Origin of the sequence: Bradyrhizobium sp. HKCCYLRH3073, from assembly GCF_051167995.1 — a bacterium.
Taxonomy (GTDB): domain Bacteria; phylum Pseudomonadota; class Alphaproteobacteria; order Rhizobiales; family Xanthobacteraceae; genus Bradyrhizobium.
In genome coordinates this window covers 1-114,077 of the sequence record NZ_JBNPUD010000001.1, presented here as the reverse complement: position 1 = coordinate 114,077, position 114,077 = coordinate 1, and the positions used below count along the sequence as shown (strand labels likewise).

At 65.9% G+C, this 114,077-nt stretch carries 100 protein-coding genes and 1 riboswitch (1 of these 101 running past the window's edge); of the genes, 52 read left to right on the top strand and 48 right to left on the bottom strand.

All coding sequences use genetic code 11. The features are described 5' to 3' along the window. From ACQR1X_RS00500 to ACQR1X_RS00490, 3 genes are all read left to right on the top strand, one after another. A protein-coding gene (locus ACQR1X_RS00500) for an ABC transporter permease (RefSeq protein ID WP_316177891.1) crosses the window boundary here: on the top strand, positions 1–375 show its final stretch. The gene continues 717 nt to the left of window position 1, outside the view; only the last 375 of its 1,092 coding nucleotides appear in the window; the start codon falls outside the window, past its left edge; the stop codon is at positions 373–375. Next, on the top strand, positions 362–1,279 hold the full coding sequence (locus tag ACQR1X_RS00495; RefSeq protein WP_316177890.1) for an ABC transporter permease: 918 nt from the start codon (positions 362–364) through the stop codon (positions 1,277–1,279). Before ACQR1X_RS00500 ends, ACQR1X_RS00495 begins: the two co-directional genes overlap by 14 nt. Before the next feature lie 80 nt (positions 1,280–1,359). Further along, positions 1,360–2,439, top strand: coding sequence for a BMP family ABC transporter substrate-binding protein (locus ACQR1X_RS00490; RefSeq protein WP_434898129.1), 1,080 nt, complete (start codon positions 1,360–1,362; stop codon positions 2,437–2,439). Between the two features lie 76 nt (positions 2,440–2,515). Here the strand turns inward: ACQR1X_RS00490 and ACQR1X_RS00485 are convergent, their stop codons facing one another. Next, complete coding sequence (locus ACQR1X_RS00485) at positions 2,516–3,862, bottom strand: 8-oxoguanine deaminase (RefSeq protein ID WP_434898128.1); 1,347 nt, start codon at positions 3,860–3,862, stop codon at positions 2,516–2,518. Between the two features lie 140 nt (positions 3,863–4,002). Between ACQR1X_RS00485 and ACQR1X_RS00480 the strand changes: the two genes are divergently transcribed. Next, entirely contained in the window at positions 4,003–4,827 is an 825-nt protein-coding gene (locus ACQR1X_RS00480) for an FAD binding domain-containing protein (protein WP_434898127.1), read from the top strand. Beyond that, positions 4,824–7,538 (top strand): molybdopterin-dependent oxidoreductase, encoded by a 2,715-nt coding sequence (locus ACQR1X_RS00475; protein WP_434898126.1) that lies wholly within the window; start codon positions 4,824–4,826, stop codon positions 7,536–7,538. Before ACQR1X_RS00480 ends, ACQR1X_RS00475 begins: the two co-directional genes overlap by 4 nt. Before the next feature lie 23 nt (positions 7,539–7,561). Here the strand turns inward: ACQR1X_RS00475 and ACQR1X_RS00470 are convergent, their stop codons facing one another. Beyond that, on the bottom strand, positions 7,562–7,864 hold the full coding sequence (locus ACQR1X_RS00470) for a hypothetical protein (protein ID WP_315804399.1): 303 nt from the start codon (positions 7,862–7,864) through the stop codon (positions 7,562–7,564). A 200-nt stretch (positions 7,865–8,064) separates the two neighbouring features. Between ACQR1X_RS00470 and ACQR1X_RS00465 the strand changes: the two genes are divergently transcribed. Together ACQR1X_RS00465 and ACQR1X_RS00460 are read left to right on the top strand one after the other, a co-directional pair. Next, the gene (locus ACQR1X_RS00465) at positions 8,065–9,249 is read left to right on the top strand and encodes a urate hydroxylase PuuD (RefSeq protein ID WP_434898125.1); all 1,185 of its coding nucleotides are present in this window, start codon (positions 8,065–8,067) and stop codon (positions 9,247–9,249) included. Between the two features lie 423 nt (positions 9,250–9,672). After that, complete coding sequence (locus ACQR1X_RS00460) at positions 9,673–9,972, top strand: hypothetical protein (RefSeq protein ID WP_315804397.1); 300 nt, start codon at positions 9,673–9,675, stop codon at positions 9,970–9,972. A gap of 232 nt (positions 9,973–10,204) precedes the next feature. On the opposite strand, the gene ACQR1X_RS00455 is transcribed toward ACQR1X_RS00460, so the two are convergent. After that, positions 10,205–10,837, bottom strand: a complete 633-nt coding sequence (locus tag ACQR1X_RS00455; protein WP_434863843.1) for a TetR/AcrR family transcriptional regulator — start codon at positions 10,835–10,837, stop codon at positions 10,205–10,207. Positions 10,838–11,148: 311 nt separating this feature from the next. Between ACQR1X_RS00455 and ACQR1X_RS00450 the strand changes: the two genes are divergently transcribed. The 4 genes from ACQR1X_RS00450 to ACQR1X_RS00435 all read left to right on the top strand — a co-directional run bounded on the left by ACQR1X_RS00450 (position 11,149) and on the right by ACQR1X_RS00435 (position 17,800). Then, positions 11,149–12,270, top strand: coding sequence for an efflux RND transporter periplasmic adaptor subunit (locus ACQR1X_RS00450; RefSeq protein WP_316217588.1), 1,122 nt, complete (start codon positions 11,149–11,151; stop codon positions 12,268–12,270). Beyond that, a complete protein-coding gene (locus ACQR1X_RS00445) occupies positions 12,267–13,343 on the top strand; it encodes an efflux RND transporter periplasmic adaptor subunit (protein WP_434863842.1) in 1,077 nt (358 codons plus the stop codon). Before ACQR1X_RS00450 ends, ACQR1X_RS00445 begins: the two co-directional genes overlap by 4 nt. Beyond that, positions 13,340–16,417 carry an efflux RND transporter permease subunit gene (locus tag ACQR1X_RS00440; RefSeq protein WP_316238388.1) on the top strand — a complete coding sequence of 1,026 codons (3,078 nt, stop codon included), beginning with the start codon at positions 13,340–13,342 and terminating at the stop codon, positions 16,415–16,417. Before ACQR1X_RS00445 ends, ACQR1X_RS00440 begins: the two co-directional genes overlap by 4 nt. Before the next feature lie 108 nt (positions 16,418–16,525). Next, positions 16,526–17,800, top strand: a complete 1,275-nt coding sequence (locus tag ACQR1X_RS00435; RefSeq protein WP_434863841.1) for a DUF2130 domain-containing protein — start codon at positions 16,526–16,528, stop codon at positions 17,798–17,800. A gap of 115 nt (positions 17,801–17,915) precedes the next feature. Here ACQR1X_RS00435 and ACQR1X_RS00430 read toward each other — a convergent pair whose 3' ends face one another. The 7 genes from ACQR1X_RS00430 to asd form a co-directional block, all read right to left on the bottom strand. After that, positions 17,916–18,809, bottom strand: coding sequence for a DUF3313 domain-containing protein (locus tag ACQR1X_RS00430; protein WP_434845464.1), 894 nt, complete (start codon positions 18,807–18,809; stop codon positions 17,916–17,918). Between the two features lie 166 nt (positions 18,810–18,975). Next, entirely contained in the window at positions 18,976–19,932 is a 957-nt protein-coding gene (locus ACQR1X_RS00425; protein ID WP_434863840.1) for an EamA family transporter, read from the bottom strand. 212 nt (positions 19,933–20,144) lie between these two features. Further along, positions 20,145–22,349 (bottom strand): xanthine dehydrogenase family protein molybdopterin-binding subunit, encoded by a 2,205-nt coding sequence (locus ACQR1X_RS00420; protein WP_434863839.1) that lies wholly within the window; start codon positions 22,347–22,349, stop codon positions 20,145–20,147. A gap of 4 nt (positions 22,350–22,353) precedes the next feature. After that, positions 22,354–23,370, bottom strand: coding sequence for an FAD binding domain-containing protein (locus ACQR1X_RS00415; RefSeq protein WP_434863838.1), 1,017 nt, complete (start codon positions 23,368–23,370; stop codon positions 22,354–22,356). Then, positions 23,367–23,876 (bottom strand): (2Fe-2S)-binding protein, encoded by a 510-nt coding sequence (locus ACQR1X_RS00410; protein ID WP_316177874.1) that lies wholly within the window; start codon positions 23,874–23,876, stop codon positions 23,367–23,369. Before ACQR1X_RS00410 ends, ACQR1X_RS00415 begins: the two co-directional genes overlap by 4 nt. 150 nt (positions 23,877–24,026) lie before the next feature. After that, positions 24,027–25,004 carry an NUDIX hydrolase gene (locus ACQR1X_RS00405; RefSeq protein ID WP_315804386.1) on the bottom strand — a complete coding sequence of 326 codons (978 nt, stop codon included), beginning with the start codon at positions 25,002–25,004 and terminating at the stop codon, positions 24,027–24,029. Between the two features lie 115 nt (positions 25,005–25,119). Next, on the bottom strand, positions 25,120–25,995 hold the full coding sequence (gene asd / locus ACQR1X_RS00400) for an archaetidylserine decarboxylase (RefSeq protein WP_315804385.1): 876 nt from the start codon (positions 25,993–25,995) through the stop codon (positions 25,120–25,122). 35 nt (positions 25,996–26,030) lie between these two features. Between asd and ACQR1X_RS00395 the strand changes: the two genes are divergently transcribed. Then, complete coding sequence (locus tag ACQR1X_RS00395) at positions 26,031–27,695, top strand: aminotransferase class III-fold pyridoxal phosphate-dependent enzyme (protein ID WP_410051444.1); 1,665 nt, start codon at positions 26,031–26,033, stop codon at positions 27,693–27,695. Between the two features lie 247 nt (positions 27,696–27,942). Here the strand turns inward: ACQR1X_RS00395 and ACQR1X_RS00390 are convergent, their stop codons facing one another. From ACQR1X_RS00390 to ACQR1X_RS00380, 3 genes are all read right to left on the bottom strand, one after another. Further along, on the bottom strand, positions 27,943–28,575 hold the full coding sequence (locus ACQR1X_RS00390) for a hypothetical protein (RefSeq protein ID WP_316177869.1): 633 nt from the start codon (positions 28,573–28,575) through the stop codon (positions 27,943–27,945). Between the two features lie 145 nt (positions 28,576–28,720). Continuing rightward, entirely contained in the window at positions 28,721–29,410 is a 690-nt protein-coding gene (locus ACQR1X_RS00385; protein ID WP_315804383.1) for a class I SAM-dependent methyltransferase, read from the bottom strand. Between the two features lie 50 nt (positions 29,411–29,460). Then, the gene (locus ACQR1X_RS00380) at positions 29,461–30,516 is read right to left on the bottom strand and encodes a glycosyltransferase family 4 protein (protein WP_316217598.1); all 1,056 of its coding nucleotides are present in this window, start codon (positions 30,514–30,516) and stop codon (positions 29,461–29,463) included. A 357-nt stretch (positions 30,517–30,873) separates the two neighbouring features. Between ACQR1X_RS00380 and ACQR1X_RS00375 the strand changes: the two genes are divergently transcribed. From ACQR1X_RS00375 to ACQR1X_RS00360, 4 genes are all read left to right on the top strand, one after another. Beyond that, positions 30,874–31,572 (top strand): L,D-transpeptidase, encoded by a 699-nt coding sequence (locus tag ACQR1X_RS00375; RefSeq protein WP_434894785.1) that lies wholly within the window; start codon positions 30,874–30,876, stop codon positions 31,570–31,572. A 244-nt stretch (positions 31,573–31,816) separates the two neighbouring features. After that, positions 31,817–33,454 carry a DUF4403 family protein gene (locus ACQR1X_RS00370; protein WP_315804380.1) on the top strand — a complete coding sequence of 546 codons (1,638 nt, stop codon included), beginning with the start codon at positions 31,817–31,819 and terminating at the stop codon, positions 33,452–33,454. Between the two features lie 317 nt (positions 33,455–33,771). Continuing rightward, positions 33,772–34,512, top strand: a complete 741-nt coding sequence (locus ACQR1X_RS00365) for a response regulator (protein WP_315717811.1) — start codon at positions 33,772–33,774, stop codon at positions 34,510–34,512. Positions 34,513–34,536: 24 nt separating this feature from the next. Next, positions 34,537–35,943 carry an ATP-binding protein gene (locus tag ACQR1X_RS00360; RefSeq protein ID WP_316177860.1) on the top strand — a complete coding sequence of 469 codons (1,407 nt, stop codon included), beginning with the start codon at positions 34,537–34,539 and terminating at the stop codon, positions 35,941–35,943. A gap of 70 nt (positions 35,944–36,013) precedes the next feature. Here the strand turns inward: ACQR1X_RS00360 and ACQR1X_RS00355 are convergent, their stop codons facing one another. The 3 genes from ACQR1X_RS00355 to ACQR1X_RS00345 all read right to left on the bottom strand — a co-directional run bounded on the left by ACQR1X_RS00355 (position 36,014) and on the right by ACQR1X_RS00345 (position 39,155). After that, a complete protein-coding gene (locus ACQR1X_RS00355) occupies positions 36,014–36,550 on the bottom strand; it encodes a PRC-barrel domain-containing protein (protein ID WP_316238377.1) in 537 nt (178 codons plus the stop codon). A 686-nt stretch (positions 36,551–37,236) separates the two neighbouring features. Next, complete coding sequence (locus ACQR1X_RS00350; protein ID WP_316177856.1) at positions 37,237–37,503, bottom strand: hypothetical protein; 267 nt, start codon at positions 37,501–37,503, stop codon at positions 37,237–37,239. A gap of 164 nt (positions 37,504–37,667) precedes the next feature. Beyond that, complete coding sequence (locus tag ACQR1X_RS00345) at positions 37,668–39,155, bottom strand: hypothetical protein (RefSeq protein WP_434894784.1); 1,488 nt, start codon at positions 39,153–39,155, stop codon at positions 37,668–37,670. A gap of 214 nt (positions 39,156–39,369) precedes the next feature. On the opposite strand from ACQR1X_RS00345, the gene ACQR1X_RS00340 reads away from it, so the two are divergent. From ACQR1X_RS00340 to ACQR1X_RS00295, 10 genes are all read left to right on the top strand, one after another. Then, positions 39,370–40,161 carry a transglycosylase SLT domain-containing protein gene (locus ACQR1X_RS00340; RefSeq protein WP_434894783.1) on the top strand — a complete coding sequence of 264 codons (792 nt, stop codon included), beginning with the start codon at positions 39,370–39,372 and terminating at the stop codon, positions 40,159–40,161. 78 nt (positions 40,162–40,239) lie between these two features. Further along, positions 40,240–40,351: riboswitch (TPP riboswitch) on the top strand. After that, positions 40,339–41,352: an FAD-dependent oxidoreductase gene (locus tag ACQR1X_RS00335; protein WP_434874120.1), complete on the top strand. Its 1,014-nt coding sequence runs from the start codon at positions 40,339–40,341 to the stop codon at positions 41,350–41,352. (Overlaps the previous riboswitch by 13 nt.) Continuing rightward, positions 41,343–41,540, top strand: a complete 198-nt coding sequence (thiS, locus tag ACQR1X_RS00330; protein WP_316238372.1) for a sulfur carrier protein ThiS — start codon at positions 41,343–41,345, stop codon at positions 41,538–41,540. Before ACQR1X_RS00335 ends, thiS begins: the two co-directional genes overlap by 10 nt. Before the next feature lie 128 nt (positions 41,541–41,668). Continuing rightward, on the top strand, positions 41,669–42,451 hold the full coding sequence (locus tag ACQR1X_RS00325; protein ID WP_316177847.1) for a thiazole synthase: 783 nt from the start codon (positions 41,669–41,671) through the stop codon (positions 42,449–42,451). Then, positions 42,438–43,046, top strand: a complete 609-nt coding sequence (locus ACQR1X_RS00320; RefSeq protein ID WP_434898124.1) for a thiamine phosphate synthase — start codon at positions 42,438–42,440, stop codon at positions 43,044–43,046. Before ACQR1X_RS00325 ends, ACQR1X_RS00320 begins: the two co-directional genes overlap by 14 nt. Before the next feature lie 380 nt (positions 43,047–43,426). Further along, positions 43,427–45,328 (top strand): phosphomethylpyrimidine synthase ThiC, encoded by a 1,902-nt coding sequence (gene thiC, locus ACQR1X_RS00315; protein WP_316177844.1) that lies wholly within the window; start codon positions 43,427–43,429, stop codon positions 45,326–45,328. A gap of 184 nt (positions 45,329–45,512) precedes the next feature. Beyond that, positions 45,513–47,456 carry an NACHT domain-containing protein gene (locus tag ACQR1X_RS00310; protein WP_434898123.1) on the top strand — a complete coding sequence of 648 codons (1,944 nt, stop codon included), beginning with the start codon at positions 45,513–45,515 and terminating at the stop codon, positions 47,454–47,456. A 424-nt stretch (positions 47,457–47,880) separates the two neighbouring features. Continuing rightward, positions 47,881–49,140, top strand: coding sequence for an acyltransferase family protein (locus ACQR1X_RS00305; RefSeq protein ID WP_434898122.1), 1,260 nt, complete (start codon positions 47,881–47,883; stop codon positions 49,138–49,140). A 217-nt stretch (positions 49,141–49,357) separates the two neighbouring features. Next, positions 49,358–49,615 (top strand): hypothetical protein, encoded by a 258-nt coding sequence (locus ACQR1X_RS00300; protein ID WP_315804366.1) that lies wholly within the window; start codon positions 49,358–49,360, stop codon positions 49,613–49,615. A 194-nt stretch (positions 49,616–49,809) separates the two neighbouring features. Beyond that, on the top strand, positions 49,810–50,079 hold the full coding sequence (locus tag ACQR1X_RS00295; RefSeq protein WP_315827115.1) for a hypothetical protein: 270 nt from the start codon (positions 49,810–49,812) through the stop codon (positions 50,077–50,079). A gap of 162 nt (positions 50,080–50,241) precedes the next feature. Here the strand turns inward: ACQR1X_RS00295 and ACQR1X_RS00290 are convergent, their stop codons facing one another. Next, entirely contained in the window at positions 50,242–50,862 is a 621-nt protein-coding gene (locus tag ACQR1X_RS00290) for a glutathione S-transferase family protein (protein ID WP_434898121.1), read from the bottom strand. A 109-nt stretch (positions 50,863–50,971) separates the two neighbouring features. On the opposite strand from ACQR1X_RS00290, the gene ACQR1X_RS00285 reads away from it, so the two are divergent. Beyond that, on the top strand, positions 50,972–51,478 hold the full coding sequence (locus ACQR1X_RS00285) for a mismatch-specific DNA-glycosylase (protein WP_434898120.1): 507 nt from the start codon (positions 50,972–50,974) through the stop codon (positions 51,476–51,478). 1,072 nt (positions 51,479–52,550) lie between these two features. On the opposite strand, the gene ACQR1X_RS00280 is transcribed toward ACQR1X_RS00285, so the two are convergent. Beyond that, positions 52,551–52,991 carry a hypothetical protein gene (locus tag ACQR1X_RS00280; protein ID WP_315804362.1) on the bottom strand — a complete coding sequence of 147 codons (441 nt, stop codon included), beginning with the start codon at positions 52,989–52,991 and terminating at the stop codon, positions 52,551–52,553. A 450-nt stretch (positions 52,992–53,441) separates the two neighbouring features. Here ACQR1X_RS00280 and ACQR1X_RS00275 point away from each other — a divergent pair, with 450 nt between their 5' ends. Continuing rightward, positions 53,442–53,711, top strand: coding sequence for a helix-turn-helix domain-containing protein (locus tag ACQR1X_RS00275; protein ID WP_315755333.1), 270 nt, complete (start codon positions 53,442–53,444; stop codon positions 53,709–53,711). 161 nt (positions 53,712–53,872) lie between these two features. Next, complete coding sequence (locus tag ACQR1X_RS00270) at positions 53,873–54,400, top strand: collagen-like protein (protein ID WP_315804361.1); 528 nt, start codon at positions 53,873–53,875, stop codon at positions 54,398–54,400. A gap of 30 nt (positions 54,401–54,430) precedes the next feature. Here the strand turns inward: ACQR1X_RS00270 and ACQR1X_RS00265 are convergent, their stop codons facing one another. Then, complete coding sequence (locus ACQR1X_RS00265; protein WP_315804360.1) at positions 54,431–54,703, bottom strand: DUF2277 domain-containing protein; 273 nt, start codon at positions 54,701–54,703, stop codon at positions 54,431–54,433. A 96-nt stretch (positions 54,704–54,799) separates the two neighbouring features. Here ACQR1X_RS00265 and ACQR1X_RS00260 point away from each other — a divergent pair, with 96 nt between their 5' ends. The 5 genes from ACQR1X_RS00260 to ACQR1X_RS00240 all read left to right on the top strand — a co-directional run bounded on the left by ACQR1X_RS00260 (position 54,800) and on the right by ACQR1X_RS00240 (position 60,905). Next, a complete protein-coding gene (locus ACQR1X_RS00260) occupies positions 54,800–55,861 on the top strand; it encodes an alpha/beta fold hydrolase (RefSeq protein WP_434898119.1) in 1,062 nt (353 codons plus the stop codon). A 21-nt stretch (positions 55,862–55,882) separates the two neighbouring features. Further along, the gene (locus ACQR1X_RS00255) at positions 55,883–56,236 is read left to right on the top strand and encodes a hypothetical protein (protein ID WP_434898118.1); all 354 of its coding nucleotides are present in this window, start codon (positions 55,883–55,885) and stop codon (positions 56,234–56,236) included. Between the two features lie 164 nt (positions 56,237–56,400). Beyond that, the gene (locus ACQR1X_RS00250) at positions 56,401–57,522 is read left to right on the top strand and encodes an efflux RND transporter periplasmic adaptor subunit (protein ID WP_315804357.1); all 1,122 of its coding nucleotides are present in this window, start codon (positions 56,401–56,403) and stop codon (positions 57,520–57,522) included. Then, positions 57,523–60,597 (top strand): efflux RND transporter permease subunit, encoded by a 3,075-nt coding sequence (locus ACQR1X_RS00245; protein WP_316238361.1) that lies wholly within the window; start codon positions 57,523–57,525, stop codon positions 60,595–60,597. Next, positions 60,594–60,905, top strand: coding sequence for a DUF3240 family protein (locus ACQR1X_RS00240; RefSeq protein ID WP_315804523.1), 312 nt, complete (start codon positions 60,594–60,596; stop codon positions 60,903–60,905). Before ACQR1X_RS00245 ends, ACQR1X_RS00240 begins: the two co-directional genes overlap by 4 nt. A 93-nt stretch (positions 60,906–60,998) precedes the next feature. On the opposite strand, the gene bfr is transcribed toward ACQR1X_RS00240, so the two are convergent. Next, complete coding sequence (gene bfr / locus ACQR1X_RS00235; RefSeq protein WP_315717837.1) at positions 60,999–61,484, bottom strand: bacterioferritin; 486 nt, start codon at positions 61,482–61,484, stop codon at positions 60,999–61,001. Positions 61,485–61,604: 120 nt separating this feature from the next. Continuing rightward, positions 61,605–61,889, bottom strand: coding sequence for a (2Fe-2S)-binding protein (locus ACQR1X_RS00230; protein ID WP_434898117.1), 285 nt, complete (start codon positions 61,887–61,889; stop codon positions 61,605–61,607). A gap of 626 nt (positions 61,890–62,515) precedes the next feature. On the opposite strand from ACQR1X_RS00230, the gene ACQR1X_RS00225 reads away from it, so the two are divergent. Together ACQR1X_RS00225 and ACQR1X_RS00220 are read left to right on the top strand one after the other, a co-directional pair. Beyond that, positions 62,516–62,836 carry a hypothetical protein gene (locus ACQR1X_RS00225; protein WP_434892900.1) on the top strand — a complete coding sequence of 107 codons (321 nt, stop codon included), beginning with the start codon at positions 62,516–62,518 and terminating at the stop codon, positions 62,834–62,836. Positions 62,837–63,051: 215 nt separating this feature from the next. Next, positions 63,052–63,333, top strand: a complete 282-nt coding sequence (locus ACQR1X_RS00220; RefSeq protein ID WP_434887321.1) for a hypothetical protein — start codon at positions 63,052–63,054, stop codon at positions 63,331–63,333. Between the two features lie 83 nt (positions 63,334–63,416). Here ACQR1X_RS00220 and ACQR1X_RS00215 read toward each other — a convergent pair whose 3' ends face one another. From ACQR1X_RS00215 to ettA, 3 genes are all read right to left on the bottom strand, one after another. Continuing rightward, a complete protein-coding gene (locus ACQR1X_RS00215; protein ID WP_434892899.1) occupies positions 63,417–64,664 on the bottom strand; it encodes a lytic murein transglycosylase in 1,248 nt (415 codons plus the stop codon). 72 nt (positions 64,665–64,736) lie between these two features. Further along, positions 64,737–65,318, bottom strand: coding sequence for a TIGR00645 family protein (locus ACQR1X_RS00210; protein ID WP_315804517.1), 582 nt, complete (start codon positions 65,316–65,318; stop codon positions 64,737–64,739). A gap of 145 nt (positions 65,319–65,463) precedes the next feature. Beyond that, positions 65,464–67,113 carry an energy-dependent translational throttle protein EttA gene (gene ettA / locus ACQR1X_RS00205; RefSeq protein WP_315804535.1) on the bottom strand — a complete coding sequence of 550 codons (1,650 nt, stop codon included), beginning with the start codon at positions 67,111–67,113 and terminating at the stop codon, positions 65,464–65,466. Positions 67,114–67,417: 304 nt separating this feature from the next. Between ettA and ACQR1X_RS00200 the strand changes: the two genes are divergently transcribed. Both ACQR1X_RS00200 and ACQR1X_RS00195 read left to right on the top strand, forming a co-directional pair. Beyond that, entirely contained in the window at positions 67,418–67,636 is a 219-nt protein-coding gene (locus tag ACQR1X_RS00200) for a hypothetical protein (RefSeq protein ID WP_315804516.1), read from the top strand. 124 nt (positions 67,637–67,760) lie between these two features. Next, positions 67,761–68,723 carry a D-2-hydroxyacid dehydrogenase family protein gene (locus ACQR1X_RS00195; RefSeq protein WP_434892898.1) on the top strand — a complete coding sequence of 321 codons (963 nt, stop codon included), beginning with the start codon at positions 67,761–67,763 and terminating at the stop codon, positions 68,721–68,723. 80 nt (positions 68,724–68,803) lie between these two features. Here the strand turns inward: ACQR1X_RS00195 and ACQR1X_RS00190 are convergent, their stop codons facing one another. Next, positions 68,804–70,030, bottom strand: a complete 1,227-nt coding sequence (locus ACQR1X_RS00190; protein ID WP_316177822.1) for a L,D-transpeptidase family protein — start codon at positions 70,028–70,030, stop codon at positions 68,804–68,806. A 293-nt stretch (positions 70,031–70,323) separates the two neighbouring features. Between ACQR1X_RS00190 and ACQR1X_RS00185 the strand changes: the two genes are divergently transcribed. Next, the gene (locus ACQR1X_RS00185; protein ID WP_434898116.1) at positions 70,324–71,397 is read left to right on the top strand and encodes a hypothetical protein; all 1,074 of its coding nucleotides are present in this window, start codon (positions 70,324–70,326) and stop codon (positions 71,395–71,397) included. A 13-nt stretch (positions 71,398–71,410) separates the two neighbouring features. Here the strand turns inward: ACQR1X_RS00185 and sseA are convergent, their stop codons facing one another. From sseA to ACQR1X_RS00170, 3 genes are all read right to left on the bottom strand, one after another. Continuing rightward, positions 71,411–72,268, bottom strand: coding sequence for a 3-mercaptopyruvate sulfurtransferase (gene sseA, locus ACQR1X_RS00180; protein WP_315804512.1), 858 nt, complete (start codon positions 72,266–72,268; stop codon positions 71,411–71,413). Between the two features lie 111 nt (positions 72,269–72,379). After that, entirely contained in the window at positions 72,380–72,793 is a 414-nt protein-coding gene (locus tag ACQR1X_RS00175) for a rhodanese-like domain-containing protein (RefSeq protein ID WP_315804511.1), read from the bottom strand. A gap of 183 nt (positions 72,794–72,976) precedes the next feature. Next, a complete protein-coding gene (locus ACQR1X_RS00170; protein WP_315804510.1) occupies positions 72,977–74,152 on the bottom strand; it encodes a vWA domain-containing protein in 1,176 nt (391 codons plus the stop codon). Between the two features lie 115 nt (positions 74,153–74,267). Here ACQR1X_RS00170 and ACQR1X_RS00165 point away from each other — a divergent pair, with 115 nt between their 5' ends. Together ACQR1X_RS00165 and ACQR1X_RS00160 are read left to right on the top strand one after the other, a co-directional pair. Then, the gene (locus ACQR1X_RS00165; protein ID WP_315717851.1) at positions 74,268–74,513 is read left to right on the top strand and encodes a GlsB/YeaQ/YmgE family stress response membrane protein; all 246 of its coding nucleotides are present in this window, start codon (positions 74,268–74,270) and stop codon (positions 74,511–74,513) included. A 97-nt stretch (positions 74,514–74,610) separates the two neighbouring features. Next, positions 74,611–75,453: an AAA family ATPase gene (locus ACQR1X_RS00160; protein ID WP_315717852.1), complete on the top strand. Its 843-nt coding sequence runs from the start codon at positions 74,611–74,613 to the stop codon at positions 75,451–75,453. 28 nt (positions 75,454–75,481) lie between these two features. Here ACQR1X_RS00160 and ACQR1X_RS00155 read toward each other — a convergent pair whose 3' ends face one another. After that, positions 75,482–75,865 (bottom strand): response regulator, encoded by a 384-nt coding sequence (locus ACQR1X_RS00155; RefSeq protein WP_315804509.1) that lies wholly within the window; start codon positions 75,863–75,865, stop codon positions 75,482–75,484. Then, on the bottom strand, positions 75,858–79,544 hold the full coding sequence (locus tag ACQR1X_RS00150; RefSeq protein ID WP_434898115.1) for a PAS domain-containing protein: 3,687 nt from the start codon (positions 79,542–79,544) through the stop codon (positions 75,858–75,860). Before ACQR1X_RS00150 ends, ACQR1X_RS00155 begins: the two co-directional genes overlap by 8 nt. Before the next feature lie 228 nt (positions 79,545–79,772). On the opposite strand from ACQR1X_RS00150, the gene ACQR1X_RS00145 reads away from it, so the two are divergent. Then, positions 79,773–81,287, top strand: coding sequence for an ATP-binding protein (locus ACQR1X_RS00145; protein ID WP_315804507.1), 1,515 nt, complete (start codon positions 79,773–79,775; stop codon positions 81,285–81,287). Positions 81,288–81,331: 44 nt separating this feature from the next. Here ACQR1X_RS00145 and ACQR1X_RS00140 read toward each other — a convergent pair whose 3' ends face one another. Continuing rightward, positions 81,332–83,461, bottom strand: a complete 2,130-nt coding sequence (locus tag ACQR1X_RS00140) for a phosphocholine-specific phospholipase C (protein WP_315804506.1) — start codon at positions 83,459–83,461, stop codon at positions 81,332–81,334. 271 nt (positions 83,462–83,732) lie between these two features. Between ACQR1X_RS00140 and ACQR1X_RS00135 the strand changes: the two genes are divergently transcribed. Next, a complete protein-coding gene (locus ACQR1X_RS00135) occupies positions 83,733–85,325 on the top strand; it encodes an ATP-binding protein (protein ID WP_315804505.1) in 1,593 nt (530 codons plus the stop codon). Between the two features lie 815 nt (positions 85,326–86,140). Here the strand turns inward: ACQR1X_RS00135 and ACQR1X_RS00130 are convergent. Further along, on the bottom strand, positions 86,141–87,214 hold the full coding sequence (locus ACQR1X_RS00130) for a PAS domain S-box protein (RefSeq protein WP_434898114.1): 1,074 nt from the start codon (positions 87,212–87,214) through the stop codon (positions 86,141–86,143). A 369-nt stretch (positions 87,215–87,583) separates the two neighbouring features. Here ACQR1X_RS00130 and ACQR1X_RS00125 point away from each other — a divergent pair, with 369 nt between their 5' ends. Then, on the top strand, positions 87,584–89,263 hold the full coding sequence (locus tag ACQR1X_RS00125) for a methyl-accepting chemotaxis protein (RefSeq protein WP_316217633.1): 1,680 nt from the start codon (positions 87,584–87,586) through the stop codon (positions 89,261–89,263). Positions 89,264–89,308: 45 nt separating this feature from the next. On the opposite strand, the gene ACQR1X_RS00120 is transcribed toward ACQR1X_RS00125, so the two are convergent. Beyond that, positions 89,309–90,487: a cytochrome P450 gene (locus tag ACQR1X_RS00120; protein WP_434898113.1), complete on the bottom strand. Its 1,179-nt coding sequence runs from the start codon at positions 90,485–90,487 to the stop codon at positions 89,309–89,311. 90 nt (positions 90,488–90,577) lie between these two features. After that, positions 90,578–91,369 carry a helix-turn-helix transcriptional regulator gene (locus ACQR1X_RS00115; RefSeq protein ID WP_434898112.1) on the bottom strand — a complete coding sequence of 264 codons (792 nt, stop codon included), beginning with the start codon at positions 91,367–91,369 and terminating at the stop codon, positions 90,578–90,580. 179 nt (positions 91,370–91,548) lie between these two features. On the opposite strand from ACQR1X_RS00115, the gene ACQR1X_RS00110 reads away from it, so the two are divergent. Beyond that, positions 91,549–92,694, top strand: coding sequence for an ABC transporter substrate-binding protein (locus ACQR1X_RS00110; RefSeq protein WP_434898111.1), 1,146 nt, complete (start codon positions 91,549–91,551; stop codon positions 92,692–92,694). 330 nt (positions 92,695–93,024) lie between these two features. Here the strand turns inward: ACQR1X_RS00110 and ACQR1X_RS00105 are convergent, their stop codons facing one another. From ACQR1X_RS00105 to ACQR1X_RS00085, 5 genes are all read right to left on the bottom strand, one after another. Then, a complete protein-coding gene (locus tag ACQR1X_RS00105; protein WP_316217637.1) occupies positions 93,025–94,659 on the bottom strand; it encodes a GMC family oxidoreductase in 1,635 nt (544 codons plus the stop codon). 63 nt (positions 94,660–94,722) lie between these two features. Further along, positions 94,723–95,316, bottom strand: a complete 594-nt coding sequence (locus tag ACQR1X_RS00100; RefSeq protein ID WP_434898110.1) for a GNAT family N-acetyltransferase — start codon at positions 95,314–95,316, stop codon at positions 94,723–94,725. Positions 95,317–95,502: 186 nt separating this feature from the next. Beyond that, a complete protein-coding gene (locus tag ACQR1X_RS00095; protein WP_434898109.1) occupies positions 95,503–96,429 on the bottom strand; it encodes an SMP-30/gluconolactonase/LRE family protein in 927 nt (308 codons plus the stop codon). A 148-nt stretch (positions 96,430–96,577) separates the two neighbouring features. After that, positions 96,578–97,417: an AraC family transcriptional regulator gene (locus ACQR1X_RS00090; RefSeq protein ID WP_315805779.1), complete on the bottom strand. Its 840-nt coding sequence runs from the start codon at positions 97,415–97,417 to the stop codon at positions 96,578–96,580. 78 nt (positions 97,418–97,495) lie between these two features. Next, entirely contained in the window at positions 97,496–97,822 is a 327-nt protein-coding gene (locus tag ACQR1X_RS00085; protein WP_315805808.1) for a hypothetical protein, read from the bottom strand. 185 nt (positions 97,823–98,007) lie between these two features. Between ACQR1X_RS00085 and ACQR1X_RS00080 the strand changes: the two genes are divergently transcribed. After that, the gene (locus ACQR1X_RS00080; RefSeq protein WP_315805780.1) at positions 98,008–98,280 is read left to right on the top strand and encodes a hypothetical protein; all 273 of its coding nucleotides are present in this window, start codon (positions 98,008–98,010) and stop codon (positions 98,278–98,280) included. Between the two features lie 23 nt (positions 98,281–98,303). Here ACQR1X_RS00080 and ACQR1X_RS00075 read toward each other — a convergent pair whose 3' ends face one another. The 3 genes from ACQR1X_RS00075 to ACQR1X_RS00065 all read right to left on the bottom strand — a co-directional run bounded on the left by ACQR1X_RS00075 (position 98,304) and on the right by ACQR1X_RS00065 (position 100,527). Then, positions 98,304–98,780 carry an HXXEE domain-containing protein gene (locus ACQR1X_RS00075; RefSeq protein ID WP_315805781.1) on the bottom strand — a complete coding sequence of 159 codons (477 nt, stop codon included), beginning with the start codon at positions 98,778–98,780 and terminating at the stop codon, positions 98,304–98,306. Positions 98,781–99,088: 308 nt separating this feature from the next. Further along, positions 99,089–99,523, bottom strand: coding sequence for a cupin domain-containing protein (locus ACQR1X_RS00070; RefSeq protein WP_315718052.1), 435 nt, complete (start codon positions 99,521–99,523; stop codon positions 99,089–99,091). A 350-nt stretch (positions 99,524–99,873) separates the two neighbouring features. Then, positions 99,874–100,527 (bottom strand): glutathione S-transferase family protein, encoded by a 654-nt coding sequence (locus tag ACQR1X_RS00065; RefSeq protein ID WP_434839217.1) that lies wholly within the window; start codon positions 100,525–100,527, stop codon positions 99,874–99,876. 190 nt (positions 100,528–100,717) lie between these two features. Between ACQR1X_RS00065 and ACQR1X_RS00060 the strand changes: the two genes are divergently transcribed. After that, positions 100,718–101,938 (top strand): polyhydroxyalkanoate depolymerase, encoded by a 1,221-nt coding sequence (locus tag ACQR1X_RS00060; protein ID WP_316177794.1) that lies wholly within the window; start codon positions 100,718–100,720, stop codon positions 101,936–101,938. On the opposite strand, the gene ACQR1X_RS00055 is transcribed toward ACQR1X_RS00060, so the two are convergent. After that, positions 101,928–102,971 (bottom strand): AraC family transcriptional regulator, encoded by a 1,044-nt coding sequence (locus tag ACQR1X_RS00055; protein ID WP_434898108.1) that lies wholly within the window; start codon positions 102,969–102,971, stop codon positions 101,928–101,930. The two genes, ACQR1X_RS00060 and ACQR1X_RS00055, sit on opposite strands and share 11 nt — an antisense overlap. Before the next feature lie 131 nt (positions 102,972–103,102). Here ACQR1X_RS00055 and ACQR1X_RS00050 point away from each other — a divergent pair, with 131 nt between their 5' ends. The 3 genes from ACQR1X_RS00050 (at position 103,103) to ACQR1X_RS00040 (ending at position 106,281) form a co-directional block, all read left to right on the top strand. After that, the gene (locus ACQR1X_RS00050; protein ID WP_315805785.1) at positions 103,103–103,552 is read left to right on the top strand and encodes a cupin domain-containing protein; all 450 of its coding nucleotides are present in this window, start codon (positions 103,103–103,105) and stop codon (positions 103,550–103,552) included. 288 nt (positions 103,553–103,840) lie between these two features. After that, positions 103,841–105,328, top strand: a complete 1,488-nt coding sequence (locus ACQR1X_RS00045; protein ID WP_316239253.1) for a flavin-containing monooxygenase — start codon at positions 103,841–103,843, stop codon at positions 105,326–105,328. 158 nt (positions 105,329–105,486) lie between these two features. Then, positions 105,487–106,281: a substrate-binding domain-containing protein gene (locus ACQR1X_RS00040; RefSeq protein ID WP_434898107.1), complete on the top strand. Its 795-nt coding sequence runs from the start codon at positions 105,487–105,489 to the stop codon at positions 106,279–106,281. 74 nt (positions 106,282–106,355) lie between these two features. On the opposite strand, the gene ACQR1X_RS00035 is transcribed toward ACQR1X_RS00040, so the two are convergent. The 4 genes from ACQR1X_RS00035 to ACQR1X_RS00020 form a co-directional block, all read right to left on the bottom strand. After that, the gene (locus ACQR1X_RS00035) at positions 106,356–107,153 is read right to left on the bottom strand and encodes a transporter substrate-binding domain-containing protein (protein ID WP_434898106.1); all 798 of its coding nucleotides are present in this window, start codon (positions 107,151–107,153) and stop codon (positions 106,356–106,358) included. A 165-nt stretch (positions 107,154–107,318) separates the two neighbouring features. Next, positions 107,319–107,552, bottom strand: a complete 234-nt coding sequence (locus ACQR1X_RS00030; protein WP_315805809.1) for a hypothetical protein — start codon at positions 107,550–107,552, stop codon at positions 107,319–107,321. Between the two features lie 164 nt (positions 107,553–107,716). Then, positions 107,717–108,622 (bottom strand): hypothetical protein, encoded by a 906-nt coding sequence (locus ACQR1X_RS00025; RefSeq protein WP_315805789.1) that lies wholly within the window; start codon positions 108,620–108,622, stop codon positions 107,717–107,719. 161 nt (positions 108,623–108,783) lie between these two features. Then, complete coding sequence (locus ACQR1X_RS00020) at positions 108,784–109,977, bottom strand: MFS transporter (RefSeq protein WP_315805790.1); 1,194 nt, start codon at positions 109,975–109,977, stop codon at positions 108,784–108,786. Positions 109,978–110,039: 62 nt separating this feature from the next. On the opposite strand from ACQR1X_RS00020, the gene ACQR1X_RS00015 reads away from it, so the two are divergent. Together ACQR1X_RS00015 and ACQR1X_RS00010 are read left to right on the top strand one after the other, a co-directional pair. Continuing rightward, a complete protein-coding gene (locus ACQR1X_RS00015) occupies positions 110,040–110,846 on the top strand; it encodes an AraC family transcriptional regulator (RefSeq protein WP_315805791.1) in 807 nt (268 codons plus the stop codon). Between the two features lie 126 nt (positions 110,847–110,972). Further along, complete coding sequence (locus tag ACQR1X_RS00010) at positions 110,973–112,322, top strand: malonyl-CoA decarboxylase (protein WP_315805792.1); 1,350 nt, start codon at positions 110,973–110,975, stop codon at positions 112,320–112,322. A gap of 935 nt (positions 112,323–113,257) precedes the next feature. Here the strand turns inward: ACQR1X_RS00010 and ACQR1X_RS00005 are convergent. Beyond that, positions 113,258–113,668: an SRPBCC family protein gene (locus ACQR1X_RS00005; RefSeq protein ID WP_434898372.1), complete on the bottom strand. Its 411-nt coding sequence runs from the start codon at positions 113,666–113,668 to the stop codon at positions 113,258–113,260. Positions 113,669–114,077 lie beyond the last annotated feature (409 nt).

The following is a 114,077-nucleotide window of genomic DNA, read 5'->3' as shown; positions in this document are numbered from 1 at the left end:
GGCTTCAACGCCAACCAGCTCATCCTCCTGACATTCGCGGTGTCCGGCGCATTGGCCGGTCTCGCAGGGATCATCGAGGTGGCGGGCCCCATCGGACATCTGCAACCAGGCATCTCGCCGGGCTATGGCTTCACCGCGATCATCGTGGCCTTCCTGGGGCGGCTCAATCCAGTTGGAATATTCATTGCAGGGCTCTTCCTCGCATTGACGTTCATTGGCGGCGAGCAGGCCCAGATCACGATGAAGATTCCACTCGATGTGACCAAGGTGTTCCAGGGCATCCTGCTGTTCTACGTGCTCGCCTGCGATTCCCTCATCCTCTACCGTTTCAAGCTCGTCTTCGCCGCGCGGCAGGTGCAAAGTGGTGCTGGTTGAAGCAATCATCCTGTCGGTGCTCGCCGCATCGACGCCGCTGCTGCTGGCGGCCACCGGTGAGCTGGTCACCGAGCGCTCGGGCGTGCTCAACCTCGGCGTCGAGGGCATGATGATCGTCGGCGCGGCCTGCGGCTTCGGCGGGGCCTGGCTGTCCGGCTCGATCGTCGTCGGCGCATTGTGCGGCATCGTCGCCGGCATGCTGATGTCACTGATCTTCGCGTTCATGACCCTTGGCCTCGCCGTCAATCAGGTGGCCACGGGCCTCGCGCTGACCATCCTCGGCATCGGTCTCTCCGGCCTGATCGGCGCGCGCTTCGTCGGCGAGCGCATCGGCACCGCGCCGCACCTCTCCATTCCCGGCCTCAGCGACATTCCGCTGGTCGGCCGCATCCTGTTCGGCGAGGACGCGTTCGTCTATCTGTCGCTCGCGCTGATCATCGCCGTCTGGTGGTTCCTGTACCGCACCCGTGCCGGCCTGGTGCTGCGCGCCTGCGGCGACAACCATGTCTCCGCCCACGCGCTCGGCTATCCCGTGCTGCGCATCCGTTTGCTCGCGGTGCTGTTCGGCGGCGGCTGCGCCGGGCTCGCCGGCGCCTATCTGCCGCTGGCCTATACGCCTTTCTTCATTCCCGGCATGACCGCGGGACGCGGCTGGATCGCGCTGGCGCTGGTCGTGTTTGCATCCTGGCGACCGGGCCGCCTTGTCGTCGGCGCCTATCTGTTCGGCGCGGTGACGATCCTGCAGCTCCATGCGCAGGGTGCGGGCGTGGGCATCCCCTCGCAGTTCATGTCGGCGCTGCCCTATCTCGCCACGGTGATCGTGCTGGTGCTGCTGTCGCGCGCCCGCACCGGCGGCTCCACTGCGCCGGCGGCGCTGGGGACGGTGTTCGTGCCGGATCGCTGAAGCAATCATCCGGAGCGCCAGCGATGGGGCGCGGCGCTCTGGCTCACGAGGTTTCCCCCGATTGTTTGGAGGCATGGACGATGATGAAAAGGCTTCTGGGGGCTGCCGTTGCGCTGGTACTGGCGGGAAGCATCGCCGGCGTGGCGCACGCCGCCGACAAGCTGAAGGTCGGCTTCATCTATCTCGGACCGATCGGCGACCTCGGCTGGACCTATCAGCATGAGCTCGCGCGCCAGGCGCTGGTGAAGGAGCTCGGCGACAAGATCGAGACGACCTATCTGGAGAACGTACCGGAAGGCCCGGACGCCGAGCGCGCCATCGAGCAGTTGGTCCGCGCCGGCAACAAGCTGATCTTCACGACCTCGTTCGGCTACATGGATCCGACCCTGAAGGTCGCCAAGAAGTATCCCAACGTGCATTTCGAGCATGCCACGGGCTACAAGCGCGACAAGAACATGTCGACCTATTCGGCGCGCTGGTATCAGGGCCGCTACATCCAGGGCATCATCGCCGGCAAGATGTCGAAGGCAGGCGTGCTCGGCTATATCGGCTCGTTCCCGATCCCCGAGGTGATCTCGGGCATCAACGCCACGATCATCGGCGCGCAGACGGTCAATCCGAACATCAAGGTCAAGATCATCTGGGCCAACACCTGGTTCGACCCCGGCAAGGAAGCCGACGCCGCCAAGGCGCTGATCGACCAGGGCGCCGACATCATCATGCAGCACACCGACAGCCCGGCCGCCATGCAGATCGCGGCCGAGCGCGGCAAGCTCGCCTTCGGCCAGGACTCAGAGATGATCAAGTTCGGCCCCAAGGCGCAGCTCACCTCGATCCTCGACACCTGGGGCCCCTACTACATCGCGCGCGTCAAGGCCGAGCTCGACGGCACCTGGAAATCGGAGGACACCTGGGGCGGCCTCGATTCCAAGATGTTCGAGATGGCGCCCTATACCAACATTCCTGACGACGTGAAGAAGCTGGCCGAGGAGACGCAGGCCGCGATCACCGCCGGCAAGCTGCACCCGTTCAAGTGCCCCGTGCTCGGCCAGGATGGCAAGGAGATCGAGTGCAAGGGCGGCGACCATCTCGCCGATGGACAGATTCTCGGCATGAACTTCTACGTCAAGGGCGTCGACGACAAGGTGCCGGGCAAGTAGACGCAGTACACCGCTAGAACTCTCCCCCACAAGTCGGGGAGAGTTCTCGAGCGAATATTTTCCAACGCTGCGCGCATCACCCTCCCCGCATGGCCCTAGCTGCCGCGCTGTGCCGATCGATCAGCCCGCCGACGTCCAGTCCCGGAATTGCGCCGTCGACCACGGTCCAACGGCCGCCGACCATGACGCGATCGGCGCGGTGCGCGCCGCATAGCACCAGCGCCGCGATCGGATCGCCTGCACCCGAGAAGCGCAGCTCGTCGAGCTTGAACAGCGCGAGGTCGGCGGCCTTGCCCAGCGCGATCTCGCCGAGCTCTGGCCGGCCGACGCAGGCGGCCGAGCCCTTGGTCGCCCAGCGCAGCGCATCCTTGTGGCTGATCCGGCCAACGCCATAGCGCGCCCGCTGCAGCAGGAATGCGGCACGAACCTCCTGCATCAGGTTGGAGCCGTCGTTCGACGCCGAGCCGTCGACGCCGAGGCCGATCCCGACGCCCGCCTCCTCCATCTCGCACACCGGACAGTAGCCGGAGGCAAGCAACTGGTTCGAGCAGGCGCAATGGCTGATCGTGGTCCTGGCCTTGCCGAGCCGCTTCATCTCCTCGGCATTGAAGAAGATGCCGTGCGCCAGCCAGGTGCGCGGGCCGAGCCAGCCGTTCTTCTCGAGATAGTCCAGCGGACGGCAGCCGAACATCTGCTCGCAGAAGCGGTTCTCATCCTTCGTCTCGGCGAGATGCGTGTGCAGCCGCACGTCGAGCTTATCGGCAAGCGCAGCGGTCTTCTGCATCAGCGATCCCGTCACCGAGAACGGCGAGCACGGCGCCAGCGCGATCTGCACCATCGCATCGGGTCCGCGCTCGTGATAGGTCGTGACCACGCGCGCGCTGTCGGCGAGGATCGTGTCCTCGTCCTGCACCACGCTGTCCGGTGGCAGTCCGCCGTCGCGCTCCGACAGGTTCATCGAGCCGCGGGTCAGCAGCACACGGATGCCGAGCCGCTTCGCCACCGCGACCTCGATGCCGACGGCATCTTCGAGCCCGGCGGGGAAGACGTAGTGATGATCGGTCGTGGTCGTGCAGCCCGACAGCATCAGTTCGGCCATCGCGACCGTGACCGCCGCATCCAACGCCTCCGGCGTCAGCTTCGCCCAGATCGGATAGAGCGCCTTGAGCCAGGGGAACAGCTCGCGGTCCATCGCAGCCGGCAGCGCGCGCGTCAGCGTCTGGTAGAAGTGATGGTGCGTGTTGATCAGACCAGGGATGACGACATGCGCGCTCGCATCATAGGCCACCGCGCCCGCAGTCGCCGGCTCGGCACCGGCAGGCACCAGCTCGACGATGCGACCGTCCTTGACGACGACACCGCGCGTGGCGCCCTCGGCGAGAATGGCGAGCGGGTCCTTGATCCAGATCGGCGTCGTGCTCATGGCTGCCTCGTCTCGGTGATTGGGCGCTTGCATGTGCCGGTAGCTTGCAAGCGGAAGGCCAGCGTCATCCTATTGCCAGTTGGCGCTGGTCTTGCAAGGATTCCACCCGCGACAGGCTGCGCCCACGAGCTGGCATCACCATGGACCTGAACACCATCACGGAGGTCGTGCGCCCGAGAACGCGGGCCGAACTGCCCGCCTGGCAGGCAGGCGACGCCTGGCTGGCCGGCGGCACGTGGCTGTTCTCGGAACCGCAGGCGCGCCTGTCGCGGCTGATCGATCTCAGCGATCTCGCCTGGACGCCTCTCGGCATCAGCGATCAGGGCCTGTGCATCGCCGCGACCTGCAGCGTCGCCGCGCTGGACGGGCTGTCCTGCCCGGCCGAGTGGGTCGCGGCGCCGTTGATCGATCAATGCTGCCGCGCGTTCCTGGCTTCATTCAAGATCTGGAAGACGGCGACCGTCGGCGGCAATCTCTGCATGTCGCTGCCGGCCGGGCCGATGATCTCGCTGCTCGCCGCGCTCGAGGGCATTTGCTTGATATGGAAGAATGACGGAGGCGAGCAGCGCGTCCCCGTCGCCGATTTCGTCACCGGCAACAACAGCAATGTGCTCGCGCCCGGCGATCTGCTGCGGCAGATCGACATTCCGCTGGCCGCGCTGAAGCGCCGCGGCGCTTTCCGCCAGATCGCGCTGACGCCGGTCGGGCGCTCCGGCGCACTGCTGATCGGCACGTCGGGCCGCGACGGCGACCTGCTGCTCACCGTGACCGGATCGACCATTAAGCCGCAGCAACTGCGCTTTGCCAGCATGCCCGACGCGACCACGTTGCGCGCCGGCCTGCTCGTCGGAATTCCAGATGCGTCGTACCACGACGATGTTCATGGCAAGCCTGCCTGGCGCAAGGCGATGACCCTGCGCCTCGCTGAGGAGATTCGCGCCGAGCTCGCGGACTTCAGGCCATGAGCGTGATCGTCAATGGCAGGGAAGTCGACACCGCGCCGCGCGCCGGAGAATGCCTGCGGACCTTTCTGCGCGACACCGGCCATTTCGGCGTCAAGAAGGGCTGCGACGCCGGCGACTGCGGTGCCTGCACCGTGCTGCTCGACGGCGAACCGGTGCATAGCTGCCTGATCCCCGCCTTTCGCGCCGAGGGCAAGGCGGTCACGACCGTGGAAGGTCTCGCCGCCGATGACGACCTGCATCCGATGCAGCAGGCCTTCCTCGATGCGCAGGCGTTCCAATGCGGCTTCTGCACCGCCGGCATGATCGTCACCTGTGCCTCGCTGAATCAGGCGCAGAAGAAGGATCTCGGCGCGGCGCTGAAGGGCAATCTGTGCCGCTGCACCGGCTATCGCGCCATCGAGGACGCGCTGCTCGGCCACGTTCACGTCGAGCAGGTCGCGGCCGGCGAAGCCTTCGGGCGCAGCCTGCCCGCCCCTGCCGGCCCCGACGTGGTGCGCGGCCGGGCGCGCTATACTTTCGATACCACGATCGACGGCCTGCTGCACGTCAAGCTCGCGCGCTCGCCGCACGCGCATGCGCGCATCGTCGGCATCGACAAGAGGGCCGCGCTGGCAGTACCTGGCGTGCATGCCGTGCTGACGCACGAGGATGCGCCGGCGACGCTGTTCTCGACCGCGCGCCATGAGCAGGCCTGGATGGATCCGGCGGACACCCGCGTGCTCGACGACGTCGTCCGCTTCATCGGCCAGAAGGTCGCGGCGGTGGTCGCCGAAACCGAGGCTGCGGCGGAGGAAGCCTGCCGGCACCTTGTCATCGACTACGAGATCCTGCACGCCGTGACCGATCCCGAAGCCGCCATGGCGCCGGGTGCCCCTGTCGTCCACGCCGGCCGCGGCAGCGAACATCGCATCGCCGACGTCGGCCGCAACATCGTCGCCGAGACCCACGGCGAGTTCGGCGACGTCGCCGCCGCGCTGGCGTCGGCCGCCGCGAGCTATGAACGCACCTTCACCACGCAGCGCGTGCAGCACGCCGCGCTGGAAACGCATGGCGGTCTCGCTTGGCTCGACGACGACGGCGTGCTCACCCTGCGTTCCAGCACACAGGTGCCGTTCCTGACGAAGCGGGCGCTGTGCGAGATCTTCGACCTCAAGCCCGACAAGGTGCGCGTGTTCTGCGAGCGCGTCGGCGGCGGCTTCGGCGGCAAGCAGGAGATGTTCGTCGAGGATATCCTGGTGCTGGCGGCGCTGAAGACAAGGCGGCCGGTGAAGCTCGAATTCACCCGGGAGGAGCAGTTCATCGCCACCTCGACGCGGCATCCGATGCGCGTCACCGTCAAGGCCGGGGCCGACAAGGATGGCAAGCTGACGGCGCTGCAGCTCGACGTGCTCTCCAACACCGGCGCCTATGGCAATCACGCCGGGCCCGTGCTGTTCCATGCCTGCGCCGAGTCGATCTCGGTGTACAATTGTCCGAACAAGAAAGTCGACGGGATCGCCGTCTATACCAACACGGTGCCGGCCGGCGCCTATCGCGGCTACGGCCTGCCGCAAACCACCTTCGCGGTCGAAGCCGCGATCGACGAGCTTGCGCGGCAGCTCGGCATCGACGCGTTCGAGATGCGACGCCGCAACATCATCAGGCCCGGAGATCCCATGCTGGCGCCGCCGGCATCCGGGCATAGCGACGTGCTGTACGGCTCCTACGGGCTCGACCAGTGCCTCGATCTGGTCGAGCGCGCCATGGCCGAGGCCACGCCGACGCCGGAGCTGTCGGCCGAGTGGCTGAAGGGCGACGGCATCGCGCTGACGATGATCGACACCGTGCCGCCCGACGGCCACTTCGCCGACGCCGTGATCAGCCTGCGCGACGACGGCGGCTTCGTGCTCACCGTCGGCACCGCCGAGTTCGGCAACGGCACCAGCACGGTGCATCGCCAGATCGCCGCGACCGTGCTCGGTACCACCGTCGATCGCATCAGCCTCAGACAGTCCGACACCGCCCATGGCGGCCACGACACGGGCGCCTATGGCTCGACCGGCACCTTCGTCGCGGGACGCGCGACCCAGGCGGCGGCGGAGGCGTTGGCCGAGACGATCAAGCGGTTCGCCTCCGACAGGTGGAACGTCGCTCCCGGCGCCTGCGTGATCGCCGATGATGCAATCACCTGTGGCGCACATCGTCTCGCTTTCGCCGAACTCGCCAAGGCCAGCAGCGCGCCGCTCACCGCGAGCGGTAATTCGCAGGGCACGCCGCGCTCGGTCGCGTTCAACGTCCAGGGTTTTCGTGTCGCCGTGAACAAGGGGACCGGAGAGGTCAGGATCCTCAAGAGCGTCCAGGCCGCGGACGCCGGCCAGGTCGCCAACCCGATGCAGTGCCGCGGCCAGATCGAGGGCGGCGTGGCGCAAGCGCTCGGCGCCGCGCTGTACGAGGAGATCGTGATCGACGGCACCGGCCGCGTGATCAATCCGCGCTTCCGCGACTATCATCTGCCGTCCTATGCCGACGTTCCGCGCACCGAGGTGCTGTTTGCCGATACCCACGACACGATCGGCCCGCTGGGGGCGAAGTCGATGAGCGAGAGCCCGTACAATCCGGTCGCCGCCGCGCTCGGTAACGCGATCCGCGCCGCGACCGGCATCCGCTTCACGGCCGCGCCGTTCAAGCCGGACCGGCTGTTTCCGCAGTTGCAGGAAAAGTTCGGCGAATGAGGCGGTCTGGGGAAACGGCTGCGCTATGGCTTGGGTCGGCGATCGTACGACCAGCCGAACAGCCCGCTCCGCTGGGTCTCGGGCTCTGGTTCCGCAGCCGGCTCCGACGGCTGGGCGGCCGCCTGTGGCGGGGCGGCGGGAGCGACCGGCTTCGGGATGCTCTCGCATTTCATCGCATAGACCAGCTTGCCGTCCTCGGTGCGTCCGATCGGCGCGCAGGCATCGGCGCGCTTGGCCGTGCTCTGCTTGGGGGCGGTCTGCGCCATCGCCAGAGGCACACCAGCGAACTGTCCCAGCACCAGCATGATCAGAACCAGTCTCGTCATCCCGCCCCGTCCCGCTTGTCAGACCGCCACATTGAACGCAATCGCGCCGCCGGAGTCCACTGCGTCACGCGCACATGGCAGCTAATCTGTTGTGCACCGACTGCCACAGCGACGTGCTGGAAATCAGATGCGATCGATGCCACAGATGAGACGCAGGCACTCGGCTCTGGACTTGCCCTGTCGAAGGAGATGAGCGCGCGATGTGGGCCTCGATCATATCGGAATGGCTGAGCCTGATCTTCCGCTGGCTGCACGTGATCGCCGCGGTCGCCTGGATCGGCAGCTCGTTCTACTTCATCGCGCTCGATCTCAGCCTGAAGCCGCGGCAAGGCCTGCCGACGGGCGTGATGGGCGAGGCCTGGCAGGTGCACGGCGGCGGCTTCTACCACATCGTCAAATATCTGGTGGCGCCGGCGCAGATGCCGAGCGAGCTGACCTGGTTCAAATGGGAGGCCTACACCACCTGGCTATCCGGCTTCGTGCTGATGATCGTGGTGTACTATCTCAACGCCGACCTGTTCCTGGTCGACAAGTCGATCCTCGACCTCACGCCCCTCCAGGCCGGCCTGTTCAGCTTCGGCTCGCTGGCGCTGGCGTGGCTGCTCTACGAGGCCGCCTGCCGCAGCGGCCTCGCCCGGCAGGAGCTGCCGTTCGCGATCGGCGGCTACGTCTTTCTCGTCGCGCTCACCTACGCCTTCACCCATGTGCTGAGCGGCCGCGGCGCCTTCAACCAGATCGGCGCGATCATCGGCACCATCATGGTCGCCAACGTGTTTGCCGTGATCATCCCCAACCAGAAGAAGATCGTCGCCGCGCTGCTCGCAGGCCAAGCGCCGGACCCCAGGCTCGGCAAGGCCGGCAAGGAGCGTTCGGTCCACAACAACTATCTGACCCTGCCGGTGGTGGTGCTGATGATCAGCAACCACTATCCGCTCCTGTTCGGCACCCGCTACAACTGGGCGATCGTCGCCATCGTGCTCGCGCTCGGCCCGGTGATCCGCCATTTCTTCAACGAGCGTCACAAGGGTCATCCGTCGCCATGGTGGGTGTGGGGCGTCGCAGCCGCGGGCATGATCGGCATCCTGCTGCTGTCCGCAGCGGGCCCTCGCGACGCCAAGGCGGCCACGAGCGCGCCGCCACGCTTCGCGCAGGTCGAGGAGATCGTGACCTCCCGCTGCAGCATGTGCCACGCCGCCGAGCCCGTATGGGACGGCATCGTCACGGCGCCCAGGGGCGTGCGGCTCGACACTGCCGACGACATCCAGCGCAACGCGCGGCTGATCGCACGCAACGCCGCGTGGTCGAGCGCCATGCCGCCCGGCAACATCACCGAGATCACCGGCGAGGAGCGCGCCGTGCTCGCGGCGTGGGCCGGTGCGCAATAGCGGTCGCAGTTGCCGCCGGCATGACGACCGCTGCTTTGCCTCCCCGAGGCAGTCTGTGGGGCGGGCAAAGGCGCGCCAGCGCGGTCCGCGCAATGCGCCGCCATGTCTCGATGGTAGCGCAGTTAGTTGCGCTGCGGCCCGCAAGCGCTTCGCTGTGCGGCTGACAGCTCCGCTCATCGCGCGCGCGACAATGGATGCTCGCTCGGTTCCCCACGACGATTGCGTGAAGCCGGCACAAGGACAACCGGATTTTCGCAACGCGGAGTTGAACTGCGATGCATGCGACGACGATTGAGCTGGAGCACATCCGATTGTCGTCATGAGCTTGCGGCAAAATTTACCACCCGTTGGGACGCGGCTTGGCTGCAGAAAACATGGCGCTAGAGTGGCGCCCACAATCAGCTCTCAGCGAAACGCCCCATCATGTCGATCTCCGTCAAAGGCCGGCTGGCCATTGTCGCGCTCATCGCGCTTGCCTGCTTCGCAAGCTCGGTACTGAAGCTTTATCTGGGGCTGCTGTGCATCTCGCTGCTCTTGAGCTTTGCCGTGGTCGGCGTCGTGGCCCGGCTGGTCGAAGGGATCGTCATCAGGCGCGACCGGAGCAGCGAGCGACGGCTGGCACATCGCAGCGATCGCTCCGCTCGCGTCGACGAAACGCAGCCGCTGTCGATGACGACGATGGATCATGTCGACACGCCATCGCCGGCCGAACCCGCGCGATGAGGGGATTCTCCGTCTGGCGATCGCGCGCTGACGAACAGGGATACCGCACATCGGAGAATAGCAATGGTGCTACGAGTTCGACCGCTGGAACGGCGACGACCAGATCATCCTTCCGAACCAGCCGATTGCGGACGCGACGACGCCGTGCTCGGTGGCGACACATCGGAAGAGCAGCACGTGGCCGTTCAAATCGCCGCGCTGATCGCCTCGATACGCCGGCTGTACCTCATCCCTACGTCCGCTTCCGCTTCGCCTCGAGAGCGCTCAGATAGGTAGCCATCATCTCGGGCAGCGCTGCGACGACGACATCGCGGCTGCGCGGATCCTGCTCGCGCGTGAACAGCAGTGTCCCGAGCACGACGGCATCGAGCGTCGTGGCCGCCTGCCTGCCGAGTTCGTCGCCGAGCCTGGCGCGCATGACGCGGTCGATGACGACCCTGAACTCGGCGTGCATGGTCTGGTCGTGCAGATCGAGCGTCGCCAGCGCATCGGGGTGGCGAACGAAGTAGCGGATCGCCCAGCCAATCAACTGCTCGATGACCTGCGGCGGCGACATCGCCGCCCATTCCGCATCGCTTCGCTGCACCACGCGGTCGAACGCCGGCTGCAGCTCGGCATCATGACGCTCGGCGAGCGCGTCGAGCATCTGATCCTTGTCGCGGAAGAAGTGATAGACCGAGCCGATCGACGCACCGGCGCGCTGGGCCGCGGCATGCATGCTGACGGCAGCGATCCCGGACTCGGCGATGATGGCGGCGGCTGCGTCGAGCAACTGCTCGCGGCGCTCACGGCCACGCGCCTGGCGCGGCGCACGGGATGTCGTGTGGGCGGGGGCATTCAGGTCGGTCGCAGCTTTACGTCGCACGTTCGCGTCATGCCTTGGCTCACCGTGGCGGCAGCGATGGCCGATGTCCCAACGGGAGCGCCCGGGCAACCCGCACAGGGGGAATTCGAAACCGCCACGAGAATGTTACTAGACGAATTATTCTAGATTTGATTGTCTAATTCACGCACTGTCAAGAGGACGGTGTTCAACTTTCGCGTGAACCTGCTTGCCTGCAACGGCGGGCGGGTTTTGCGGGCTGCTGACGACCAACAGGTGCTTTCCGGTCCCTGCGTGCTTGCGCGGCAGGACGGGAATGATCGCCACCACCCAACCGGACCGAAGATACGACCATGTCTCCATTCACAGGATCCTCTTTCCTTCGGGCACCGGGCTCACGCCTGCTGGCCGCGGCCGGCTGCGCTGCCGTCGGCCTGCTGCTGGCCGGCTGCGAGCAGAAGACGGCCGCAACCGCTCCGCCGTCCCGGATGGTGCGGACCGAGGTGGTCAAGCTGTCGGAGCGCCGGCAATCGATCACGCTGACCGGCGACGTGCAGGCGCGGGTGCTCGCAGACCTGTCGTTCAGGGTCAGCGGCCGCGTCACCGAGCGGCTCGTCGAGGTCGGCGCGCACGTCAAGGCCGGCCAGTTGCTCGCCAGGATCGATCCGGCCGAGCAGCAGGCCGATCTCGATTCCGCGGAGGCCGCCGTGGCGGCCGCGGAGTCGCAGGTGAAGGTCGCAACCTCCAATTTCAACCGCCAGCAGACGCTGATCACGAGCGGCTTCACGACGCGCGCGACCTTCGACCAGGCCCAGGAGACGCTGCGCACGGCGGAGGGATCGCTGGAGGCCGCCAAGGCCCAGCGCGACACCGCCAAGGACGCCCTGACCTACACCGAGCTCCGCGCCGACGCGGACGGCACCATCACCGCGCGCAACATCGAGGTCGGGCAGGTCGCCCAGGCCGCGCAGTCCGTGTTCACGCTCGCGCATGACGGCGACCGCGACGCGGTCATCGACGTCTACGAAGCCGCGCTGTCGCTCAAATTCGACGACAGCAAGGTCGCGCTGGCGCTGCTGTCGGATCCCTCGGTCACGGCCAAGGGCACCGTACGCGAGGTCTCGCCGACCATCGATCCGAAGTCGGGCACCGTCCGCGTCAAGATCGCGATCGAGAATCCGCCGCCGGAGATGATCCTCGGCAGCGCCGTCAGCGCCACCGGCTTCATCAAGCCGGAGCAGCGCATCGTGCTGCCGTGGAGCGCGCTGACCGCCGCCGGCAAGACGCCGGCAGTCTGGCTGGTCGATGACGGCGACAAGACGGTGTCGCTGAAGCCGATCACGATCGAGGACTATGAGACCGGCGCGATCGTGGTGTCGGCCGGGCTGCGACCGGGAGACCGCGTCGTGACCGACGGCGGCAAGCTGCTCAGCGTCGGCCAACAGATCACATTCAACGAGGAGAAGCGGTCGTGATGACGCCGATGCGCTGTGTTCTTCCGCTCGGCGCGCTCGCTCTGCTCGCCGGCTGCAACGAGAAGGCCGCCGCTCCCGATCCGGTCCGGCCGGTGCTGTCGATGAAGGTCGAACGGCAGACGGCCAACGTCTCGACGGTCACCGGCACGATCGAGCCGCGCTACAAGGCCGATCTCAGCTTCCGCGTGCTCGGACGCCTGATCGCGCGGCCCGTCTATGTCGGCGACATGGTCAAACAGGACCAGGTCGTGGCGGCGATCGATCCCGCCGCGCTCGAACTCGCCGTGCGCGCCTCGGCCGCCGAGGTCTCGCGCAGCCAGGCGCAGCTCACCAACGCGACCGGCACCGAGGGCCGGCAGCGCACCCTGCTGGAAACCGACGCCACCACCAAGGCGACGCTGGAGAGCGCCGAGCAGTCGCGTGCGGCCGCCCAGGCCTCCGTGATCAAGGCGCAATCCAACCTCGCCAAGGCGCGCGAGCAACTCGGCTACGCCCAGCTCAAGGCCGATTTCGCCGGCATCGTCACGGCCGTCGGCGCGGAAGTCGGACAGGTCGTCTCGCCCGGCCAAAGCGTGGTCACGGTGGCGCGGCCCGACATTCGCGAGGCGGTCATCGACGTCGGCGACGACATTGCGGGCGCGCTGCAGGTCGGTACGCCGTTCACGGTGCGGCTGCAGGTCGATCCGACCATCAGCACGACCGCGAAGGTCCGCGAGATCGCGCCGCGCGCCGACGCCACGACGCGCACGCGTCGCGTCCGCATCACGCTCGACAACCCGCCCGAAACCATGCGGCTCGGCACCACCGTCACCGCGACCGTGAACACCGAGCAACGGACCGTCATCCGATTGCCGTCGACGGCGATCCTGGAGCAGGACGGCAAGAGCTTCGTCTGGCTGGTGGATGACGCCAGCAACTCGGTCAAGCGCCAGGAGATCATGGTCGCCCGCAACGAGGACGGCAGCATCCGCGTCACCGGCGGCCTCGAACCCGGGCAGCGTGTCGTCACCGCCGGCGTGCACAGTCTCAAGGATGGCCAGTCCGTCCGCATCGATCAGGAATCTCAGCCGTGAAGTCCTTCAACCTCTCCGACTGGGCGCTCGAGCACCGCTCGCTCGTCTGGTATTTCATGATCGCCTTCATGGCTGCGGGCCTCTTCTCCTACGTGCATCTCGGCCGCGAGGAGGATCCGTCCTTCACCATCAAGACGATGCTGATCCAGGCCAAATGGCCCGGCGCCTCCGCCGAGGAGATGACGCGGCAGGTCACCGACCGCATCGAGAAGAAGCTCGAGGAGCTGCCGGCGCTCGACTACACCAAGAGCCTGACCGTGCCCGGCCAGACCACGGTGTTCGTCAACCTGCGCGACACGACCAAGGCGCGCGACGTCGTCCCGACCTGGCTGCAGGTGCGCAACCTGATCAACGACATCAAGGGCGACTTTCCGTCCGGCGTCGTCGGGCCGGGATTCAATGACCGCTTCGGTGATGTGTTCGGCAACATCTACGCCTTCACCAGCGATGGCCTCAGCCAGCGCCAGTTGCGCGACCGCGTCGAGGAGGTCCGCGCCAAGGTGCTGACCGTGCCCAATGTCGGCCGCGTCGACATCGTCGGCGCGCAGAACGAGGTGATCTATCTCGAATTCTCGCCGCGCAAGGTCGCCGCGCTGGGCATCGACCAGCGCACCATCCTCAACGCGCTGCAGGCGCAGAATGCGGTGTCGCCGTCCGGCGTGCTGCAGGCCGGCCCCGAGCGGGTCGCGGTACGCGTCTCCGGCCAGTTCACCTCCGAGGAGAGCCTCAAGGCGATCAACCTGCGCATCAACGACCGTTTCTTCCCGCTCACCGACGTCGCCACCATCACCCGCGGCTACGAGGATCCGCCAACCTCGCTGTTCCGCTTCAACGGCCAGCCCGCGATCGGGCTTGCCATCGGCATGAAGGCCGGCGCCAACCTGCTCGATTTCGGCGAGGCGCTGAAAGAGGAGATGACCAAGGTCGTGGCCGATCTGCCGGTCGGCGTCGGCGTGCATCTGGTCTCGGACCAGCCCAAGATCGTCGAGGAAGCGGTCGGCGGCTTCACCAAGGCGCTGTACGAAGCCGTCATCATCGTGCTCGCGATCTCCTTCGTCAGCCTCGGCGTCCGCGCCGGCCTCGTGGTCGCGATCTCGATTCCGCTGGTGCTCGCGATCACCTTCCTGTTCATGGCCTACACCGGCATCTCGCTGCAGCGCATCTCGCTGGGCGCGCTGATCATCGCGCTCGGCCTGCTGGTCGACGACGCCATGATCGCGGTCGAGATGATGGTGGCGCGGCTCGAGGTGGGCGACTCCTTGCGCAAGGCCGCGACCTACGTCTACACCTCGACGGCGTTCCCGATGCTGACGGGCACGCTGGTGACGGTCGCCGGCTTCATTCCGATCGGCCTCAACAGCAGCGCCGCCGGCGAGTTCACCTTCACGCTGTTCGTGGTGATCGCCGTGTCGCTCGTCGTGTCCTGGATCGTGGCCGTGCTGTTTGCGCCGCTGCTCGGCGTCACCATCCTGCCCGCGACCTTGCCGAGTCACCATGCCGAAGGCGGCCGGCTGACGCGGATCTTTCGCGCCATGCTCAATGCCTGCATGCGCAACCGCTGGACCACGATCGTCGCCACGGTCCTGATCTTCGGCCTGTCGGTGTTCGGCATGCGCTTCGTGCAGCAGCAGTTCTTCCCCTCCTCCGACCGCACCGAGCTGGTGATCGACTTCAACCTGCCGCAGAATTCCTCGATCGCCGAGACCAACGCGCAGATGGCGAAGTTCGAACAGGAGGCGCTGAAGGGCGATCCCGACATCGACCACTGGTCGACCTATGTCGGCTCCGGCGCGCAGCGCTTCGTGCTGTCGTTCGACGTGCAGCCCGCCGACGTCTCGTTCGGCCAGATCATCATCGTCACCAAGAGCCTCGAGGCGCGTGACCGCGCCCGCGCCAAGCTGCAGGCCTATCTCACCAAGACGTTCCCCGGCACCGACGCCTATGTGCACCTGCTCGACATCGGCCCGCCGGTCGGCCGCCCCGTGCAGTACCGTGTCAGCGGGCCTGATGTCGCAAAGGTGCGCGAGACAGCGCAGGAATTCGCCGGCGTCATGCGCGGCAACAGCCATCTCGGCGCCGTCATCTTCGACTGGATGGAGCCGGCGCGTGTCGTGAAGGTCGACGTCCTGCAGGACAAGGCCCGCCAGCTCGGCGTCACGTCCTCCGACATCGCCAACGCGTTGAACGGCGTGCTCGACGGCACCTCGATCACCCAGGTGCGCGACGACATCTATCTGATCGACGTGCGCGGCCGCGCCCAGGCCAAGGAGCGGCAATCGCTGGAGACCCTGCGCGACCTGCAGCTGTCGGGCTCGAACGGCCAGTCGATCCCGCTCGCGGCGCTGGCGACCTTGCGCTACCAGATCGAGCAGCCCGAGATCTGGCGCCGCTCGCGGCAGCCCACGCTGACCCTGAAGGCCAGCGTCATCGATCAGGTACAGCCGAACACGGTGGTCGATCAGCTCAAGCCCGCCCTTGCGGCGTTCAACGCCAGGCTTCCGGCCGGCTATCAGGTCGTCACCGGCGGCAGCGTCGAGGAGAGCGCCAAGAGCCAGGCGCCGATCATCGCGGTCGTTCCGATCATGCTGTTCACCATGGCCACGATCCTGATGCTGCAGTTGCAGAGCTTCCAGCGCCTGTTCCTGGTGTTCGCGGTCGCGCCGCTGGCCTTGATCGGCGTCGTCGCGGCGCTGCTGCCGAGCGGTGCGCCGCTCGGCTTCGTCGCCATCCTCGGCGTGCTCGCGCTGATCGGCATCCTGATCCGCAACTCGGTGATCCTGATCGTGCAGATCGAGCATCTGCGCGACGAAGGCCGCCCGCCATGGGAGGCCGTGATGGAGGCGACCGAGCACCGCATGCGGCCGATCATGCTGACAGCAGCCGCGGCCTCGCTGGCGCTGATCCCGATCGCGCGCGAAGTGTTCTGGGGTCCGATGGCCTATGCGATGATGGGCGGCATCATCGTCGGCACCGTGCTGACCCTGCTGTTCCTGCCGGCGCTCTATGTCGCCTGGTTCCGGATCAAGACGCCGGAGGCGAGCGATTCAGTCGAGCCGGCAGCGCACGGCGCCTGACGCGGGGCCTGCGTGAATCGCGGATAATTGCGTGGGATAAGCCGCCCGCGTGGGTTAAAGCCCGCGCGGCGGCCGGGTAGATTCGGCCTTCATGGAAGGATGCGAATCATGACCGATCCTCAGATCGTCTGCCCCTCCTGCCGCACCGAGATCAAGCTGACCGAGCAGCTCGCAGCGCCCCTGATCGCGGAGACGCGCCGGCAGTTCGAGAAGCAGCTCCAGGCGAAAGAAGCCGATTTCGGCCGCCGCGAGGCGCAGCTCACGGCCGCGCAGGCGCAGATCGCGCAGGCCAAGGCCGCGATCGACCAGCAGGTCGCCGCCAAGCTGAAGGCCGAACGCGCCGCGATCGCGCAGACCGAAGCCGAGAAGGCGCGGCAGGCGGTGGCCGATGAGATGGGCAACCGCGATCGCCAGCTCGCCGAGCTGCACGAGGCCATCGTCAGCAAGGACGCCAAGCTCGCCGACGCACAGAAGGCCCAGGCCGAGATGCTGCGCAAGCAGCGCGAGCTCGACGAGGCCCGCCGCGAGCTCGATCTCACCATCGAGACCAAGGTGCAGGAGAATCTCGCCGCCGTCCGCGACAAGGCCCGGCTCGAGGCTGAGGATTCGCTGAAGGCCAAGGTCGCCGAGAAGGAGACCCAGATCGCCGGCATGCAGCGGCAGATCGAGGAGCTTCGCCGCAAGGCCGAGCAAGGCTCGCAGCAGCTTCAGGGCGAGGCGCTGGAGATCGAGCTGGAATCGCAATTGCGCGCGCGCTTTCCCCGCGACCTGGTCGAGCCGGTGCCGAAGGGCGAGTTCGGCGGCGACGTGATCCATCGCGTGGTCGGCCCGGGCGGCCAGGCCTGCGGCGCGATCCTGTGGGAATCCAAGCGCACCAAGAACTGGAGCGATGGTTGGCTCGTGAAGCTGCGCGACGACCTGCGCGCCGCCAAGGCCGACATCGCGCTGATCGTCTCGAGCGCGCTGCCCAAGGGGGTCGACGGCTTCGACCTGATCGACGGCGTCTGGGTCGCCGAGCCGCGCTTCGCGCTGCCGCTGTCGCAGGCGCTGCGCCAGTCGCTGATCGACGTCGCCTGCAGCAAGCTCGCGCAGGAGGGCCAGCAGACCAAGATGGAGATGGTCTACGCCTATCTCACCGGCCCCCGCTTCCGCCACCGCATCGACGCCATCGTCGAGCGCTTCACCGAGATGCAGTCGGATCTCGACCGCGAGCGCAAGACGATGATGCGTCTGTGGGCCAAGCGCGAGGAGCAACTGCGCGGCGTGCTGGATTCGACGGCGGGCCTGTATGGCGATCTCCAAGGCATCGCCGGCCGCGCGATGCAGGAGATCGAGAGCCTCGACGTGCTGCTGATCGAGGGCAAGAGCGAGGCGGCGGAGTAGCGCGCGCCGGCCGCGCCCCGAGGCGTGCCAGCATCACGCCGCATCAACGCTTTTTCCGATGCAGCCGCATCGCGCCGCGTCTCGCTTTGCCGTGGCATGCGGATGCAGATGACCGCTACTGCTTCGCCATCTGCGTGCTCGCCTGGGCGTCGCTCGGCACAGCCCCCTTGTCGACCCATTCCGGCGGGGCGCCCAGACGGTTGGCGACCATGCCGATGAGCCCGGGGTCCCTGCCGAACGCCTCGCACGCCGCGTTCTTCGGCTTGCCGCCGAGCGCCGCGCCGATGCGTTCGATCGACGGCAGCTTCGGTGGCTTGCCGAACGGGGTCTCTCCGGTCACGAGCATCTGGCCGAAATCGGCGCTGAACGAACTTGCCAGATCGTAGGCATCGCCGGCCTGCGACAGCACCGGCGAGTTGGTGAACGAGTTGGCGCCGCGCGCCCACACCATCGCGGCCTGCTGCCGGCCCTTGCGGTCGAGCGCTTCCGCCTCGATCGTGAGACTGCCGAGCCCGATCGGCAGCCGCGGCACTGGGACGGGGACGCCCAGCGCGCCAGGCACGGCCGACACGACCTTGGACGCGCCGGCGGCAACCGGATCGGTCGGCGACGCCTGGGTGATGAAGGTGCGCGTCGTCAGATCGGCTCTCTGATTGGGCGCAACGACCGTGAAGCGTTCGCTCAGGTTGAGACACAGCGCGCGGTCGACCGCATTGGCGACGAGCTGCCGCTGCTGGTCCGTCAGCACCGCGCCGGCCTGCCCCGAAAAGGACGTCGGCATGATACGCACGGTCTGGGCCGCGAGCACATTGTCCTTGTCGACGTTGAGCTGCGACTTGGCGAGCAGGCCGTTCGATTCCGCCAGCGCCTGATAGGATGCGAGCGCGCCGCTCTGCGTCATCTGCGCCGTGGCGCAACCCGACAGGCCGAGCGCCGCGCACAGCATCGTCAGGCGGATGGTGGCGGGGGCACAGGATCTCACGAAAGCCGCGACGTCGATCTCGACCATGCTTCTCCCGCCTCACGCCCACAATGATCGCCCTCTCGCGGGCGGCGCATCCTTCTCCGAGATTTCGGACGGCGTGGGGCGGAAGCATGGAGAGATGTTTCGAAACGGCACCAACCAAGGAGAGAGTGCGGCGAGCGTGTGCGTGGCACACGCCGCTGCCGCGGCCTCACACGCCGCTGGTGATGGCGATGACGCCTGCTACGGCCAGCACGGCGCCCAGCCAGGCCGCCGGCGCGGGCCTTCGCCCGGTGCTCCACCACAGCAGCGGCAGGATCATGACGGGCGTCGTCGACGACAGGCTAGAAACGATTCCAACCGGCCGGCTCGTCAGAGCAAACAAGACGAGCGTCATGCCGATGCCCATCCCGAGCACACCGCTGAGCGCCGATCGGATGACGATTGATCTATCCACCGCGGCCGAGTTGCGGAAACCCGGAACGGCGGACAAAGTGAGCAAGGCTGCCAATCCGATCGCGGCACGAATGGACGTGGCCAACGCCGGGTCGAGGCCGGCAGCCATCACGGGACGCGCGATCAGGACAGCCGCCGCTGCGAACAGCGCCGCCGCGAGACCGAACACGAGCCCCACGCGCAGCGAGCCGTGTGTCTCCTGGGCGATGGTGCCAGGCTGCCTGAAGATGATTGCGACGGACACGCCGCCGACGATACACCCTACTCCCATGATCTTGATCGCCGACAGTGCTTCACCAAGCCAAAAATAGCCGAGCACGGCCGCAAATGCAGCCCAGCTGGCATAGACGACGGCCGTCAGGCGTGGCCCCAGTCGCGCCAGTGCAGCATAGAAGCAGGAGTCGGCGACGACGACCCCGAGCAGGCTCGATGCAGCCAGCATCAGCAGCTGATCCCCCGGCGGCGCGGCCCAGCGGCCTCGCAGCGTCACCAGGGCCAGCATGGTGAGGAGCGCCGCTGCGAGACGGATCGCGTTGAACCTGACGGGACCGAGTTGGCGAACGGCCGACGGCGCAATGAGGTTGCTGACGGCGATGCTGAAAGCAGCCGCCAGTGCAGCCAGATCGGAGAGCATGATGAACGGCCACACTGCAGAGCGATCTGTTTCTGATCGTCCAGCAATCTGGCCCTGGCAACGGCCGCGGTCAAGCAATCACATCGCCGACGACACACGCCATCGTCCCGCGGGAAGCCAGTACCCCACGGCATTGGTCACGACAGTGCCGCCGAGCCGGATGCCCGCCAGCGCGGGACACGACAATGGTCGTGACGCACATTCACATAACATGGGTCTCACAGTTGGAGCCGTTCTGGGATCTTCCCCGAGACCCCTGACAGCCGTCGGCTGTCGGGGGCGAGACCGGCTCACCCCACGACCTTGTCCAAGGTGATCGGCAAATCCCGAATACGCTTTCCGGTGGCGTGATAGACCGCGTTGGCGATCGCCGCGGCGACGCCGACGATGCCGATCTCGCCGACGCCCTTGATGCCCATCTTGTTGATGGTGCGATCCTCCTCGTCGACGAAGATCACCTTGATATCGTGAACGTCGGCATTCACCGGCATGTGATACTCGGCGATGTTGGCGTTCATGATGCGCCCAAACCGCTGGTCGATCTGGGCTTCCTCGTGCAACGCCATGCCGATGCCCATGACGACCCCGCCCATGATCTGGCTCGAAGCCGTCTTGGTGTTGAGGATGCGCCCGGCGGCGACGGCATTGACGATGCGCGTCACCCTGACGACGCCGAGCTCCTCGTCGATCTTCACCTCGGCGAAAACGGCCGAATGCGTGTTGTGCGCGTGCTTGTCGTCGTCCTCGAACTCCGAGCCGCGCTCCTTTTCGATCCGGTCCATGCCGCCATGGCGCATGACGTCGGCCATGGGCACCGAACGATTGCGATCCGCGATGGCAACGATCGCGCCACCCGCGAGCGTCACCTCGTCGGCCCCAAGCCCCTGCAAAGGCGAGCCCGGGATGGTGTGCGCGATCTTCAAAAGCTCCGCCCGGATATCATCAGCGGCGTTGACGATCGCATGCGAGATCGAGGCTGCGGTCCATGAGCCGCCCTCCACCGGCGACTTCGGCAGCGTGGAGTCGCCGAGCTTCACATTGATGCTGTCGAGCGGCACGCCGAGCATGTCGGCGGTGACCTGTGCCATGATCGTGTAGGTGCCGGTTCCGATATCGGAGGTCGCGCTCGACACCTCGACATGTCCGTTGGCCGTCATCACAATCCGCGCCGCGAACGGCATCTGCAAGGCCTCCCAGGCCCCGCTCGCCATCCCCCAGCCGACGAGTTCTCGGCCGTCACGCATCGACCTCGGCTCCGGATTGCGCTTCGACCAGCCGAAGGCCCCGGCGCCCTGCTGATAGCACTCCTTCAGCCGCTTGCTGGAGAACGGCAGATCCTTGTCCTGATCCCGATCGGAATAGCAGCGCAGGCGCAATTCGAGCGGATCCATCTTGAGCGCGACGGCGAGTTCGTCCATCGCGCATTCGAGACCGTAGACGCCACTGGCGGCGCCGGGCGCGCGCATGTCGCCCGGCGTCGGCACGTCGAGCCTGGCGAGCCGATGCGTCGCGCGCGAAGTGGCGGAGGTGTAGAGCACCTCGCCCCAGCCGATGTCGTTGCGCGAGAACGCCTCGTGCTGCGAGGTCATTGCGATGGCTTCTTGCGTCAGCGCCGCCAGCGTGCCGTTCTCACGGGCGCCGAGCGCCAGCCGCTCGATCGTCGCCGGGCGATAGCACAAGCCATACATCTGCGCACGGCTGAGCACGACGCGCACCGCGCGCTTCAGCTTCAGCGCCGCCATGGCGGCGAGCACCACCTGATATTGCGGCCGCAGGCCGGAGCCGAACGCGCCGCCGACGAACGGCGACATCACCTGGACGTCGTCCTCCTTCAATCGGAAAACGCTGCAGACATAGCGCTGCACGTTCTGGACGCCCTGGGTCTTGTCGTAGACCACGAGCTTGCCGCCCTCACGCCAGAGCACCGTCGACGCGTAGAGCTCCATCGGGTTGTGATATTCGATCGGCACGCCATAGTCCGCGTCGTGACGCACGGCTGCGCCGGCGAGCGCCCTTGTCGCGTCGCCGCGTGGCTTCATCGGCTTGTCGACCTTGAAGGCCTGCTCACGTCGCGCATGCAGACCGGTCGCAAAGCTCTTGGCCTCATACTCCACCACGACCAGCGTCGCCGCGAAGCGCGCCGTGTCCTCGTCCTCGGCCACGACCAGCGCGACCGGCTGAAAGTTGAAATGCACTTGGTCGTCGTAGAGCGGGCGATAGGGCGAGCCGTCCTCCGGCGCGACTTCGTCGCGATAATCGTCGTCCTTGTCCGCCATCCTGACCCGGTTGGTGTGGGTCAGCACGTCGATCACGCCGTCGACGGCGAGCGCGCGGCTGGGATCGATGCTGATGATCCGCCCTCTCGGAATGGTGGAACTGACCACGACGCCGAAGGCGAGGCCCGGCGCGGTGAACTCGGCGGCATATTTGGCGGCACCGGTGACCTTGGCGCGGCCGTCGACGCGGGAGGTGGCAGTGCCGATGTGAGCTGTCATGACGTCACCGGATGGTCTTGATGGCTTGGATCTGCGGGGTTGCGTTCGCGGCCTGGGTCAGCGTGCGGACGATCGCGCGACGCGCGAGCGGGATCTTGAACGCATTGTGCCCGGAGCTTTTGGCTTCCTTGAGCAGGATGTCCGCGGCACGGCCGAACGCCTGGGGATCCGGCGCCTGCCCGCGCAGCGTGTCCTCGGCAGCCTGGTTGCGCCACGGCTTGTGGGCGACGCCACCGAGCGCCAATCGTGCTTCGCGGATCTGGCTGCCGTCGAGATCGAGCGCAGCGGCGACCGAGACCAGTGCGAAGGCATAGGACAGCCGGTCGCGGATTTTCAGATAGCTGTGGTGCGACGCGAAGCCTTGCGGCGGCAGCTCGATCGCGGTGATGATCTCGTCGGCACGAAGCGTGTTGTCGAGATCCGGCCGGTCGCCAGGCAGCCGGTGGAAATCGGCGAAGGCGATGAGGCGCTCACCCGAGGCCCCGGTAACATGCACCGTGGCGCCGAGCGCGGCCAGCGCGACGCACATGTCGGAGGGATGGGTCGCGATGCAGTCGGCGCTGGTGCCGAGGATGGCGTGGCCTCGGTTGAGGCCATCGATGGCCGAGCAGCCGGCGCCGGGTGTGCGCTTGTTGCAGGGCGTGGCGACGTCGTAGAAATAGGCGCAACGTGTCCGCTGCAGCAGGTTGCCGCCGGTCGAGGCCATGTTGCGGAGCTGTGCCGAGGCGCCGGCGAGGATCGCGCTCGCCAGCAGCGGATAGCGGCTCTCGATGACCGGGTGATAGGCCAGCGTGCTGTTCGGCACCAGCGCGCCGATCCTGACGCCGCCGGCGCTCGTCTCCTCCACCTTCGTCAACGGCAGGCGGCTGATGTCGATCAGCTGACGCGGCTGCTCGACGTGATACTTCATCAGGTCGATCAGGTTGGTGCCGCCGGCGATGAACCTGGCTTCCGGTACCGCCGCCTTGAGCTTGACGGCCTCGGCGACATCGCTCGCGCGGGCATAGTCGAAATTGTTCATCGTCCTCCTCCCATCGCCTGTTCGATGGCGCCGACGATGTTCGGATAGGCGCCGCAACGGCAGATGTTGCCGCTCATCAGCTCGCGGATCTCCTCCTTCGTCTTCGCCCTGCCCTCGGCGATCAGGCCGGCCGCCGAGCAGATCTGGCCCGGCGTGCAATAGCCGCATTGGAAGGCGTCGTGATCGATGAAGGCCTGCTGCAGCGGGTGCAGGTCATCGCCCTTGGCGAGTCCCTCGATGGTCGTGATCTCGGCGCCGTCCTTCATGACCGCGAGCGTCAGGCAGGAGAGCACACGGCGGCCGTCGATCAGCACGGTGCAGGCGCCGCACTGGCCGTGATCACAGCCCTTCTTGGTGCCGGTGAGATCGAGATGGTTGCGCAGGAGATCGAGCAGCGTGGTCCAGGGCGCCACCGGCAAAGTACGCAATTCGCCGTTGATCTGAAGCGTGACGGACAGAGGCGCAGGCCTGGAAAGGGGTAAGGCATTCTCGCGCGACGCGCTCATGCGGGGTCTCCATTGACGGACCCGCATCAACCCGCGATGGCGCCAATGGTTCGCAACAATTTTTCAGCAGCGGCCAGCGGGACTTGCCCAGGCCAGCACGTGCAAAGGGCGGACGGTGCAACCGCCTGGTCGGTCGCGTCGCCGTCCGGCTCAAGCGGCGCGGCCGAGCCACGCCCGCATTTTCTCCGCCAGGCTGCGGCGGCGCGGTCCGTCCTGCGCCTCGTCATCGACGGCGGCCGCATCCTCAGGCGGCATGGCCTCAGCGCCGGGATCAAGCCCGTCCTCACTTTGGCGGCTCACATCGGCATCCGGCGCGACCGGGGTGGGCAGCAGCGACTTGATCGCGGCGGCGACCGCTTCGATGCGCTCGAGGTCGGCGGGCTCGCGTTCCATCGCTACGGGTTCGGCCGGCAGCGGGGCTAGGTCCGCCTCCACCGACATAGCCGTCGTCTCCAAGACGATCGGTTCGGATTGATCGAGGCCGGGCGCCGCAGCCGCAAGCACGGCTTCGGCGGGCTGCTCGCCCTGCACGTCGATCGCGAGGTCGGCGATCTCCGGCGCCGGGGCGGGCTGCTCTACGATCCGGCTGCGGCGCTTCCTGGCCGTTGCAGGCTTTGCCGCGAGCGCCGCCGTCTCCACCGCGGGCTTCTCGACCGGCTTCTTGTCAGCGGCGGTCTTCGCCGCCACCTCGGGCGCGGACTTCGCTTTGGTCTTGCGGATCAGGCCTGCCAGCGCGTAGGGCCCGACGGTCTCCAGGAAGGTCTTCTCATGGTCGCGCGACAGCCGCCCCACTGCCGCATCGAGCGGCAGCCAGTCGACGGCGCGGACATCGTCCATCAGCGGCTGCGACGGCTCGCCGGCCGCTTCCATGCGCCAGTAGTGCACGACCTTGGAACGCGTGCCCGTGTCGTAGACCAGGGTGCCGAGAAATTCATGCACGGTGACCTTGTGGCCGGTCTCCTCCAGCACCTCGCGCTTGGCGGCGTCGCGGGGCGTCTCGCCGTCGTCGAGCTTGCCTTTCGGCAGCACCCATTCGTCACGCTTGCGCAGGCGCACGACCGCGATGCGCGGCGGCTGTTCCCGCCGCAGCACGATGCCACCTGCCGCCATGATCGGCGCTCTCGCCATCGCCTCTCCCGAGCCGCAACGACCGCAACTCCCGCGGTCTGATTCGTCAGTTGAACGCTCCGATATAGGACTGCGCAACGACGAAATCGAGATTGCGCAGGCAGGGACCCGACATTCATCCGGCGGCGACGCGCCTGCGCCACAGTGGCTGGCCGGCGCGAATGCGGGCGCCCTCCGTGACATTGGGACAGAACGTGAAGTCGCCCGGCGCGAGCAGGATGATGGTCGAGCCGTGCTCGAACCAGCCGAGCTCGTCGCCCTTGCGCACATTGTTGTGACAGGGGTAGGCGAGCGGCCGCTCGGTCTGCGCGTTCAATACGCGGTCGAGCGCATGCAGGCGGATGCTCGCGACCAGGATCGCGGCCACCGGCACGATCGTGAACGGCTCGCCCGAGGCGAGATGCGTGCGGATCACGGCGCGCTCGTTCTTGCAGAACAGCCGCTCGACCCGCTTCAGCGCGATCGGATTGACGTTCCAGACGTCGCCATGGATCAGGCTGACATGCTCGAGCGTCATGTCGTACGGCGCATGGAAGCGGTGATACATGCTCGACGTGAGACGCAAGGTGACGAAGCAGCCGTTGCGGTGGGTGTCGACCACGGCGGGATCGGCGACGAGCTCACGCAATGAATAGGGTGCGCCCTTGATCTGATAGAGCTCGCCGTCGCGGATCAGACCGTGCGCGCCGATGATGCCGTCCGACGGGCTGGTGACGATGGCAGGATCGGGATCGAACGGCCGCAGGCCGGGCTTCAGCTCGCGCGTGAAGCAGGCGTGCAGGCTCTTGAAGCGGTTCTCCTTGGCCTCGGAGAGATCGAGGTCGGAGAACAGCTTCCACAGCGCGATCGAGGCGTCGCGGACCAGCGGATTCTCGATCTTGGAGAACCAGCCCATGAAACGGGTCAGCGCGGCGCGCGGCACGCGGTTGGTGAGCAGGAAGTTGAGGTCTTCCTGTTGGGTGACGGAGGCGATCAGGCTTTTGACTGTCATGAATCTGTCAGCAGGAGTGGTTAGCGCTTTTGGACATGATGGAAAACTCGATTCCTTATGTATCGCTCGCCGTTGGCGCTGCCGTGACGGCCGCCATGGCCCCGAAGGTCAAGGCCCGCATCGAGCTGTCGCGCGCCAAGCACCGCTCGCTGGCCGGCCATTCCAAGATGTCGCGCCGGATCTCCAGGCTGATCCCGCGCTATGAGTTCGAGATCGACGACTTCTTCCGCTCCGACGGCGCGCCGCAGGCGATCGCCACGAAGCGCCAGGACGGCTTCTTCCGACTCGGCGCGTTGTTCCAGGAGAGGTTCGCCAAGAGCCGCGCGCTGACGGCGGAGGCCGCAAGCCGCATCTCCGACCTGCAGTTCACCCAGAGCTACCGGGTCCCCTTCCAGTACAGCCGTCTGGTCAAGGAGCAGCTCGGCGCCGGCTCGTTCATGCAGGCCTCCTCGGGCGTCACCCTGACCGATCTCGACGGCAACCGGTTCTACGACCTCACCGGCTCCTACGGCGTCAACATCTTCGGCTACGACTTCTACAAGGAGTGCATCGCAGCCGCCGAGCGGCGCGCGAGCGCGCTCGGCCCGGTGCTCGGGCTCTATCACCCGGTCGTCGCCGACAACGTAAAGCGCCTGACCGAGCTGTCCGGCATGGACGAGGTCTCGTTCCACATGTCTGGCACCGAGGCGGTGATGCAGGCGGTGAGGCTCGCGCGCTACCACACCGGCCGCAGCCATCTGGTGCGCTTCGCCGGCGCCTATCACGGCTGGTGGGGCGACGTGCAGCCCGGCGTCGGCAATCCGATCGCGCCGCACGAGACCTACACGCTCGCCGAAATGTCCGAGCGAACCCTGCATGTCCTGCGTACCCGCCGCGACATCGCCTGCGTGCTGGTCAATCCGCTGCAGGCGCTGCATCCGAACGGCAATGCGCCCGGCGATTCCGCGCTGGTCGATTCCTCGCGCAAAGGAAAGTACGACCGCGAGGCCTACACCGCCTGGCTGAAGCAGCTGCGCGAGGTGTGCAGCGAGCGCGGCATCGTGCTGCTGTTCGACGAGGTCTTCCTCGGCTTCCGGCTCGCGCCGGGCGGCGCACAGGAGTATTTCGGCATCACAGCCGACATGGTCACCTACGGCAAGAGCCTCGGCGGCGGACTGCCGATCGGCGTCGTCTGCGGCAAGCGCGAATTGATGCGCCGCTTCCGCGACGACCGCCCGGCCGACATCTGCTTCGCGCGCGGCACCTTCAACTCGCATCCTTACGTGATGGCGGCAATGGACGAGTTCCTGAGCCGGCTCGACAGCCCGAACTTCCGCGCCATCTATGACGGCCTGGACGAGACCTGGAATGGCCGTGCCGCGCAGCTCAACGCGGACCTCACCGCCAAGGAGCTGCCGGTGCGCGTCTCCAATCTGCAGTCGATCTGGCTGGTCGAGTACACCGTGCCGTCGCGCTACAATTGGATGCTGCAATACTATCTGCGCGCCGAGGGCCTGGCGCTGAGCTGGGTCGGCACCGGCCGCTTCATCTTCAGCCTGAATTACACCGACGCCGATTTCGCCGAGGTGACCAGGCGCTTCGTCTCGGCGGCCGAGAAGATGAAGCAGGACGGCTGGTGGTGGAACGACGGCACGCTCACCAACAAGGCGATCAAGCGCCAGATCCTGAAGGAGATGCTCGGCGCCGCGTTCGGGCGCTGAGGCCAGCGCCTCCGCCGCTTGCGAGGGAGGTCGGCGGGCTCGCAGAGCCCGACGGGTGGGGGCCGCGGCACGACGCGCTCTCACGATCAGCGGAGCAAGCCTGTCCCCTCCCCGCCCCTCCCCCGCAAGCGGGAGAGGGGGCGCACTGCCCTTGCCGCGACAGCCTGCGTTCAACATCGACAGCCCCCACAAACACCGATGCCCGGGACCGGCCCGGGCATCGCGCAACTCCGACGCATCGGTCCGATCAGGCGTGCTGCTCCTCGAGGGTCTCGCCCATGAGATGCAGGCCCGGATCGATCAACTCGCCGCGCAGCAGCGCCAGCGGCGCCGAGCGGTACTGCATGAAGTCGTTGAACGGGTCGGTGATGATCTTGGTCATCCAGACGAGGCCGGTCTCGACGTCGCGGATGAAGAACAAATGGATGGTGCGGAACAGCAGGCCACCGATGCCGATCACGAGCCAGAGCTTGGCGGTTTCGCGGACGAACTCCATCGCCGAGGTCCAGGGCGGCAGCAGGCCGAACAGGGTCGGCTGCAGATACAGCACCACGGGGGCCGCGGCCCAGATCGACATCAGCACGACCTTGCGCTGCAGATTGTAGCCGACCTTGATCTCTTCCTTGTGCTCGTGGGTCGCCTGGTTGACGTGATCGTAGCCCTTCGGCTCGAAGAAGAAGTGGCCCGCCTGGCGCGAGGTCATCGACACCAGCCAGCCGATCAGCGCCGAGACCAGCGGATCGAACACCATCATCACGTAGGCGATCATGAAGCTGAGCGCGCTGACAAAGTGCAGGCTCTGATTGATACGGCTGTGATGATAGTAGCGATGGTCGTCCCAGCGCTGGATCCGCAGCTGCTCCAGGAAATGCTTGATCATGGTTGCTCCGAAGTATGAGTTGCAGGTCGTGTACAGGGATTCGGTGTAGATCGTGTGACATCATCAAGATGTCACACGATCGGACGCAGTGAAACGTTTTGGACTACGGAGAACGCCGCAGCGGCGGTAGACGGTCGCCGCGGCTTCAAGCCGCGGCAGCACGCTCCAGCTTGCGGAAACGGACCAGCGAGAAATGGCCGAGCGGCGGGATCAGCCGGCGCTCGACCAGCTCCATGCGCTGCGCTCCGGCGAGCCAGCGCATGTAGCGCGACCAGCCGAATTCGGCGGTGCGGAAGCCGAGGCGGCGCACGACCGGCTGCAACGCCTGCTCGATCACGCGGCGCATGCCGGCATCGGCGCTGACGCGGGTCAGGATGATCAATTCGCCGCCCGGGCGCAGGACGCGGGCGAACTCATCGAGCGCGACCTCCGGGTTCGGCACCGCGGTGACGACATATTGCGCCATCACGACGTCGAACGAATCGTCGGGGAAATCGAGCTGCTCCGCGTCCATCACCGCAAGCCCTTCGACGTTCTTCAGCCGCTGGTCGGCGACGCGGCGCATCGCCTTGCCGAGCATCGCCTCGGAGATGTCGGTGCCGAACACGCGCACATGCGGCGCATAGAGCGGCAGCGAGATGCCGGTGCCGACACCGACCTCGAGCACGCGGCCGCCGAGCTTGTTGGTGGCCGATATCGCGGCCTGGCGGCCCTTCTCGAACACGCCGCCGAACACGAGGTCGTAGATCGGCGCCCAGCGGTCATAGGCCTGCTCGACCTGCTCGCGATCGAAGTCGAGCTCCCGCGCGCCGTCGAGCTTCATGGTTTCTGCCATCGTTACATCTCACTTGGTTTGGAATTGATGGAGTGACGCAAGATCCGCCGTCAGCCGCGCACCGCGCTCTGGCCGGCCAGCACCGGGGTCGGTCGCACGACGCGGGACGGCTGCAGCACGGCGAGATTGCCGATGAACTGGCGCGCGCTGTTCTCCCAGGAGCGGTCGAGCGCGAACGCCCGGCAGGTCTCACGCGACATCGTCAGCGCCTTCAGGCACGCCGCGCGCAGATCCCAGTCGATCGCCCCGATCGGATGGTCGGCGATGACGTCGAGCGGACCGGTCACGGGGAAGGCCGCGACCGGCGTGCCGCACGCCAGCGACTCCAGCTGCACCACGCCGAACGTATCGGTCAGGCTGGGAAACACGAAGACGTCGGCGGCCGCCATGTGCGCGGTCAGGTCCTTGCCGGTCTTCTCGCCGAGGAAGTGCGCGGTGGGGAAGCGACGCTCGAGCTCCGCCTTCTGCGGACCGTTGCCGATCACGACCTTCGAGCCCGGCAGGTCCAGCGACAGGAACGCCTCGAGGTTCTTCTCGACCGCGACACGGCCGACGGTCATGAACACCGGGCGCGGCAAATCGAGCGTGACCGGCTCATCCGGATTGAACAGTTTCGTATCGACGCCGCGGGTCCAGAAACCCAGCTTCTTGAAGCCGCGCGACGCGAGGTCCTGCTTCAGCGAATTGGTCGCTACCATGGTCATCGCGGCCGCATCGTGGAAGCGGCGCATCACCCAGTAGCCGACGGCATCGGGAATGCCGGTGCGCACCGAGACATACTCAGGGAAGCGCGTCGTGTAGGACGTCGTGAACGGCAGGCCGTGGCGCAGGCAGTAGCGGCGCACCGCCCAGCCGATCGTGCCTTCGGTGGCGATATGGATCGCATCGGGTGCAGCGGCCTCGATGCGGCGGGCGATCTCGCGGCCGTTGGTCACGGCGAGGCGCAGGCCCGGATAGGTCGGCACGCCAAACGACGGAAACCCCTCCGGCGTGAGGAAGGTGATGTCGGCGCCGAGGCCTGTGGCCGCGCGCGCCAGCGAGGTGAGCGTGCGCACGACGCCGTTGACCTGAGGGTGCCAGGCGTCGGTTGCGATTAAGATCCGCATAAGGCGATCCGGAAAGTTGCTGCGATTCTGAACAGCCGCAAAATCCGACATTGTTATTTCAGGCGTGTGACGTCATCGAACTGTCGAAGGGTCTTTTTGGCCGCCCGCCGCTGTTTTCCCCGCGATCCGTGGCCGTCCCGCGCGGGCGCTGTCGTGAAACCGTCATGAAACAAACGGTTAAGCCGACGAAACCGTTTTGCGTGCAGCGCGCAAACGCAACGAAACTTTTCTCCCCTATGAGTTGCAGCATCGGGCGTTGGTCAATGCGCCGCAAAGAATGATGACAGGCAACTGATTTTGACGACGCCGGCCGAGACAAGCGCGGCGCGCACCAAGCGATCAAACGAGGGGACGTCCATGGTCACGCCGGGCACAGTGTATTCGTCATCCCGCATTCTCTTTGGTGTACTCGTCGCATCCGCAATCATGGCGGCGACGCCGACGCAGGCGGCACCTCCCGCGCCACTCCCCTTCCCGTTCCTGCTGCCGCCGCCGATTGCGGCCTATGAGCCGCCGGCGACGGCGCCGCAACTGATCACACCGCGCGAGGACGAGGCGACCGCCTATGAGTTGCCGGCGCGGCTGCGCCGCCAGGTCGTGAGCTATTCGACTCGCGAGGCGCCGGGCACGGTCGTGATCGATACGCCTAACAAGTACCTCTACTACGTGCTCGGCAGCGGCCAGGCAATGCGCTACGGCATCGGCGTCGGCCGCGACGGCTTCACCTGGTCGGGCGTGCAGTCGGTGACCAGGAAGGCGGAATGGCCGGACTGGACGCCGCCGCCGGAGATGATCGCACGCCAGCCCTATCTGCCGCGTCACATGGCCGGCGGTCCCGGCAATCCGCTCGGCGCCCGCGCGATGTATCTCGGCGGCACCGTCTACCGCATCCACGGCACCAACGCGCCGGAGACGATCGGCACCCATGTGTCGTCGGGCTGCATCCGCCTGACCAACCAGGACGTGATCGACCTCTATTCCCGCGTCAGCGTCGGCGCCAAGGTGATCGTGCTGCCGATGGAGCGCCGCGCCGATCTCGGCCGCGTGACGCGCTAGCCCGCGCCGCTCGTTCCTTCTTCCGGATCCTCCCTGACTGGACCGCCGAGGCCCAAAAGCCGCGGCGGTCATTTCTTTGCGCGCATGTCGGCGTTCACCATCACGGCCGATTGATGATGATCCGCGTCACGGGCTGCCCTGGCGCGCCTCCGTCCGGCCCTGTAAGCTCGGCAATCTTGTATTAACCGCGATCTCGCCGCTTCCGGCATGGGCCGGCGTGGCAGCTGGAGTCCGTGGATCCGACATGAACCTTCCGACACCGCGACCGGATTGGCAGAGCAGGCCGCATCCGCTCGCCCCGAGAACGCAGCCTCCGCCGCGGCGCTCGCCGCCCCGGCTGCGGCTGATCTTGATCGGCGCCGCCGGCCTTGCCGCCATCGTGCTGGTCGGCATCATCATCGTGGAGGTGTTTCTGTTCTCGGGCAGCACGCCGGCGCCGCAGCTGACCCAACTGCCGCCGCTGCCGCCGGCCACGCGCAATTCGATCATCATGACGCCGGTCTCGATCTCGCTCGGCGCGATTCGCGACGCCGCCGAAAAGGCCACGCCGCGCAATTTCGCCGGCAAGGCCGACAATCCCGTCAACCAGATCCTGCAGAATGCCGACATCGGCTGGACCGTCACCCGCGGCGCCATCGCCGCCACCGGCACCCAGGACACTCTGTCGCTGGCGACGCCGCTCTCGGGCCGGCTGAACGTCACCGGATCGCTGTCTGCCAAAGCAACCGGCGCGCTCGGCGACGCCATCGGCGGCCTGCTCGGCTCGGATGCGGCCAAGCAGATCGGCGGCATCAACATCAAGAATCTGAACGCCACCGCCGACATCAAGGGCAACGTGCTGATCGCGATGCGGCCGCGGCTGGCCGCCGCCTGGTATGTCGAGCCGAACTTCACCGCCCAGGTCAATCTCGGCGACACCGCGCTGACCGTCGCCGGCGCCCGCGTCAACGTGCCCGCGCAGATGAAGCCGGTCATCGACAAGACCGTCAACGACCAGCTCAGCGCGCTCAGCGACAGGCTGCGCAAGGACCCGACCGTGCGGCGCGTGGCGCAGGCGCAGTGGGCCCGCGCCTGCCGCTCGGTGCCGCTTCAGGGCACCACGCCGGGACTGCCCGCGGTCTGGCTCGAGATCAAGCCGACACGGGCGCTGGCCGCGCAGCCCGCGATCGATGCCAACGCCGTCAGCGTCACCATGGGAATCGAAGCGGAGACCCGGGTCACGGCGGCCGAGACCAAGCCGGAGTGTCCGTTCCCGGACAAGATCACGATCATTCCACCCACCGCCGGCGCCATCAACGTCGCGGTTCCGATCGACGTCCCGTTCACCGAGCTCAGCAAGCTCGTCGACTCGCAGCTCGCCGGGCGGACGTTCCCCGAGGACGGCTCCGGCCCGGTCGCGGTCACGGTGAAGCACGCGACCGTCGTGCCCTCGGGCAACCGGCTGCTGATCTCGCTGCAGGTGAAGGGCAAGGAGAAGGAGAGCTTCTTCGGCCTCGGCGCCGACGCGACCGTGCACATCTGGGGACGCCCCATGGTCGATCAGGCGCAGCAGATCCTGCGGCTGTCGGACCTGCAGCTCGCCGTCGAATCCGACGCGGCGTTCGGCCTGCTCGGCGCCGCCGCGCGCGCCGTGGTGCCGCATCTGCAGCGCGCGCTGCTGGAACGTTCGGTGGTCGATCTCAAGCCTTTCGCCGACAACGTCCGCGACAAGATCGCGACCGCGGTCGCCGAGCTGCAGAAGAACGAGAACGGCATCCGCGTCGATACCGACATCAACAACCTCGCTTTGACCGACATCGCCTTCGACGCCACCGTGCTGCGCGTGATCGCCTCGGCGGAGGGCACGATGTCGGTTCGAGTCAATACGTTGCCGGGACTGTGACGGGCCGTTTCGGAATGTCGCATCCCGTCGCTGCGGGCGTTCGGATCGTGCAACGACCGGCAACGATTCAATCGGGCCTGACCTGGTCTGCGGCCACTCACGAATGTCCGCACCGTTTCCGGTAACCCGATGCAGCCGCATTGCGCGAGCGTGCTGCGGCCCCGAGGCCATACGTTTCGCGAGGCTTGACGCGCCCTCACGGAAGCCGCAACACGGCGCAGGAAGAGATTGTCGGGCCTTGTCCGCGCGCCCGTCGCAGGAAACATTCCGTAACAAAATTCTTCGCAAAACGCCGCGATTCTAGGTCACTTGTCGGTATGGCCCAGACACAACCACACATTCTTGTCGTCGAGGACGACCGCGAGACGCGGACGCTGATCGCGAAATATCTGCGCAACAATGCCTGCAACGTGACCACCGCGACCGACGGCCGCGAGATGACCCGCATCATGGGCGACCACCGTGTCGATCTCCTGATCCTCGACGTCATGCTGCCCGGCGAGGACGGCCTGACCTTGTGCCGCAAGCTGCGCGCGGAATCGCAAGTGCCGATCATCATGCTCACCGCGCGCGGCGAGGACGTCGACCGCATCCTCGGATTGGAGATGGGCGCCGACGACTATCTGCCAAAACCGTTCAATCCGCGCGAGCTGCTCGCCCGCATCAACGCGGTGCTGCGCCGACAGGCGGCCGCGATGACGGCGAGCGCAACCGAAGGCGCGACCGCGCTGAGCTTCCTCGGCTGGACGATCGACTTCCGGCTCCGCGAACTACGCAATCCCGAAGGCGCGCGCGTCGCGATGACGAGCGCCGAATTCGATCTGCTCCGCACCTTCTGCGAGCGGCCGGGCCGCGTGCTGTCGCGCGACAGCCTGCTCGACCTGACGCAGGGCCGCAGCGCCGGCTCGTTCGAGCGCTCGATCGACGTGCTGGTCAGCCGCATCCGCCGCAAGATCGAGCCGGACCCGCAGGAGGCCACCATGATCAAGACCGTGCGCTCCGGCGGCTACATGTTCACGCCCGTCGTCGAGGTGGTGACCGGCCCGCAAAGCCATTGACCGGCCGGATCGAATGGCGATGTCATGATGTCGTTCGGCTTTCTCAACCTCAAGGGAATCCGCGGCCAGATCACGGCGCTGGTGGCCATTTCGATCGTGGCGCTCCATGCCATCATCACGGCGACGTTCCTGATCTATCGCGCCGAGCAGCCCGACCCCGAAAACGAAGTCGGGCCGTTTCAGCTCGCGACCGCCATCCGCATTCTTGGACGCGCGCCCGCTGCCGAACGGCCGCGACTGATCTCCGACATTGCCCGCGCCTATCCCGAGTTCGAGCTCAAGCCTCACGCGGGACCTCTGCCGGATGGCCGCCGGCGCGAGCCGGCCGGCCCCGACGTCGAGGCCGGGACCGGTGGCGACGAGCGCCACCCGGCGCCTCAGGAGATGGCCGACGGACGGCCTCACGGTCCAGGCGGCTTTCGCGGCCTTGGCCCCGGCTATCGCATCTTCATGCCGCCGCCCGGCTCCCAGACGCGCACCGTCGTCTTCGCCCTTCCCGACGGCAACATGGTCTCTGCGCGGATGGCCGACCGGCCACACCGGCCACCGTTCTGGGGCGCCCCATGGCTGACGACGATCATGTTCGCGCTGATCAGCACGACACTGCTCGGCCTGTGGGCGGCCCGTGCGCTGACCTCACCGCTGTCGAGCTTCGCGAAGGCTGCCGAGAGCTTCAGCCTCGATGGCGATGCCACTGCCCTGCCCGAGCGCGGACCGGAAGAGATCCGGTCGCTGGCGCGCGCCCTGAACCGGATGCGCCAACGCATCACGGCGCTGATGAACGACCGGACCAAGATGCTGGCGGCCATCAGCCACGATCTGCGGACACCGCTGACCCGCATGCGGTTGCGCTGTGAGTTCGTCGAGGACGAGCTGCAGCGCAATCGCATGCTCGCCGATCTCGATCAGATGCATGCGATGCTGGGCTCGGTGCTGTCATTCCTGCGCAACGGCCGCAAGCTCGAGCCGATGACGCTGGTCGATATCGCGAGCATCCTGCAGCTCGTCGCCGACCAGTTCGCCGATGTCGGCCACAGCGTCACCTATGTCGGCCCGGCGCACGCGATGGCAACGGTGCGGCCCGACGACCTGATGCGTTCGGTCACCAACCTGGTCGAGAACGCCGTGAAGTACGGCAAGGAAACCGTGATCAGACTGTCGGCGTCGGGGAAGTGCCTGACGATCGACGTGGAGGATGACGGACCGGGGATCGCCGATGCGCGCAAGCCCGACATGCTGGAGCCGTTCGTGCGCGGCGACGATGCCCGCAACATGGACGAGGCCACCGGGTTCGGCCTGGGCCTCTCGATCGCGAAGGCGATCGTCCAGGCGCATGGCGGCGAGCTGTCATTGCACGATCGCAAGCCGCGCGGGCTGATCGCCCGCATCGAGCTGCCGCTCGGCCAGACCACCTTGCGCCCCGCAGCATGACGCGCGAACGCGCCCGGACGGATCCGGGCGCGCCGCGATCGAGACGATCGACTAATCGTCTGTGACGCCGTTACTCCGAGTACTTGAACTCGGGCATCGCCTTGAGCTGGTCCTTGGTCGCGTTGATCATCGCATGGTCGGGATACCAGCGGTTCTTCGAGCTCATCGACGAGGACGACGTGCCGGTGGCGGCACCGGTCGTCGTGGTCGAAGCCGGCGGGTTGGTCGACGAGGTCGTGCCAGAAGCCGGAGCGTTGGAAGCCGTGGTCGACTGCACCGGCTGATCCGAGAACTTCACCTGGTCGAAAGAGACCGCGACGAGGTGCTCGCCCATGCCGAGGAAGCCGCCGACGCCGATCACGACGCCCTTGACCGCGCCGCTCTTGTCGACCAGCAGGTCGTCGATCGAGCCGACGTTCTCGTTGTTGTTGTTGTAGACCTTGACGCCGACGAGCTTCGAGCTGCGCCAGTCGCCCTGATAGGACGCAGCGGTGGTGTTGCTCTTGATCGTGGTGCTGGTCGTGGTGGTGGTGCTCTCCGCAGCGAAGGCGGCGGTCGCAAGCAGCAGGGAACCGGCGAGGCCGGCCGCAACAGTCTTCATCACCATGTGGTGTCTCCTCTCAGTGAATGGTGACGAGAGAACGGCAATGGACAGTCGGCGTTCCCAGGGAACCACGATTTCGTCACGCTGCGCGACAAGCGGTCTCACTGCGACGCGGAAGTGTTAGTTTGTGACGGTTCGGGTGGACATGGCTGACGTCGTCAGTACGGTATGACGCAGGTGCGTGGAGCTTGTTAGCTGCTGACCACGGTGACGGTCGGCTCCCTCTCCCTGTTCTTACGGGGAGAGGGTTGGGGTGAGGGGCAGCCGCCGGGTGGTGGGCATGGTGAGACCTGTCCCCCCCTCACCCGGATTGCATCTTCGATGCAATCCGACCTCTCCCCGCTTGCGGCAGGGCGATCGCATATGGTGAAAGAGGCTGGGCGCGCCGTCTTTTCGCGACCATCCTTCGAGACGCCCGCCTTCGGCGGGCTCCTCAGGATGAGGGCCTTTCTCCGCCGCAAAGCTGTTGAACCTCATGGTGAGGAGCGTCGCTCTTGCGACGCGCCTCGAACCATGAGGCCATGAAGGTTCCGCCCAGGAAAACCATATGCGATCGCCCAGCCGCAAGCGGGGAGAGGTCGAGCGGAGCAAGCCGCAATCGCCGTACTCACATCGGCATCAACCGATAGACCATCTGTTCAGCATTCCGTCCAAGCCAATTGAATTGCTCGGCTGCGGGACGCCTACCCCTACGCCGCCATCGCGCCGTCCTGATCGACGGACTCGGCATAGAAGGCGATGGTTTCGTACCGATAGTCGCAGAGGCGGCAGTACCAGAGATAGGCGGTGCGGCGGCCGTCCTTTTCGACCCAGGACGGCAATGCGATCGCCTCGCCACATTGGGCGCAGGGATTGTTTCGCGGCAGATCCACGACGCGAACCGTGGATGGCGTCGCGTCGATGTCGAATGAACGGTCAATGCTGGGTGAATGATCGTCGGCTGCCTTCACGGCCATGACGCGCTCCCTCTCTGTTCAGTCTTCTTGAATGAGTCAGGTTGAATGAGTCAGGCATGCTGTCGAACTGACGGCCGCGATCTTACCCACGCGGCGGCGGATTTGCACGCGCCGGGATGCCGCGCGACATCCGACCTCACGCGGATGGGATCGACGTCTTTGATTCAATTGCCGCCGGAGGTGACCGCCGGTTCCGCGACATGGCGGGCGCCCGCCTTGCGCAGATGGATGGTGGCGATGTCGTCGGCATAGACCTTCTGCCAGCCGTCGACGTGATCGAGCAGCTTGGTCGCAGCACTTTGCGTGCGCAGCAGGGTCGCCTCGATGTCGTAGTCCTTGAGCAGGCGGAACAGATTGCCCGGCTCCATCAGGCCGGAGGCGGCATTGTGGTCGACGAAGAACTTCTCGCCATAAAGCTCGGTGCGGCCGTCGATGAACGGTGCGACACCGGCCGAGATCAGGTAGCCGCCGAAATCATAGTCGTTGAGCACCCGCGTGAGGTTGAGCTTCTTCAGCTCGGTCACGGCCGCTACGGGGGTGCCGCGCATGTTCGGCGCGTAGTTCAGGATCGCGGCCGACGCGATGGTGCCGGCGCCGAGCGCGAGCATCACTGCCGCCGTCAGCGCCGCGCCCGGCACGCGCGCCTGCGGCAGCACGGGCGACGCGCCCGCCTGCCGCGCCAGAGGCGCGGCGAGCACCAGCGGGCCCACCAGCGCCAGGATCTCCGCCGCGCGCGCCTGCGCCAGCGCCATGTGCAGCAGGCCGAGCAGCATGAGGATGCGCACCGTCGGCAGCCTGAGGCCATGGAACAGCGCGAACCCGATGGCGATCAGCAGGCAGATCTCGAACGGACCTAGCCCCTGGAAATCGGTCGCCTTCCATTCCACGATCAGCGGCAGCGCCTGACCCAGCGAGAGGATCTTCTGCGACGCCAGCAGCGCATTCCAGCCATAGGGCGTGCAGCAGCTCGCCGCCAGCGCGAGCGCTGCAAACCCGGCCCAGCGCAGCGCGAGGCTACGGCGGGCCGAGGCATCGGCATTGACCAGCGCGTCGAGCGCGGCGGGCGCGATGAAGAACAGGCCGAACACGAATCCGCCATGCAGATTGGCCCACAGCGCAATCAGCAGCACCAGCAGCCATGGCGGCGCGGCCTTGCGATCGGCGGCATCGACAAGTCCGGCGATCCAGGCCACCAGAATCGGAAACGCCAACACATGCGGCCGCGCCAGCAGATGCGGCAGGCAGAGCAGGAACGCCGCGACCACGAACACCAATGTCGTGGCGTCGCGCAGATGCCGGCTGAGGGCGCGCGCCAACAGCGCGAAGGACAGCGCGGTCGCCGAGGCCGCCAGCACCACCGGCCCGGTCCAGCCGGCGAACCTGTAAGCGGCGGCATAGGCGACCTGCGCCAGCCACTGCGTGGAGATCCAGGGCGCGCCGCGCATGGTGAAGGAATAGACGTCGACCTCGGGCACCGCGCGGTGGTCGATGATCCACTGCCCCACCGTGATCTGCCACAGCGTGTCGGGATCGTTGAGCAGCCGGTTGCCGGAGATCAGCAGCAGCGCATAGACGCCGGCGCCGACCCATAGTGGCAGCAGCGCCTGCGTGCGCCCGGCGGTCGCTTCGGTGTGGGTGACGGACAGCGTCATCGCGGCAGGGCCCCGTTGGCGGAATTGCTCCGCCAGCCAAGCATGCACGGCATAATTCGCGGTAAACCGCCGGCGCATCCGCACTCGCCCGGCGTCTCCGCCCCATTATTGCCACATTATCGCCCGGCGTTCGCGCCAATTACGGTGTGCAAAGTGTAAAGCGCGTGCTGGGGGGCTGCTCGGCATGCGTGTGGTTCCCGGGGGATCCTGACACATGAGACGTCTTGTGCTGACGGCCTGCATTGCAGGCTTCGCGATGGCTGGTCCCGTGCCGTTCGCAATGGCTGCCGACGATGCGAGCACCGCATCGGACAGTGCAGCCAAGCCGAAGGCCGGCAAGGTCAAGCTCGCCCATGTCCGCTCCGACGGCACCAGGGAGCTGGCCGCACGCAGCGCGGTGACCAAGGCCGCGCGCGAGGTCGAGGCGATCGAGGCCGTCAGCAGCGCCGACACCTCGCCGCCGATGGACGCCAATGCCTCAGTGCCCGCCGACACCGACGCCACCCCGGCCGCTGCGGCCGAGCCTCGCGAGACCGAGCGCAGGGCGGCCGAGACCAAGCCGCGCCACATCGACACCGGCCATCCGCACATCGACGCGCTGGTGGCGGTGCACGCCGCCGCCAACAACATTCCGGAATCGCTGATCCACCGCGTCATCGTGCGCGAGAGCAAATACCAGAAGGACCTGGTCGGCCGCTGCGGCTGCATCGGCCTGATGCAGATCAAGCTCGGCACCGCGCGCGGCCTCGGCTACACCGGCGACGCGCAGGGCCTGCACGATCCGAACACCAATCTCACCTATGGCGTGCGCTATCTCGCCGGCGCCTACCGCGCCGCCCGCGGCGACCACGACCGCGCCGTGCTCTACTTCGCCCGGGGATATTACGAGGAGGCCAAGCGGCAGCGCCTGGCCGACGCGCGGCCCGCCGGACGGTCCGAGGGGGCGAGCGGCCCGCTCGACATCACCCCGAAGATCGCGACCGGCCGCCGCGCGCGGGCGCACTGACGGCACTTGGTTCCTAAACGGCGCCCAGCGTGTTTCCGTGACACTCCGTTGACACGGGGCCGTATCGGTCTATTTTAAGCGCGTTCCGAGGGGAGCTCCGAGGGGGAGCTGAGATACCGCAGCGTGATGCGGTGACCCTTTGAACCTGATCCGGGTCATGCCGGCGAAGGGACAGGGATGCAGCAGACAACCACGCGCGGGGATGTCCCCGTATCCATCATCGGTGCAGGCATCGCGGGTGCCTGGCAGGCGCTTCTGCTCGCGCGCGCGGGCCGCGAGGTCACCCTGCACGAGCGCAGCGATTCCGATCTGATGCTCTCCACCAGCCATTGGGCCGGCGGCATGCTGGCGCCCTATTGCGAGAGCGAGGTCGCCGAGCCGATCATCAGCCGGCTCGGCCTCGCCGCGCTCGACATCTGGCGGCGCGAGCTGCCGGACACGCCGTTCAACGGCTCGCTGGTGATCGCGCATGCCCGCGACCGCGCCGATTACGACCGCTTCGCCCGCCGCACCTCCGGCTATCAGCGGCTCGACGCGCAGCAGCTCGCGGCGCTGGAGCCGTCGCTGGAGGGCCGCTTCCGCGAGGGCCTGTTCTATCCGACCGAGGGCCATGTCGAGCCGCGCCGCGTGCTGCCGAAGCTGCACCAGCGCATCGTCGAGGCCGGCGGCCGGGTGCTGTTCAACAGCGACGTCACGGCCGATGATCTCGACGGCCTCGTGATCGACTGCCGCGGGCTGGAGGCGCGCGACGCCGAGCCCGAGCTGCGCGGCGTCAAGGGCGAGATGATCCTGATCGAGACCGCCGAGGTGCAGCTCGCGCGGCCGGTGCGGCTGATGCATCCGCGCTTCCCGCTCTATCTGATCCCGCGCGAGGACAATTTGTTCATGCTGGGGGCGACCTCGCTCGAGGCCGAGGACACCGGCGTCAGCCTGCGCTCGGCGCTGGAATTGCTCGGCGCCGCCTACTCGGTGCATCCGGCGTTCGGCGAGGCGCGCATCCTCGAATTCGGCTCGGGGCTCAGGCCGGCCTACCCCGACAATCTGCCGCGCATCACCATCAAGGGCGAGCGCGAGATCCGCGTCAACGGCCTCTACCGCCACGGCTTCCTGATCGCGCCGGCGCTGGCGCAGGCGACCTTGAACTATCTCGCGCACGGCCAGATCGACAACGAGGTGATGCGATGCGCGTGACCGTCAATGGCGAGGCCCGCGACATCAGCGCGACCAGCGTGACTGCGCTGTTGTCCGAGCTGGACTACGAGGGCACCCATTTCGCCATCGCGCTGAACTACGACGTCGTGCCGAAGAGCCGCTGGTCAGAGACGGCATTGAAGGCAGGCGACGAGATCGAGATCATCACCCCCCGGCAGGGAGGGTGAGTGATGGCCGTGAGACGCGCGCTCGCCCGCCACTTGCAGCTGTCGTCCTTGCGAAAGCAGCGACCCATAGCCACCCGCCGCGGTGATAGCGCCGGGACGACCACCGTCCGCAACGACGGAGACAACTAATGCCCACCTTCTACGACAAGACCTTCGCCTCCCGCCTGCTGATCGGCACCGCGCTGTACCCCTCGCCTGCCATCATGCAGGATGCGATCCGCGCCTCAGGCGCCCAGATCGTCACGGTGTCGCTGCGGCGCGAGGCCGCCGGCGGCAAGACCGGCGACGCGTTCTGGAAGCTGATCAACGCGCTCGACGTCACCGTGCTGCCGAACACCGCCGGCTGCCGCAGCGTGCGCGAGGCGGTGACGACGGCGAAGCTCGCGCGCGAATTGTTCGGCACGAGCTGGATCAAGCTCGAAGTCATCGGCGACAACGACACCCTGCAGCCCGACGTGGTCGGTCTCGTCGAAGCCGCTGATATCCTGATCAAGGACGGTTTCGAGGTCTTCCCCTACTGCACCGAGGATCTCACGGTCGCGATGCGGCTGGTCGATGCCGGCTGCAAGGTCGTGATGCCCTGGGCGGCGCCGATCGGCTCGGCCAAGGGCATCACCAATCGCGATGCGCTGAAGCTTTTACGCGACCGCCTGCCCGACATCACCCTCGTGGTTGACGCCGGCCTGGGCGCGCCGAGCCACGCCGCGGAAGCGCTCGAGCTCGGCTACGACGCCGTGCTGCTCAACACCGCGGTGGCAAAAGCCGCCGATCCCGTCGCGATGGCCCGCGCCTTCCGGCTCGGGGTCGAGGCCGGCCGCACCGCCTACGAGGCCGGGCTGATGGACGCCCGCGATTTCGCCTCGCCCTCCACCCCTGTCGTTGGGACCCCGTTCTGGCATGCCGTATCCTGACCGCTTCTATCCCGTCGTCGACAGCCTCGCCTGGGTCGAGCGCCTGACCAAGCTCGGCGTCGGCACCGTCCAGTTGCGCGCCAAGGACCTGAACGACGGCGAGGCGCTGCAGATCGTGACCGACGCGCTCGCCATCACCAGGGGCACCGCGACGAAGCTGATCGTCAACGACTACTGGCGCGCCGCCGTTGTCGCCGGTGCGCAGCACGTCCATCTCGGCCAGGAGGATCTGGCGGAGGCCGACGTCGTCGCGATCAAGCAGGCCGGCCTGACGCTCGGCCTGTCGACGCATGACGATGCCGAGCTCGAGACCGCGCTCGCCGCCGAGCCCGACTACGTCGCGCTCGGCCCGATCTTCCCGACGACGTTGAAGGCGATGCGCTTCGCGCCGCAGGGCGTTGCGAAGATCAGCGAGTGGAAGAGGCGCGTCGGCAACATCCCGCTGGTCGCGATCGGCGGCATCAAGCTGGAGCAGGCCGCGGAGATCTTCGCCGCCGGCGCCGATTCGATCGCCGTCGTCAGCGACGTCACCCAGAACCCCGACCCCGACGCCCGCGTCCGCGCCTGGCTCGATGCGACCAGGGAGCCGGCCTGATGCGCGCAGCATTTGCGAATGCCTCTGACAGTGATTGGGCCCTGACGTCGCCCCGCTCTCCGTCGTTCCCTCCCCCCTTGTGGGAGAGGGCTAGGGAGGGGGGTAGCGCCGGGGTCACTGGGTGCGGCTCACCCCCCTCCCCAACCCTCCCCCACAAGGGGGGAGGGAGCCTGAACAGTCTGCGTCCCTCACAGCGCCAAATCATCTCCGCTCGGCATACGCGGCGAGCCAATGTGAGCCGCAACTCTCTCCATCGTCATTGCGAGCGGAGCGAAGCAATCCAGGGCCGCGCGTGCCGCCCTGGATTGCTTCGTCGCTCCCGCTCCTCGCAATGACGGCCCCCATTCACTCCGACAACAACAATTGAGAAGGAGGACCCCATGAACATCCGCTCCAATCCCGACACCACCCTGCCCGCCGTCACCACCGGCCCGCTGCCGTCCTCGCGCAAGATCTACGCCGTGCCCGACTCCGCGCCCGATTTGCGCGTGCCGCTGCGCGAGATCATTCTCTCCGAAGCGGCCTCCGAGCCCAACCTGCCGGTCTACGACACCTCCGGTCCCTACACCGATCCCTCCGTCACCATCGACGTCAATGCCGGCCTGGCGCGCGCCCGCTCCGCCTGGGTGCGCGAGCGCGGCGGCGTCGAGGAATATGTCGGCCGCGACATCAAGCCGGAGGACAATGGCAATGTCGGCGCCGACAAGGCGGCGAAGGCGTTCACCGCGCATCACAAGCCGCTGCGCGGCCTCGACGGCCACAAGATCACCCAGCTCGAATTCGCCCGCGCCGGCATCGTCACCAAGGAGATGATCTACGTCGCCGAGCGCGAGAATCTCGGCCGCAAGACCCAGCTCGAGCGCGCCGAGGCCGCGCTCGCCGACGGCGAGAGCTTTGGCGCCGCCGTCCCCGCCTTCATCACCCCGGAATTCGTCCGCGACGAAATCGCGCGCGGCCGCGCCATCATCCCCTGCAACATCAACCACGCCGAGCTGGAGCCGATGATCATCGGCCGCAACTTCCTCACCAAGATCAACGCCAATATCGGCAACTCGGCGGTGACCTCGTCGGTCGAGGAGGAGGTGGACAAGATGGTGTGGGCGATCCGCTGGGGCGCCGACACCGTGATGGACCTCTCGACGGGCCGCAACATCCACACGACGCGGGAATGGATCCTGCGCAACTCGCCGGTGCCGATCGGCACCGTGCCGATCTACCAGGCGCTGGAGAAGTGCAACGGCGATCCGGTGGCGCTGACCTGGGAGCTCTACAAGGACACCCTGATCGAGCAGTGCGAGCAGGGCGTCGACTACTTCACCATCCATGCCGGCGTGCGCCTCGCCTACATCCACCTCACCGCGAGCCGCGTCACCGGCATCGTCTCGCGCGGCGGCTCGATCATGGCCAAGTGGTGCCTCGCGCATCACAAGGAGAGCTTCCTCTATACGCATTTCGAGGAGATCTGCGACATCATGCGCAAGTATGACGTCTCGTTCTCGCTCGGCGACGGCCTGCGCCCCGGCTCGATCGCGGACGCCAACGACCGCGCGCAGTTCGCCGAGCTGGAGACCTTGGGCGAGCTCACCAAGATCGCCTGGGACAAGGGCTGCCAGGTCATGATCGAGGGCCCCGGCCACGTGCCGATGCACAAGATCAAGATCAACATGGACAAGCAGCTCAAGGAATGCGGCGAGGCGCCGTTCTACACGTTGGGGCCGCTGACCACCGACATCGCGCCGGGCTACGACCACATCACCTCAGGGATTGGCGCCGCCATGATCGGCTGGTTCGGCTGCGCCATGCTGTGCTACGTGACGCCGAAGGAACATCTCGGCCTGCCCGATCGCAACGACGTCAAGACCGGCGTCATCACCTACAAGATCGCCGCCCACGCCGCCGACCTCGCCAAGGGCCACCCGGCTGCGCAACTCCGTGACGACGCCCTGTCGCGCGCCCGCTTCGAGTTCCGCTGGACCGACCAGTTCAACCTCGGCCTCGACCCGGACACCGCCAAGAGCTTCCACGACGAGACGCTGCCGAAGGAAGCCCACAAGGTCGCGCATTTCTGCTCGATGTGCGGCCCAAAGTTCTGCTCGATGAAGATCACCCAGGACGTCCGCGACTACGCCGCGACGCTGAACGATCCGGCGACGGTGGGCATGACCATCAGCGGCACCATCGCGGACGGCATGGCCCAGATGAGCGCCAAGTTCAAGGAAATGGGCGGCAGCGTGTATCTCGACGCGGAGAAGGTGAAGGAGAGCAACAAGGCGTTGTCCTGACGCCTGCTCAGTTCTCTCCATCGTCATGGCCGGGCTCGACCCCGCCATCCACCAAAGCCGGGCGAAAGCCCGGCTTTTTCTATTTGCAGGAAATCGCAGCAACACACCTGCAACACAGCGTTGTGCGGGCGCACCATGAATGATAAAAGTAGTGACCTTTCAAAGCCATTTCAGGAGCAAACAATTGTCAACGGAAGCTCTATCTATTGCAAAACTTGCACCTCTCATCACAAAACTCGCAGCAATCTTCGCAGAGACCGCCAAGAACGCTGCAACAAAGACAAAGGAAAAATTGGAAATCAAGTTTGAGAGAGGGTTCGCAAGCTTCATTCAGGAACACATTGATCGCTTCTCAACCGTCAAGACAATAATCTCAAGTAGCACCCCTATCCCCTTACTATCTTTCTACGTCAATCTATACGTTGCCAACCCCGTCAAGGCGCACCGCGATGAAGACTTTCTGAGGGAGATCTCGAAGGTTAAGCGAGTATTGTTTACAGCAATTGCCGGCTCCGGAAAGTCGATGCTAATGCGATACCTCTATTTGAAATTCCTGGAGACACAATCCGAGAGATTGCCAGTCTTCATCGAGCTACGCGAACTCAACGAGGATCCATCGACCACGATACGTGAGCAAATAAGATCCAAGATTGCAGACTACATAGAAGGATTTTCAGAGCACCAATTGAAATTCGCACTTGAATCGGGGCGAGTCATATTATTTCTGGACGGTTTCGACGAAATCAATCACGACGTGCGGGCTGAGCGAGAGCGTCAAATAAATGAGCTGGCCGCGCGATACAAGAATCTTTGGATCTTTGTTTCCAGCCGCCCGGCCGAAACATTTGCAAGCTGGGAAAAGTTCTCAGTCTATTCCGTCCAGCCATTTACGCGAAAACAGGTCGAGCTCCTGATATCCAAGATTGCTTACGACGAAGAGATAAAAGGGCTCTTTCGCAAAAAGCTAGCTGAGGGGCTCTACGAAACGCACGCTGAGTTCTTAAAAAACCCGCTACTCACTATAATGATGCTCATCACACTTGAGCAATTCGCAGAAGTTCCGGCCAAAATTCATCTATTCTACGAGTATGCATTCGAGGCACTTTTTGGGCGCCACGACGCAACGAAGGGCGGGGGATTCCAGCGAAAGCGACACACGAGCCTCGCACTCGACGACTTCAAACGGTTGTTCTCATATTTCTGTGCAATAACCTACTTAAAGAAGCTAACTATCTTCTCAAGCTCCCGACTACTTGAATTTATACACGAAAGCATCACCGCATCTCAGATAGTCACAGACAAGATCGAATTCCAAAAAGATCTTGTTGAGTGCACATGCATGCTCGTCATGGACGGACTTGACTACACATTCAGCCACCGGTCTTTCCAAGAATATTTCACAGCTTACTTTCTTTCGAGAGTTAAAGTTGACGAGTTTGAACGCGCCCTTCCTACTCTAGTCCAGCGGGGCAGCTTCGACGGCGTTCTCAAGATGCTATCAGAAATGAACAACGAGAAGTTTGAGGAGTGCTGGGCAGCGCCAACGCTTGAACTGATGTGCAATGCCACTCAATCGATTGATGCAAAGAACAACTGCCTCGGCTACGCACAGGTCATCATCGGGCGCAACCTCATGCTGAATCTTGGCGCGATGAGGATCGGAAGCCGTAAGGGTTACACTTACGAACACGCCTTCGATATCATGCTTGAGCCGCAGGGGCCGCAATCTTCTCACGCCGCAACAGAAGGAGAGTCGCCATTCTTTAATGCACGCATCGCTCTTTATTCGATTTACGGCGTGTTTGATCGAATCCACTCTCAGCTTAAATCCCGAAGGCCTTTGGATGAGCAAATTAGACGTAAGATGTTAAACAAGGAGTTGCTCGCAGGGGACCACCGCCTCGACGAGTTGTTTAAAGAAGGCGGCCCAGACAGTGACGGAGAGCAGGGCGGCCGGCTAACCGTCATTCGCCTTCAGGAGGACGACAATTCATGGCTGTGCGATACGTACTTTGGGCATTTCCTCCAAATTGAGAGCGAGCTTCTGCCCAAACTGCGAGACGAAGTAGCCCGCAGAGTTAAATTACGCAGACAAGGAACATTGCGAATTTTTGCTGTGGAAGAATGACACACCGATAATCCGCCCCAAGTTCCATTCCCTTGAGAAACTCGACTGATGTCCAGGGCTCGACTCGGGTGAAGGGTATGCCTCGACGAGTTGCGCCCGCGAAAAGAAACCCCTCACCCAATCGCGTAGGCGGATGGGCCAGCGATGCCCTGTCCCGAAAGGGATTGCACAGCGCAACGCGCGGCGACATTAAGCCCAAGGGCGGGTCGAGACGGCGGGCTGCCGCCGGCGCCATCCCTGCCTCACACCGACGCGGATCAGCGCCGGGCGGAGCTTTGTCGCCAAGGCTTACGCACCCAGCTCATTTTCGCCGCAACCCTGCGTCGTCATGACAGCCGCCCTGCTATTTCGCCACTTGCGGCGGATTTAATTTTTAAATAGGATTTAATAGTCCGAAACATTATCTCCGAAAATCTCACGATAAATGTTTTATCCATGGCCGATTCATGCCCTGTTCCGCCTCGCGGCCGCCGCCACGGCGCCGTTGCGGGAGGCGATCCGGGAGGCCTTCCAGGCCCAGGTCTATCCGCTCGGCTACGTTCCCTCGCATGACGGCATGCGCGGGCTGATGACCCTGGGCGTCGTCACGGCGCATGTCTCGCATACGCTCGTGCCGGGCGCGGTGCTCTATATCGACCTGTTCTTCGTCGCCAGCGCCTATTACATCACCGGCCTGCTGCTGCGGGACATCGACAAGCACGGCCACATCAGGTTCCGGCAGTTCTATGCGCGGCGCTTCGCCCGGATCGTGCCGCCGCTGCTGCTGATGCTCGCCGCCTACCTGCTGTTCACCTGGCTGCTGCGGCCGCCGTTCCTGCCGGCGCTGGAGCGCGTCGCGATCGCGCTCTCCTACATGTCCAACTATTGGTACGTGTTCGATCCGAAGACGATCGAGGACATCGGCCACACCTGGACCTTGTCGACCGAGGAGCAGTTCTATCTGCTGTGGCCGCTGACCTTCGTCTTCCTGGTGAAGCGCTTCGGCGTCACCTGGCGGCTGGTCGGCGCCATCTGTGCCATCGCAGCCGCGATCTGGGCCTGGCGCGTGGCGCTGGTGCTCGATGGCGCGGAGTGGCGGCGGCTCTACACCGCGTTCGACACCCGCGCCGACGCCCTGATGGCGGGCTGCGCGATGGCCGTCGTGCTCAGGCTGGTGCCGCACGGCGCCTCACCCGCGCTCGACCGGCTCTGGCCGAAGCTGGCGTGGCCGCTGCTGATCTATTGGGGCACGGTCACCTTCCTGTTCTGGCCGGCGGACGGACCGAGCATGAACTACTATCTGTTCGGCAGCATGGTGTGCGGCGTGCTTCCCGGCATCCTCGCGCTGACCATGCTGGCGCGCAGCCACGGCACGATTCTCCACCGCATCTTCGAATGGCCGGTCGCGCTCTTCCTCGGCCGGATCTTCTACGGCATCTATCTCTGGCACCTGCCGATCCTGAATTTCCTCGACAGCTACGGCGTGTGGTGGCCGCTGCGGCTCGCGATCGGGCTGCCGCTGTCGGTGCTGGCGGCCACGCTGTCCTACGCCTATCTCGAGCGCCACTTCCTGCGCCGGCGCGCGCGGCCGGTGGCCTCGCAGCCGCCCCCCATCGGCGTGGTCCCGGCTTTCGTCCCGACAGCGGGCTTCGCGGCGGACCTCAGGTTCTCCTCCCGCCAAGGCACCGAGACCGTCCGCCCCTGACGCTCGCGCCGACGTGACGGCGTCGGATGGCGGCGGCCGCAATCCATGCGGCGCGCCGCGCATCCGGTGAGGCTCCGTTCGCTGCCATCCGCCTCGTCAGCCGTGATCGCGCGCTTTTGCCGCATGATTCCTGCGCGGCTGCCTTCAAAATGAACGAGACCGCTCCGACATAGGGCCGGCCGCGGGCTGGGGCCAGTTTGTTGCCGGAGTTTTCACGATGCCTCGTTTCACCACAGTCTGTTTGGCCGCAGGCCTCGCCGCGGCCACCCTGCTGGCCGCCGCGCCGGCGCAGGCCGGCTACTACATCATCCGCTGGGACAATACCGGCATCTGCCAGGTCTGGAGCGAGGCCTTCGCATTCAAGCCGGTCGCATGGCCGTCGAGCTATCAGGTCATCAGCCGGCCGGTGCCGACGTTCAACGACGCCGTGACCCGGCAGATCAGGCTGCGCCAGCAGGGCCGCTGCACGCTCTGAGCCCGCGCCCGCCTGATGGCATCATGTGACGGCGGCATGTCGTCGTTCACATCCCGGACATCGCTGTGAATGACGGCACGCGCAAGCTTGCGTTGCGCGCGCTTTTGTCGCACCACTTTCGCCTTGGTCCGGCCGCACGGCCGGTGGCCCGCGCGGGCGGGCGATTGTCGTTGTTTCGTTTGAGGAGATTGATGATGCGTCGCCTGACCACGCTCGCCGCCGCCGCGGCCATTGCTGCCGCCTCCATCGTGCCCACCGCATTCGCCGCGCCGGCGCCCAAGTCCGGCTACTACGTGATCCGCTGGGACAACACCGGCATCTGCCAGATCTGGAACACCGAGCTGCAGTCCAAGCCGGTGGAGTGGCCGTCGACCTACAAGATCGTGTCCAAGCCGGTGCCGACCTTCGTCGAGGCGACCAACATCCAGCTCAAGCTGCGCGACGAGCGCCGCTGCTTCCTGTAAGCGGCGTTCGCACACCGTCGTGCATGAGAGCATGATCCGGAAAAGTGGAAGCCGGTTTTCCCTCGCGACAAACGCCGAAGGCGTTTGCGCGGAGATCATGCTCAAACAAGGAGATGAGATCATGATGCGATTCCGTGGAATCGCATCATGATCTAGCGCCGGTCAGGCTGCGCTGACCGCGCTCGCCGGCATCGGCACGAAGCCTGGCAGATCCCTGATCCGCGCCAGCCACGCCTGCACGTTCGGGAACGGCGTCAGCGACACGCCGCCTTCCGGCGCGTGCGCGGTGTAGCTGAACAGCGCGACGTCGGCGATGGTCGGTGCCGCGCCGGCGAGATATGGCCGCGCAGAGAGCTCGCTTTCCATCACCGTGAACAGGCCGTGGGCGAGCTGGTGCGCCCTCGCCATGTCCAGCGGCGCGCCGAACAGGGTCGCAACCCGCGCCGCCGCCGGGCCGAACGCCAGCGGGCCGGCCGCCGCCGACAGCCAGCGCTGCACCTGGGCCTGGCCGAGCGGATCGCGGGGCAGCCACGTCGCCGCGCCGTCATAGCGGCCGGCGAGATAGACCAGGATCGCATTGGAATCGGGGATCACGGCATCGCCGTCGACCAGCACCGGCACCTGGCCGAACGGATTGAGCGCAAGAAAGTCCGGCCGCTTGTGCGCGCCGCCCTTGAGGTCGACCTCGATGAGCTCGCAAGGCAGGCCGAGCAGGCTCAGCATCAGCCGCGCGCGATGCGCGTGGCCGGAGAGGGCGAAATGATACAGACGACGTTGTGACATCAGGTGCTCCCGTGGCTCCGCGTCAGCTAGACCAGGGACACCGCGGCAACAATGCAGCCTCGCGGCAACGGCCTGTTGCAGCGGACGCAACAATGCGACAACGCCAGCCATGGACCGCCTGCCCGATCAGCTCCGGCCCGGCCTGCGCCTCGTCTTCGTCGGCACCGCCGCGAGCGAGCGCTCGGCCGCGACCGGGCACTACTACGCCCATCCCGGCAACCGCTTCTGGCGCACGCTGCACGCCGTCGGCCTGACGCCGCGGCTGTACCAGCCGCAGGAGTTTCCGGCGCTGCTGTCGCTCGGCATCGGCTTCACCGATCTGTGCAAGCTGGGCGCAGGCATGGACCATGTCGCGCTGAAGGCCGGCGTCGACCTCGCCAGTTTCGCCGATAAGATCCGGCGCCATCGGCCGGCGACGGTCGCCTTCACCAGCAAGAAGGCCGCAAGCCTGTTCTACGCCCGGCCGACCAGTGCGATCGCGCTCGGGCGGCAGCCGGAGCAGCATGATTTCCCGACCACGTTCGTGCTCGCCTCCCCCTCCGGCGCGGCATCGGGCGCGTGGACGCTCGAACCGTGGCGGGAGTTGGCGGCGCATGTCGCCGGGGATCGCGTCTGAAGCAGCGCCTGTCACCGCTTTCGATGAGGATCGGTAGGGTGAGCAAAGCAGCCGCCCGCAGGGCGGTCGCGTGCCCACCGTCCATCCGCATGGGCGCAAGCAGGCGGTGGGCACGGCGCGCATCGCACACCGTATCGCGCAACCAGCAGCATGCGCGCGTCTTTGCCATCCTCACGGATCCACATGATGACAGGTGATGACAACATCATCATGGCGACGCGCCACGAACTAATCGAGCCCACCGCAATGCTTGTTGACTGCGCCCTCTCCCCTTGTGGGAGAGGGCATGTAGGACAGAGCGGCAAGCTCGCTTGGGTGAGGGGTTTGTATCAACGAGCATGACTCGCGGAAAGAACCCCTCACCCAAGCGAGCGAGTTGACAGGCTTGCGACGCCCTCTCCCACAAGGGGAGAGGGCGCAGTCGCAAGCAGCTCAAAGCTATTCTGCCCGACGGGCAATCCGCGCATGCGCCCCATGCACCAACTGCCCGTCGTGTTAGTTTGCCGCAGGTCTGCACACTTGCCTCGTCGGGCAAATCAGGACGATGCTTTCGCTCAACCCGCCTCATGCAGAGGGACGTACGCGTCGTCACGATACGTGGAGGTGGGCCGCGGTGGACGTGATCGCTGCGCCGGACGAGCGCCGGCGGTCACGTACGGCGAAGTCGTGATGTCCTGATACCCCGACGCTGGTATCACGTGCGTGCTCATGCGGAAGCGTGACGCGTGCAATGGCGGCCAACAAGCCGGCGCGCCAGGGAGACCACGTATAAGCCGTCAGACCATGCGCGCAGGGAAGGCCGGGATGTCTCCGCCGAACCTGTGGTTCTGCCGCGTGCTTTTTGTTGCACGCGGACCATGGGAGCGGCGAGCTCCCGGCCTTCCCTGCCCCTCTCGATTTTCGACCGGGGCTCTCACGATGCATCCCTCGCGCACGCGGTGCGGCGAGAACGTGGAATCACGCGCTGCAGATGGACGATGTTGGCAGTCGCTCACCTCAGGAAAAACTGTCATCGCCCGTGCAGGCGAACGATGGCAACTCATCGCGCGGCACTGACCGAACACCACCGCAACTACCTGATCGTGATCGCCAGACCCGACAGATCGACGTTCGCCAGCAGCCCGATCTGCTCGCCCGACAGCTCCAGCACCGCGCCCTTCTGGTTGGTCAGAACGATGCCGCGCACGCCGCGGCCGACGGCAAGGCCCGCACCCGCGGCGCCGTAGACGCCCTCGACGTCGGACGGACGCCAGATGTTACTGACTCGGCCGCGCAGCACCGTGCGCGAGCCGCCGAACACCAGGCCCCAGTCGAGACCGCCGGTCGACAGCGGATAGGCGCGGCCATGGAAATGCAACACGCCGCTGCCGCCGGAGCCGCCGATGATCCATCCCGCCTTGTAGATGGTCAGCGTGATGAAGCCGCCGTCCGCGCGCGCGGTGGCCGGCAGGACGGCGAAGGCTGCGGCCGTCAGCGCCACCAGCAGACCACGGACGAAGGATGCAATTCTCATGGATGAAGTCTCCAGCGAAGTGAACTTGAGGTAATTCGATGGCCACGTGTGACGATCGCGCCCCATCAAGCGAATCGATCCGGCCGAATTTAGCCCTTTGCGCGGCACCGCGCATGCGCCGCCGCCGGTGTGTTCGAAATGACGCGCTCGCAGTGCAGAAAGCAGCGCAGGAACTTGGCGGTGCGAATGTCAGCCGCCCGGATGGTGTGGAGGGCTGTTGGCGGGATGCGGACCAGCAGACCGGATGTGCCGCGGGCGCTGGCGAAATGGGTCGAGACCCGCGCAGAACCAAGGCGATTTCGGGGTATTTGGCGCGTGCAAGGCCGCCGGGCGCCGGCGTTAAGGCCCCATTAACCTTGTCCGACCACGGTGATTTACGGGCTGGATGTTTAGTTGGTCTCGATGTTTGCGCGTCGTTTCTGTCGGCGCGGGCGTTGATCGGGAGGTGTTATGTCGCAAGAGTTGTCATCCGAAGCCGCAAGTCCGTCACTCGTGCCGCTTGCCATGCCACCGTCGCGCTCCGCGGCGGAAGTCCTGCCGCTGTTGATCGGCACGCCCCTGTCAGAGATCGAGCGCGAGCTGATCGTGCAGACCCTGGCGCGCTGCAACGGCAACCGTACCCACGCCGCAAGGCTGCTCGGCATGCCCGTGCGCACCTTGCGCAACAAGATCCGCAGCTACACGGCCGACGGCATCGCGGTGCCGGCCTACTCGGCCTGATCCGACGGCGGCCACGCGATATCCCATCGCGTGGAACTCATCAGGATGCGGCGCCGATTGATGTTGATCAATCGGCCTCGCAGCCCTGCTGCAATTGCTGCCGTCGTCGCCGCTCTGTTAGGCTTCGCTGCGAATCAAAGACGTGTAGCGGAGTTGCGGTAGTGGCAAAGAATCCGGCCGGACGCGGCCTGCAGGGCCCGGTGGGTCCACGTGGCCCGCAAGGGCAGCCCGGGCGGCGCGGACCGGATGGTCAGCGCGGCAAGCCGGGTCCCGACGGCAAGGCGGGTCCGCAAGGCCGGCCCGGTCCGCAGGGGCCGCGCGGCGAGGCCGGTCCGCCCGGCAAGCCGGGACCTGCCGGACCGCAAGGTCCCCAGGGCGAGCCGGGGCCGCCGGGCACCTTGCCGACGATCGATCAGCTGATGCCCTGGCTGGAGCAGATCTTCGCCGCCTATGACGACTACAAACGCGCGCGGGATCGCGAGGCGCATGAGCGCGAGGCCGAGCTGGTCGCGGTGCGCGACATCTTCGCCGCCACCACGCATGACGATGCGCTGGACGAGGCCTTCGAGGACGACGATCCGCACGAGATCGACCTCCCGAAGAAGAAGAAAAAGAAGAAGGGCAAGAAAAAGAAGAAGCACGAGAAGCACGCCGAGAGCCGCGACGACCACGACGACGAGGGCTTCTGAGCTTCGGCTTGCGTCCGGGTGCGGCGGGCCTCAGCGCTGGCCGAACCTGGCCGCCGAGCGCTCCCGCGCCTTGGCCGCCTCGATCTCGCGGTCGCGCGGCGGCGCCTGGGTGTGCAGCGAGGTCAGGAGCCGCCGCGCGGCGTCGGCCACCTCCTCGACCGCGCGGGTGAAGGCGGCCTCGTTCGCCTGCGACGGCGCATTGAAGCCGGACAGCTTGCGCACGAACTGCAGGGCCGAGGCCTGGATTTCAGCCTCGGTCGCCGGCGGCTCGAAATTGAACAGCGTCTTGATGTTGCGGCACATGATGGGTCCCATCAATCCGGTACTGAACCAGGTCGCGGACCGTGCTATCATGCCCCCGACGCAGCCGGAAGAGCTGCGCTTGATCAGGGGGAGTCCATGTTTCGACCGCTTGCCGCCGTTTTTGCCGCCGTCATCGTTTTTTGCGCGCCGGCCCGCGCCGCCGACTATCCCGCCCCGAAGCAGGGCGACTTCGTCGTCAAGGATTTCAAGTTTCACACCGGCGAAACGGTGCCGGAGCTGAGGCTGCACTATACGACGGTCGGCGAGCCGAGCGGACAGCCGGTGCTGGTGCTGCATGGCACCGGCGGCTCCGGCGCAAGCATGCTGGGGCCGACCTTCGCCGGCGTATTGTTCGGCAAGGACCAGCCGCTCGACGCGAGCAAATACTACATCATCATTCCCGACAGCATCGGCCACGGCAAATCGTCAAAACCCTCCGACGGGCTGAAGACGAAATTTCCCGCCTATGACTATGCCGACATGGTCGACGCGCAGCACCGCCTGCTGACCGAGGGGCTCGGCATCAAGCACCTGCGGCTCGTGATCGGCAATTCGATGGGCGGCATGCATAGCTGGGTGTGGGCCACGCGCTATCCGGAGTTCATGGACGTGGCGGTGCCGATGGCCTCGCAGCCGACCGAAATGGCGGCCCGCAACTGGATGCTGCGCCGGCTGATGCTGGAGACGATCCGCAACGATCCCGACTACAACGGCGGCAACTACACCGCACAGCCGCGCATGATGAAATACGCCGTCACGGCCTACGCCACCGCCTCGGCCGGCGGCACCATCGCCTACCAGCTCGCGGCGCCGACCGCTGCCAAGGCCGACAAGCTGGTCGAGGAGCGGCTCGCCACGCCGATCCCCACCGACGCCAACGACTTCATCTATCAGTGGGACTCCTCGCACGACTACAATCCGTCCGCCGATCTCGACAAGATCAAGGCGACCGTGATGCTGATCAATTCAGCGGACGACGAACGCAACCCGCCGGAGACCGGTGTGACCGTGGACGCAATGAAGCGCGTCGCCAACGGCAAGCTCTTCCTCATCCCGACCTCGGCCGAGACGCGCGGCCACCTGACCACCGGTAACGCGAAGTTCTACAGCGAGGCGCTGCGCGACCTGCTGGCGACGGCGCCGCAGCGCGGCATGTAGGTCGGCGGAGGGAGCAGACGAATGCGCAGGACGATGCTGGCCGCTGTCATGATCGGCTCGCTCGCCTGCGCGACCGTCGCGGCCGCCTTCGACAACGGGCAGTTCGACAACGTCCCGCCCGACATTCGCGCGTGGTTCAAGAGCGTGATCGCGCCCAACGGCGTGCCGTGCTGCGATATCTCCGACGGCCACCGCACGACCTATGACGTGCGCGACGGCACCTATTGGGTACCGATCGAGGGCCGATGGATGGCGGTACCGGAGCGCGCCATCATCCGCGACCGCGGCAACCCGATCGGCGAAGCCGTGGTGTGGTACGTCCATCACCGCGGCGACATCATCATCAGCTGTTTCGTTCCAGCCGATGCCGTGTGAGACGCTGGCGCGTGCGACTGCCACCAATGCGACTCGTTGGCAGTAGGAGAAGTGACCTCCCGGGTTCGTGACCAGCTCCGATTGACCCAGGTCAACAGTCGCGGGAATCGGCGGAAATAGTGTACAGAATGTGTCATGCATGCACCTGAAGATACCTAGTCGAGATGCCCAAGCGATTCCTCCACCGGTCTGCGGCCCGTCTGTGCCGCGCAGCTCTCGCGCTGGCTCTCGTCGTCGGGCCTTGCGCCGCGTCAGGCGATGATGAGCTGAAGCTCACGCCGAGCCAGGCGCAGAACCTCGGCGTGCGCGTGACGCATCCGATCTCCAGCCGGATGGACAGGACGCTGCCTTATCCCGCGCAGATCGTCATTCCCACGCCTCAGCTATGGGTCGTCAGCGCGCCGGTCGCGGGGATGATCACCAACCTCGCCGTCGCCCGCGGCGATCGCGTGGCCGTCGGACAGCCGCTGCTTACGTTGGAAAGTCCGAGCTTCGTCTCACTGCAGCGCGACTACCTGCATGCGCTGGCCCAGGAGGGCCTCGCGGCTCAGCAACTGAAGCGCAACGCCGACCTGTTCGAAGGCAAGGCCATCCCGCAACGCGTGCTGGAGTCGAGCCAGGCGGAAGCGCGCCAGGCCAGCATCGTCGTCGCCGAACGCCGGCAGATGCTGCACATCAGCGGTCTGTCCGACGAGGCGATCTCCCGGCTTAGCAGCGATGCGGCGATCAGCGCCACGCTTACCGTCACCGCGCCGCGTGCTGCGTCGGTGGTCGAGATCGCGGTATCGCCGGGCCAGCGCCTGGAGCAGGCCGCGTCCCTGGTGAAGCTCGCGCGGCTGTCGCCGCTCTGGGCCGAGATCGCGATTCCCGCGACCAACATCGGCGCGATCAAGACGGGCGCCAAGGTCGACATCGAAGGCTATGCGACACCGGGCCAGGTCATCCTGGTGTCCGAGACCACGGATGCCGCCACGCAGACCATTCTCGTCCGCGCCGAGATTCCCAACAATGGCGAGCTGCATTCCGGACAGATGGCGGCCGCTCGCATCGGCTTCATCTCGGCAGGCGAAAGCGCATGGGAGATTCCCTATAGCGGCCTCGTCCGTCGCGGCGAGCAGACCTCGGTGTTCGTCGCCACGGAAGGCGGTTTCCGGCTCGTCCCCGTGACGCTGCTCGCGGAGGATCAGGATCACGTCGTCATCGCCGGCCCCCTCACGGACAAGGACGAGATCGCCATCGGCGGCATCTCGGCGCTGCGCGGCATCCTCTCGCGACTGGGGCAGTAGATGCTGCAGCGGCTGGTCGCATTCGCGCTGTCGCAGCGGCTCTTCGTCATCCTGAGCACGCTGCTGGTGATCGGCGCGGGCGCTGTCGTCCTGCCGAGCCTGCCGATCGATGCCTTTCCGGACGTCTCGCCGGTCCAGGTGAAGATCATCATGAAGGCCCCCGGCCTGACGCCGGAAGAGGTCGAGCAGCGCATCACGGTCCCGATCGAGCTGGAGCTGCTCGGATTGCCGAACAAGAAGATCCTGCGCTCGGCGACCAAATATGCGCTGGCCGACATCACCGTCGACTTCGAGGACGGCACCGACATCTACTGGGCCCGCAATCAGGTGTCGGAGCGCCTCTCCAACATTTCGCGCGACTTCCCCGAGGGCGTGAGCGGCGGCCTTGCGCCGATCACCAGTCCGCTGGGCGAGATGTTCATGTTCACGATCGACAGTCCGGATCTGTCGCTGGCCGAGCGCCGGACCTTGCTCGACTGGGTCATCCGCCCGGCCCTGCGCACGGTGCCCGGGGTTGCCGACGTCAACGCGCTCGGCGGCTATGTTCGCGCCTTCGAAATCGTGCCGCGAAACGATGCGCTGGCGGCGCGCGGCATCTCGTCCGAGCTGTTTCGCAAGGCCATCGAGGCCAACAGCCGCAACGACGGTGCCGGGCGGGTCAACCAGGGCGAGGACAGCGCGCTGGTCCGCATCGAGGGCAGCATCCGCGGCATCGACGACATCCGCGCGATCATCGTCGACACCCGCGACGGAATCCCGATCCGGGTCAGCGACGTCGCGCGGGTCAAGATCGGCGCCCTCACCCGCTATGGCGCCGTCACGAAAGACGGCAAGGGCGAGACGGTCGAGGGGCTCGTGCTCGGCTTGCGCGGCGCCAACGCCGGACAATTGGTGCGCGACGTTCGGGCCCGGCTGGATGAGCTGAAGCCGTCGCTGCCGAGCAGCGTCACCATCAACGTGTTCTACGACCGCAGCCGGCTGGTCAACCGCGCCGTCGGCACGGTGGTCCGGGCGCTGGGCGAAGCCACGGTGCTCGTCGTCGTGCTGCTGCTGCTGTTCCTCGGCAATTGGCGCGCCTCGCTGGTGATTGCGCTCAGCCTGCCGCTCGCGATCGTAATGGCGCTGATCGTGATGCGGGCTGTCGGCATGTCCGCCAACCTGATGAGTCTCGGCGGCCTTGCGATCGCAATCGGCATGCTGATCGACGCGCTGGTCGTGGTGGTCGAGAACATCGTCGGCAATCTCGCCAAGCACGATCACGCAAGCACCACGCCGCTGATCCACATCGTCTACCGCTCCGTCTGCGAGGTCCTGCAGCCGGTCGCCTCGGGCGTCCTGATCATCATCATCGTGTTCGTTCCGCTGCTGACCTTGCAGGGGCTGGAGGGCAAGCTCTTCATTCCGGTCGCGCTGGCGATCATCTTCGCCCTGGCCGCGTCGCTGCTGCTGGCGCTGACGGTGCTTCCGGTCGCAACATCCTTCGTGCTCACATCCGCGTCGCATGACGATCCATTGCTGATCCGCGCAGCGCAGCGCGTCTATGCACCCGCGCTCGACTGGGCGCTCGGGAACGAGCGCAAGGTGATCATAGCGGCGCTGGTCGGCCTCGTTGCCGCAGGATATGGCTACACCCAGCTGGGCAAGACCTTCATGCCGACGATGGACGAAGGCGACGTCATCGTCAGCGTGGAGACGCTGCCGTCCGTCAATCTCGACGAGTCCCTCGCCATCAATGCCCGGCTGCAGGCGGCCCTGATGAAGGTGCCCGACGTCGCCGGCATCATCGCGCGCACCGGCTCCGACGAGCTCGGGCTCGATCCGATGGGCCCCAATCAGACCGACACGTTCCTGGTGCTCAAGCCGGCGGACCAGAGGCAGACCAGCGATCGGGATGCCCTGCTCGAGAAGCTTCGCGAGGTCCTGACCGGCTTTCCCGGCGTCTCGCTCAGCTTCACGCAGCCGATCGACATGCGCGTGCAGGAGATGATCAGCGGCGTGCGCGGCGACGTCGCGGTGAAGATCTTCGGCCCGGACATCACCAAGCTCAACGAGATCGCAGCCAAGCTGTCGGCGATCATGTCCGACATCGACGGCGCCCAGGACGTCTACACGACGCTCAACGAAGGCGCGCAGTACTACACGATCGCCGTCAACCGCATGGAGGCGGGCCGCCTCGGGCTCACGGTGGACTCGATCTCGGCCTCCCTGCGCACGCAGATCGAAGGCCGGACGATCGGCACCGCGCTCGAGGAGGGACGCCGGACGCCGATCCTGGTCCGCGGCAGCGAGGCCACGCGGCAGGCGCCCACGATGCTGGCGGCATTGCCGCTGACGCTTGCGTCCGGCCAGCATGTCGCACTCTCTCAGGTCGCACGCATCCAGCGCGTCGACGGCCCGGTGAAGATCGACCGGGAGGACGGCAACCGCATGAGCGTGGTTCGCAGCAATGTCCGCGGCCGCGACATGGTCGGCTTCGTCCAGGCGGCCCAGCAAAGGGTCGCAACCGAGCTGCCGCTGCCGTCCGGCTATCGGCTGACATGGGGCGGGCAGTTCGAGAACCAGCAGCGTGCGGCCGCGCGTCTGTCCGTCGTGGTGCCGGTCGCGATCGGCTTGATCTTCGTGCTGCTCTTCACCACGTTCGGCTCGGTGCGCCAGGCCCTGCTCGTCCTCGTCAACATTCCCTTTGCGCTGATCGGCGGCGTGTTCGCGCTGGTCTTGAGTGGCGAGTACCTGTCCGTCCCGGCCTCGGTCGGCTTCATCGCCCTGCTCGGAATCGCCGTGCTCAACGGTGTCGTGTTGGTGTCTCACTTCAACCAGTTGCGCGCTCACGGGGTCCCCGAGCAGCGCATCGTGGTCGAAGGCGCCAAGCGCAGGCTGCGGCCTGTGCTGATGACGGCGAGCATCACGGCGCTGGGATTGATCCCGCTGCTGTTTGCATCGGGGCCCGGATCGGAGGTCCAGCGTCCGCTCGCGATCGTCGTGATCGGCGGCCTGCTGTCGTCCACGCTGCTGACGCTGATCTTGTTGCCGATCCTGTATCGCCGCTACGGCGCCGCTGCGAAGGAAGCGACATGAGCAGCCAAGCCGTCTGCCTGACCCTGATCGTGCCGGATGCGCTTCACAGCGAGGTGCTCGACCATCTGAGCGAGCAGACCGATCTCGTGACGGGCTTCACCGCCTCGGAAGCGGCCGGACACGGCGCGCGCGTCCGGCTGCGGAGCGCCGCAGAGCGGGTGAAAGGACATGCCGACGAGGTCGTCGTGCGGATCGTGTTGCCGGAAGAGGATCTCGAGCGGCTACTGGAGCGGCTCAGGAGCGCGTTTGCGGGAACGCAGCTCGTCTATTGGGTCGTGCCCGTCACCGCCTTCGGCATCATCCAGTAGGCACGCCCGAGGTCGAAGGCGGTCGATTCAAGGCTTGAAACACCAGCCCTGAATCGCCCCGTTCCGAAGCGGACTGCCCCCTCGCCGCCGCCGTCAGTGCTCGCTCTCAAGGCCGCCGACGTGCTTCTGCGTGTAGAGCTCGAGCCCGATGCGGTTGATGAGGTCGAGCTGGGTCTCGAGGAAATCGATGTGATGCTCCTCGTCCTTCATCAGTTGCTCGAAAAGGTCGCGCGACACGTAGTCCTTGACGCCGTGGCAATAGGTGGCGGCCTCCTGATACAGCGTCCGCGCACCGATCTCGGCGGCGAGATCGCATTCGATGATCTCCTTGACGTTCTGGCCGATGCGCAGCGGATCGAGCACCTGCATGTTGGGGAAGCCGTCGAGGAAGAGAATGCGGTCGGTGAACTTGTCGGCGTGCTCCATCTCCTCGATGGATTCCTTGCGCCAGACCTTCGCCATGTCGAGAAGGCCCCAATTGTTCAACAGGCGATAGTGCAGCCAATATTGGTTGATGGCAGTCAGCTCGCTGCGCAATCCCTTGTTGAGATATTCGATGACCTTGGGGTCGCCCTGCATGGATAAGCTCCGAAAAAGTTAGAGGCCGCAGGCGCTCAATAACAGGTTCGAAGTGCGGAGACGACCCCCGTTCATGTGCATTTTTCGGGCGGAGAACGACGCGACCGAGTGCAATGCCTGTCAGCAGGCAGCGAGCGCGAAACGGCTCTGAAGGTCGTCATCGATCGCCTTCGCCGGCGTCGTCCCATTATGGTGGCCGTGCTGACAGCCGGCCTGGCAGGCGCGGGCACAGGGACCCAGCGCCTCGTCGATGATCGTCTTGATCGTGCGCGCACAGCGGCCGCATTCCGCGCTGCAACCCAGGCAGCCGTAGACCTGCTTGGGGTTCCGCGGCAGTTCGTCCGCAGACTTTACCGCGTTGCGGATGTCGTGATCGCTGATGATGTTGCAGGAACAAACAATCATGAGAAACCGGCCAGTCGTACTTGGTCAGGTATCGATAGTCATCCGCAGCTACCCGCGCAAAGGGAAAACGGCGCTTTTGAAGCTATTCCAATTTCCCGATCAATCTAGAATGCCTCCAACTATACGAGCTTGCCGCAGATCAAAGTTGCCGCCGAATATGGGCGGGCGGCGATCAAGCCGCTGCAACTCAGTCGCCCCCACCACCGTCCCCTCCACCACCGTCGCCACTGTCACCTCCGCCGTCGATCGGGTTTCCCATCACGTCCGACGAGGTATTGGAAAACCAACTTGCGACACCGCTCCCCTGACTGGAGCTGGACGCCCCATCGGAATCGACGCTGGTGCTGTCCGCGGACGAGCGGCGGTGGTGGGGCCGGCGGCCGGCGCGAACCAGCAGCGCGTAGCAGGCGGCCGAGGTCAATCCGATGGCCACGACGATCGTCATCCCGGGGGTCATGCCTGCTCCTGACCGGCGGCGATTTTTGTGCAATGCAGCATTGAACGTATCCCGGAGATGGGTCGTCCAATGGGACGCGCCCGTTCATTGATCATTCAAGCGGGATGTGTGAACCTGCCGTATCGCCTGATGCGCGATCCGCCGACCTGGAGTGAGAGAGGTTAAGGTCATGAAGAAGACTCTTGCGGCCCTGGCCGCCGTCGCGACGCTGTCGACCGCAGCGCTGGCCCCTGCTCCCGCCGAAGCGCGCGGTGGTCGTGTCGCTGCCGGTGTCGCTGCCGGCCTGCTCGGGGGCGCCCTCATCGGTGGCGCCATCGCCGCAGGCGGCAATCCCTATTACTATGGGCCCGGATATTCTTACGGACCCGGCTACTCCTATTACGGCGGGCCTGCCTACGTCGCCGATCCTGGCTACGCCTGCTATTGGCAGCGCCAGCGCTTCTGGGACGGCTATGGCTGGCGGATTCGCCGCGTCCGCGTTTGCGAGTGATCGTTCACCTTCATTAATTCCATGACCTTGCACCGGAATTTCGAGAACGGCGGCCTGCGCGGCCATAAAAAACCGTTTTCCCGTCGCATCAGGTCGGACAGAGTTTACGAAGGGTTGACGGATTGTCGTGTTTTCTCACGATGCTGACGGCCCCAGATCGTGCGTGAATCACTAACCTGGTGCCCGCGAGGGTGCCTTCCAGGAGATCTCGGAACATGAAGAAGATCCTGACCGCAGTGCTTGCGGTTGCGACCATCGCCGGTTCGTTGAGCGTGACGGCACCGGCCGCCAAGGCTGGCGACGTGGGTGCCGGCGTTGCTGCCGGCCTGATCGGCGGCGCCCTCCTCGGCGGCGCAATCGCGTCCAGCCGCCCGGCCTATGGCGGTCCGGTCTACGTCGAAGGCCCTCCGCCGGGCCCGCCGCCCTGCGTGTGGCGCCGTGAGCGCTATTGGGACGGTTACGGCTGGGTGTCCCGCCCGGTTCGCGTCTGCTACTGATCCTGACGACGCGTCGCTTCGCAGCAAGCCCGGCCCAGCGGCCGGGCTTTTTGCTGCCCGGGTCATCCGCGGAATCCGCTCGATCAGCGCGCAGCGTTGATCGCCTGCAGCACCGCCTCGCTCGGCCAGCAGTCGACCTTCAGCCCTGCCTTCTTCTGAAATGCGCCGAGCGCGGCACGGGTCTGCATGCCGGCCTTGCCGTCCAGCTTGTCGCCGTAGAGACCGAGCCGCGTCAGGCCCTTCTGCATCGCTTCGACGTCCTTGCTTCGAAGCTGCTTCGACGCCGCCCACGGCGTCGCGAACGGGGCCGGATTCGTCATGCGGTCCGCGAGATGACCGACGAACAAGACGTAGAGATCGGAGAAATTGTATTCCTTGATGACGAAGTAGTTCGCCGTCGTCAGGAACGCCGGACCATAGATGCCCTCGGGCTGTAGCAGCGACGCCGGCTGCTGCTGCTCGGCAGCGCTGAGGCGCTGGCCATGCACCGGCATGAAGCCCGCGCGCAGCCATTCGCCGATCGGCTTCTTCACCTCCGGCACGCCGATCGCGCAGTCGACATTCGCCGGCGGCTTGACCTCGTAGGCCCAGCGCACGCCGCGCTGCCAGCCCTTGTTCGCAAGCTGCAGCGCCGCCGAGCCCAGCGCGTCCGGCACCGAATGCCAGAGATCGATCTTGCCATCGCCATCGAGATCGACACCGTGCTTGTAGTACTCCGACGGCAGGAACTGAGTAAGCCCGACCGCTCCGCCCCATGACGCCCTGAGATCGCGGCGCGACACCACGCCGTCGCTCAGCATCTTCAGCGCCATGATGAATTCGGTGCGGTACTGGTCTTTGCGGCGGCCGACATAGGCCTGCGTCGCCAGCACCCGAAGCGCGTCATAGGGCAGCGCGTAACGGCCAAAATCGGTCTCCCGGCCCCAGATGGCGAGCACGACAGGTCCCGGAACGCCGAAGCGGCGCTCGATCTCGGCGAGCGCGGGACGATATTGCTGGATCAGCTTCTGGCCATACGCGGCGAGCCGCGCGATCGAGGCTTCCTTGATGTAGTCGGCCGGGACCTGCACGAACTCGGCCTGCGCCGGCGCTCCGGTCGCGGGCCGGCCGGGCAGCAGCAGGTCGGGAAGCTTGTAGTCGGGCTCGAGCTCGCGCGTCTCGGCATCGAACGTCGCGCGCGAAACGCCCTGCTCCTTGGCCTCGGGCCAGAGCGAAGCCACGAATTGCGTGAAGTCGCCGTCGGCGGCGCTCGCCTGGCCATCGCCGAGGATGCAGAGCGCCACACCAATCAGGACGAGCCTGCGCAAACCGAAGAGCAACTGCCGAGCCATGCAATAGGGTTAGCATGGCTCGCGGCGCTTGTGAACGTCAGCAGGCCATGCGCCGGAACTCGACTCTTCCGCTCAATGCCCCGCCGCCTGCTTCGCCTCCTCGATCGCGGCATTCGACAATTTGTCGACGACGGCGATTCCGATGGCGGAGAGAATGAAGACCGTGTGAATGATGGTCTGCCACATCACGCCGGTCTCGGTGTAGTTCGACTTGCCTGACGACAGCGCGCCGGCTTCGATGAAGGTGCGCAGCAGATGGATCGACGAGATGCCGATGATCGCCATGGCGAGCTTGATCTTCAGCACGCTGGCATTGACGTGGCTGAGCCATTCCGGCTCGTCCGGATGGCCCTGCAGATTGAGCCGCGACACGAAGGTCTCGTAGCCGCCGACGATCACCATCACGAGCAGGTTCGAGATCATGACCACGTCGATCAGGCCGAGCACCGCGAGCATGATCTGCTGCTCTGAGAAATCGAAGGCGTGGGCGAACAGGTGCCAGAGCTCTTTGAGGAAGAGCACGACATAGACGCCCTGCGCGATGATCAGCCCGACATAGAGCGGCAGCTGCAGCCAGCGCGAGCCGAAGATCAGCATGGGTATGGGGCGCAGCGCTCCGCCCTTGGAGGACAGGGTCGCGTCGGGGGAAGACATGATGGGATTTTCTCGCGGCTGGATGGGATTGCGGAACGACTATCTACGCAATCACGTCGCACATGGAAGCGACAACTGGCCGCAGCCTGGGCGCGACGCTTTGTCCCGGAACGAAGACAGCGTCGCGCCTCGCGATGTCCTGAGATCAGCGCGTCAGCTTCTTGTACTTGACCCGGTGCGGGATCACGCTGTCCTGGCCGAGACGGCGCATCTTGTCCTTCTCGTAGTCCTGGAAATTGCCTTCGAACCATTCGACGTGGCTGTCGCCCTCGAAGGCCAGCATGTGGGTCGCGATACGGTCGAGGAACCAGCGGTCGTGGCTGATGATGACGGCGCAGCCGGCGAAATCCTCCAAGGCCTCTTCGAGGGCGCGCAAGGTGTCGACGTCGAGATCGTTGGTCGGCTCGTCGAGCAGCAGCACGTTGGCGCCCGACTTCAGCATCTTGGCGAGATGCACGCGATTGCGCTCACCGCCCGAGAGTGCCCCGACCTTCTTCTGCTGGTCGGCGCCCTTGAAGTTGAACGCCGAGCAATAGCCGCGCGAGTTGACTTCCTTCTTGCCGAGCAGGATCAGCTCGTTGCCGCCGGAGATCTCCTCCCATACCGTCTTGTTGCCGTCGAGAGCGTCGCGCGACTGGTCGACATAGCCGAGATGCACGGTCTCACCGATGGTGATGGTGCCGGCATCCGGCTTCTCTTGTCCCGTGATCATGCGGAACAACGTGGTCTTGCCGGCGCCGTTCGGACCGATCACGCCGACGATGCCGCCCGGCGGCAGTTTGAAGGTGAGGTTGTCGATCAGCACGCGATCGCCGAAGCTCTTGGACAGCCCGTCGAAATCGACCACATTCTGTCCGAGCCGCTCGGCGACGGGAATGATGATCTGCGCGGTCTGGGTCTGCTTCTCGCTGGCCTTCTTGAGCAGCTCCTCATAGCGCTGGTAGCGCGCCTTGGACTTCGCCTGGCGGGCCTTCGGCGACGCCGCGATCCACTCCTGCTCACGCGCCAAAGTGCGCTGATGCGCGGCATCCTCGCGGCCCTCCTGCTCCAGCCGCTTCTGCTTCTGCTGCAGCCAGGACGAATAGTTGCCCTCGTAGGGGATGCCCCTGCCGCGATCGAGCTCCAGGATCCAGCTGGTGACGTTGTCGAGGAAGTAGCGATCGTGGGTCACGATCAGGATCGCGCCCGGATAATTGCGCAGGTGACCTTCGAGCCAGGACACCGATTCAGCGTCGAGATGGTTGGTCGGTTCGTCGAGCAGCAGCAGCTCGGGCTGGTCGAGCAGCAGCTTGCACAAGGCGACGCGGCGACGCTCGCCGCCGGACAGCTTGGTGACGTCGGCATCGTCGGGCGGACAGCGCAGCGCATCCATCGCCTGGTCGACCTTGCTGTCGAGATCCCAAAGGCCCTGCGCCTCGATCTCGTCCTGCAGCTTGGTCATCTCGTCGGCGGTCTCTTCCGAGTAGTTCATCGCCAGCTCGTTGTAGCGATCGAGGATCGCCTTCTGCTTGCCGACGCCGAGCATGACGTTCTCGCGCACCGTGAGCTTCGGATCGAGCTGCGGCTCCTGCTCGAGATAGCCGACGCGGGCACCCTCGGCCACCCAGGCCTCGCCGGTATAGTCCTTGTCGATGCCGGCCATGATCTTGAGCAGGGTCGATTTGCCCGAGCCGTTGACGCCGAGCACACCGATCTTGGCGTCCGGATAGAACGACAGGTGAATGTTATCGAGCACCTTGCGGGTCGGGTAGGTCTTGGACAGACCCTGCATGAAGTAGACGAACTGGCGCGCCATCGCGTGTCCCTTGAAGCCTGCCGGAATTTTCGGAAAATGGTTGCCGCTGATGTAACCGCGCGGTCCCCAAAGGGCAACCGGCGAGCCGGTCTCGGCCGGAACAAATGCCGGGAGAATCCCGGTCAAACTTCGCGCCGGCCCGGCCTGCCGTCCACGGACGATTACGGGTCCGGCACCTTGTGTGCGGCCGATCACGACAATTGCAACCATCTTTTAATTAATTCGGCGGGACACTCGGTCTCGGCCCGCAAGACCCGCGTGCCCAAGCGGCAAAAGCCGCGACCGACAACAGCGAGAGCCCGTCATGGCAGCCTTCACGTCAGCCTCCCTGCCCGCTTCGGCGGCACACCGCAAAGACCGATCCGGGATCGCGGACGACATCCGCGGCTTCTGGCGCGAATTCGTCGCGCGCGCCTTCAACCCGTACCGGCCAGAATTGCACTACATGCGCGGCCCCGGCCCCGCCTGGCGCGCCAAGTACGGCCATGACGCCGCGTTCCGGCTGAAGTCCCGCCTCGATTGACGTCGCCTGGGTCCGCGTAAGAGCGTCACGATGCCTTGCGCAACCAGCCCGTTGCGCGCAAGCATGGCTCCATTCCTGACGGCATTCACCATTGCCGCCGTCCCCCGATGAATGGACCCTGCCGATGACACGGCTGCGCTGTGCGATCCTCGACGACTATTACGATACAGCCCTCTCATTAGCCGACTGGCCCCGGCTGGCCGACAGGGTGGATGTGACGGCCTTCACACAGCCGTTCGGCAACGAGGAAGCGGCCGCCAGCGGGCTCGCCGATGCCGACATCATCTGCGCGATGCGCGAGCGGACGCCATTGCCCCGCTCCCTGATCGAGCGATTGCCGAAGCTGAAGCTCCTGGTCACCTCGGGCATGCGCAACGCCGCCATCGACATGGAGGCCGCCAAGGCACGCAGCGTCGTCGTCTGCGGCACGCAATATGGCCGTGACCCCACCGCACCGCTCACCATGGGCCTGATCCTGGAGCTGACGCGCAGGATCGGCCAGGAGAACGCGCGCATGCACGCCGGGGAGCCCTGGCAGGCGCTGGGCGGCGTGGAGATCGAGGGCAAGACGCTGGGCGTAATCGGGCTGGGCAAGCTCGGCACCAAGGTCGCAGAGCTCGGCAAGGCGTTCGGCATGAACGTGATCGCCTGGAGTCCCAATTTGACGCCCGAACGCTGCGAGGCGGCGGGAGTAGGCTACGCGACCAAGGAGAAGCTGTTCACCGCCGCCGATGTCATCACCGTCCACGTCGTGCTCAGCGATCGCTCACGCGGGCTGGTGGGCGCGGCCGACATCGCGCGCATGAAGCCGACCGCCTATCTCGTCAACACCTCGCGCGCGCCGATCGTCGACGAGGCCGCGCTGCTGCAGGCGCTCCGCGACCAGCGCATTGCCGGTGCCGGGCTCGACGTGTTCTCGGTGGAACCGCTGCCGGTCACCCATCCGCTGCGCGGGCTCGGCAACGTCGTGCTCACACCACATCTCGGCTACGTCACCGAGGAGAGTTTTCGCGCCCATTACGGCCAGATGGTCGATTGCATCGCCACCTGGCTCGCAGGGGCCGAGCCGCCGCGCCGGCTGGCTTAAAAGCAGACGAGAGCGGCCCTCACAGCAAAACACCCTCCGAGGAGGGTGTTTTCAACGTGATCAGCTCGCACGCGCCCGCCTCAGCGGATCGTCACCGGCGGCGGCAGCGGCTGCATGTTGGCGGGCTGGCCAGCCGCCGGCACGGTCGCCTGGGCCTGGACGGGCGCCTGGGCCGGGGCCGCGGCAGCAGCCATGTTCTTGCTGGAACCTGGAGGCGCACCGCCCGGCATCACGACCACACGGGTGCCGACCTTGACCCGGTCGAACAGGTCGGCGACGTCGTCGTTCAGCATGCCGATGCAGCCCGACGACACGAACTTGCCAATCGTCGACGGCTGGTTGGTGCCGTGGATGCGGTACACGGTCGAGCCGAGATACATCGCGCGGGCACCGAGCGGATTGCCGGGACCGCCGGCCATGAAGCGCGGCAGATAGGGCTGCCGCTCGATCATCTCGCTCGGCGGATACCAGTCCGGCCACTCGGTCTTCTTGGTGATCTTCTGCACGCCGGTCCAGGTGAAGCCTTCGCGGCCGACACGGACGCCGTAGCGCATCGCCCGGCCGTTGCCGAGCACCAGATAGAGGTAGGTGTTGGGCGTATCGACGACGATCGTTCCCGGCGGCTCCTTGGTGACGAAGTCGACCTCCTGGCGGCGCAGGTTCGGCGGCAGCGGCGCCGGCGCCGCATCGGGTTGTTCCTCGGGCGGCAGAGCTGCCACCGTCATCGGCCGATCTCCGGCGGCCGGGGCCTGTGCCGCGCCCGCGACGGCCGGAGCGCCACCGACGGCGCCGGGCGGCCGCGGCGCGCCTGCGTCGCCACCGGGCGCGCTGGCGCCACCATAGGCCTGCTGGCTGGAGGCAGGACGATCACCGTAGATTACCGGGGGCGGACCAGCCGGGCGGCCATAGCGCGGATCATCCGGGGACATCACCGGGCCGGTCGGAGCGGCTCCGTAGACCGTCGCACCGGCCGGACGTCCATAACGAGGATCGTCGGGAGAAAGGATGGGACCGGTCGGAGCCGCAGCACCATAAACCGGCGCATTGGCTGGACGACCGTAGCGCGGATCGTCCGGCGAGATCACCGGGCCGGGCGGCGGCAACGCCGCGGAATTGCCAGGCGCATTCTCATCGTCGAGCGCGTCAAAATCCTGCCCCTGGCCGCGCGCATCGGCCGGGTAAGGCGTCGGCGCCGGTGAGTACGCTCCAGGCGCGGTCTGATAGACCTGCTGTGCCTCGGCAAACGAAGTTGCCGTCACGCCCGCTGCCGCGACCGCGCAAACCGTCAGGATTTGTCTGATCATCATCGCCCTTGCAGTATCCCCAAGCCGCCGATTGGGACCTTTGCTGTGCCAGATGGCCGAAGATAGCGGCGCATTCAAGACAATTCCGGCCTGAGCGGCCCGACTTCGGCAATTTGTGATCATGTCTCCGTCGTTGCACGGAAGTCTCACGCCGCCGAAAAAGTGCGGCGGAGCCCCCGCAGGCCCCATGGATGCCGTGATTTGCCGAGCGGGCGGGAACACTTCCGGTATTCTGACCTGAGCCTGATTCGCGATGCACGGCAGAAGCCGGCCTCGTCGCGAACGCGGCATTCCCTGTGATCACCGCGTTCCCTACTGGCTCTAAGGTCTCGGCAGTCACGCTGCCGTGGCGAGAGTTACCGTCAATGCTTCCCGGCTTTCGTTTTCTGGTCGCCGCGATCGTCTGTTCCATCTCTCTCACCATCTTCGGCATGGGCGCTGCGGCCCTGTTGCGCGCGGCCCACGAGCAGTTCGTCAGCAACGCGTCCTGGCGCACGACTCAGGCCTCCGGCTTCACCACGTTCCTGCCGCCGGCCGAACCCACGCCGGTGCTCGCGGTGCTGCGGGTGGATTCGATTCCGACACCGCCGGTGACGCCGCCGCCGGTCGTGGCCGATGCTCCCCCGGCAGCGTCCGAGCCGCCGAGCGCGCCGTCGACGGCGGCGCCGGCCGCGGAGACGCCCGAGGCGACGCCCGTTGCGGTGGCCACCGATGTGCCTACGCCCTCGCTGCCGGCGGAGACGGTCGACACGTCCCGCACCTCCGCCATCGTCGAGACCGCGTCCGCGACGAACGACCGGTTCGAGAGCACCAAACCGGAGCGCCCCATTCCGGACACGACCGCTTCGATCGTCGTTCCGGTCGAAAAAGTCTCCGACAGGCCGAGCATGGACAGTTCGCCCGCGACTGCAGCCCCGCCCCCGCCCCAGGCGTCGACCGAAGCTGCGGCCGCCGTGGTCTCACCGCCGCCGCCGGCTCCTCAGATTCTCGCCAGCGCCGATCCGATGATGACGACCGCAGCCGCCGCCGCGCCCGTTCCGGCGGTGCTCGACCCGATCGCGGCCAAGCTCGCCGCGCTGGCCGAGCAGCCGGCTCATCAAGAGCGGCCCGCGGCCGGCGAGCATCGTGCCTCGGTGAAGGTCGCGAGCGTTCAGTTGCGCCGGAGCATCCTCAAGAAGCGCCAGGCCCGCGAGAAGCAGGTTGCAGCGCGCCGCGCCAAGCAGCGGCGCATCGCCCAGCGCGTCAGGGCGGCGCGGCAGGCAGCGGCCCAACTGCAGCAACAGACCGCGTTCCCCGATCCATTCGGACAGCAGCCATTTGGTCAACCGCAGGCGGCCGTCCAGCAGGCTGCCGGGCCGCGCACGCGGTAGGCGGAGCTAGCGATCAGGCCGGCCCGGTCGCAACCGGCGGACCGTTCTCGACGCCCCATTCCGACCACGAGCCGTCGTAGAGCGCGGTGTCGCGGATGCCGAGACGATAGAGCGCCAGCGTCAGCACCGCCGCCGACACCCCGGAGCCGCAGGAGGTGACGATCGGCCTGGCGAGATCGACGCCAGCGGCGCCGAACGCCTTACGTAGCTCGTCTAGCGGCTTCATCACGCCGGTCGCCGCGTCGAACAGCTCCGCATAGGGCAGATTGCGGCTGCCGGGGATATGGCCGGATCGGAGACCGGGCCGCGGCTCGGCGACCTCGCCCGCGAAGCGCGGCGCCTGCCGCGCATCGATCACCTGCTCGGCATTGCCGGCGAGATTGGCAACCATCTGCTCGATCCGGCGCACGCGCGCGGCATCGAACGTCGCGCTGAACGTGCCAAGCGCCGGCGTGACCTGCCCGCTCTCGACCCGGCGCCCCTCCGCCATCCACTTCTTCAGCCCGCCGTCGAGCACGCGCACATCCGTGTGGCCGAACGACAGGAACATCCACCAGGCGCGCGGCGCGGCGACCCAGCCGCCGGAATCATAGACCACCACCGTATCGCCATTGCTGACGCCGAGCCGGCCGGCGTCGCGGCCGAACTGCGCGGCGCTCGGATACATGTGCGGCAGCGGATTGGAATGGTCGGAGACCTCGTCGACGTCGAAAAACACGGCGCCGGGGATGTGCGCCTTCAGGTAATCGTCCTTCGGCAGCGGCAGCACACCCGGCATCTTGAAGGTCGCGTCGAGCACCTTCACCTTGGGATCGCCCAGATGCGCAGCGAGCCAGTCGGTGGAGACGAGAGGGTCGTCGTGGATGGTCATGCGCAAAAGCTCCGGGCTTCACATTCGATCGTCATCGCCGGACTTGATCCGGCGATCCACCTTGTCGAAGCGATGGACACGCGGGTCAAGCCCGCGTGCGACGGGCAGCGATCAATCCTTCTTCTTCGGCGCCCAGGCCTCGACCGGCCCGCCGCAGTCGCGCCACGCCGCGAAACCGCCACCGATATGGGCGACCGGCTTCAGGCCCATGTCCTGCGCGGTCTTGGCCGCGAGCGCCGAGCGCAGGCCGCCGGCGCAATGAAAGATGAACGTCTTGTCCTGCTGAAAGACCGGCTTGGCATAGGGGCTCTGCGGGTCGATCCAGAACTCCAGCATGCCGCGGGTGCACGAGAACGCGCCGGGAATCCTGCCCTCACGCTCGATCTCTCGGGGGTCCCTGATATCGACGATCACGACATCGTCGCGCTTCGCCGCCGCGATCGCCTCAGCCGCCGAGAGCGTCTCGATCTCGGCATTGGCTTCATCGAGCAGCGCCTTGATCCCGCGCGTGATGGTCTGGGGCATGTCTTCTTCCTTCGTCTTTTCCAGCCGCCGAGCGGCGGCGTTTCGCGTCTACATTCCGGGGTCGTCCGTCAGGACCGAACCCGGAATCCAGAGCCGATCGCACAAGCTCGATATTCCGGATTTGGTCGCTATCGCGACCGCCCGCAACGACGGCCTTGCATCGCGCGCCGCAGAACGAGCGCCTTACCTCACCAGCTCCTTCATCGCCGCTTCCAATCCCTCGATCGTGATCGGATACATGCGCTCGGAGAAGATGCGGCGAATGATGGTGGTGGACTCCGAATAGTCCCAATGCTTCTGCGCCACCGGATTGAGCCACACCGCGTGGGGATAGGTGCGGATGACGCGGTCGAGCCACACTGACCCCGGCTCCTCGTTGACGTGCTCGACCGAACCGCCGGGCACCATGATCTCATAAGGCGACATCGAGGCGTCGCCGACGAACACGACCTTGTAGTCGTGCGGGTACTTGTGCAGCACGTCCCAGGTCGGCGTGCGGTCGGTGAAGCGGCGCTTGTTCTGCTTCCACACGCCCTCATAGAGGCAGTTGTGGAAGTAGAAATATTCCATGTGCTTGAATTCGCTCTTGGCGGCCGAGAACAGCTCCTCGACCTGGGCGATGTGCGAATCCATCGAGCCGCCGATGTCGAAGAACACCAGCACCTTCACCGCATTGCGCCGCTCGGGCCGCATGTGCACGTCGAGATAGCCGTGATTGGCGGTCTCGCGGATCGTGGTGTCCAGATCGAGCTCGTCCGGCGCGCCGGTGCGGGCGAACTTGCGCAAGCGGCGCAGCGCCACCTTGATGTTGCGGATGCCGAGCTCGACATTGCCGTCGAGATCCTTGAACTCGCGCCGGTCCCACACCTTCACGGCGCGGTTGTTGCGGTTCTTCTCCTGGCCGATGCGGACGCCTTCGGGGTTGTAGCCATAGGCGCCGAACGGCGACGTGCCCGCCGTGCCGATCCACTTGTTGCCGCCCTGGTGACGGCCCTTCTGCTCTTCCAGGCGCTTCTTCAAGGTCTCCATGAGCTTGTCCCAGCCCATGGCCTCGATCTCTTTCTTCTCTTCCTCGGTGAGGTATTTCTCGGCCAGCTTCCTCAGCCATTCCTCGGGGATTTCGGCCTTCTCCATCGCGTCGAGCAGGCTCTCCAGCCCCTTGAACACGGAGCCGAACACGCGATCGAACTTGTCGAGATTGCGTTCGTCCTTTACCAGCGCGGTGCGCGACAGATAGTAGAAATTCTCGACCGAGTGCTCGGCGAGGTCGGCGTCGACAGCCTCCATCAGCGTGAGATATTCACGCAAGGAGACCGGGACCTGCGCGTCGCGCAGTGCTGTAAAGAATTGCAGGAACATACCCATTAGATCGCGCGGCTGGGAGGGCACGTCAAGGGCCGCTCCCCGCCCCGCGCTGGACCCGCCGGCATTTTGCTCTACAATCCCTGGAACAACAGGCGGAATGGGGGCTTTCATGGGTATCATTGCAGCACTGATCATCGGCGCCGTCGCGGGCTGGCTGGCGGGGCTGATCGTGCGCGGCGCAGGTTTCGGCCTGATCGGCAACATGGTCATCGGCATCATCGGCGCGCTGGTCGCAAGCTACGTGCTGCCGGCGCTGCACATTGCGCTTGCCAGCGGCACGCTGGGGGCGATCCTGGACGCCACGATCGGCGCCGTCATCGTGCTCGTGATCCTCTCATTGATCAGGCGCGCTTGATTATTTCTGCTTCCGATGGCAGCCATTATCTCAAAGCCGCAGCGGCGTTGCCGCTGCGTAGCCACTCAACACAAGTTCGAACGATGAGCGAGACGCGATGAAATTTACCGGCACCCAGGACTACGTCGCCACCGACGACCTCAAAGTGGCCGTCAATGCGGCGATCGTGCTCGAGCGCCCGCTGCTGGTGAAGGGCGAGCCGGGGACCGGCAAGACCGTGCTGGCCGAGGAAGTCGCCAAGGCCGTCAACGCGCCGCTGCTCACCTGGCACATCAAGTCGACCACCAAGGCGCAGCAGGGCCTTTACGAATACGACGCCGTCTCGCGACTGCGCGACAGCCAGCTCGGCGACTCCAGGGTGTCCGACATCAAGAACTACATCAAGCGCGGCAAGCTGTGGGAGGCCTTCACGGCCGAGCAGCGGCCGGTGCTCCTGATCGACGAGATCGACAAGGCCGACATCGAGTTTCCGAACGACCTGCTGCTCGAGCTCGACCGGATGGAATTCCACGTCTACGAGACCAACGAGACCATCAAGGCGAAGCTGCGCCCGATCGTCATCATCACGTCCAACAACGAGAAGGAGCTGCCGGATGCGTTCCTGCGCCGCTGCTTCTTCCACTACATCAAGTTCCCCGATCCGGATACGATGGGCCGGATCGTCGACGTGCACTTCCCGAACATCAAAAAGCGGCTGGTCGAGGAAGCGCTGCGCATCTTCTTCGAGGTCCGCGACGTGCCCGGCCTGAAGAAGAAGCCGTCGACCTCCGAGCTGCTCGACTGGCTCAAGCTGCTGCTCAACGAGGACATCGGTCCCGAGCAGCTGCGCGAGCGCGATCCGCGCAAGCTGATCCCGCCGCTGCACGGTGCGCTGCTCAAGAACGAGCAGGACGTCCACTTGTTCGAGCGGCTCGCCTTCCTCAGCCGGCGCGAGGTGTGAGGGCGCCCGGCTCAATCCGACCGGCGCGTCATTGCGGCGCCGTCCTCTTGATCAGGCGTCCGAGCGCACGCATGATCCCATCGACGGCAATCGGCTTCTCGCAGCGGAGGATCTTCGAGAAGCGGTCCGGGATCACCGATTCGTCATAGCCGGTGGTGAAAACGAAGGGCACGCCGCGCTCGACCAGCAGATCGGCCACCGGAAACGCCATGTCGCCGCGCAGGTTCACGTCGAGAACGGCGCCTTCGATCCGCCCCTCGCGTTTGATCAAGGCGAGCGCGTCAGGGACGGTTCCGACCGGGCCCAGGATCGTGCCGCCGGCACTACCGAAGGCGCAGCGCAGCTCGTCGGCAAGCATATACTCGTCCTCGACGATGAGGATATGACGGTCGCGAAGCGAGCGTTCAGGCATGATCCTCAAGCTCCAGTGTGGTGAGCGAAACGGGAATCGATATCGTGCAACGGACACCGTCGGATGCGAAAGCGTACGAGGTCCTCGCGCTGAGCTGATAGGGCAAGGCCTGTTCGATCAGCTCGCGCCCTTGCCCCGTGCCGACGGGCATCGTGGCTGGCGGCGGCATGTCGACGCCGCTCTCGCGCCACTCGATATGCAGCCAGGGCTGGCCTTCCGCGCCTTCGCGCTCGAGCGACCAGACCACGCAGAGCCGGCCCGAGGGCTGCGCCAGCGCGCCATACTTGACCGCGTTGGTGGCGAGCTCGTGCAGGGCCATGGCAAGGGTCTGAACGGTCGACGACCGCAGCCTGACGCCGGACGGTCCCGACAGCCCGATGCGCTCCGAACCGCCGGCGACAGCCGACAGCTCGCTACGGATCAGATCGTCGAAGGTGACGCGATCATTCTCCTTGAGGCGGGACAGCAGGCCCTGGGCGCGGGACAGCGTATCCAGCCGATCACGGAAGCGGGCGCGAAAATCGCCGAGATCGGCGCTGGCACGCGCCGTCTTGTCGGCCATCGAGCGGACCACGCCCAGCAGGTTGCGGGTGCGATGCTGCAGTTCGGCCACCAGCACCTTCTGCCGCTCCTCCCATTCACGCCGCTCGGTCACGTCGACCATGGCGCCGGTCATGCGGATCGGTCGTCCCGCGTCGTCATAGAAGAAGCGCCCACGGCCGTACAGGCAGCGAATTGCGCCGCCCGGATGCACCACGCGAAACTCGCTGACATATTCCTGGTGCGCCTCCATCGCGCGGTGAAGCGCGGCTTCGGCTGCGGGACGATCGTCGGGATGGATGCGCGCCGCCCAGGCCTCGTAGCTCGGGGTCAGCTCGCCAACAGCATAGCCTTCCATGCGAAAGTGCTCGTCCGACCAATAGACCTCGCCGGTTGCGACGTTCCAGTCCCACAGGCCGAGCCGCCCGACCTCGACCGCGCTGCGCAGGCGCTCCTCGCTCTTGCGCAATTCCCGTTCGGCCTTGTTCTGCTCGGAGATGTCGCGCGCCGTCCCGAACCACTCGATGATCTCGCCGTCACGCCCGAGAATGGGGATGGCGCGCGAATCGATCCAGCCGAGGCTGCCATCGATCCTGATCACGCGGTGCTCCAGCTCGAACATGCCCTTCGTCGCGACGGCCCTGCTGATCGCCGCAGTCACCTGCGCCTGATCGTCCGGATGAATGTATTTCGCGAGCCAGCCCTGGCTCGGTTTCATCGTATCGGCGATGAAGTCCTTGCCCTGCAACTGGCGCATCTCCCGCCAGTCCGGGCTCATGCGATAGACGACGTCGGAGCTCGCGGTTACGAAAGCGCGATAGCGCTCCTCGCTGGCGCGCAGTCGCTCCGTCGCTTCGGCACGCAGACGGGCCATCTTGAGATGCGCCTCGACACGCGCCAGCAGTTCACGCGCACTGAACGGCTTGATCAGATAATCATCCGCACCGGCCTCCATGCCTTCGACGCGGCTCTCTTCTCCGGCCCGGGCCGACAGCAGGATCACCGGGATGGTACCGACCCGTTCATCGGCGCGCAGCCGTGCCAGCAACTGCATGCCGTCGATGCGCGGCATCATCACATCGGACAGAACGAGGTCGGGCTTGTCGCGGGCGATGGCCGCGAGCGCGGCTTCACCATCGGCGACGGTCTCGACATCGTAGCGCGCGGCGAGCAGGCGGCGGACATAGTCGCGCATGTCGGCATTGTCGTCGGCCAGGAGGATGCGGGGGCGCGGCCCGGCCCTGTCGGCTGACGTGGTGGTGATGTCGATGTCCGGAACGGCATGCGCGTCGAGCGACGGCGGATCCGGCAGCCAGCGCAATGCCTCCGCGATGAACGGCCGCGCACCGCGAAGCATCGGTTCCTGCGCCGGCGCCGCATCGGACGGGAGATGACTTCGTCCCCTGGGGATTCTGACCGCGAACGTGCTCCCCTGCCCGGCTTCGCTGGTCGCCGCGACGGATCCGCCGTGCAGCTTGGCGAGCTCATGCACCAGTGCGAGCCCGATGCCCGAGCCTTCATGGGTGCGGCCGAACGCGCCGGCGACGCGATGGAAACGCTCGAAGAGCCGCGGCAGCTCGTGCTGCGGGATGCCGGTCCCGGTGTCCTTCACGCTCAGCTCGAAATGACGATCGCAGGTGACGAGCCGGACCTCGATGTCGCCCGTGAAGGTGAACTTGAACGCGTTGGAGAGCAGGTTGAGGACGATCTTCTCCCACATTTCGCAATCGACATAGGCCGGCTCCGGCAGCGTCGGGCAATCCACGATCAGCCTGAGGCCGGCGGCTTCGATCGCCGAGCGGAAGGTGCTGGCGATCTCCGCGGTCAGGCTCGCGAGGTCCACCGGCGCGTAGACCGCCTGCATCCTGCCGGCCTCGATCCGCGAGAAATCCAGCAGCGTGTTGACCAGCTTGAGCAGCCGCAAGGCATTGCGCTGGGCGATCTCCAACCGGTCGCGATCTGCCGGCGGCAAGCTCTGCGACCGCAGCACATCTTCGAGCGGACCGAGCATCAGCGTCAGCGGCGTACGGAACTCGTGGCTCACATTGGCGAAGAACGCGGTCTTGGCGCGATCGACCTCGGCGAGCGTCTCAGCGCGGCGCCGCTCCTGCTCATAGGCGAGCGTCTCGGCGAAGGCGCTGCCGAGCTGAGCGGCCATCAGATCGAAGAAGCCCTGATGCTCGGCGTCGAGGGCGCGGCGCGGATTGACGCCACAGATCAGGATCGCCGTCGCCTGCTCCCGCCCCGTCGCAACCGGCAGCGCCAGTGCCAGCTGCGGCGGCTCGGGCCATGCGCCGGTCGGGACGCCGGCAAATTTCGCACGATCCAGCACGACGCGAATCGGCGCCACCGCGCGCGCCGCCGCCCGGACCGGCCACAGCCCGTCCCCATCGCTGTCGAGGGCAATCTGCGCCGGCGCGATTGCACTGTCCGGGTGTACCCCTGCGGCGCTCAGCAACCGTGCCGATCGCTGGTCCTCGCCGAGTTGGTAGATCAGCGCAAACGGGACATCATGCGGATTCTCGGCGAGGACGTCGGTGGCTTCGCGACAAGCATCCGCCAGACTGTCGGCACGGCCGCGCGCGGCGAGATCGCGCAAGGTCCGCATGCGGCGTTCGCCCACGACCCGGGCCGTCGTCTCGATGACGGGGGTGAAGACACCGCCGACACCGCCGGTCTCGTCGCGAATCGGCGAATAGGAGAACGAAAAATAGGTCTCTTCGAGGTAGCCATGGCGGTCGATGAACAGCGGCATGTCGCGCGAACGGGTCGCTTCGCCAAGCCCAACGACGTGCCGCAACATCGGGCCGATGACCTCCCAGATCTCGGACCATACCGCGTGCCCCGGCGCCCCGAGCGCGGCCGGATGCTTCTGCGAGCCGAGGATCGGGCGATATTCGTCATTGTAGAGCATGACGAGCTCCGGGCCCCACCAGATCAGGATCGGGAACGCGCAGTCCAGGCAGGTGCTGATCGACGTGCGCAACGACTGAGGCCAGCTCTCGGGCGGCCCCAACGGCGTCCGTGACCAATCATGGATGCGCATGAGCGCTCCCATCTCCCCGCCTCCCTGCAGGAAGTCGGCCCCGCGCGCGAACGCCTGAAACGTCGCGCGACCGGCATCCGAATGCTCGTTCACTCCTGGCCCCTTTTTCATCGCACAATATCGTGAAATGCGCGCGGGCGCCAAGCACTGGCCAGAACGGGCAACGAGCGCATCAACGAGGAACTCGGCGGCGCGGCGGGATCCATCCGTCCATCCACAGCCGATCTCGCAACTTGGGACAGTCCAACGCAAACGCTCGACGTGCGCGGCTGCGCTTGTTAAGCGCCAGCCTCTGCGTGAAGCGGGGTTGAGTCGGGGCACATGACGGTTGCGATCGAGATGGGGCAGACGGCGGCGGGATCGCCTGCCGCCCTGGACCTCGAGGAACTGCTGGCGACCCGGCTCCTGGTGCAGGGCAATTCCGGCTCCGGCAAGTCGCATCTCCTGCGCCGCCTGCTGGAGCAGAGCGCGCCCTGGGTGCAGCAGACGATCATCGACCCCGAGGGTGACTTCGTCACCTTGGCCGAGCGATTCGGCCATCTCGTGATCGAGGCCGAGGACCACACCGAGCGCGCCCTGCAGGTCGCCGGCGAACGGGCCCGGATGCATCGCGTCTCGACGGTGCTCAACCTCGAAGGCCTCGATGCCGAGAATCAGATGCGGCGCGCGGCCGCCTTTCTCAACGGCCTGTTCGAGATCTCCCGCGACCATTGGTACCCGATGCTGGTCGTGGTCGACGAAGCCCAATTGTTCGCACCGGCCGTCGCGGGCGAAGTCTCCGACGAGGCCCGCAAGGCGTCGCTGGGCGCGATGACCAACCTGATGTGCCGCGGCCGCAAGCGCGGGCTGGCGGGCGTGATCGCGACGCAGCGGCTGGCGAAGCTCGCCAAGAACGTCGCGGCCGAGGCCTCGAACTTCCTCATGGGCCGCACCTTCCTCGACATCGACATGGCCCGCGCTGCCGACCTGCTCGGCATGGAGCGGCGCCAGGCCGAGGCGTTCCGCGACCTCGAGCGCGGCCAGTTCATGGCGCTGGGCCCCGCGCTGTCGCGCCGGCCGTTGGGCCTGCGCATCGGCCCGACCGACACCAAGCCGCGCAACGCGACGCCGCGGCTGATGCCGCTGCCGGAAGCGTCGCTCGAAGACGCCCGCGCGGTGATTCTCGCCGCACCGCCGCCCGAGACCAACGCGCGGCCGCAGCGCAAGCCGCAGCCCGAGCTGCTCGACCAGCTGATGGCGGCGAAGTCTGCTGCGCTCGAGCTGCGCCCCGAGCCGCCGGCGCCCGCCGTCAGCGAGGAGGAGCTCGCCGAGCGCAAAGCCCGCGTCGAGCGCGTCTTGCGCGCGGTGCTGGCCGAGCCCGACGCCGGCTTCCGCGCCGTCGGTGTGCTCTACCAGGAGTTCGTCGTCCGCTGCCGCATCGAGGGGCTGGGCACGGCCGTGCCCGACCTCAACGAATTCCGCCGCATGCTGACCCGCGCCCGCGCCGGGCTCGGCGGCGACGACGCGGCCGACGACGCCGGCTGGCAGGACGTGTCGCTGCGCGCCTCGCTGCTCCCCGAGGACATGCAGGGCGTGTTCATGATGATCGCCCGCGCCGCCAAGGACGGCCGCCCCTGCCCGAGCGATGCCGCGATCGCCCGCGCCTACGGATCGCACTCGCTGCGCCGGGCGCAGCGCCTGCTGACCTATATCGAGGACCAGGGCCTCATCGTCTGCCAGCTCGACGGCGCCGGCCGCCGCATCGTCACCCTGGTCGAGCTCGCCTGGGCCACCGCGCCAGGCGATCCCAATGCCGACGATGCGACCAACGAAGGCCTCGTCGCTTCGTCGTCGTGAGAGGTGCCCGGTTTGCTCCGGGCGCCTCCCGCCGTCGTCTGCGATCAGGTCGCGGCGATCCTGCCCATCGCCGGATCGCTGATGCTGGGCCGACCGTTCTCGACGTGGCCTGCAAGCTGCCAGTTGAAGTTGGCGTCGCCGTCCGTCGTGACCGTCAGGTCGTACCAGCCATGGGTCTGCTGCAGGCGAACCCGCGTCTCCAGCCGCTGGCCGCGCTGCAGCCGGTGCCGCTCGCTGCGTCCGGTGTAGTTGTCGGCCAGAGTCACCACGCAGCTCGCGCCCTTGTTGGTGAGCGCGATCGCAAGGCTGCGGGCATCGTCGCCGTCGTCCCAATCGCAGAGATGGACGGTATCGACATCGACGAGCGCCGCGGTGGTGGCGACGCCGCCCTTGAAGTGGCGGAAGAAGCCGTTCGGCCCGTACACCGACAGATCGTACTGGCCGGCGCTGGCCGCGAGGTCCCACACGCCGTGCAGCGATTTCCCGGCTTCGACGGTGTAGCTCCACGGGCCGGCCGCGGTGTTGCCGGAACGAACGTGGAAGCAGACGCCGGCCTGCCCCGGATTGACGAAGCGGATTCCGAACGTCTTGTGCGCGGCATCGGCATCGCCGTCGACACGCAGATCGTAGGGCAGCGCGCGCGCCGGACGGATGCCCGGCTCCTGCTGCGGCAGGACCTGCTTGGCGGGCGGCACCGGATGATAGTCGTCGAAGCGCGCGCCCGAGATGATGTCGGCGACCGGCGGCTTGTAGCCGGCCGTGCTCGGCAGCGGCGCCATGCCTTCGTTGGGCGATGTGAAGTTGAACGCCGAGGTGAGATCGCCGCACACCGCCCGCCGCCATGCCGGGATGTTGCTCTCGAACAGATCGGGCGCCTTGTGGTGGAAGCGGCGCTCGATGAAGCGGATCACAGAAGTGTGGTCGAACACTTCCGAGCACACGAAGCCGCCGCGCGACCACGGCGACACCACCAGCATCGGCACGCGGACGCCAAGGCCGTAGGGACCGGCCATGTGGCTGCCATCGCCGGCGAAGAGGTCCGTGCTCACATCGACGGTCGACTGTCCCCAGGCCTGCGACATCGCTGGGTACGGACCGACGACATGGTCGAAGAAGCCGCCGCCTTCGTCGTAGTTGATGATCAGCGCGGTCTTGCTCCACAGCTCCGGATTCGACGTCAGGATGTCGAGCACCTTGGAGATGTACCAGGCGCCCGGCCCCGGCAGCCAGTTCGGATGCTCGCTGAACGCCTCGGGAGCTGCGATCCACGAGACCTGCGGCAGGGTGCCGTTGCGGACGTCGTTGCGCAGCCCGTCGAACAGGTTCTCGAACGTGCCGCCATTGGCGATGTTGCTGCCGCGCAGCGCCTTCTCGTACAGCGGACTGCCTGCTTGCGAATTCTGGTACTGGTGGAAATACAGCAGCGAGTTGTCGCCGTAATTGCCGATCCACGGATTCTGGGTCCAGCCCCAAGAGCCGGCTGCATTCAGCCCGGTGCCGATGTCCTGATAGACCTTCCAGGAGATGCCCGCCTTCTCCAGCCGCTCCGGGAACGTGGTCCAGTCGTAGCCGGCTTCCGCATTGGTGATGACCGGTCCGCCGCCCTTGCCATCGTTGCCGTCCCAGCCGGTCCACAGGTAGTAGCGATTCGGATCGGTCGGTCCCATCACCGAGCAGAAATACTGATCGCACACCGTGAAGGCGTCGGCCAGCGCATAGTGCCAGGGCAGATCCTGCCGGTTCATGCAGGTCATGGTCGTGGTGCCCTTGTTGGCGATCCACTTGTCGTAGTTGCCGTTGTTCCAGGCCTTCTGACCGTCGTTCCAGCCATGGGCGACGTCCTCGACATAGACCTGGCCGGCATTGTCGACGCGGAACGGCATCACCGCCCCCGCGCCGTTCGGCTGCTGCCACACCGGGTTGCCGTTCGGCAGCTTCACCGCGCGGGGATCGTTGAAGCCGCGCACGCCGCGCATCGCACCGAAATAATGGTCGAAGGCGCGGTTCTCCTGCATCAGCACCACGATGTGCTTGACGTCCTCGATGCTGCCGTGGCGATTGAACGCCGGAATGGCATGCGCGCGCTCGATGCTCTGGCCGAGGGCGGCGGTCGCAGCCGACGCTCCGAGCAGCCGCAGGAACTCGCGCCGGTTGTGCGCGATCGTGTTCGACATCTCGTTCATTCCCCATGGTGATGACGGTGTCGAGCGGCTTAGGTCGGCGCGTTAACAACCGCGTGACCGGGCGGTAAAGGATGTGTGGCAGGCTTTTGACGCCGCGCGGCGGAGCGGCATTCGCGGCGAGGGCGCCCTGCCGCGATGCACGTCGAAGCCGCCATTGCCCTTGCACCCGAGACGAAAAGCTGAATGATCCGTTCGGGTTGCGACGACGACAGACCGGGCGAGCCCGGATTTGGCGGGTTGCGTTGTTGAGGATGGTTTGCATATGCCGACGTTGACGGTGCAAGCGGCGGGTCTGCAGGGCGCGGTGGCATGGACATGGCTGCAGGTCGTGTCCAACGGACTGATCGCCAGCGCCTTCTTCACCATCGCCTTCGTCGTCGGCACGTTCCTGCGGCGGCGCTGGCGCGACGTCATGTTCCGCGGCATCGTCGGGGCGCTTGCGACCTTCGTGGCCGTCGTCGGGGTCACCCGCCTGCTCGCGATCGTCGATCTCTGGGTGCCGACCTCGACCATCACGGACATCATCAACGTCTTTCTCGGCGTCACCTCGATCGGAATCATCGTCATCATGATCAAGATGCTGCCTCAGCTTCTGGTCCTGCCGACGCGCATCACCTTGCAGAAAGCCTATGCGCAGCTCGAGGAGGAGATCCGGCAGCGCCGCGCCGCGGAAGCGATGGTGCGGCGATTCCAGGAAATCGAGGCCAACGAGGCCCAGGTCCGTCAGGCGCAGAAGATGGAGGCGATCGGCCAGCTCACCGGCGGCGTCGCGCACGACTTCAACAACATCCTGACCGTCATCACCGGGACGATCGAGATCCTTGCCGACGCCGTCAAGGACAAGCCCCAGCTCGCCGGCATCGCCGGCATGATCAGCGCCGCCGCCGAGCGCGGCGCCGATCTGACCCGGCATCTGCTCGCCTTCTCGCGCCGCCAGCCGCTGCAGCCGCGCGCCACCGACATCAATGCACTCATCGTCGAGGCCGGCCGCCTGCTGCGGCCGACCCTCGGCGAGCAGATCGAGATCGAATCGATGCTGGCGCATGACAGCGCGCCGGCGCTGATCGATCCGAGCCAGCTCTCGACCGCGATCCTCAACCTCGCGCTCAACGCCCGCGACGCGATGCCGGACGGCGGCAAGCTGACCCTGGAGACCAAGAACGTCACGCTCGACGAGCACTATGCGCAGTTGAACCGCGACGCCAAGCCCGGCAGCTACGTCATGATCGCGGTCAGCGACACCGGCCAGGGCATTCCCGGCCCGCTGCTCGACAAGGTGTTCGAGCCGTTCTTCACCACCAAGGACGTCGGCAAGGGCTCGGGCCTCGGGCTCAGCATGGTCTATGGCTTCGTCAAGCAGTCGAACGGCCACGTCAAGATCTACAGCGAGGAAGGCCACGGCACCACCGTGAAGCTCTATTTGCCGCGGGCCGCGGGCGCGCCGGAGCTGCCCGCCGCCGACACGGCACGTCCGGCGGTGGCGCGCGGCGGCGAGACCATTCTGATCGTCGAGGACGATGCGCTGGTGCGGGACTACGTGGTCGCGCAGGTGCGGCGGCTCGGCTATCGCACGCTCGCCGCCAGCAACGCCGCCGAGGGCCTGGCGCTGATCGACAATCCGGAACGCATCGACCTGCTGTTCACCGACGTCATCATTCCAGGCGGCATGAACGGCCGCCAGCTCGCGATCGAGGCCGAGAAGCGCCGTCCCGGACTGAAGGTGCTCTACACATCGGGCTACACGGAGAACGCGATCGTGCATCATGGCCGGCTCGATGCCGACGTGCTGCTGCTGGCGAAGCCGTATATGAGCGCCGATCTCGCGCGCATGATCAGGACGGCGCTGGAAGCGTGAGGCGAACCGCGATGGTGGCGCCGGTCGGTCGATGTCTCGCTTGCCAGAGCTCGCGCGTCACAACCGGTGTCGTCCCGGCCCTGCGCCGGGACCCATAGCCACCGGCCATGGTGGTGAAGCGAGATCGATCCACCAGCGTGCCTCACACATCTTCCTGGGGTTATGGGTCCCTGTGCAAGGCCGGGACGACGGCTGAGATCGCGGTTGGCGCCTTCCATCACACTGTGCCCGAGACAACCCATAAAGACGCGACGCCGCCTTCCCGCCGCCCATGAGGCGCAGGTGATGCGGCAATCATGTCCCTCCTGAAAATCGAGAGGGCGCGAGGAAGGCCGGACCTCGGCTGAGGCCCGTGGCCCGCCTGCTCAAAAGAATGCAGGCGGCAGGTACCACAGGTACAGCCGGACAGACCCGGCCTTCCCCGCGCGATGGTTTTACGGTGTCCTTCGTGCTCTCCCTGGGGATCGGCGTTCTTGCCCCCATTTTGCAACAACGCGCCTTTGGCGCGTTGCGCAGACCTCAGCGTCGAGAGGCCAGGACCACACGACTTCGCCGTCCGTCACGACTGCACTCGTCTGGCACAGCCGTCACGTCCATCGCAGCCCGCCTCAACGTTCGTGACGACGCGTACGTCCCTCTGCTCGAGGCGGGATGGGCAAGACCATCGTCCTGATTTGCCCGACGACGCAAGCCGGCTTGGCTGCGGCAAACTAACTCGACGGGCATTTCGCGCATACGAAGCATGCGGAGATTGCCCGTCGGGCACATCTGGCCGGTCCTCCATCGGACGTGAAGCCGTGAAGATCGGCTGACAATCAGCGGACGGACGGAGCAGCGGCGGCTTCCCCCCGCGCCGCAAGCGGCAATGACGCCTGCCTCAGACTTTCCGACGGCGTCTCACCGTAGATCTTTCGATACTCCCTGGCGAAATGCCCGGGATTGCTGAAGCCACATCGCAAGGCGATCGACGTCACCGTGTCACCTGCTTTCGCATCGTACAGCAAGCGGTGCGCATGTTGGATTCGCGTCAGCTTGATCTTCTCGGCCAAGGAGACGCCGCTCTTCGCGAAGTACTGATAGAGCGTGCGAGGGCTGACGCCGTAGCGAACCGCGAGCTGCTGGATCGATATCTTCTGATCCCAGTTCGTCTCAATGTGTTCCAGGATCCTGCGAATGGACTCCGGCACCTGGCCATCGCGATCGAGATGATCCGCGGTGACGTCGATCGTCGCACCGACGAGATGGGTTCGTCCGTCGGACGGGCTGTAGACAGAGGTCGCCATGCCACGGACCCAGCGCACCGCACCGGCTCTACCAAGCACCCGGTAGTCGCGCGTGTAGCCGGTTCGCTTCATGATCGCGCGACGGATGGCCTGCTCGAGCCCGTTCCGATCCTCGGGATGCACGTGGCACAGCATGTCGCGCAGCGACGATGGCGGCGCCGGCGGAAAATCTCCCTTGGAATCGTCTGCATCGACGATCAGGTTGAACGTCGACAACCCAGCGAGCTTCTCCGCGGCTGAAAGCTGTTCTTCCAGGATCCTGGTTGTCGTGATGTCCTCGACTACGGCGCAGAACCACTTCAGGCGGCCCCTGGCGTCCCTGATCGGATTGACGGTCACACGTCCCCACACGACGCTTCCGTCCCGCCGGAAGTAGCGCTTGTCGAGCTGATAAGTCGCGATCTCGCCTGCAAGCAGCTTTTCGTGCTGCAGTCGATTGCGCTCCCAGTCCTCTGGATGGGTCAGATCGACAAAGGTCAGCCCACCGGACTTGAGCTGCTCCAGCGTGTATCCAACGATCCGGCAGCATTCGGCGTTCGCAAACCGGACATGTCCCGTCGCACTGTCGACGATCGAGATGCCGATGCCGAGGCTGTCCAGAAACACCCTCGGCACCGCTATGATTTCGGCAATGTCCTTCCCTGGCATGTCGAAGCCGATAGCATCCAATTTCCATTCAGCCTAGCTGCGAGGATCATCTCGATCTTGATCTAAGGCAATCCCGGCCTGCGACACTTGAATACCCCCCGGCAGACGTCACGAGGCCATTCCTGCACAATCAGAACATCGCTGCAGATTGCAGCCTAACCGAATCTTACTGACGATCTGTTAGATTGAATAAAGCCCCGGAAATCTACGGGGGATCATCGAGTTCTGGAATGATCACAATCAGCGCCGTCTCCGGATCGCGGCAACTGCCGCGTGATCACGAGCATGTGCACATCGCTGGCGTGATCGCTTGCACAGGAGACCATCATGTTTGGCCGCAAGAACAACGCCGCATCCCTGGCCGCCCTGGCCGCAAACGCGATCACCGCGAAGGTGATGGTCGCTGACGACAAGCTCAACATCGTCTACATGAACGAGGCGGTAAGGGCGCTGATGCGTGAGGCGGAGGCCGATCTCAAGGCGCAGTTGCCGAACTTCCGCGTCGACGGACTCATCGGCACCAACATCGACGTGTTCCACAAGGACCCGACGCACCAGCGCCGCATGCTGCAGGCCCTTACCTCCGAGCACCGGGCCACCATCAAGATCGGCAAGTGGACGTTCGATCTGGTCGCGCAGCCCTTGAAACACCCGGATGGAACCCGCGCCGGAACGGTCGTCGAGTGGTCCGACGCGAGCGTGCGGCTGCAGAACCTCGACTACAGCGCCCAGGTCGCGGCAATCGGCCGATCACAGGCCGTGATCGAATTCAACCTGGACGGCACGATCGTCACCGCCAACGACAACTTTCTGCATGCGCTTGGCTACAGTCTGCCGGAGATCCAAGGCAAGCATCACAGCATCTTCGTTTCGCCGCAGGAGCGCGACAGTGCCGGCTATCGCGAGTTCTGGGCCGCCCTGAACCGCGGCGAATACCAGGCCGCAGAATACAAGCGGATCGGAAAGGGCGGCAAGGAGGTCTGGATTCAGGCGTCCTATAATCCGGTGTTCGATCAGAACGGAAAGCCCTTCAAGGTCGTCAAGTTCGCCACCGACGTGACCGCCCAGAAGCTTCGGAATGCCGATCTCGCCGGACAGATCGCCGCCATCAGCAAATCGCAGGCCGTGATCGAGTTCGAACTGGACGGCACCATCATCAACGCCAACGACAATTTCCTGCAGGCGCTCGGCTATACGCTGTCCGAGATCAAGGGCCGTCACCATTCGATGTTCGTCGATCCGTCGGAGCGCGACAGTCCGGCCTATCGCAACTTCTGGGCCGCCCTGAACCGCGGAGAATATCAGGCATCGGAATACAAGCGGATCGGCAAGGGCGGCCGCGAGGTCTGGATTCAGGCCTCCTACAATCCAATCCTCGACCTCAATGGCAAGCCCTTCAAGGTCGTGAAATACGCCACCGACGTCACCAAGCAGGTGCTGGTGCGGATGGGCAATGAGCGCGTTCGCGGCATGATGGAGTCCGTCGCGGCGGGTGCCGAGGAGTTGAACGCCTCGGTGCGCGAGATTTCCGAGGCCATGACCAAGTCGCGCGAGACCGCCATGGGGGCGGCTGACCGGGTCGCCTCAGCCGATTCGCAGGCCAAGCGGTTGAGCGAGGCGACACAAGCGATGAGCGGCATCGTCGAACTGATCGGCAACATCACAGGGCAGATCAACCTGCTGGCGCTCAATGCCACGATCGAATCGGCGCGCGCCGGCGATGCCGGCCGCGGCTTTGCCGTGGTCGCGTCGGAGGTCAAGAATCTCGCCACGCAGGCCAAGGCCGCCACCGACAAGATCGGCGCGGAGATCTCCGGACTGAACGGGATCTCCAGCGAGGTCGTGAATGCGCTGAACGCGATCAAGGTCGAGATCCAGAACGTCAGCGAATACGTCACCTCGACCGCCGCCGCCGTCGAGGAGCAGAGCACGGTCACCGGCGAGATGTCGTCCAGCATGCAGCGCGCAGCCGCAGAGGCGCAGGCGATCGCAGCAGGCAGGGCGTAGAGACCGCCCGAGCGCGGCGCTTCCCCGCGAGGGCCGCGGCCAGGATCAATCCCGCGTCGCGTCCCAGGTCACCGGCAGATTGAGCAGACCGCGAAACGCCCAGCCGCCGATGCGCACCGGCTCGGTGTCACGCAGGCGCAGGTCCTTGAGCCGCGCGAACAGCGTCGGCAGCGCGACGTCGGCGATCATCGCGCGCGAGGCCCAGGCGCCCGCGCAGAAATGCGGGCCTGCGCCGAAGGCGATGCTCTTGGAGACGTCGCGGCGGATGTCGAAGCGATCGGGATCGGTGAAATGCGCCTCGTCGCGGTTGGCCGAGCCGAACATCAGGAACACGCGCTCCTCCGGCTCGAAGGCGACGTCGCGGATGCTCCATGGCCTGGCGATCCGCCGCGGCGACATGCCGATCGGCGAGATCCAGCGGGCATATTCCTCGAACACCTGGAGCCAGCGCACCTCGCCAGTGATGGCCAGCGCGAGCTGCTCGGGATGCGTCAGCAGCGCCCACACCGTGCCGGCGATCGCGTCGCGCGGTTCGTTCTGGCCGCCCGAGATGGCGAGCTTGATGTTGGCGCGGATGCTCTCCATCGGCATTTGCGCGGCGAGCATCACGCCAAGCAGGCTCTGGTTCGGGGTCTTCTCCAGCACCGGCAGCATGTCGTCGATCGCGGCATCGATGCCGGCGGTCGCGGCGTTGCAACGCGCCTCGACCGCGGGATCGCCGGTGTAGTTGGCGATGCCGTCGATCATCGCCTGCGACCACGCATTCATGTCCTGGAAGCGCATGTTGGTGAGGCCGGTGATCAGCTTCAGGCACTCGGCCGAGAACGGCAGAGCGAAATCGCCGACGAGATCGACATCCGTGGCCGGATCGAGCGCATCGATCAGCCGGTCGGCGTGCGTCTGGAACTGCGCCAGCCAGTGCACGCGCACGGCGCGCGGCGACACCGCCGGCGCGATCGCCTGACGCTCCGCCATGTGCGCCGCGCCATCCTTGCGCATCATGTTGTGACCCATCAGCCGGTTCATCAGGCCCTGCGGCTGATGCGAGCTGAAGACGTCGATCTGCTTTTCGGAGACGAAGATGTCGTCGCGGCGGCACAACAGCGTGCTGCCGAGCTGCGGCACGAAGGCGATCGGCGCCTCCTGGCGCATGCGCGCCAGCGCCGGATAGGGATCGGCCCAGAAGGTGGCGGTATCGATGTTGAAGCGCGGTGCTGTGCTCACTGTCGATCTCCAGTCGGACGGCGCAAGCTAGCCGCGCGCGCGGGCGACGTCTGTCCCGGCGATGGGTGACAGCATGCGCGCGCCTCTCGCTCAGTTCAGCGGCCGCGGTGTCGCCATCAGGCGCAGCGCGATTGCGAACAGCTCGTTCTGCGAGGCGATGCCGAGCTTCTCATAGGCGCGCTTGCGATAGGTGAAGACGGAGTTGAGGGCGATGCCGAGATCTCCGGCGATCGCCTCCGAGGTGAAGCCCTCGAGGATGCGCCGGCAGACGTCCTTCTCCCGCGCGGTCAGCACCGACAGCGGTCCGCCGGCGGCGAACAACGAGGCAAATCTGTCGGCCGGATCCATCGCGGCGGCGCGATCCTGGCAATGACGCGCGACGATGGCCCCCACGATCGGGGCGACCGCGGCGATGCGCTGGCGCTCGCGGGGCGCAAAGCCGCCTTGGACAGCGGTGCGATAGAAGTTCACGTAGGTGCAGTGCTCGCCGACCCAGATCGCGGTGGCGGCCTTGTCGACGATCTCGGAGTCCTCGAAAAACAGCTTGCGGTAGCCCTTCGGGTACATGCGGCGGGCGAAGTTCGGCAGCAGGATGTGGCTGGTGTCCGCGCGCGCGCGAAAGATCGTATCCCGGTTAGGATCGGCGGTGTGGAAGTGCTCCGAATACGCCGCGCCGAGGTCGGGCCCGATCGCGATGTTCCCCGTGCTGAGCAGACAGCGCGCCGAGCGCTGGTCCTCGAAGGCGAACACCATGCAATGGCCGACATCCGCAACAATGCGCAACGTCTCGATCAGGACCTGCGGAAATGCGGGCTGTCCGATCGCGAGCACCATCGCGCCGACGGCGCCGGCCGCCTCGATGCCAGGCTCCTGAGCCTCCATGCGTTCCTCCCGGATCTTTTTGTTCGCCGAAACCTAGCAGCAACCCGCCTCGGCTGGAAGCGCCGCGCCCTGCGTCACCAACCACGGGGACAGACACGGGGCCGCCGGTCCGGCTACGCTCATCGGCCAAAGTCTCGGCCAGTCAACGCGCCGAGCACGCTCAACGGGGAGGATACACGATGAGAGCCGCGCTCACGGCGATCGGAATTGCTGCAACGATGGCGTTCGGCGCGCCCGCGCGGGCCGACATCAAGGTCGGTGTCGTGGTGTCCGCAACCGGACCCGGCTCGGCGCTCGGCCAGCCGCAGCTCAAGGCAGTGGCCGCGCTGCCGAAGGAGATCGGCGGCGAGAGGATCGTCTACATCGCGCTCGACGACGAGTCCGACAGCGTCAAGGGCTTGCAGAACGCGCGGCGGCTGGTGATCCAGGACGGCGTCGACGTGATCATCGGCTCGTCGCTGACGCCGGTGACGATGCCGATGCTCGACGTCGCGCTCGAGAGCAGGACGCCGCTGCTGTCGCTGGCGGCCTCGACCGCGATCGTGCAGCCGATGGACGACAAGCGCAAATGGGCATTCAAGGTGGTGCCCAATGACGACATCATGGCCGCAGCCATGCTCAAATACATCGCCAGGAGCGGCGTGAAGACGCTCGGCTTCATCGGCGTGTCCGACGGCTATGGCGAGGGCTACTATCAGGAGGTGACGAGGCTCGCGCCGAAGCTCGGGCTCACGGTGACCACCCACGAGGTCTATGCGCGCGGCGACACCAGCGTCACCGGCCAGGCGCTCAAGGTGATCGCCACCAATCCGGACGCGGTGTTCATCGCCTCGGCCGGCACGCCGGCCGTGCTGCCGCAGCAGGCACTGCGCGAGCGCGGCTATGCCGGCAAGATCTTCCAGACCCATGGCGTCGCGACGCAGGAGTTCATCAAGCTCGGCAAGGAGAATGTCGAGGGTGCGATCTTCGCCGGCGAAGCGTTCTCGATCGCCGACGATCTGGCGCCCGAGGATCCCTTCCGCCGCGCCAACGACGCGTTCGTCTCCGCCTATCAGGCCGCCAATGGCGACAAGCCCAACATTTTTGCCGCGCATCTGTGGGACACCGCGACCCTGCTCAAGGGCGCCATTCCCGGCGCGCTGAAGGCCGCCAAGCCCGGCACGCCGGAATTCCGCGCCGCGCTGCGCGACGAACTCGAGCGCGGCAAGGATGTCTATCTCAACAACGGCCTCTCCAACATGAGCCCGACCGACCACAACGGCTACGACGAACGCTCGGCGTTCCTGATCAAGGTCGAGGGCGGGAGGTTCAGGCTGGTGAAGTAGGTAACGTCGCGTTGTCGGCCCGACTATTTCAGCACGGGCGGTGCAACCTCTCCCCGCCCGTTGCGGGGAGAGGTCGGATTGCGCAGCAATCCGGGTGAGGGGCATGGCACATCAGCGGCCAGGATCACCGGTCCATCGGACGAGCACGACGGCTCCGGGTCGCAGAGCAATAGCATCACCCGTGCGTCTGCCCCCGCGTCTGCCCCTCACCCCGACCCTCTCCCCGTAAGAACGGGGAGAGGGAGCGCACCGACCATTCCGCGAGCGCTCGAATTCAGCTGACAAGAGAGCGACGGATAGAGCTGCTTCCGCGCTGAGTGAGCCCGCCGCTTACGCCGACAGCCGCTCTCCCGCGTCGCCCTTGCCCAAGATCAAATCCGCCGCCTTGTCGCCGATCATCAAGGTCGCAGCGTTGAGGTTGGCGGAGATCATGCGCGGCATGATCGAGGCATCGGCGACGCGCAGGCCCTCGAGACCATGGACGCGGAGCCGGTCGTCGACCGTGGCCCAGGTCGAGTCCGCCGGTCCCATCCGGCAGGAGCAGCCGGGATGGAAGGTGGTGGTGGCGCGCTGCGTCGCCGCGGCCAGGAACTCGTCGTCGCTGTTCACCTTCGGTCCCGGAAAATCCTCGTAAGCATAGTACGGCGCGAGCGGGGCCGAGGCCAGCAGGCGACGCGCCAGCTTCATGCCGGCGACGACCACGCGGCGGTCGAGCTCGGCGGTGAGATAGTTGGTCTGGATCAGCGGCGGCGCGAACGGATCCGCCGAGCGCAGCCGCACATAGCCGCGGCTCTCCGGGCGCTGCTGCCAGGACGCCACCGTCATGCCGGGCTCGTCCTCGAGCTGGCCCTGCACGCCCTCCTTGTAGCTTGCCGGCGTGAAGGTGAGCTGCAGGTCGGAGCTTTCGGCGGTCTCGCCGGAATGCCAGAAGCAGTAGACCATGGTCGGCGACAGCGACAGGATGCCGCGCCGCGTCACCGCCCATTTCAGCGCCTCGCCCCACAGATTGAGGCCGCGCGCGAGCTCGTTGACGGTCTTGATGTTCTTGACACGCGCCACCGTGCGGGGTGCGTAATGGTCCTGCAGGCCCTCGCCGACGCTTCGGAGTGCATGACGCACCTCGATGCCGTGCTCCTGCAGCAGCTCGGGCGCGCCGATGCCGGAGAGCTGCAAGAGCTGCGGCGAATTATAGGCACCACCGGACAGGATCACCTCTTTACGCGCGCGCACCTCGACCGGCACGCCGCCGCGCCCGCCGCGATGATAGCGCACGCCGACCGCGCGTTTGCCTTCCAGCACAACGCCGGTGGCATGGGCGTGGGTGCGAACCTCGACGTTCGGCCGCTTGCTGGCCGGACGCAGGAATGCGGTCGCCGACGACACGCGGCGGCCGTTCTGGATGGTGCGCTGGACGTAGGAGACGCCTTCCTGGATCGCGCCGTTGTAGTCCGGGTTGCGCGGGATGCCGAGCGAGACAGCGCCATCCATGAAGGCCTCGCACAGCGTGTCCTTCCACTCCATGGTGGTCACGATGAGGTTGCCGTCGCGGCCGCGATACTGGTCCTCGCCGGCGCCGATGCGCTTCTCCATGCGCTTGAAATTCGGCAGCACGTCGGAATAGCTCCAGCCGCGATTGCCCATCTGCGCCCAGGTGTCGAAGTCCTGGCGCTGGCCGCGATTGTAGACATGGCCGTTGATCGACGAGGAGCCGCCGAGCGTCTTGCCGCGCGGCGCGTAGATGCTGCGCCCGGCCGTGTAGGGCCCCGGCTCCTGCTGATAACCCCAGTTGATGCTCTTCATGTAGAAGGTCTTGATGAAGCCGGCCGGCAGATGGATGTAGGGATGCCAGTCGCGCGGCCCCGCCTCCAGCACGCACACCGTGACCTCAGGGTCCTCGCTGAGGCGGCTCGCCAGCACGCAGCCGGCGGAGCCGGCGCCCACGATCACATAGTCGAAGGTATCCATCTGGTCGTTCGTCCCGGTCTCATCGTCATCAGCCGCGCGAGGCGGCAAGCGGCCATAGCGCGGTCAGCGCGGCTTGTCATTCAATTGGTAGTCGAGATGCGCCTTCACGGTCGGCCATTCGGCCGCGGTGATGCTGTAGACGACGGTATCCCGCAGCGTGCCGTTCGGCGCGATCTGGTGGCTGCGCAAAATGCCGTCCTGCTTGGCGCCGAGCCGCTCGATGGCGCGGCGGCTCTGGTGATTGAAAAAGTGGGTGCGGAACTCGACCGCGATGCAGTCCAGCGCCTCGAAGGCATGCGCCAGCAGCAGCCGCTTGCACTGGGTGTTGAGCGCGCTGCGCTGCACCCGCTTCGCGTACCAGGTCGAGCCAATCTCGACGCGGTGGTTGGTGGCATCGACGTTCATGTAGGTCGTCATGCCGGCGACGCGGCCGTCGGCGTCGAGCACCGTGAACGGCAGCATGCTGCCGGCCGCGAGCAGGCCGAGCCGGCGCTCGATCTCCTTGGCCATGGTCTCGGGTTTCGGAACTGCGGTGTACCACAGCTTCCACAATTCGCCGTCACTGACGGCCTCGACCAGCGCGTCGTGGTGGTCGGGCGAGAGCGGCAGAAGGCTCGCATGCGGGCCGCGAAGGGTGACTGGTTCAAGAAAGGGCATCAAAGACTCCTTCCCCTCATCCCGAGGAGCAGCGCGCAAGCGCTGCGTCTCGAAGGATGAGGCCACGATGGAGGCCTCATGGTTCGAGACGCGCCTGCGGCGCTCCTCACCATGAGGAGCAATTCCGACGACGTTCCAGCCAGCTGGTTATCACCGGCGCGCCGTGATGACGATGCCCAGCCGCATTCACTTGTTCAGAAAATTCAGCGGCAGGCCCTGCCGGGGCCAGTCCATCGCCACCAGCTCGCCCCGGCCCGACAGCGTGATGTAGGCGGTCTTCAGTTCGGGGCCGCCGAAGGCGATGTTCGTCGTAACGCGGTCGCCGGTCGGGACCTGCTCGACCAGCGTGCCGTCCGGCGCGATCACGCTGATGCATCCGGAGATCAGCGTCGCGACGCAGACATTGCCGTTCGCTTCGACCGCGAGCGAATCGAACATCTGGTAGCCGCCGAGGCCGCAGATCGGCCGGCCGCGCTCACCACGATAGATCACCTCGCGCGGCTTGACGGTGCCGGGCTCCGGAACGTCGTAGACCCAGAGCCGCGCGGTCGGCGTCTCCGCGATGTAGACGGTCTTTTCATCCGGCGAGAGCCCGATGCCATTGGCCGGCAGAATGCCGTGGACGGCCTCGACGATCTCGCTCATGCCGGGCTTGAGGTAATAGAACGCGCCGACGTCCATGTCGCGGGCGCGGCGCTTGCCGAGGTCAGAGAACCACAGGCCGCCGTGACGGTCGAAGACCAGATCGTTGGGCCCGCGCAGCGCGTGCTCGCCGCAGCGGCTGACGACGGTCTCGATCCTGCCGTTCTGCAGATCGACGCGCTGGATCGAGCCGCCGAGATAGTCCTCGGGCTGCGGGCCCGGCATGATCATCTTGCCAGTCGGAATCCAGGAGAAACCGCCATTGTTGCAGATGTAGATCTTGCCGTCGGGCCCCAGCGCCGCGCCATTCGGCCCCCCCGGAATCTGCGCCACGATCTCCTTGCGGCCGTCGGGAAACACCCGCGTCAGGCGCTTTCCGCGGATCTCGACCAGCACCACCGAGCCGTCGGGCATCACCACGGGCCCTTCCGGAAATTCCAGATCGGTGGCGAGCACGCGCATGTCGGACATCGGACGACCTCCCGCTTTCGTCGCCGCGCTGCGGCGCATTGTTGTTAGGCGTGAGGTTATCGCAAACGTGCCGCTGCTTGCCAAGCAATCGGCAGGGTCCGGCGCCGCAGGGCTGGCCTGCAGCGTCTCGACACAATTCGGGACCGCCTCAGCGAATCACCGGAACCCAGATCTCGAAGCCGCCATCACCGGTCCTGGAATCGAAGCGCTGATCGTAGCGTTCGAAATTCGGTGCATCGGCGACCGTGCAGCCCGATTGCGGCAGCCAGTGATTCCAGATCGTGCTGACGGTGCGACGGATGGTCGAGACGTGGCCCGGATGGGCGAACACGGCAAAGGTGGCCGCGGGAATCCGAACCTTGGCGAAGCTGCGCGGCAGGTTGGAGAAGTCGGCTACCGCGACGCCTGCGATATAGTCGAAGTTTCCGGCGTCGTCACCGTTGCAGCAGACGCCGTAAGCGACGTCGCCGACGCGCGCCGGGATATCCTGCTCGACCAGGTGGAAGCGCTGCCAGAGCGCCGGAATGCCGGCCCCGTTGTCATGGCTGAAGCGCTCGGCCACACCGGCAACGAGCAGCGGCTTGGCCGTGACGAAACGTGGTGCGGCGAGATCGGCGAGCGGAGTCTGGTCCATCATGATCGGCTCCTGAAGCGACAGGCCATCGAGGCGTGAGCTGGCGCGCACCGATTCCGGCGTGACGCCGAACTGGTCGCGGAACGCGCGCGTGAACGCTTCGTGGGAGCCGTAGTCGGCCTCGAGCGCGAGACTGAGAATGTCCGGCGCTCCCGAGGCCAGAGCCCGTGCCGCCTCGCTGAGACGGCGCAGCCTGACATAGCGCATCACCGAGACGCCGGTCGCCGCCGCGAACGCGCGCACGATGTGGAAGCGCGACACGCCGGCAATGGCAGCGACATCATCCAACGTCAACGGCGCCGACAGATGGCTCTCGATGAACCAGAGCGCCCTCTCGGCCGGGTTGTTGGACACGCGCCTCTCCTTGTCGAGCGGCCGATCATGCGCGCGGACGTCCTCGTGCGCTTGATCGTTATTGCGCTGCGGACCGTGCTATTTGCCGGCCGGCTTCGCCGGCGCCGCGTCCTTGGCGCCCGGCGCATCGGCCTTCTTCCTCAGTTCGTCCGCAAGCTTCGCCTGCGACGCCTTCAGTTCGTCGATCAGGCCCTGCTGCGAGATCAGCGCAGCCTTCAGCGCCTGGATCTGCCGATTCGCCGCATCGAGCTTCTGCTGCTGATCGAGCGCTTGCTTGGTCATCGTCTTCTGCAGGAAATCGATGTTGCTCTGCAGACATGATGTCCGACGATCCATCGCCTTTTCTGCAGTGCATATCTCGATGCCCGGAATATCCTGCGCATATGCGGCAGAACTCACACACATCGCGAGAACACTCGCGGCAAAAATGATTCCCGCAGAAACGATTCTTCGCATCACAATTTTCTCATTGGCTTGCCCAACACATGATTTTGCGTGGAACTGAAGGAGTTTCCTGATTGATACCATACTGAGACCTCAATCGCGCATTGAAGTTCCGGCCGGGACCCGTTTTTAGGGAGATGGACAGAATGGCTACGCGCGAAAAACGGCTGGCGCAATTCGACGGCAGCGGTGAGCCGCCGCCCGGACAGACGGTCGAGGTGCTGTGCGAGGATCACAGCGGCACCTACCAACTACCGTTCCCCTGTTTCTACATTGATGGCAAATGGCACAACAAGGAATCCGGCGGCGCGCTCGAAGCCACTGTCATCGGCTGGCGCTTCCCACGCTCGCGATTTGACGAGCGCAATGGACGCCGTCCGCAGCCGAGCTTCGTTGCCGATCGCGCTTCGTCTTATTGATCATGCCGGGCCCTGAGTTCTGCTCAGGGCCGGTCTTGCCGAAAATATGGTTTCGAACGCAGATTGAGCATCACGACCGGATAGGCCATCAGCAGCGCGCCGGCGACGACCGCGAGGACAACCGTTCCAACGTCGAGCACACCGTCGCCCCACGCCCGCCGCCACATTGCAATTGCAATCGGAAAGAACAGAATCAGCGCCGTCGCCAGCCCCGGCGAGAATCTGCCTCCGCTGCGCAGGAACGGCAGAATGTGAAAGAAGATGGCGTTGATGATCATCAGCGCCGCGTAGGTGAGCGCGGCCGGCGGCCATGTCTCGGCAAGCTCTGCCTGCACCGCGCCGAGCACGACAACCAGCGCGTTCGTCACGTAGAAGTCGCTCCACTCGACCGGCAGCTTCATCACCGTACGCGCCCAATTGCGCCAATCGAACGTGTATTCCTCGAGAATATGCGCGCCGTAGGCCGCGAGCGCGAGCCAAGCCAATGTGGTCAAGGTCATGATCGATGCTCCCCTTGCGGGTGATGGACCGGCACCAGATCGGTCGCAAGGGGAAATGTGGAGCACCAAGGCGCGAGACAGGCAGCGCGCGTGCCGTGTGTCAAAACGCGACGGCGCTGCCTTGCAGTCTTAATCCTTGGAACGCTGCCGGAACGAATCGCGTCCGAATCGGACGCCGCATCTGGTGCGCGATCTGTTCACGCTAGATGTCGGACACATCGGAGACGACCCACCACATCGTGAGGAGACGCCTCCGGCCGCTTGCCGCAACCGGATGCCAAAGACTAACGGAGAAGGAGTTCAGGCGCTCAGGTCCAGGGCGTGACCGGCGGCACGTTGTCGGTCGCCGGCGGCATCTCGACCGTCTTGAAGTCGGCCGGGCTGACGATCTCCATATATTCCATGTCAGGGGAATAATCGTAGAGGTAGTGCACGATGCCGGGCCGCTGGTGCACGACGTCGCCGGCCTTCACCAGGGTCGGCTTGTCCTCGTACATGAAGCGGGCCCAGCCCTTCATCATGATGACGATCTGGAAATCGCAATCATGGCGATGCCAGCCTGTGCCATCCACCGGCGGACAATCCGGATTGGCCTTGACGAGGTGGCAGATCACCTGCCCGCCGGTGGCGTCGGCGATGCCGAGATCGCGATACAGAAAGAAGTCGCGCAACCCACCGCCCTTGTAGTCGGTATCCTCGGGCTTCACGTGCGAGAACTTGGTCACCACTGCATGCTGGTTCATGACGGCCTCCACCGGTTGATCGCGACATCGGCGACCGTTGCGGCCCATCGATCGGCCACAGCGGCCACCACGTCAGAAAGCGAATTGTGCCATGCGAAAACCACGCCACGCCCTGTTCGCAACGCAAAGATCGGCAGGCGGTGACGGCATCGCGCGCCGAACTGATTGCCAACAACCGGGTTTTGGCCGACGCCACACGGCAATGGTGACGTGCTGACAGCTCACGCCACGCGCCGAAAGGACGCAAATCCGGCTTCAAATTGGGCAGCACCTGCCCGCGCCATGAGCCGTTCTCGCCGGGGCCGGCGGCTGCAAAGGGCCGCGGGCAAGGTCCGCTGACGGCAGGACACCTAGTACTCGACCTCCAGCTCCTCGATCTCCTCGGGCTCGGCCTTGGCGGCCTCGATCCATTGCTGCATCTCCGGCATCGCCATGATCAGGTCGGCATAGGCCCTGAGCTGCGGCTCCAGCTTCACGTCATAAGTCACGAAGCGCGTCACCACCGGCGCATACATCGCATCCGCCATGCCGCGCTGGCCGAACAGAAATGGACCGCCGGATCTCTCCAGGCAGTCGCGCCAGATCGCCCAGATGCGATCGATGTCGGCCTGCGCCCGCGTCCAGACCTTGAAGCCCGGAAAGTGGCCCTTGAGATTGACCGGCAGCGACGCCCGCAGAGTCGTGAAGCCGGAATGGATCTCGCCCGAAATCGAGCGGCAATGCGCGCGCTGGACGCGGTCGGCTGGCAGCAGGCCCGCCTCCGGAAAGGTCTCGTTGAGATACTCGCCGATCGCCAGCGTATCCCAGATCGTCGCACCATCGTGGCGCAGGCACGGCACCAGGATCGAGGACGACAGCAGCAGGATCTCGGCGCGAGCCGACGCGTCGTCCGGACCGACGATCACCTCGTCAAAATCCAGTCCGGCAAACCTGGCCAGCAGCCAGCCGCGCAGCGACCACGACGAGTAATTCTTGCTACTGATGGTCAACGTCGCTTTGGCCATGTCGCCCTACCCTGTTGCCGCATTGTCGATTGTCGTCCGCCCATCGTGCCGCTCGTGCAAGCGGCGCGATGGGCGGAGCCGGATATGTGAGAGATTTCATCGAGCAAGCGACATGCCAGTTTTTCAGGCAAGACTCGGCCGCTCTGGCTTCGATATTGCATACACCAATGCATGTAATGGATCGGACGCGATGGCGCTGCTGTACCAAGCCTATCAGAACCACATGGACCTGACCGAGCCGTGGCGCCAGAGCGCGGCAGCCGCCATGCGCTATCTCAACCTGATCCCATCAGGGCTATCCAGCCGCGCCATGCGGCGTCTGTCCGCCGCGCTCGAGCTGATCTCCCGCTCGGCCTTGACCTACGCCCGCCCGGCCTATGGCATCGACAGCGTGATGGTCGGCAACCGCGAGCTCGCCGTCACCGAAGAGGTCACGTTCAAGACGCCGTTCGGCTCTCTGCTGCACTTCAAGAAGGATGCCGCACCGGATCAGCCCAAGGTGCTGCTTGTCGCGCCGATGTCCGGCCATTTCGCCACCCTGCTGCGCGGTACCGTGAAGACGCTATTGCAGGATCACGACGTCTATATCACAGACTGGCACAATCCGCGCGACATCCCGCGCGATCATGGCCGCTTCGGCCTCGAAGATTACACCGATCATCTCATCACCTTCCTCGGCCAGCTCGGGCCGCGCCCTCACATGGTGGCGATCTGCCAGCCGTCGGTCTCCGCGCTCGCGGCCACCGCCGTGATGTGCGAGGACAACCATCCGTCGCGGCCGGCCACCTTGACCTTGATGGCCGGACCGATCGATACGCGGATCCAGCCGACCAAGGTCAACGAGTTCGCCAAGAGCAAGCCGATCGACTGGTTCGAGGACAACCTGATCCACTACGTGCCCTTTCAATGCAGGGGCGCCTTCCGCAAGGTCTATCCTGGCTTCGTGCAGCTCACGGCATTCGTCTCGATGAATCTCGAGCGCCACGTCAAGCAGCACATGGATCTCGCCAACCATCTCGCCAAAGGCGAGGTCGAGAAGGCCGAGACGATCAAGACCTTCTACGACGAGTACTTCGCGGTGATGGATCTGCCGGCGGAGTTCTACATCGAGACGGTGCGCGACGTCTTCCAGGACCATCTGCTGCCGCAGGGCAGACTGATGCACCGCGGCCGTCCCGTCGACCCGAAGGCAGTCCGGCGCATCGGCCTGATGACGGTCGAGGGCGAGCGCGACGACATCTGCTCGATCGGCCAGACGCTCTCGGCGCAGGACATCTGCACCAACGTGCGCGCCTATCGCCGCGTCCATCACATGCAGGCCGGCGTCGGCCATTACGGCGTGTTCAGCGGCAAGAAGTGGAACAACGAGATCTATCCGCTGCTGCGGGATTTCGTGCACGTCAATTCGTGAAGCGGCCGCGCTGTGCGCGTTGCAGCGTGGCCGACGGCGCCTCCCCGAACTTGTCGCGATAGGCCCCCGCCATCCGCCCGAGATGGGTGAAGCCGAGGTCGAAGGCGACGTCGATGATCCGCGCCTCCGGCGCAGCCGTCATCAATTGCGCATTGAGCCGCGCCAGCCGGATGTCGAGCAGCATGTCGGAGATCGACATGCCGAAATGGCGGCGGAAGCCGCCCTGCAGCGCCCGGATCCCCACGCCTGACGATGCCGCAAGCTGCGCCAGATCGAGCGGTTCGGCTGCGTGCGCTGCCAGGAGATCACGCGCCCGGCGGACGGCCTGCGGCAGCGTCTCGACCCGGCCGGAATGCAGCCTGATCGCCTCCGCCAGGCCATTTCCCGGCTGCGCGAACAGAATATCCAGCAGCGTCTCGCGCCAATTGGCGGCCGCGACCGCTGGCAGTCCGCGCCCACCGCCGAGACGCTCGGCGAGGTCGGCGAGCCCGAGCATGTGAGCCCGGAGCCGCGAGCCATGACATCCCGACAACGCGATTGCGGGATCGAATTCGATCGGTTGCACCGCGCGCCCGGACAGCGCTGCTGCGCGCTGTTCCACGAGACGGCGGTCGAGCAACAGGATCAACTGAGCGCAACCCTCCCAGACCATGCGCGTGGGCAATGTCGGCGACAGCAGCGACGCCGCATGATCCGGCGCCGTCGCGACCTCGCCGGTCCCGGCGAAGACCCGCGCGGTCCCCGCCAGCGGGAGCTGCAGCAGGAAGAAGCGGTCGAGACAGCCCGGATCAATGGTTACCGCACCGCCATAGGCGACGTAGTTGATGGAAAAGCCATCGAATGCCGCGCAATTATGCAGAGCGAGGAAATCGCGCGCAGTATCCGCCTCCGGTTGCAGCCCATGCGGACAGAAGATGCGGCCTATTTGTTCAGCGGCCTCATCGACATCGTGCGTTGCAACACGACCATAGGCGGTCAGCCGCGGCACCGCCGGTGACTTCCAACTACGATCAGCGGCTGCATCTGCAGTCATGGCCTACATCGCCCGTCGAGATCGTTTGAAACCTATAATAATTAGCAACTGACGTCGAGGGATTCGTTTTCCGGATAGACTTGGGCAGGCCCCGGCTCGATCCTCCCATGCGTGCAGCAAGGAGATCCGCCATGATCACACTCGAAAAAGGCATCACGCGCGCAGGTACCGGCTATGCCGGCAAGACCTGGAATATCCTGGGTCAGCTCTATTATCCCAAAGCCGTCACCGACTCCACGTTCGCGTTCGAGACCAACAGCGAGCCCGGGCAGTTCGTGCCGGTTCACGTTCATCCCACCCAGGACGAGTTCATCCTGGTGCAGGAAGGCGTACTCGACCTCAAGCTCGACGGCGTCTGGGTCAAGGCGAATGCCGGCGACCTCGTGCGCATGCCGCGCGGCATTCCGCATGGCTACTTCAACAAATCCGACAAGCCGGCGCGCGCGCTGTTCTGGGTCTCGCCGATGCAGAAGCTGGAGGCGCTGTTCAACATGCTGCACAATCTCGCCGACCCGGCCGAAGTGGTGCGAATCTCGGCGGAGCACGAGGTCGACTTCCTGCCGCCGGAGGCCAACGACTAGGCGACAGCGCGGGCCCCAGCGAGCGCCCCCCGATTGTTGCGGTACGAACGGCGCGCGATCATCGCTGTCGGCTCCGTGCGCCTGCAGCATGAGCAGCCGCTGCGCTCGGACGAGATGCGACCGGCGAGATCCTTCTCGCCCTGATTTCGATGCCGACCCATCCGTCGGCATCGCACGTCTCGGTCGCGCCGAGCGACCTTCGTCACCATCGAACTCTCGCGGGCTTCTGCAGCGCGGCGGGCGAATGCCGCCCGAACGCGGCTGCGCGCTCGACAACAAGGAGGTCCCATGATCAGCCGAAAGAATGTCTGTGTGATCGGTGCCGGCGTCTCCGGCCTGGCTGCAGCCAAAGCATTCACCGCCCGCGGGCACGACGTCACCATCGTCGAGCGGAGCGCCGATCTCGGTGGCGTCTGGGAGCCCGCGCGGTCCTATCCCGACGTGCAGACGCAGAGCCCCAAGGAGCTCTATCGCTACACCGACAAGGCGATGCCGGATCACTACCCCGAATGGCCGAAGGGACCGCAGGTCTATGCGTATCTTGCCGACTACGCGAAATCCCACGACCTCGTCCGCCTGATGCGGTTGAACACGACCGTGCTTGCGATGCAGCGCCGCAGTGACGGCAAGCCTGGATGGAGCCTCGACCTCAAAACCGGAGACCGAACGAGCCGGGAGGATTTCGATTTCGTCGCCGTCTGCACCGGTCAGTTCAACGAGCCGCAGACGTTGTCGCTTGGCGGCGAAGATCAGTTCGCGGCCGCCGGCGGCTTGATCCTGCATTCCTCGAAATACAACAATGCCGCGCTCACGAAGGGGCGCGACGTGGTGGTCCTCGGCGGCTCGAAATCGGCAACCGACATCGCAGTCAACGCCGTACGCGCCGGCGCGCGCTCGGTCACGATCGTGCTTCGCGAAGCGGTGTGGCGCATTCCCTACTTCGTCGGCGGTCTGATCAACTTCAAGCGCATCCTCTATATCCGTGCCCAGGAGCAGATGTTTGCAAGCTGGGGCATCGGTCCGCTCGCGCGCGTTGCCCATCTGCTGGCCAAGCCGCTCGTCTGGGCCAATTGGCGCGGCCTGGAGAGCGTGCTCAAGACGCAGTTGAAGCTCGCCAAATGCAACATGGTGCCGAAGGGCAGGATCGAGGACGGCGTGAACTGCTCCGTCCCGATCGCCACGCCCGACTTCTTCCCGATGGTCGCAGACGGCCGGATCAAGGCGGTCTACGGCACCTTCGACCACTACGAGCCGAACACCATCGTGACCAGCGGCGGTGAACGGATTCCGGCCGACGTCGCGATCCTCGCCATCGGCTACAAGCTCGGAGTCCCATTCCTGTCGGATGCCGACCGCGCCAGACTGGTCGATCCGGACGGGCAGTACCGGCTCTATCGGCTGATCGCCAATCCCGATCTTCCCGACATGGGATTCGTCGGCTTCAATTCGAGCTTCTGCACCGTGCTCTGTGCGGACATGGCCGCCAACTGGCTGGTGCGCTACGCCGACAAACAGCTGGCGCATCAACCGAGCGAGCGCGAGATGCGCGACAACATCGAGATGATGCTGCATTTCAAGCGGATCGAGCGCCCTGCCGCGGGCGTGTATGGCGGACTTTGCGTCGCGCCCTATCACTTCAAGCATTTCGACGAACTGCTTGCCGACATCGGCGCTCGGCGCCGACGGCGCAATCCATTGGCGGAGATGTTCACGCCGCCCGACGCCGACGCGTATAACGACTTTCTCGCATCCGCGCCGGCCTATCAGGCCGGCTGAGGTGGCGGCGAACAGTCTCGCCGCGCTGCAGACACAGTGACGCCGCGAGCGAGACGCATTGCGGAGGGATGGCCGGCCCCGCGGGGCGCTGGCCTTCCCGGCACAGTCGGGCTATCCAAAGCGCCCCCGGCCTCCAGCCGTTCGTCTCGGAGCCTGCCATGATCCTCTCGACCCATCTCCGCACCATCGGTCTCGCCGCTTCGGCCGCGTTCCTCCTGACCACCGCGGCCCAAGCCGCAGAAGTTCACGTCATGATCTCCGGCGGCATGACCGCTGCATTCAAATCCCTGGTGCCGGAGTTCGAGCGGCGCTCGGGTCACAAGGTCGCGATTGCGTACGGCCCGTCGATGGGAACAACCACGAATGCGATTCCGGTTCGCCTCGAGCGTGGCGAACCTGCCGATGTCCTCATCATGGTGGGCTACGCGCTCAGCGATCTCACCACCAAGGGCAAGGTGACGCCGGATAGCCGTGCGGACCTCGCCAACTCGCCGATCGGCGTCGCCGTCAAGTCGGGGACGCCGCATCCCGATATTTCGAACGCGGAAGCCGTGAAACGCATGCTGATCGCCGCCAAGACCATCGCCTATTCGGACAGCGCCAGCGGCGTCTATGTCTCCACCGAGATGTTCGACAGGCTTGGCATCAAGGACGAGATGAAAGGCAAGGCGCGGATGATTCCGGCCACTCCCGTCGGCGAGATCGTCGCCCAGGGCGAAGCGGAGATCGGCTTTCAGCAGATCAGCGAGCTCAAGCCGGTGAAGGGCATCGACATCGTCGGGCCGCTGCCGGCCGGACTGCAGAAGATGACCGTGTTCTCCGCCGGCATCGCCACGGCCGCCAAGGAGCCGGAGGCCGGCAAGGCGCTCATCAAGTTCCTGCAATCACCGGATGCGCGTCACGTGATCGCGGAAAGCGGCCTTGATCCGATCGTGAGGCGGGCGCCGAACTGACGCCGCAGGAGCCCGGCTGAGACGACGGCTCTCCCCCGTGGCGCGGGAGAGTCCGGCAGGCAGCGTCGGTGCGCTTACTGGGTGAGCAGCGTCGACTCGCTCAGATTGTTGGCGCCGTAGGCCTTCTTGAGCAGACCGTTCGCCTTGGACTCCGTCATGAACTTGGTGACGAAGGCCAAGGACTGCGGATGCTTCAGCGGCACCGCGACCGCCGTGTCCGTCTTCTTGAAGGTCTCGGCGAGCACCTTGGTGCCGGGAATCTGCTTGGCGATGAGATTCAGTTGATCGCGGGCCAAGGCCAGCGCGTCGATCTCGCCGGCACTCAGCAGCGCATAGACTTCCTCATAGGATTTGAAGCCGGTGACGGTCGCCTTCTTCAGGAAGGCCTTGGCGCCGCGCATCACGGTCGTATCGTTGATGGCCGCAACCTCGGTGCCGGCCTGGTCCAGCGCCGCGATGTTGGCGACGTCGAGACCGGCGCGGACGATGAAGGTGGTCTCGACCGAATCGTAGACCGGACCGAACGAGACCTTGCTTTCGCGCTCCGCGTCCTTCGGCATGAAGGCCACATCCCAGATGCCCCGCGCAGCATCTTCGGTGATCGCATTGGAATTCGGATGCTCGACGAATTCGACGGGCACACCGACCTGCGCGGCCATGGCCTTGCCCAGTTCGACCGGAACGCCTGAATAGCCGCTGTCCGACTTGACGCACCAGAACGCCCCGCCGGCGGCGCCGACGGCGATGGCGACGCGAAGCTTGCCGGTCGGCGCGATTTCTTCCTTCAAGCCGGCTGCGCCGGCGGCGTTGCCGGCAAACGTGACTACCGCAGCTGCCAGGGCTGCGTCACGCAGCCAGCGCCAAAACGCCATGGCCCTCTCCCATCGAATTGCAAGTTGGATACGAGCCGCACCTTGCCGGGAGCACCGTTAAATACAGCTTACCTCGCTTGCGCAAAGCAGCATGCGACGCGCAAAACTTGCGCGTCGCAATTACGGTTTCAAATAACTCGATACCGAAAACCAATTAAGCGTCGCTTAAACGCAGCGCCGAACCGCGACGCCATTGACGATCACCGTGCGGCACGCCGCAGCCGCCACCGGCGGCTTGCGAACCACCACGGCGCCCGCCGCACCGGCGCAGCCGGCTCGCACGACGCCGCGTGCGCAGACCACGGCGTTGGCATCCGACATCGACACGAACGGCATTACCGCCAGGATGAACAATCCGCACAGCGTGGAAATAATGGCACGTGAAAGAATGGCGCTCATCTTCAAACTCCTGATCATGATCTGATTGGTCAAATATCCACCCTGTTGCGACCTTGCCTGGGACGTCCCCACCCGACAATTGGGACAATTTGGGTGGATTCGCTCTCCTGTGCATCCCCGCGTGCACTGCGGTGGTAACCGTGAACGGCGACAGCCGCCCTGCATCAGCGATTGGCCGCAAACTGCGCGAGCATGCCCTTGCAGCCAGGTGTCAGCGCACCGGCATTGGCCGCGAGGCACTGCGCGATCCGGCCGCCGCCCGGCTCGATGCCGCTGCACAACGCCCGCGCGTCCGCGCCGCAGGCGGCCCTCACGATGCGCAACTCCTCGAGCGGCCGCAGCGGTCGCAACACCAGCGCGGGCGCCGCCGGTGCAGCGGCGGTTGTCGCCGCGGGCCGGGCAACAGCCGCGGTCGCCGTCGATGCCCCGCTCGGCGTGACGCCGCCGCTCGAAGACGCCATCGCCTGAGCGCAGGGGCCGGACACTCTCACCTTGTTCTGCTCCAGGCACTGCAGCGCCGCCGCGCCGCCCGGCGGCACGCTGCTGCAGACCTTGCGGTAATCGGCGCCGCAGGCAGTTCGGATCGCGGCCACCTGGGCCTCGCTCGGCTTGCCCGCAGGCGCCGCCGCAGCCGGCTTGGCCGCGGCCGTGGCCAACTGGGCAGGCGCGGCCGGGACGGACGCGGCCGGCTGCGCCGCAGCCTTTGGAGGTTCGGCGGAAGGCTTGCTCGCCTCGGCGGCGACCGGCGCGCTCGCGGCCGGCGGCGCCGAAGCCGGCTTGGCCTCCACGACAGGCTTGGCGTCTGCCGGAGGCCTTGCCTCTGCCGCGGGCTCGAGCGCCTTGACCGCCGTCTGGCAAGCTGAGGACAGGCCCGCGATGTTCTTCTGCAGGCATTGGAACGCCGCCGCGCCGCCGGGCGGCACGCTGGCGCATTTCGACATGTAGTCCGACCGGCATGCCGACTTGATCGCGTTGCGCTGCGCATCGCTCTGCGCCAGCGCCTGCGTTGCTACGAGGCCGGCCGCCGCGGCCATCCCGAGCACCAGCAGTCTCTTGAAGCAATTGATCATCGGCGGATCCTCAATGGTATCGTGCTTCAATCTCTTGTCGCCACCGCAGTCGCCCGCAGGGTGGCCAATCGGGTCTCGTCAGTATCAGCACGCGCATATCGGCCAAGGCTGCGCCGGCGGCGCAGGCCTGGCAATTGGGAAAATTTGGGTGGATCGCATTCTCACTCCGCCGGCGCCTGCCGCAGCGCCGGCTGCGCCGCCGGAAGCTCCGGCGGCAGGATCAGCGCGGCGATGACCGCGACCAGGCAGAGCGCAGCGAAGGCCTGCAGCATGGTGGCGAAGCCGCCGTGCTCATACAGCCAGGCGACCAGGCCGACCGAGGCGCCGGCCGCGGTGAAGCCGATGAAATAGCGCACCGCATAGGCGCGCGAGCGCCACTCCTCAGCGGTGTACTTGCCGACCATCGCGTCGTTCACCGTGACCTGCCCGAATGCCCCCATGACGATGCCGATCGAGGCCACGATCAGCGCCCAGTCGCGGGCATCCGCGGCGAGATAGAGCAGCGGCGCCAGCACCAGCGACAGCGGCAGCGCGATCGTCTTCAGCGCGTGGCGGTCGAGCAGCCGCCCGATCGTATACTGCGTCATGGCGCCGAACACGTAGACGCCGGCCGCGATCACACCGAGCAGCGCCGGGCTCTGCGTCAGCCCCGCCAGCCGCTCCGCGAACAGTTTTGGCAGCGCCACGGTGATCGCGTTGAACGTCGTCGAGATCGCGATCACCACCAGCAGCAGCGCCAGCACCACGCGCCACATCTGATCACGCGCGACCCGGGCCTGCGCCGCCGCCTGCTTCGATCCGCGGCGGTCCTCATGCGCGACCGCCAGCGCGAACACCACGCCGATGCCGACCGTGATCACGCCGGGCACGATGAAGGCGAAGCGCCAGCCGAGATATTGCCCGACCACCCCGGTGACCAGCGCCGACGAGGCGACGCCGAGATTGCCGAACACGCCGTTCAGCCCCATGTCGCGGCCGAGCCGGTCGGCATAGGACACCAGCATCGCGGTTCCCACCGGATGATAGATCGAGGCAAACAGGCCGATCGCGAGCAGCGCCGCGCCGAGCTGCCAGGGCGTCTGCACCAGTCCGACCGAGATCATCGACAGGCCGATGCCGAGATAGAAGATCAGCATCATGTGCCGCCGGCTCCAGCGGTCGCCGAGCCAGCCGGTCAGGAGCGAGCCGGCGCCGAAGGCGATGAAGCCCGGCGTCGCATAGGGCAGCAGGTCCGCATAGGCCATGCCGAGCGCAGGGCCCATGATGATCACCGCGGCTGCGAAGATCAGCATCGCATAATGGTCGATGAAATGGGCCGCGTTGACGAAGCCGATGACGCGGCGGGGGCTGTTCATGGGAGCTGTCCTCGATTCCTGGCAGATCGGTTATAGTCGAGGTGACCAACGAGAAGCCGCCAATGACCATCGTGGACACGCCATTGAAGCCGCTCGGCGCCGACCGGGTGACGACCGAGCCCGGCGTCCACCTGATCGCGCGCCTCTATCACAAGGGCGCCCGGCTCGATCCGCACATGCACCGCGAGTCCCAGTTGATCTACGCCTCGCGCGGCACGATGCAGGTGACGACGCCGCGCGGACGCTGGCTGGTGCCGCCGGACCGCGCCGTCTGGGTTCCGGCGCGTCACGGCCATGCCATCGACATGCTGGCCGACAGCCAGATGCGCACGCTGTATTTCGAGCAGGACTGGCTGACGCGGGAGACGCGGGGCGTGCGGCTCGACCGCGAGTTCGTGGTGCAGGTCTCGCCGCTGCTGCACCAGGCGATCCTGGCGCTGTTCGCCGCCGACGGCGACCGTGCGCGCACCGCGCTGCTGGTGCGGCTCGCGCTGCTCGAATTGCGCCGCGCCGAGGATTCCTCGACCTTCATCCCCCTGCCGCAGGATCCGCGCGCACGCCGCGCCGCCCAGCTCGTCCTCGCCTCTCCCGCGAGCGAGGAGGATCTGGCGACCCTGGCGGGCAAGGTCGGCAGCTCGGCCCGCACTCTGTCGCGGCTGTTCGCGGCGGAGACGCGGCTGAGCTTCAAGGCGTGGTGCCAGCGCGCCCGGATCGCCGCCGCGATCGAGCGGCTGTCCACCGACCGTCACCTCTCCGTCAAGCAGCTCGCCGCCGATCTCGGCTATGCCAGCGTGCCGGCGTTTTCGCATGCCTTCAGGCAGGTCACCGGCCGCACTCCGACCGAATTCGCGGAGCAGACAGGTGCATGACACGCCGGCCGCATATGCACGCCGCGGCGGCGGCGTTGACGATTTGTTATGTTTGAATGTCGCCAGCTTTGCCATAAATCCATGTAACATCGCCCTCATCACGCTCCGGGATTCGACCGACATCAGATGGCCAACGCCTTTTTCACCGACCTGATCACCACAATTTCCGAGCGAGGCCGGACGCTGCTGCGCGGCGGCGGCACCCCTACCGACAAGCATGATGCGAAAAGCCTGGCCGAGCTGTGCGAGGCGCTGGTGTCCGGCGCCGGCGAGGCCTCGGGCACGGCGATGGCCCGCGACGTGCTCGACGGCTATCACGATCTCGACCCCGAGGGCCGCAAGGCGTTCTTCACCGCGCTGGTGCATGATTTCGGGCCCGACAAGGCCAAGCTCGCCAAGGCGATCGACGATTGGCGCGCGGCACCGTCGGACGAAGGCGCGAGCGCGCTGCATTTCGCCTCCGAGCCGCGCCGGCAGGAATTGATCCGCCGGCTCAACCGCGCGCCGGGCGGCACGCCCGAACTCGTGGCGATGCGCACCGATCTCCTGGATCTCATCAAGGGCAATCCGGAACTCGCCGCGCTCGATCGCGACGTCGTGCATCTCTTGAGCTCATGGTTCAACAGGGGGTTTCTCGTGCTGCGTAAGATCGACTGGTCGACGCCGGCGAACATTCTGGAGCAGATCATCCGCTACGAGGCGGTGCACGAGATCCACGACTGGGACGACCTGCGCCGCCGCATCGATCCGGTCGATCGCCGCTGCTACGCCTTCTTCCATCCGGCGATGCCCGACGCGCCCTTGATCTTCGTCGAGATCGCGCTGACCGAGACCATCCCCGGCGCCATCGCGCCGCTGCTCGCGGTCGACCGTCCGCCGGTGCCCGCCGACCGCGCCCGTACCGCCGTGTTCTATTCGATCTCCAACACCCAGCGTGGCCTCGGCGGCATCTCGTTCGGTAACTTCCTGATCAAGCAGGTGGTCGAGGAGCTCCGCCGCGAGCTGCCGAAGCTCGACACCTTCGTCACGCTGTCGCCGGTGCCCGGCTTCATGAACTGGCTGAAGTCGACCCCCGATGCGACCGAAGAGGATCGCAACGTGCTCAAGCTGCTGAACGAGCCGCGCTGGGTCGAGGATGCCGAGATGACCGCCGAGCTGCGCCCGGTGATCGAGCCGCTCGCCGCGCACTACTTCCTCAAAGCGCGCACGTCGAAGGGCAAGGTGATCGATCCCGTCGCCCGCTTCCACCTCGGCAATGGCGCCAGACTCGAGCGCATCAACTGGCTCGGCGACCTCTCCTCCAAGGGCCAGCGCGAATCCGCAACCGTGATGGTGAACTACCTGTACCGGCTCGAGGACATCGAGAAGAACCACGAAGCCTATGCCAATGACGGCGAGGTCGTCGCCTCCAGCGCGGTGAAGAAGCTGCTGCGCGGCGAAGGCCGGCGGCTGCTGGATATGCGGCTGTCGTCGTAGTCTTGCACTCACAAGGCTCATGAGACGGAACGCTCAAGCTACAAAGTCAGTGTCATCCCGGCGCACGCCGGGATCCATAACCACAGGCCGCCGCTTGAGGCAGGCCAGTCGTTAGACCTCGCCAGGCCACATCCGCCGCGGCGTATGGGTCCCGGATCGGCGCCGCGACGCGCCTTGCGCGTCACGGCTTGTCCGGGACGACAGCGGAGGAAAACGGCTGCGTCGGTAGCTCTCAATGGCCTCCATGAGGCAGCGCGCTCCTGCAACAACCACCGCGTCATACCGGCGAACGCCGGGATCCATAACCACAGGACCTCGTTTGAGGCAGGCTCGTCGTTGGACCTCGCCAAGCCACTTCCGCCGCGGCGTATGGGTCCCGGCGTTCGCCGGGACGACGATGGGGCTAGACCGGATTCACATCTCAAACAGCTCAAAGGACGTGCGACCGTAGCCTCGCGGCGCGTGGCGCCCGAGTGCTGCATCGACATGTCCCCCTGATCAAAGACAGAGGGCGCAGGGAAGACCGGGTGCTGGCCACACCCATGGCCCCCGTGCGAGAAAAATGCACGGGGCAGGAACCACAGGTACGACCGATGCATTCCGGCCTTCCCTGCGCGATGGTTTTCACGGTGTCCTTCGTGCTCTCCCTGGGGATCGGGCTTTCTTGCCCCCATCGCCCGCGCGTGCCGTCAAGCAACAACGCAGACTTGACCTCAGCGTCGAGAGGCCAGGACCACACGACTTCTCCGTCCGCAAGGACGCCGGTCGTCTGCCGACATCCTCACAGCCACCGCATCCCTGCCCCGACGTTCGTGACGACGCGTACGCCCCTCTGCGATGAGGCAGGATGCGCACATCATTGCTGATTTTCGGAAAATGTCAAGCGGAAAGATTCGCTCACGATGCGCATTCGGCCCCTTCCCAGCCCGCGCCCCTCACGACGCCTTCGCTTCCACGTGGCGCGCAAAGCTGTCGAGAATTGCCTGCCAGCCCCCCTGCTGCTGCTCGACTGAATGGGTCGTTTCGGCATCGAAGACGACACGAACCACAACGCCTTTAGGACCGGGTTCGAAATGCACCTCGGCCTTCCGGTCGCCGAAGGCATAGGCGATCAGCTCGTGCTCGACGATCTTGGTGTAGGTGCCGGCGAAGTCGAAGCCCATGCTGCCGTCCTTGGCCTCCATCCGCGACGAGAACGCGCCGCCTTCCCGCAGGTCGACCGTGGCCTTGGTCGTATGCCAGTCGTCCGAGGCGGCGTTCCATTTGACGATGTCGGCCGGCGTCGTATAGGCGCGCCAGACCTGATCTATGGGGGCTGCGACGGTGGTTTCGACGGTGATCCGCATGGATGTTGCTCCTGGCTCGATTTTGACGGCTCGCTGCAAGTGCGCAGCAGGTGTGCTCGAAGGACGATGCAGGCTGGCCAGTCCCGACAGTTGGTGAGATAAGTTTTGCTCCGGGACCGCTGCAAGGATCGTCGGTGGGAACAGCGATACGAGCGTCATGCATTGCCGTCGCAGCCGTGGTGGGCGGCGCACTTGGAGCGGCCATTCTCGGTTACTTGGTGCTGGCGATCGGCTTCCCTGCCCTCAACTTCGTGCCCGGAGGCATTCACAGCGGCTGGAGCATTCTCGCGGTGCTGGGCGGTGGGGTTTAGGTGACATGGGGTTTAGGTGACGTGCTGGACTGCACCCCTCAAGTGAGACACGATAATCTCAGTGACAGGCATTCCGAGGATGACCTGTGGCAGCAAGA

Excerpts from the sequence above, each read along its gene's own strand:
- ACQR1X_RS00490 (WP_434898129.1), top strand. The coding sequence starts at position 1,360 with ATGATGAAAAGGCTTCTGGGGGCTGCCGTTGCGCTGGTACTGGCGGGA.
- ACQR1X_RS00485 (WP_434898128.1), bottom strand. The coding sequence starts at position 3,862 with ATGAGCACGACGCCGATCTGGATCAAGGACCCGCTCGCCATTCTCGCC.
- ACQR1X_RS00480 (WP_434898127.1), top strand. The coding sequence starts at position 4,003 with ATGGACCTGAACACCATCACGGAGGTCGTGCGCCCGAGAACGCGGGCC.
- ACQR1X_RS00475 (WP_434898126.1), top strand. The coding sequence starts at position 4,824 with ATGAGCGTGATCGTCAATGGCAGGGAAGTCGACACCGCGCCGCGCGCC.
- ACQR1X_RS00470 (WP_315804399.1), bottom strand. The coding sequence starts at position 7,864 with ATGACGAGACTGGTTCTGATCATGCTGGTGCTGGGACAGTTCGCTGGT.
- ACQR1X_RS00465 (WP_434898125.1), top strand. The coding sequence starts at position 8,065 with ATGTGGGCCTCGATCATATCGGAATGGCTGAGCCTGATCTTCCGCTGG.
- ACQR1X_RS00460 (WP_315804397.1), top strand. The coding sequence starts at position 9,673 with ATGTCGATCTCCGTCAAAGGCCGGCTGGCCATTGTCGCGCTCATCGCG.
- ACQR1X_RS00450 (WP_316217588.1), top strand. The coding sequence starts at position 11,149 with ATGTCTCCATTCACAGGATCCTCTTTCCTTCGGGCACCGGGCTCACGC.
- ACQR1X_RS00435 (WP_434863841.1), top strand. The coding sequence starts at position 16,526 with ATGACCGATCCTCAGATCGTCTGCCCCTCCTGCCGCACCGAGATCAAG.
- ACQR1X_RS00430 (WP_434845464.1), bottom strand. The coding sequence starts at position 18,809 with ATGGTCGAGATCGACGTCGCGGCTTTCGTGAGATCCTGTGCCCCCGCC.
- ACQR1X_RS00420 (WP_434863839.1), bottom strand. The coding sequence starts at position 22,349 with ATGACAGCTCACATCGGCACTGCCACCTCCCGCGTCGACGGCCGCGCC.
- ACQR1X_RS00415 (WP_434863838.1), bottom strand. The coding sequence starts at position 23,370 with ATGAACAATTTCGACTATGCCCGCGCGAGCGATGTCGCCGAGGCCGTC.
- ACQR1X_RS00410 (WP_316177874.1), bottom strand. The coding sequence starts at position 23,876 with ATGAGCGCGTCGCGCGAGAATGCCTTACCCCTTTCCAGGCCTGCGCCT.
- ACQR1X_RS00405 (WP_315804386.1), bottom strand. The coding sequence starts at position 25,004 with ATGGCGAGAGCGCCGATCATGGCGGCAGGTGGCATCGTGCTGCGGCGG.
- asd (WP_315804385.1), bottom strand. The coding sequence starts at position 25,995 with ATGACAGTCAAAAGCCTGATCGCCTCCGTCACCCAACAGGAAGACCTC.
- ACQR1X_RS00395 (WP_410051444.1), top strand. The coding sequence starts at position 26,031 with ATGATGGAAAACTCGATTCCTTATGTATCGCTCGCCGTTGGCGCTGCC.
- ACQR1X_RS00390 (WP_316177869.1), bottom strand. The coding sequence starts at position 28,575 with ATGATCAAGCATTTCCTGGAGCAGCTGCGGATCCAGCGCTGGGACGAC.
- ACQR1X_RS00385 (WP_315804383.1), bottom strand. The coding sequence starts at position 29,410 with ATGGCAGAAACCATGAAGCTCGACGGCGCGCGGGAGCTCGACTTCGAT.
- ACQR1X_RS00380 (WP_316217598.1), bottom strand. The coding sequence starts at position 30,516 with ATGCGGATCTTAATCGCAACCGACGCCTGGCACCCTCAGGTCAACGGC.
- ACQR1X_RS00375 (WP_434894785.1), top strand. The coding sequence starts at position 30,874 with ATGGTCACGCCGGGCACAGTGTATTCGTCATCCCGCATTCTCTTTGGT.
- ACQR1X_RS00370 (WP_315804380.1), top strand. The coding sequence starts at position 31,817 with ATGAACCTTCCGACACCGCGACCGGATTGGCAGAGCAGGCCGCATCCG.
- ACQR1X_RS00365 (WP_315717811.1), top strand. The coding sequence starts at position 33,772 with ATGGCCCAGACACAACCACACATTCTTGTCGTCGAGGACGACCGCGAG.
- ACQR1X_RS00360 (WP_316177860.1), top strand. The coding sequence starts at position 34,537 with ATGATGTCGTTCGGCTTTCTCAACCTCAAGGGAATCCGCGGCCAGATC.
- ACQR1X_RS00355 (WP_316238377.1), bottom strand. The coding sequence starts at position 36,550 with ATGGTGATGAAGACTGTTGCGGCCGGCCTCGCCGGTTCCCTGCTGCTT.
- ACQR1X_RS00350 (WP_316177856.1), bottom strand. The coding sequence starts at position 37,503 with ATGGCCGTGAAGGCAGCCGACGATCATTCACCCAGCATTGACCGTTCA.
- ACQR1X_RS00345 (WP_434894784.1), bottom strand. The coding sequence starts at position 39,155 with ATGACGCTGTCCGTCACCCACACCGAAGCGACCGCCGGGCGCACGCAG.
- ACQR1X_RS00340 (WP_434894783.1), top strand. The coding sequence starts at position 39,370 with ATGAGACGTCTTGTGCTGACGGCCTGCATTGCAGGCTTCGCGATGGCT.
- ACQR1X_RS00335 (WP_434874120.1), top strand. The coding sequence starts at position 40,339 with ATGCAGCAGACAACCACGCGCGGGGATGTCCCCGTATCCATCATCGGT.
- thiS (WP_316238372.1), top strand. The coding sequence starts at position 41,343 with ATGCGCGTGACCGTCAATGGCGAGGCCCGCGACATCAGCGCGACCAGC.
- ACQR1X_RS00325 (WP_316177847.1), top strand. The coding sequence starts at position 41,669 with ATGCCCACCTTCTACGACAAGACCTTCGCCTCCCGCCTGCTGATCGGC.
- ACQR1X_RS00320 (WP_434898124.1), top strand. The coding sequence starts at position 42,438 with ATGCCGTATCCTGACCGCTTCTATCCCGTCGTCGACAGCCTCGCCTGG.
- thiC (WP_316177844.1), top strand. The coding sequence starts at position 43,427 with ATGAACATCCGCTCCAATCCCGACACCACCCTGCCCGCCGTCACCACC.
- ACQR1X_RS00305 (WP_434898122.1), top strand. The coding sequence starts at position 47,881 with ATGTTTTATCCATGGCCGATTCATGCCCTGTTCCGCCTCGCGGCCGCC.
- ACQR1X_RS00300 (WP_315804366.1), top strand. The coding sequence starts at position 49,358 with ATGCCTCGTTTCACCACAGTCTGTTTGGCCGCAGGCCTCGCCGCGGCC.
- ACQR1X_RS00295 (WP_315827115.1), top strand. The coding sequence starts at position 49,810 with ATGCGTCGCCTGACCACGCTCGCCGCCGCCGCGGCCATTGCTGCCGCC.
- ACQR1X_RS00290 (WP_434898121.1), bottom strand. The coding sequence starts at position 50,862 with ATGTCACAACGTCGTCTGTATCATTTCGCCCTCTCCGGCCACGCGCAT.
- ACQR1X_RS00285 (WP_434898120.1), top strand. The coding sequence starts at position 50,972 with ATGGACCGCCTGCCCGATCAGCTCCGGCCCGGCCTGCGCCTCGTCTTC.
- ACQR1X_RS00280 (WP_315804362.1), bottom strand. The coding sequence starts at position 52,991 with ATGAGAATTGCATCCTTCGTCCGTGGTCTGCTGGTGGCGCTGACGGCC.
- ACQR1X_RS00275 (WP_315755333.1), top strand. The coding sequence starts at position 53,442 with ATGTCGCAAGAGTTGTCATCCGAAGCCGCAAGTCCGTCACTCGTGCCG.
- ACQR1X_RS00265 (WP_315804360.1), bottom strand. The coding sequence starts at position 54,703 with ATGTGCCGCAACATCAAGACGCTGTTCAATTTCGAGCCGCCGGCGACC.
- ACQR1X_RS00260 (WP_434898119.1), top strand. The coding sequence starts at position 54,800 with ATGTTTCGACCGCTTGCCGCCGTTTTTGCCGCCGTCATCGTTTTTTGC.
- ACQR1X_RS00255 (WP_434898118.1), top strand. The coding sequence starts at position 55,883 with ATGCGCAGGACGATGCTGGCCGCTGTCATGATCGGCTCGCTCGCCTGC.
- ACQR1X_RS00250 (WP_315804357.1), top strand. The coding sequence starts at position 56,401 with ATGCCCAAGCGATTCCTCCACCGGTCTGCGGCCCGTCTGTGCCGCGCA.
- ACQR1X_RS00245 (WP_316238361.1), top strand. The coding sequence starts at position 57,523 with ATGCTGCAGCGGCTGGTCGCATTCGCGCTGTCGCAGCGGCTCTTCGTC.
- ACQR1X_RS00240 (WP_315804523.1), top strand. The coding sequence starts at position 60,594 with ATGAGCAGCCAAGCCGTCTGCCTGACCCTGATCGTGCCGGATGCGCTT.
- bfr (WP_315717837.1), bottom strand. The coding sequence starts at position 61,484 with ATGCAGGGCGACCCCAAGGTCATCGAATATCTCAACAAGGGATTGCGC.
- ACQR1X_RS00230 (WP_434898117.1), bottom strand. The coding sequence starts at position 61,889 with ATGATTGTTTGTTCCTGCAACATCATCAGCGATCACGACATCCGCAAC.
- ACQR1X_RS00225 (WP_434892900.1), top strand. The coding sequence starts at position 62,516 with ATGAAGAAGACTCTTGCGGCCCTGGCCGCCGTCGCGACGCTGTCGACC.
- ACQR1X_RS00220 (WP_434887321.1), top strand. The coding sequence starts at position 63,052 with ATGAAGAAGATCCTGACCGCAGTGCTTGCGGTTGCGACCATCGCCGGT.
- ACQR1X_RS00215 (WP_434892899.1), bottom strand. The coding sequence starts at position 64,664 with ATGGCTCGGCAGTTGCTCTTCGGTTTGCGCAGGCTCGTCCTGATTGGT.
- ACQR1X_RS00210 (WP_315804517.1), bottom strand. The coding sequence starts at position 65,318 with ATGTCTTCCCCCGACGCGACCCTGTCCTCCAAGGGCGGAGCGCTGCGC.
- ettA (WP_315804535.1), bottom strand. The coding sequence starts at position 67,113 with ATGGCGCGCCAGTTCGTCTACTTCATGCAGGGTCTGTCCAAGACCTAC.
- ACQR1X_RS00200 (WP_315804516.1), top strand. The coding sequence starts at position 67,418 with ATGGCAGCCTTCACGTCAGCCTCCCTGCCCGCTTCGGCGGCACACCGC.
- ACQR1X_RS00195 (WP_434892898.1), top strand. The coding sequence starts at position 67,761 with ATGACACGGCTGCGCTGTGCGATCCTCGACGACTATTACGATACAGCC.
- ACQR1X_RS00190 (WP_316177822.1), bottom strand. The coding sequence starts at position 70,030 with ATGATGATCAGACAAATCCTGACGGTTTGCGCGGTCGCGGCAGCGGGC.
- sseA (WP_315804512.1), bottom strand. The coding sequence starts at position 72,268 with ATGACCATCCACGACGACCCTCTCGTCTCCACCGACTGGCTCGCTGCG.
- ACQR1X_RS00175 (WP_315804511.1), bottom strand. The coding sequence starts at position 72,793 with ATGCCCCAGACCATCACGCGCGGGATCAAGGCGCTGCTCGATGAAGCC.
- ACQR1X_RS00170 (WP_315804510.1), bottom strand. The coding sequence starts at position 74,152 with ATGTTCCTGCAATTCTTTACAGCACTGCGCGACGCGCAGGTCCCGGTC.
- ACQR1X_RS00165 (WP_315717851.1), top strand. The coding sequence starts at position 74,268 with ATGGGTATCATTGCAGCACTGATCATCGGCGCCGTCGCGGGCTGGCTG.
- ACQR1X_RS00160 (WP_315717852.1), top strand. The coding sequence starts at position 74,611 with ATGAAATTTACCGGCACCCAGGACTACGTCGCCACCGACGACCTCAAA.
- ACQR1X_RS00155 (WP_315804509.1), bottom strand. The coding sequence starts at position 75,865 with ATGCCTGAACGCTCGCTTCGCGACCGTCATATCCTCATCGTCGAGGAC.
- ACQR1X_RS00145 (WP_315804507.1), top strand. The coding sequence starts at position 79,773 with ATGACGGTTGCGATCGAGATGGGGCAGACGGCGGCGGGATCGCCTGCC.
- ACQR1X_RS00140 (WP_315804506.1), bottom strand. The coding sequence starts at position 83,461 with ATGTCGAACACGATCGCGCACAACCGGCGCGAGTTCCTGCGGCTGCTC.
- ACQR1X_RS00135 (WP_315804505.1), top strand. The coding sequence starts at position 83,733 with ATGCCGACGTTGACGGTGCAAGCGGCGGGTCTGCAGGGCGCGGTGGCA.
- ACQR1X_RS00125 (WP_316217633.1), top strand. The coding sequence starts at position 87,584 with ATGTTTGGCCGCAAGAACAACGCCGCATCCCTGGCCGCCCTGGCCGCA.
- ACQR1X_RS00115 (WP_434898112.1), bottom strand. The coding sequence starts at position 91,369 with ATGGAGGCTCAGGAGCCTGGCATCGAGGCGGCCGGCGCCGTCGGCGCG.
- ACQR1X_RS00110 (WP_434898111.1), top strand. The coding sequence starts at position 91,549 with ATGAGAGCCGCGCTCACGGCGATCGGAATTGCTGCAACGATGGCGTTC.
- ACQR1X_RS00105 (WP_316217637.1), bottom strand. The coding sequence starts at position 94,659 with ATGGATACCTTCGACTATGTGATCGTGGGCGCCGGCTCCGCCGGCTGC.
- ACQR1X_RS00100 (WP_434898110.1), bottom strand. The coding sequence starts at position 95,316 with ATGCCCTTTCTTGAACCAGTCACCCTTCGCGGCCCGCATGCGAGCCTT.
- ACQR1X_RS00095 (WP_434898109.1), bottom strand. The coding sequence starts at position 96,429 with ATGTCCGACATGCGCGTGCTCGCCACCGATCTGGAATTTCCGGAAGGG.
- ACQR1X_RS00085 (WP_315805808.1), bottom strand. The coding sequence starts at position 97,822 with ATGTGTGTGAGTTCTGCCGCATATGCGCAGGATATTCCGGGCATCGAG.
- ACQR1X_RS00080 (WP_315805780.1), top strand. The coding sequence starts at position 98,008 with ATGGCTACGCGCGAAAAACGGCTGGCGCAATTCGACGGCAGCGGTGAG.
- ACQR1X_RS00075 (WP_315805781.1), bottom strand. The coding sequence starts at position 98,780 with ATGACCTTGACCACATTGGCTTGGCTCGCGCTCGCGGCCTACGGCGCG.
- ACQR1X_RS00070 (WP_315718052.1), bottom strand. The coding sequence starts at position 99,523 with ATGAACCAGCATGCAGTGGTGACCAAGTTCTCGCACGTGAAGCCCGAG.
- ACQR1X_RS00065 (WP_434839217.1), bottom strand. The coding sequence starts at position 100,527 with ATGGCCAAAGCGACGTTGACCATCAGTAGCAAGAATTACTCGTCGTGG.
- ACQR1X_RS00060 (WP_316177794.1), top strand. The coding sequence starts at position 100,718 with ATGGCGCTGCTGTACCAAGCCTATCAGAACCACATGGACCTGACCGAG.
- ACQR1X_RS00055 (WP_434898108.1), bottom strand. The coding sequence starts at position 102,971 with ATGACTGCAGATGCAGCCGCTGATCGTAGTTGGAAGTCACCGGCGGTG.
- ACQR1X_RS00050 (WP_315805785.1), top strand. The coding sequence starts at position 103,103 with ATGATCACACTCGAAAAAGGCATCACGCGCGCAGGTACCGGCTATGCC.
- ACQR1X_RS00045 (WP_316239253.1), top strand. The coding sequence starts at position 103,841 with ATGATCAGCCGAAAGAATGTCTGTGTGATCGGTGCCGGCGTCTCCGGC.
- ACQR1X_RS00040 (WP_434898107.1), top strand. The coding sequence starts at position 105,487 with ATGATCCTCTCGACCCATCTCCGCACCATCGGTCTCGCCGCTTCGGCC.
- ACQR1X_RS00035 (WP_434898106.1), bottom strand. The coding sequence starts at position 107,153 with ATGGCGTTTTGGCGCTGGCTGCGTGACGCAGCCCTGGCAGCTGCGGTA.
- ACQR1X_RS00030 (WP_315805809.1), bottom strand. The coding sequence starts at position 107,552 with ATGAGCGCCATTCTTTCACGTGCCATTATTTCCACGCTGTGCGGATTG.
- ACQR1X_RS00025 (WP_315805789.1), bottom strand. The coding sequence starts at position 108,622 with ATGATCAATTGCTTCAAGAGACTGCTGGTGCTCGGGATGGCCGCGGCG.
- ACQR1X_RS00020 (WP_315805790.1), bottom strand. The coding sequence starts at position 109,977 with ATGAACAGCCCCCGCCGCGTCATCGGCTTCGTCAACGCGGCCCATTTC.
- ACQR1X_RS00015 (WP_315805791.1), top strand. The coding sequence starts at position 110,040 with ATGACCATCGTGGACACGCCATTGAAGCCGCTCGGCGCCGACCGGGTG.
- ACQR1X_RS00010 (WP_315805792.1), top strand. The coding sequence starts at position 110,973 with ATGGCCAACGCCTTTTTCACCGACCTGATCACCACAATTTCCGAGCGA.
- ACQR1X_RS00005 (WP_434898372.1), bottom strand. The coding sequence starts at position 113,668 with ATGCGGATCACCGTCGAAACCACCGTCGCAGCCCCCATAGATCAGGTC.